Source organism: Shewanella sp. Shew256 (assembly GCF_002196695.1).
Classification (GTDB): domain Bacteria; phylum Pseudomonadota; class Gammaproteobacteria; order Enterobacterales; family Shewanellaceae; genus Shewanella; species Shewanella mangrovisoli.
In genome coordinates this window covers 1-113855 of record NZ_NAJR01000005.1, presented here as the reverse complement: position 1 = coordinate 113855, position 113855 = coordinate 1, and the positions used below count along the sequence as shown (strand labels likewise).

The window sequence follows — 113855 nt, the reverse complement described above, 5'->3', positions numbered from 1 at the left end:
GTGATCACTTCACAGCCCATGGTCTTTTTCGCCATCCATTTTGAAATGGCTAAGCTGATGAAGGCTCCGCCGAATCCAAAAATCGCAGCGAACACAAGCAGTCCACCCATAGTCGACGTATTAACGCCCAGAATAGACATCACAATTGAGGCTACCAGCAACACGGCTAGGTTAGTCGCAATTAATAAAAAAATACGCTTCATTTCAGCTCCTTTACGGCAAACATATGCCATTTAACTTTGCTCAAAGACATAATATGTCCAATTAATCGAAATTCAAGGGGTAAAGATAAGAGTTTTTCTACTCGCTAATTTTTCTCTCAATTTAGACATTGCCTTTCATGGCTCGTGAGTCTAGGGACAATGTATTAATCCAAACTTAAATCTAGGCTCTGTCAGCGTTACAGCCAAATTCATGTGTGTTTATCTATGTTTATCGCGATTAAACTTTGTTAACATGCCAGCACATTCCGAGATTTCAGGATAAAAAAATGACAATCAATGCCCTACTGCTGAGCAGCTCTCGCGTCGGTGATACGCCTTACCTTTCCCATGCGCTTCCCTTTATCAAGCCGCTCACCGCTAACGCCCAAAAATGGATTTTTATCCCTTATGCTGGTGTCAGCATGAGTTATGACACGTATTTGGCCTCAGTCGTCGCAGGCTTAAGTGAACTCAGGCTCGATATCAGCGGCATTCACCAGCATCCTGATCCGCGCCAAGCGATTAAAGATGCCGACGGCATTTTGATCGGTGGCGGCAATACCTTCCATTTATTGCACGAGCTCTATAAGTACGATTTAGTGCATCTTATCCGTGAAGAAGTACTGAATGGTAAACCCTATATTGGTTGGAGCGCGGGCTCTAATGTCTCCGGATTGAGTATTCGCACCACCAACGATATGCCGATTATCGAGCCGCCTTCATTTACCGCGTTAAATATAGTGCCGTTTCAGTTAAATCCACATTATTCGAACTACCGCGCTCCGGGACATAACGGCGAAACCCGCGCCCAACGTTTGCTCGAATTCACTCGTGTCGACCCCATCACGCCAGTTGTGGGTATTGTCGAAGGCAGCGCACTTTGGCGTCAGGGAGACACCTTATCTCTGCTAGGTGACAATCCTGCCTATTTATTCTGTGGTGAGCAGCAAGAAATCCCGATCCCTGTCGGCAGCGATTTATCCCATATGCTGAAATAAGATCTATGCGGCGGCATTGCCTAAGCGGATCTGCTACTATCGGCCACCGAGTATGAGTGTGTCATCAAGCTGGCTGGCCGATAACATGCCGCAAAGTGTCGTATACAGAGGCAAGGATACCGCGCGCGGTGAGGACGGAAATCAACAATATCCTAAGTGATAACACCAGCCAGCAAGTGTTTTAACCGATAAGGCAAACACTTATCCTGCGGGAGAAAAGACTTGCACCACTTAAGTAACTGCTCTAATTTCGTTGTCGAACACTTTGATAAACAAGATTAAATTATTATTCACCCCTGAGCACTTCCCGTACAAAAGCATTCTAAGTTATTTATAAATCGGGAGTTTTGGGCAAGTCATTAAGTGCGAGTCTCTCGCCTTAGCCCATTAAAGTGAGGAGTTTCTATTTTGCGACTGCATTCAACATTCAATCATTTCACCCCTATCTCGCGCCTAAAAGCGGCCAAGTCGAGGTTTTTTCTCGGTTCGTTACTCGCCTGTACACTCGGCATCAGCAGTTTTACCGCCTATGGCGCCGATGCCACTCAAGAGAAAAAAGCCAAGATGTTCTCCCATGACACTGTGGTTGAACTTGCCCAGCAACTGGCTCAAAAACCGTTTAAAGAGGCGAGAAAAGCTCCCAAGGAGCTAATCGATCTTGATTACGCCACCTATGGCAAAATCAATTATCAAGAAAACGCCGCGATTTGGGGCGGAACCCCCACTAAGTTTTCGGTACAACTGTTTGCCCCCGGCTTTTTATACAAAAACCTAGTCGATATCGATGTGGTTGAAAACAGCCATGCATTTCCTATCGAATTAACCGAATCCTCCTTTAGTGTGCCAAACGATACCATAGAGAAATTACTGACTCAGGTTGGCCAATACGCCGGCGTGCGCCTGCACTACCCCATCAATGATGATGAGGTAAAAGATGAGTTCATCATGTTCCAAGGCGCGAGCTACTTTAGAGCACTGTCTAAAGGGCAAACCTATGGTTTATCGAACCGTGGATTAGCTATCGATGTCGCTCAACCTAAAGGTGAGGAATACCCATTATTCAAACGTTTTTGGGTAGAGCGTCCGTCTAAGTATCAAACGGCGATTGTGGTGCATGCGCTGTTGGACAGTCAGAGCGTTACTGGTGCCTATCGCTTCGGTATTTACCCTGGCGCGCCAACACGGGTCGAGGTAGATGTCACCCTATTCCCCCGCCGTGATATTACCCATGTAGGGATTGCACCACTGACCTCAATGTTCCTCTATGGTGGTTTAGATACGCCGGATAAGCCAGATTATCGCCCAGCGGTACATAACTCCGAAGGATTACAAATTGATCGCGGTAACGGTGAGCGCTTATGGCGCCCGCTCAATAACCCTAATAAATTGCAGATCAGTGCCTTTGGCGATGAAGATATTAAGGGTTTTGGCTTAATCCAACGCCATCGTAACTTCGATTACTATCAAGATCTGACTGCAAACTACCAGCAGCGCCCTTCCGCTTGGATTGAGCCGCTTAACGATTGGGGTAAAGGTCAGTTAGTGCTTCTTGAGATCCCATCGAGCGCCGAAACCAACGACAATATAGTCACTTACTGGGAGCCTCAGGGCGGATTGAAGCAAGGTGAACCCTATCGTTACTCCTATCGCATCACGGCGTCTAACGATAGCCCCAGTGCTAACACTAAGGCGCGAGTGGTTCGCAGCTCAAAGGGACAAAAGCAAGCCAAAGGTAAAGAGTTGCTTATCGATTACAGCAATATCAAACCACAAGATATTGAGAACATTGTGATTGATGCCAGTATCAGCAAGGGCAAAATTCTGTCATCGCGTATCGTCGCTCATCCAGATATCAATGGTGCCCGCGTATTTGTGACCTTCGAGCCCGAAAGCACCAATGTGGCAGAACTGCGCATCCAATTGCGTAAAGATGAAAAACCTGTTGCCGCCACTTGGCTGTATCGCTGGAACAGTGATGATTGGCCCTAGGCAAATAAGCTAGCTATCAGTTACACCATAAAAACGCCGAACCTACGGCGTTTTTTATTACGCTATGTTTTACACTAACGAGTGTTCAGCTCTAACTCGATTATTCTCAGCAAGTCGTGGCAACATCATAACTCTTTAGCTATTCAGCTTCTTAATTTACGGGATAACTTGGACAGAATGACGTCTTCGGAATATCTAGGATTATTTCTATCTAACAAAAATAGGGAACTTCAGTTCCAATTTTCGGCCCTATTTCGCGCCCCCATAAGATTTACTCCCCTACTCCACAGCGGTATATTACCCCTTCACAACAACTGAATATTTGCTATATACACTTATTTACAAAATATCTATCTATTGCAATCACCATATTCAGTGTTAGTTATATTTCGCATCATGAATATGTCAGAGAAAAAATGAAGTTACCTACATTAAATGCTGCGTACTTTCGTAAGCCAACGACAATATTGTTAATGATAAGCATCCTACTTGCCTTATATTCACTACCAATGATTGGACGAGTGTTTTGGCTTGCGTTGGTTTTACTCTGCTATACGCTAATTTAAATGCAAATAAAATGTTAATTTCGCAATTAGCGTTAACATCTATATTAATCATCAGTGTAACTGTTGGTCGATAATACCCTGTTTCATCAACCCATCGAATCTAGATAACTCATCATCTAGACGGATATTTAAGTTATGCCGTTTTCAAACCTTAAACCAGCCTTTGCGCTTTCTTTGCTGTTTGTCCCGAATGCCTTTGCTACTGCCGTCGATTTTAGTGACTACGGTCCTTTACGCACCTACGCACAATCACCGACCCAAGCGGGCAGTTTAACGCCGATGCTTAGATCTGGGTTTTCGTTACCTGAAGGTCAAAAAGAGCTGCACTTATCTGCAAGTGCGGCCAGTGTTTGGGCTGAAACCGATGATTATTTTGCCGATTACTACCACAACACCCTCGAAGGTGGGCTGACTTGGCAAATCAATGACAAATGGATGATAGACACAAGTTATCACTGGCGCTTTAGCGGCGATAATCACTTAGACTCGGTAACTATGTGGTTCCATGATGCTTTTGGTTTTAGTCAAAATGGTCGTGAAGATACGGCAAAACACCAAAACCAAATATTTTCTAAAGATGGTGTGAACCAACAAGATATTTCGGGTGAGACACTCAATAATGCCATTATGCTTTATGTTGGTTATCAATTATTTGAGAACCAACATCAGGGCTTATCCTTAGGTGGTAGCTTATATTATAACTATGTGGACTCAGGTCCCTTTGAAAATGAAGCCTTTGAACAAGCATTGCAGTTAAATTACAGCTTCCGTTACGAGAAGCATCATTTTCATTCAAGCGCCGCTGTCAGTTTCAGGCAGGGCAATGAAGTGCTCTCGGGGATCCGCTACGATAATCATGCCTATTCGGTCAATCTCGGCTATGAATATATCACGGGTCGCCATGGCTGGTTAATTGAGTTACATCATTACCAAGGTTTATTAGAAACTGAAAACGATTTCGCTAAGGCTTCAAATGAAATATTACTCGGCTACCGTTATTACTTAGACACAAGTGCAATTGAGTTTTCCGTCGTTGAAAATTATTTCAATATGGATAACAGCACTGACATTGCCTTTAATATTGGCTACCGAGTAAAGTTTTAGCCACAATAAATTAAACACTCAATAACAAAAAGAGGCTGTATGGCCTCTTTTTTTGTTATATCACACGTATTTTTTGAATGGGTTATTTCATCAACAAAGCCTGGATATCGATAAAATGGGCGGCATGTTCTGCATCAGCCTGTTTAAGATGCGGAATACAACCAAGGAAAGGCGATGTCATCATCTCTTTAAGCGATGCTAAGTTTTCATCAAACACGCTCATATTGGGATCGACGCAATTTGCCACCCAACCCGCCACGGTTAAGCCATCGGCGATTATCGCCTCTTGGGTTAATAACGCATGATTTAAGCAGCCCAGTTTCATTCCCACAACCAAGATCACTGGCAAATTAAGTTGCTGCACTAATTCCGATAAATAACGCCCGTCCCCTAAGGGCAAACGCCAGCCACCCGCACCTTCTATCAAGCAAAAATCAGCCTGCGCAAAGGCTTGTCTATCTAACGTTGCCAAAATCGCCTCGGGAGATAAGTTAACCCCCAACTGTTTTGCGGCAATATGCGGCGCAATGGCGGGTTCAAAGCTTATTGGATTGACCTGCTCATAGCTGAGCTTTAAAGATGAGGCCGACATCAGTTTTAACGCATCACTGTTTCGTAAGCCCAGCTCTGTGGTTTCACATCCCGAGGCCACAGGTTTGACCCCCAGGCTTAAGTGCGCAGCGCCTGTGCGAGCAGCTTCACGATTGAATGCGGTTAACAGCGCCGTCGACACTAAGGTTTTACCACTATCGGTATCTGTACCTGTTACAAAAAACATGCGTTTTCCTTCTTAATCCATGGTCAATCACGCGCTCAAAGCTCAACGACAAGCCTTACCCCCTATCGCCTTGGCGACGCACACGAAATTGGGCGATTTGATAGGTTAAAGGCAGGCCCTGAGCCTCACGGAATAGTTCTGCGCGTTGTTGTAATGCCTGCCAATCGCGGCGGCCACGCAATTTGCCTAAGTGAGTATCGGCATCTGAAGAGTTTTCGGTTTGTACGTATGATTGCACCGATGCGCCCACGCCCTTAATGGAATAGAGCAAGGTTTTAAGATCTTGAAAATAGACGGTCATTGGCACAAGTTGAACATCAAACAGTTGCCAATCAGAGGTATCAAAGGCGGCTTGTAAGCTTTCAAGGGATTGAAAACCGTTCACCCTCAAACTAAGAGTGGATAACTGCGCCAAGCTGCCTTCGGCCACGATACTCAGGTGCGCTTCTCCACCGGGTTTTAAGACTCTAGCCATTTCACTGGTCGCAGCCGAAAAATCATGGCACCACTGCAGGGCTAAATTGGAGTAAATACTATCGATACTCCCATCGGCAAAGGGGAGTTGCTCGGCATTACCGCACACACATTGGTGCCGAGGGAAAGTTGCGTGGAGTTGTTGCAGCATCCCTAGGGCGATATCGAGGGCATAAACCTTGATATCATCGCCCATTGCACGGTCGGCAAAATCGGTTCCCGGCCCCGCGCCAATATCAAGAATTGTGCCCTTGGCAGCAAATCCCTGCAACAAACTCGCGCCGCTTAAACGCTGTAAACAGTTATGCTCTTGGTAGCGCTTGGCCGCAGCAGAAAACCTATCGGCAATATGCTCGACCTGACTGGCAGATGGATGGGAATTAACACTCACGCCAAGCGGCATAGACATCACAGATTATTCTCACTTTAACATCAAACTTTTACTTAGAAGCTTTTACGTTCAAGCTCTTACTTTAAGACTCTTATCTTCAAGCTCTCAATACTCGAGCATTGAAGTGCCCTGCCATTCACCGGATATTCTGAATCAAACGCTGCCTTACCCTTCAGGCCGCTCAGAAACCCTCGGCAGTGCACATTCCTTCAGCACTGTGGCAATTCCACTAACGCAGCGCCGTATTGCCGCCTCGCTATGGGATGCACTTAAGGTAATGCGCAATCTTGCCGAGCCAACGGGCACTGTCGGTGGACGAATAGCGCCGACCCAAATGCCTAATGCCTTTAGCTTTTCCGCCACCAGCAAGGTTTGCGTCGCATCACCAATAATCAAAGGTTGAATCGCTGTGTCGCTACCAAGGAGTGGAATGTCCGCATCTTGGCACAACTGCTTGAACAATAAGATATTGCGTTGCAATTTTTGCTTAAGCTCAGGATGGGCCTCAGTGTATTCAACAGCAGCCAAGGCAAGGGCCGCATTTGCGGGCGACAAGGCAGTGGAATAGATATATTCCCGTGCATTGCTGACCAGAAATTCAATCAACTGCCGACAACCAAGAATCGCGGCTCCCTGACAGCCTAACGCCTTACCAAAGGTCACTATCTGGATATCGATAAGGTTTGAAGCTGGAGTAGACTCAGCTTGAACACTCACAGCATCAACAACGCCAAAGCCATGGGCATCATCGACAATTAGCCAAGCATTATGTGCTCGGCAAAGTGCGGATAACGCCGAAATCGGCGCAATATCACCATCCATGCTGAACACACTCTCAGTGATCAGGGCAGATACAGCGTTCTTAGTTAATAGTCGCTCGGCACTTTCGGTGGAATTATGCAAAAAGCGCTTAAAATCCGCGCCGCTGTCGCGCAATCCATCGATAATCGATGCATGAACCAGCTTATCGGCCAGCACCACATCCTGCTTATCGAACAAGGTCTTACACAAGGTGGTATTGGCACTGAACCCTGAGCTAAAAAGTAGCGCCGCCTCAAATCCAGTAATCTGGCACAGCTTAGTTTCTAGCGCCAAATGCGCCTCGCTGTAACCCGTCACCAGCGGTGATGCGCCGCTACCCACGCCATATTGCTTAGCGCCAAGGTGCAGCGCTTCGACCAATGCGGGGGCACGGGATAGACCTAAGTAATCATTGCTGCTGAAGTTAAGATAGTGCTGCTCCGCTAAGCCAAACTGAGGGCCATCCTCACCGAGTGTTGCCGCGCTCGACAATGCCTGACGCTGCCTAAGCAAACCTTGCTCGGCTAACGCCTGCTGACGGGCGAGAATTTTTGAACCCAGTTTTGAGGTGAGTGGTGAACTCATTTTTTCTTACTCAACTTTTCTTACTCAACTTTTCTTGCTGTGCATTTTACTTTGCTGGCTTACTCGGCGTCTTGACTGGTTTTTCGCTCAGTCTCGGCATAACGACGACTCAAATGTTCGCAGAGTCTCGCCGCCCGTATCACCTTTGGAGCCTGCGCTTCGCCCTTAACGAAGCGCAAGTCCAGCATAGCGAATTTTACTGAGGCGATAAGCCTTAGTTACAGCGCCGCTGCATCATAAAAAGGTGCCGAGGCTTTATCTTGGTGAGCCGCAGCTTTGGCTAATACAGCTTGTTCATCATCGATAGTCGCGGCAGCGCCCTGCTCAGGGCGTAAACCCAGACGGCGGAACAGGCCCATATCATCACTTTCTTCAGGGTTTGGCGTAGTCAGCAACTTGCAACCGTAGAAAATCGAGTTCGCGCCGGCAAAGAAACACATGGCCTGCAGTTCGTCAGTCATGTTTTCACGGCCCGCCGATAAACGCACTCGGGATTTAGGCATTAAAATACGCGCCACGGCGATGGTACGGACAAACTCCAGCGGGTCTAAATCATCGAGTTTTTCGAAGGGGGTGCCCGCCACTTTGACCAACATGTTAATGGGTACAGAATCGGGATGCTGAGGTAAATTAGCCAGTTGTTGCAATAAGCCCGCTCGGTCTGTGGCCTTCTCGCCCATACCAACAATACCGCCAGAGCAAACTTTCATGCCCGATGCACGCACGTGGCTTAAGGTATCTAAACGGTTTTGATAGGTACGGGTCGTGATCACATCGCCGTAATATTCAGGCGAGGTATCTAAATTGTGGTTGTAGTAATCAAGACCTGCATCCGCCAGCTCATTGGCTTGCTCGGCACTTAACATGCCTAAGGTCATACAGGTTTCCATGCCGAGGGCTTTAACCTCTTGCACCATTTGCTTGAGGTATGGCATGTCTTTATCTTTCGGGTTACGCCAAGCGGCGCCCATACAGAAACGTGAAGCGCCCGCGGCTTTAGCACTGCGTGCTTCGGTCAATACGGTTTCCATCGCCAATAGGCGCTCTTTTTCAAGGCCAGTGTCGTAACGCGCACTCTGCGGACAATATTTACAATCCTCAGGACAAGCACCAGTTTTGATCGACAGCAATCGGCTGATCTGCACTTCGTTAGGATCGTACACTTCACGGTGGATACTGTGTGCTTTAAATAATAAGTCATTCATCGGCAGCGCAAATAAGGCTTCGATTTCTTCCCGCTTCCAATCATGACGAACTTGCAACTGCGACATTGAACACCCTTTTATTTTTGTATTTTACCTTGGCTAGGATAACCTCAGCCCTTAAACTGTCAACGCCAACCAGTGATACAGGTTTACCACTGATTAATTTTCAATCAACGCTGTGAGCTTTTATGCGCAATTTACTCGATTTGGATTTTGATAGCGCCCATATTTGGCATCCTTATACTTCAATGACCCGTGCACTTCCTGTTTATGGGGTACACAGTGCACAAGGCTGCGAGCTGGAATTGGTCGATGGCCGTAAGCTTATCGATGGCACCAGCTCTTGGTGGGCCTGCGTACATGGCTATGGACACCCGGCGATATTAACGGCGATGGAGCGGCAGCTGCACCAACTTAGCCATGTTATGTTTGGCGGCATTACCCATGAGCCCGCCATTACACTCTGCAAAAAACTGCTGGCGATGACCTGCGAGCCCCTCACTAAAGTCTTTCTCTGTGACTCAGGCTCAATTGCCGTCGAAGTTGCCATCAAAATGGCGCTGCAATATTGGCAAGGGCAAGATTTGCCTATAGCGCAAAAGGCCCAAAAACAGCGCATTCTTACGGTGAAGAAGGGCTACCATGGCGATACCTTTGCCGCCATGAGTGTCTGCGATCCCGAAGGTGGCATGCATACCATGTTTGGCGAGGCCGTCACGAAACAGTGTTTTGTCGACGCGCCACAAACGCCCTTCGGTGAGCCATTACGCCAAGATGATTTAGCGCCAATGCAACGTATTTTACGCGAGCAACATCAACATATTGCCGCCGTGATTATCGAGCCGATTATGCAGGGTGCAGGGGGAATGCGATTCTACAGCAGCGAATATTTACGTGGCCTGCGCGCCCTGTGTGATGAATATAATGTGCTGCTTATTCTCGATGAAATCGCCACGGGTTTTGGCCGAACTGGTAAGTTATTTGCCTATGAACATGCCGATATCACGCCCGATATTCTCTGCCTAGGCAAAGCCTTAACGGGCGGGTATATCAGCCTTGCCGCCACCTTATGTACGGATAACGTCGCCCAAGGCATTAGCCAATCGCCCGCCGGCGTCTTTATGCATGGCCCGACATTTATGGGCAATCCCCTCGCCTGCGCCGCCGCCTGCGCCAGCTTAGATTTAATCAATCAGCAGGAGTGGCCAGCACAGGTTGCCGCCATCGAGCAGCAAATGCAGCGCGAGCTTGCCGATGCCATCGATATTCCCAGCGTGAAAGAGGTGCGCGTGCTCGGCGCGGTTGGTGTGCTCGAAATGCACCAAGCGGTCAATACCGCCGAGCTGCAGCAGCAATTTGTCGACTTAGGCGTATGGGTGCGCCCCTTTGCCAACCTGATTTATATTATGCCGCCCTATGTGATTAGTTCTTCACAGCTCACAAGGCTGACTCAGGCGATGAAGCAAGTGGCGGCAACGATTGCACCGCCCCATGCCAATCAAAGCGAGGCACTGGTGACAGAGAGCATCACTATCAGCCACGGCTAATGTTGTTCAATCACAATGCACTCGTGATGCAAACTCTGCACGTCTTAGCTTGGCCCCATTTAAACTCAGCCAAATATCAGTTCAGCTCAGTTTCAGTTCTGCCGAATGCCTTAACGCTCGGCAGAACTGTTTCTCAAAGGCCTCAGGCTTTGGCTTTGCGATCCTAACCAGGCTCACTCAACCAGCTCACTCAACCGGCTCAGAATTGAATTATCTTTTGTACTCTTAATGTGGTTCACCTTACTTTGAGTGAAATAAGTCACATAAAAACGCTTTAGATAACCTTGTTCACAAATTGCATAAAATCTCACTATTTTCACATTTATTTAGCAAGTTAACTGGAAAATTAGTTAAAGCCAGTAATGCTTAATAACACTGACTTCCACATAAGTACGTTTCATAAGCAGCCGCTAAAAACCTAGGCAAAAGGATAGCTTAGTGAGCGTGACCAAGAAAAAGGAGCTTTTATGTTTAAACTCGCCGACATCCCCGTCAGCCGAAAACTCGCGCTACAACTTATCACAGCCTTTATCGGCGCCTTAATTCTTCTCACCCTTTCTGTCACTACCTTAAAAAGCAATTTGATGGCTGAACGTGAAGCCAGACTCAACGCAGTGCTCAGCTTAGCCCTCAGTCGTATTCAGGCTTTACAACAAAACTTACCCCTAGAGCAGGCTCAACAAGCCGCAAAAGAGATGCTTAACAATATGCGGTTCGACGGTGACAACTACCTGTTTGTGATTGATGAAACACGCCACATCATAGTTCACCCCGTTAAACCCGAGTTAGTCAGCCAGCAAATGGGCAACAATGGCGCTGAGCAGTATTGGTTTAGCATGGTCGAGTTAGGGCGCAATGGTCAGCAAGGTGTCTTGCAATATCCTTGGGTAACAGGCAATGGCAAAAAAGCCCAGAAAATGTCCTTAGTGATGGGATTTAAACCCTGGGGCTGGATTTTAGGATCGGGGATTTTACTGCAAGACATTGAAAACACGATTTGGCATGAATATGTGCTAATGGGCGGCACTACACTTATTCTCATTCTACTGATGGCGGCACTGGGCTACATCATCAGTCGCTCTATTGTTCAACCCTTAGATCAAGTGAATAACGCGATGCAAATCATCGCCACTGGCAACTTGACGCCGCAGCTTGCGGTCACAGGCAAAGATGAACTTGCGGCCCTAGCGCACAATATCAATCAGAGCATGACAAGCATTCGAACGGCACTAGCTGAGGCTAACCACAGCGCCGACAACGTCTCACAAGCCGCTTCACGTATAGCATCAACCGCCGAAGAAACCAATCAAGCGGTAAACAACCAGCGGGATCAACTCGCCCAGTTAGCCACGGCGATGAACGAAATGAGCGCCACTATTGCCGATGTGGCCAATAATGCCGAAAGTACCGCGAAAGACACCAAAGAAGCCACCCGCGAAGCCGGACTTGGCGATAAAGACGTGCACGCCAGCGTTGATGGTATCCATGCGCTTGCCAAAGAAGTGGAGCAAGCAACGCAGCAAGTGAACAAGCTAAAAGAAGAAATCATGCAGATTAGTGAAGTGACGGCGGTGATCAGTGCCATTTCGGATCAAACCAATTTATTGGCATTAAACGCCGCCATTGAAGCGGCACGTGCCGGTGAGCAGGGCCGAGGTTTTGCCGTGGTGGCCGATGAAGTGCGGCAATTAGCCAGCAGAACGAGGCAATCCACAGAGGAAATTCAAAACACCATCTCCCTATTACAACAACGTGCTGTCAGTGCCGCCAATGCGATGGATACGAGCCGCGATCTGGCTGAAAAGAGCGTTGACCAGTCCACAAAGGCAGGCAACGATTTATCCCTCATTGTGACCCATATTAAGCACGTGAGTGATATGGCCACTCAGATTGCAACCGCGGCCGAAGAGCAAAGCGCGGTGGCAGAAGAAATGAACCGTAACGTCTGCGGGATTAATAGTTCGGCGCTTGAAGTGTCTGAATCAGCCACCTATCTTGCTCAAGAAAGCGAGAGCCTCGCCGAGCTATCGCTTAATCTCAATACCAAACTGGCGGCGTTTAAGCTCTAAGCTCGAGTGAACTCAATATGGGGCCAACATCCTGATGTTGGCCCCTTCTTTAACGACTCGCCTTGACCAGGCTCGAAATCAAGGCCCGTAGCGCCGCCGGTTTAATCATTTTCGCCATATAGTGGTAACCTCGGCGCTGCACATCCTCCACCAGCTCCTTACGGGTATTGGCGGTGATTAAAATCCCCGGTAACTCTTTGCCATAGAGCGCGCGGATCCCGTCCATCGCATCGACACCATTTTGGCCATCGTCCAAGTGGAAATCTGCTAAAACAATATCCGGCGCCACCCCTTTTAGGCCTAACTTTATGCGTGCATCGGCTAAATCTTTGGCGCAAATCACCTCACACTGCCAGCGGCTGAGTAGACTCTCAAGCCCCGCCAAAATGGCCTCTTCGTTGTCGATACACAGTACTTTAATCCCAGACAAAGGTTGCAATAGCGATGGCAACGCCTTCACCTGCGGCTGACGCACGGTTTCCCCTAAAGGCACACTTATAGAGAACACTGAACCACGTCCAAGTTGTGAGGACACTTGAATACTGTGGTTTAGTACCCGGCTGATCCTATCGGCAATCGCCAGCCCAAGGCCAAGACCGCTAACGCTTTTACTACGTGGATTATTTAAGCGCTTAAACTCTTTGAAGATTTCACGGGTTTCATGCTCATCAATGCCGCAGCCCGTATCCAATACTTGGATCTCTAGCTCACTGCCGCGATGGCGACAGCCAAACAGCACCCGCCCACCTCGGGCATAACGATAAGCATTGGTTAAGAAGTTTTGCAGCACGCGCCGCAGTAGCGAAGGATCTGAGTTGACCGTCGCACTACAGGGGATCATCTTAAAGCGAATTTGATTGTCCGCCGCCATCGCCTCAAATTCGACCGACAGACCATTGAGCAGCTCGGATATGGCAAAGTCGCGGCGATTGACCTCCACCATGCCGGAATCCAGCTTCGAAATATCCAATAAGTCGGTGAGCAACTCGCCCGCTGTTTTGAGCGAGCTATTCACATGGGATAGGGTGGTGCGCGCCTCGCGGTCCAAATTAGGATACTGGGACAAGGACGCGGTAAACAATCTCGCCGCATTCAGGGGTTGCATTAAGTCGTGCCCTACCGCCGCTAAGAAGCGACTCTTAGAAGCGTTAGCCATTTCTTCCTGCGCCTTGGCCTCAAGCAACTCACTGTTTAGCATGGCTAACTCATAGGTACGCTCTTTAACACGCGATTCGAGGGTTTCATTGGCCTCAAGTAAAGCCCGTTCCTGCTCACGGTATTGAGTGATGTCGGTAAAGGTCATCACAAAGCCGCCATCGGGCATAGGATTGCCTTGAATTTTAATCACTTTACCGTCTTTACGTTGTCGCTCTGAGGTATGCGGCGTGCCATTACGCATATGCTGCACACGTTTTTCGACCTGTGACTCAATATCCCCCTCGCCGCAATAGCCCCGCGCCGCGTTAAAGCGGATCACTTCGCCAATCGGCATACCTTGCTGCAAGAATCCTTCAGGATATTGATACAGCTCGACGTATTTGTAGTTCCATGCCACCAAGTTGAGGTCGCTGTCGATAACGCTCATTCCTTCATAGGCATGCTCGATAGCCCCGCGCAGCATATCTTGGCTGAGCATGATTTTGGACGAAGCTTCATCGACTAGGCTAAAGACTTCATCGAGCGCCAAGTCTCGCCCCTGTAAAACCGAGTCCATTACCAAGGAGGCACTGGAAGCGCCAAGTACTCCGGCGAGTAAGCGTTCGGTGTGGGCGATAAGCTCAGGTGTCGCTGCCTTGTGCCAACTATCACTCTTGACCGCCTCGGTGGAGAATCGGCTAAAGCTTTCATAGGCGCGAGTTGGGCTCACAAAGCGGCTGGCTAAGATCAATAAATCCTGCTGAGAGATTGGGCCATTTTTCTTATTGGCATTATTTTTAAGCTTACCCGGGCTGACAAAGGCGCTGGCCTGAATACGCTCGGCCACCCCCGCCCTAAACCAAATCGAGCCTAAGATGTAGCAGGCAATATTGGCGAACAAGGCTGTGAGGGCGTCACGCACATTGGGGGTAATGGCATCTAACAGGTCGATATTACTCGACAACAAGGTCGCCACATTTTGGCCGTCATTCATGCCGCTCAGCATGATGTAAAACCACAGGCCAAAGCCCACACTCAAGCCTAAAAACACCCCAGCACGATTACCGTGTTTCCAATAGAGCCCGCCCACCAGCGCAGGAGCCAGCTGGGCAAACGCCCCAAAGGATAACATCCCAAGGTGCGACAAGGAGTCACTGTCGGCGAGCGCCAGATAACTGCCATAACCCAGGCCAAGGATGATGACGATGGCAAGGCGGCGTGCATTTAACAGCATCTGCGAAAACTGGCTAAAGTTTTTCTCACGGATATTACCCGTGCGCAGCATCACGGGCACCAGCCACTCGTTACTCACCATCACGCTTATTGTCACTACCGCCACAATCACCATGCCAGTTGCCGCTGATAAAGTGCCTAACAACGCAATCACGGCGAGCAGTGGATGATCTAACGCAAGCGGTAAATTGATCACATAAGTGTCTGCGGCAACGCTATCGCCGAGGATGACTTTACCCGCTAGTGCCAGTGGCCCAACAAATAAGCCAAATAAGGCCAAATACAGCGGGAATAACCAGCGCCCCTTGGACAACACCGACTCATCGGCGCACTCCACCACCATCACGTGGAATTGCCGCGGCATACATAAAAACGCCGCCATGCCGACGAGCAGCTCAGGCATGAGGGCTTCGATGCGAGGATTTGGGTAATTAATTAAGGCTCTTTCGCTCGCCTGCTGCCAGATATCACCAAAACCGTCGAACACCCCAAAGCTAATCACAATCCCCACCAGCAAAAATGCCGCCAGTTTGACTAACGATTCAAAGGCAATCGCCAGCATCATGCCGGGGTTATGCTCGGTAGCGTCGAGCTTACGCGTCCCAAATAGAATGGCAAAAATCGCCAGCAATGCTGTGATAAGTAAAGGGATAGTAATGCCGTTTAAAGGTTCGTCTGCTGGCTGAAACAAATTAAGGCTAAATACCATCGCCTTAAGTTGCAGGGCAATGTAGGGCATGATGCCAAATAGCGCGATGAGGGTAACAATGGCCGCCAAGGTTTGTGACTTACCGTAACGGGCGGCGATAAAGTCGGCGACCGAGGTAATATTTTGCGCCTTGGACACGAGGACCATCTTGCGCAGCATGCCAAAACCTAAGGTGAAAATAATGATAGGACCGATAAAAATCGGGATGAAGGACCAAAAATCATTAGCCGACTGCCCTACCGTGCCTAAAAAGCTCCAGGAAGAACAATAAACCGCCAGACTTAAACCATAAATGCCTACCTGAAGCTTCTTGGTCACGCCGCTAAACCAACGCTCCGCGCCCCAGGCTAAAAGGAATAAAAGTGAGACATAACAAATAGCAATAACGGCGACGACTAAGGTTAGATTCATATTTTTGCTCTTTTTTCCATTATTGTGCGATAAATAATGGCTGAAATCTAGCCAGATTTTCGAATGCAACAGCCTAAATATAAAGGAGATTTTAAAACTAGACCAAGGTCTAATGGAGTTGCCCGCCCCTTGCATACCATACTCAGACTACGCAATTTTTAGAAAGGGAAGCCCTATGAGCTCGCAGTCTCTCTACAAAGTCTCCGGCAATATCGCTGCCAATGCACTTGTAAATAATGATCAATATAAAAAAATGTACCAAGAGTCGATTGTCAATCCAGAGGGTTTCTGGAGAGAGCACGGCAAACGGATCGATTGGATAAAGCCATACACTAAAATCAAAAAAACCACTTTTGACGATCATAACTTATCGATTAACTGGTTCTACGACGGCACCCTAAACGCCTCAGCCAACTGCTTAGATCGCCATCTAGCAGAGCACAGCGACCGCGTTGCCATTATTTGGGAAGGCGATAACGCCAGCGAACAACGTAAAATCACCTACGGTGAGCTGCACACTCAAGTGTGTAAGTTTGCCAACGCCCTACGCAGCCAAGGCGTGCGTCGTGGGGATATTGTGACCATTTATATGCCAATGGTGCCAGAAGCGGCTGTCGCTATGCTGGCCTGTGCCCGCATCGGTGCCGTACACTCGGTGGTCTTTGGTGGCTTCTCACCCGATTCTATCGCTTCACGGGTCATCGACGGTAAATCTAAGGTGGTTATCACTGCCGATGAAGGTATGCGTGGTGGCCGCGCGATCCCACTCAAACGCAACATCGACGATGCGCTAAAACATCCCGATGTCACCAGCGTTGAGAAGGTGATTGTACTTAAACGTACTGGCGGCAAGGTTGACTGGGTAGAAGGCCGCGATGTGTGGTGGCACTCTCTGGTTGAAACCGCATCCGAGCACTGCGCCATTGAAGAAATGGGCGCTGAAGATCCGCTCTTCTTACTTTATACCTCTGGTTCAACCGGTAATCCCAAGGGCGTATTGCACACCACCGGCGGTTATATGGTGTATGCCTCTATGACCCACGAGTATGTGTTCGATTACAAACCCGGTGAGATTTACTGGTGTACCGCCGACGTGGGTTGGATCACGGGTCATTCCTACATGGTGTACGGCCCACTGGCGAACGGGGCGACCGTGCTAATCCACGAAGGGATCCCTAATTACCCAAGCCCAGCACGTTTAGGCGAGATGATTGACCGTCACAAGGTAAATATTCTCTATACGGCACCAACACTTATCCGTGCACTGATGGCCGAAGGTAAACAGCATTTTGACAAGTATGATGGCAGCTCGCTGCGCATCATGGGCTCTGTGGGTGAACCTATCAACCCAGAAGCTTGGCGCTGGTACCACGAGGTCATCGGCCATGAACACTGCCCAATTGTCGATACTTGGTGGCAAACCGAAACGGGCGGCATTTTGATCACCCCATTACCAGGTGCAACCGATACCAAACCCGGCTCGGCGACTCGCCCTTTCTTTGGGGTACAACCGGCGCTCGTGGACAACATGGGTAACATTTTAGAAGGTGCAACCGAAGGTAACTTAGTGCTGCTCGACTCATGGCCAGGCCAAATGCGTACCGTATATGGCGACCATGAACGCTTCGTGCTGACCTACTTCAAAACCTTCCGTGGCATGTACTTTACCGGTGACGGCGCGCGCCGCGATGAAGACGGTTACTACTGGATCACTGGCCGTGTAGACGACGTGATTAACGTCTCTGGACACAGATTAGGCACAGCAGAAGTAGAAAGTGCACTGGTGTCACACGAACTGGTCGCTGAAGCCGCGGTTGTGGGCTATCCCCATGATATTAAAGGCCAAGGTATTTACGCCTATGTGACGTTAACCCGCGGCACAGAAGAGAGTGAAGAACTTCGCCAAGAGCTGCGCCAATGGGTTCGTAAAGAAATTGGCGCCCTGGCCACACCGGATCTTATCCAGTGGGCGACAGGATTACCTAAGACACGTTCAGGCAAAATCATGCGCCGCTTCCTGCGTAAGATTGCCGCGAACGAAGTGACCAACTTAGGTGATGCATCAACGCTGGCCGATCCAGCCGTGATTGAGACCTTGATTGAAACTCGCTTGAATCGTAACGAGTAATCGTTATCCCGCGCTTAATCGTGATTTATCACGGTTAAGCGCAGCTTTAGCTCCTGTACGTTTGAACCTTGCTCCATCGAGTACAGGTTCCTTTAAATGAAGCAAACCCTGTTGAGAAAGTGCCTGATTGCCCCTTTCTCTTAGTTGCCCCTCCAACCAAGGGGCATTTTTTTGGTTCTGTGTTAAGCTTGGCGCCAAATTCAATCGACCAAGAATATCTAACAGCGTGTCAGTTAATTCCAACCCAAGCGTTACCCTCAGGGATTACCAGCAACAAGCTGTCGATGCCGCCATCGCGCATTTCAAAAAAAGCACCGATTCCGCCGTGTTAGTCCTACCAACGGGAGCCGGAAAAAGTATCGTTATTGCCGAGCTCGCCCGCATCGCCAGAGGACGAGTGCTGGTTTTAACCCATGTGAAGGAACTGGTTGCCCAAAACGCGCAAAAGGTCGGATTACTGACGACGGAGGCTAGCATTTACTCCGCAGGGTTAAATCAAAAATCGACTGACGGCAAAACCGTCGTGGCCAGTATCCAATCCGCCGCGCGCGCCTTAACTCAATTCGATGAGCCCTTCTCGCTGGTGATTATCGATGAGTGCCATAGAGTCAGCCTCGAAAAAACCAGCCAATATCAGCAACTCTTAAGTCATTTACAAGAGCGTAATCCCAAGCTCAAATTATTAGGCCTCACAGCCACTCCCTATCGGCTCGGGACAGGTTGGATTTACAAACGTCACTACCACGGCAAAGTCGGCTCGCCTGAACTTGGGAGCTTCGAGCAGTGTATTTTCGAGCTCCCCATCCGTCCGCTGATTAAACAAGGCTATTTAACCGCGCCCACTTTATTTGATGGTTTAAGTGCCCAATATGACTTCAGCCAAATCAAGCCCAATGACAATGGCGAATATCCCGAGGCCCAAGTCAATGCGCTGCTGAATCACGCTGGGCGAGCAACAACGGCTATTGTGACGCAACTGATTGAACTGAGTCACCATCGCCAGGGGATCATTATTTTTGCGGCGACAGTGCGCCATGCTGAAGAAATTGTCAGCCAGCTTAACAAGGAGCACGGCGAGCAAACGGCAATCGTCACGGCGCAAACGCCAGATAATGAGCGTGATGAGCTTATCAAGCGCTTTAAAGCCAGAGAGCTTAAGTTCCTCGTCAACGTGGCGGTATTGACCACCGGATTCGATGCGCCCCATGTGGATTTGATTGCGATTTTACGCCCCACCGCATCGGTGAGTTTATTTCAGCAAATGATTGGCCGCGGTCTTAGGATCTGTGAAGGTAAAAAAGATTGTTTAGTGATTGATTACGCAGCCAATGGCTATGATTTGTATTTTCCAGAAGTCGGCCAAGCTAAGCCCAATAGCAAGTCGGTTCCGGTACAAGTTCACTGCCCTGTCTGCCAGTTTGCCAATATCTTTTGGGGATTAACCGACAATGATGGCGATATTATCGAACACTTTGGCCGTCGCTGTCAGGGCATAGTCGAGCATCATGGGCAAAAGCAGCAATGTGACTTTCGTTTTCGGTCTAAATCCTGTCCCGATTGCGGGCAAGAGAACGACATTGCGGCGCGTATTTGCCAGCATTGCCAATCAACCTTAATCGACCCCGACAAACGCCTTAAGCAAGTATTGAATAAGCAGCACCATCATCTGTTCCGCTGCCAGCATATGACGTTAATGGGTGATGCGGGCGATCTTAAGGTGCAATATCTGGACATTGAAGGAAACGAGTTTAATCGACGCTTTAAACTGCAAACGCCCGCCCAATGGCGTGCCTTGTATGCGTTGTTTATTTTCCCCCATAGCCGTACGCCGGGTCTTAAACCTAAGCAATACAAAAGCGTGTCTGAGCTGATTGCCGATAGCGTCGCCTTTCGAATGCCGGATCTGTTACTGCTGAAAAAGCATAAAAAAGGCTGGGATCTGCTCGAAAGCTATTTCGATTACCAAGGGCGCTATCAAACTGAAAATAAACACATCTGACATTATCAATTCGGTTAGCGCTATGGTATAAAACGCTTAAAGTAATCCTAAGGAGCTATTATGTACGTTGTTATTTTTGGCCGTCCTGGCTGTCCTTATTGCGTGCGAGCAGTACAACTGTCAGAGCAACTCGTTGAAAAACGTGATGACTTTAAATTTAGATACGTGGATATCCACGCCGAAGGGATTTCTAAAGCAGATCTCGAGAAGACTGTCGGTAAGCCAGTCGAAACTGTGCCACAGATTTTCGTTGATGAAAAACACGTAGGTGGTTGCACCGATTTCGAACAATATGTTCGCGATAACAACCTGTTAGGTTAATCCTAATACCAAATAAAAAGGAGACCTCAGGTCTCCTTTTTATTTATTACATCAAACGTTAGAGCACATACTTCGCCGAGAAGATGATCCGGCTTAAATCACCATCATCACCATTCTCTTTACTGTTTTGGGCGTACATATATTCCACCCCAAAGGTCAGTGGTTTACTAGGGGAATACAACAGGTTGATATAGCCAGAATAGGCATCCTTATTCACCCCTGTGCCCGTTAAAGCCACATTATTATCCGCTTGCATACCAGAGAGTGTCACACTGGTGCGCCACTGTTCGTTCCACCAATGACGGTAAGACACAAAGCCGCCGAAGGTACGAATGGATTCGATATCGCCGCTCGCATCTAACACACCCGCATTAATGTAGTTAAGCGCCATATAACGCCCTAAACCGTCACCATAGGTTGCGGTAAAGCGCAGATCATCTTTACCAATGGGGATAATCCCCGCCACACTGGCGCCGTAACCAAAGCTCGAACTATCGATTTGGGTCGCACCGATTTTGGTTTCTAAATTGAGTTGACGAGCAATACCCGCAAACGAGAATGAGGCGCCGCCGTCCGTCTTGAGATTGTATCGCGCCACCACATCAGGCACGACACCATTACCACTGGTGATGCGTGCGCCACCTTGGTTCGGAGTCACCGTTGTTTCAGGGTTTTCTATCGCAAATTGGAAGTTGCCATGGGTATAACGCAGTAACGATTGACGCACAAAGGGCGTACCATCTGCAGCACCCACAAAGTCGAGGTTTTCGGGCAGAGCTGCAGGGTTTTGGAAAGTGGTCCAGGTTTGACCTACGGTCCAATTATCATAGGATACATAGGCATGGCGGATACGTGGTGAATAGCTGTTAGACACCCGCTCATTGCCATCGGTGTGGGTCATAAAATCCAGTTCAATAAAGCCCGACAAGCTATGGCCATCAAGATCCGTTGCCGCCTTAAAATTGAATCGCGTTTCACGGGCTTGGAAATCCACCACTTGGTTACCGTTGCCGTCTTTACCGTAAATGGTACCCGGCACGTAAAACTGACGGGATAAATCCCCCGAATCGGGTGCCCCATTGCCATAATCGCTGAACATCACGTCCGCCTTGATATAGCCACCAAATTCAACGTCAGTATTTTTTAAAGAAGCCGCATTGGCAGAGCCCATAAATGCCAATAAGGTTGCAGAGTAAAGCAAGCTAAGTTTTGCTTGTTTCATTTTATGTTTCCCCAGTTGTTATTATTTGTCCGCAGCCAATATGGACAATTTAACAAGCGAGCAACATTGGCAATAAGTCTATGAGACAAAAGTAGAAAATGCTGAATATAACGCGAAAATACTTTGGGATTGCAAGCTAAAGAGGAGTTTACTAGGGAATTTAAGAGTGGTGGGTCGTGAAGGATTCGAACCTTCGACCAATTGGTTAAAAGCCAACTGCTCTACCGACTGAGCTAACGACCCATATAGGACTCTGAATTTTACACTCTCAGAAAAGTGGCGAATCGTGAAGGATTTAAACCATTCGATTGATTGGTTAAAAGCCTACTGCCCTCGCTTTATAAAATAAGCGACAGGCTAACGACCCATCTATGAACTCTGAATTTTACACTCTCAGAAAAGTGGTGGGTCGTGAAGGATTCGAACCTTCGACCAATTGGTTAAAAGCCAACTGCTCTACCGACTGAGCTAACGACCCATCTAGTACTCTGAATTTTACACTTTCAGAAAAGTGTGTGAATCGTGAAGGAGTTAAACCATTCGACTGATTGGTTAAAAGCCAACTGCCCTAGCTTTATAAAATAAGCGACTGAGCTAACGACCCATCTAAGGACTCTGAATTTTACACTTCCAGAAAAGTGGTGGGTCGTGAAGGATTCGAACCTTCGACCAATTGGTTAAAAGCCAACTGCTCTACCGACTGAGCTAACGACCCATCTTATTTACAACACTTCAAATACCGCTAACTTATTCTATTTACTAGAGTAAGTGGTGGGTCGTGAAGGATTCGAACCTTCGACCAATTGGTTAAAAGCCAACTGCTCTACCGACTGAGCTAACGACCCATTTACTGGTATTTTGCGCCCCGAACGACCTCGCCGTTCCGAGGGCGCCTATAATACCTTTTTCATTTTCCCATGCAAGCGTAAATTCCCAATTTTTTGTCGTTTGCATGAAAAACAGACTAAGAGTATGTTTTTTAGTTAATTATGCTTTAATTGCAGCCAATTGCTGTTGTGCAATGCGTGCTGCAGCGCTGTTGGCGTAGTCTTTTACTACTTGTTGGTAGTATTGAGTCGCTCCGGCTTTATCACCGGTTTTCTCTGCGATCATGCCAAGCTTCACTAGACTGTCACCACGTTTGTTGGAATCACTAAAACGAGTCACGACGGTGTTGAAGGCTTGTTTGGCTTCAGCAAATTCACTCTTATTAAACAGTAACTGTCCTAACCAATAGTTGGCGTTGGCAGCATAGACTGAATCTGGATACTGTTTAATGAAGGCACGAAACGCTGGAATAGCATCATCATACTTGCGCTCTTTCAGCACTAAGTTCACCGCACTTTCGTAGCTGGCCGTTTCACTTAGGCTACTGGCGGCGGCATTGGCACTTGCTGCCACAGCAGCGGGCGTTGAAGGAGTAGAAGCAGCTGGCGCGGCAGCAGCTTTGGAGGATAAATTGGCAATTTCATCGTAAAGCTGACGCTGACGTTGTTGCATCTGCTCTATTTGATAATTCTGTTGTTCGGTCAAACCACGTAAGTCGAGAACTTCTTGCTGCAAAGTATCCAGACGGCGCTGCATATCAATTTCGCTTTGTTGTCTCGATTTTACAATGCGCTCTAAACGAGCAAGTCTGTCATCACCTGAACCACCAGCAATATCTTCAACAGGAGCAGGAGCTGCCACTGCAGCTCCTGCGCCGAAGAACATTGCCGTAATTAAGACGGCACGTTTCATCTAGTTACTCTCCGTAATTCAATCTTAGTAAACTAAAACTGCACGACGGTTTTTAGCAAAACCTTCATCGGTACGAGTGAAGTCAAGTGGCTTTTCTTCGCCATAGCTTACGATGCTCATTTGGCTAGGTTGTACACCCATGCCTTGTAAGTATTTAGCAACAGCTTTAGCACGACGCTCACCCAGTGCGATGTTGTATTCTGGCGTGCCACGCTCGTCAGCATGACCTTCAATCAATACGCGTACGCTTGGGTGCTCAACTAAATAAGTACCGTGGGCTTCGAGTACGGCGGCGAATTCAGTTTGAACTTCACTGCGGTCGAAGTCGAAGTAAATGATGTGTTCTTTTCTCAACTGCTCGAGTTGCTGACGTTGTTGCTCTTCAGGTGACAACATTCCACCAATACCGCCAGTTTGAACGCCACCACCATTCAGTTCGCTACCAGAACCGTTTGTAGAGCCCATTGCATCAGTTTCTGATTCAGAAGTTGAGCTACACGCACTAATAGCCATAATTGGAAGTGCTACCAACATAGCTTTTAACAACTTGTTCAGATCCATTATCTGTTCCTTATAAAATTAAATGTGAATAAATCGAGCTAATACATTAGAGAAACGGAGACCAAGAAGGTGATTTCACCTCACCCTGACCTACCGGTAATCTCGCTTTAAAGCGTCCGTCCGTAGAAACAGCTGCTAAAACTTGCTTGCCTTGATACGTGGTGCCATAAATCACCATAGTACCATTAGGGGCCACACTTGGAGATTCGTCCAAACGTGTCGATGTCAGCACCTGCATAAAGCGCGTACTTAAATCCATACGTGCAATATTAAATTTACCGTTTGTGCGATTCACAAAAATCATGCTACGACCATCAGGGGTAATTGAACCACCTAAATTCCATTCACCTTCAAAGGTTTCACGGGTCACTTTGCCTGAATTTAAATCTACACGATATAACTGTGGTCTACCACCGCGCTCGGAGGTAAACAACAATGACTTGCCATCGGGATACCAAGATGGCTCAGTATCGATGGAATAGTGGTTGGTAATACGTTTTGCTGCCTTAGTGGCGATATCGATAACGTAAATCTCAGGTTGACCATCCTTTGAGAGAGTCACAGCCAAGGATTTACCATCAGGCGAGAAAGTCGGTGCACCGTTAATGCCAGGAAAGCTGCTCACCTTTGTACGTACTTGGGTGTAAAGATCCTGAACAAAAATCTCTGCCTTTTTGTTTTCAAAGCTTACATAGGCTAAACGACGACCATCAGGCGACCAAGAAGGCGACATCAGAGGCTCTGGAGAGCGCAGTAACATTTGCTCGTTGTAACCGTCATAGTCGGCGATCATCAGTGAATAAGCCGCCTTCTGAGTGTGATTCACCACCACGTAGGAAATACGGGTTAAGAAAGCACCACGAATACCCGTCAACTTCTCATAGACGATATCGCTAATCCGATGGCCATATTGACGGAACTGCGCCGCAGAAATCACAGTTTGGCGACTGTCCATCAAAAATTCTGTCGCACTGGTAGGCCCTTTTAGCGCTTGGTTTTGCGCTTTAACCAAATCGATAAGGTCAAAACTCACCAAAAACTGATCCGTACCATAGGGTTTTACCGACCCCACGACGACGGCTTCGGCACCGACATTGGCCCACGCGCTCGCGTCAAACTGAGCTAAGGCACCGATACCACGTTGTGGTAACCCTAATTCATCTAATGGTTTGAAGGTACCGCTACGAATTAAGTCAGACATCACCACATCGGCGATCGCCTGAGGTGGCGCTCCCGCACCTTGCCATTGGAATGGCATCACTGCGATTGGACGCGCCGCATCCACCCCCTCAGTGATCACAATATCCAGCGCCGCTTTTGCCGGCATAGTGCAAAGCAGAACCGCCAATGCTAACCATTTTGCCAAAATTTTCATGGGACTCCTTTAATTAAACGTTGGTTCAACGATTAAGTTAATTTCTTTCATCAAGTTATAAACCGCAGGATCCGGAGACACTGGTAACTTGCCCGCTTTTAAGATCGCAGCTTTTGCTGCACGGCACACATTAGGATCGCCACCCTGCGTCTGACTGCTGATCACAAAACCATCATTGGCTAAACGCACAGAAACAGTACAGGTTTTACCACGCATCGACTCGTCAACCACTAGGTTACGTTGAATCGTCGATTTAATCATCGCGGTGTATTTACCCACTTCCGTTTGCATTTGCTTATTCATGGTTTGCGATAACGCAGCCTGCTCGGCGGCTAACGCATCGGCCATTTCCTGCTCCTGCTGGGCACGCGCCTTGGCTTCAGCATCCGCTTTTGCCTTAGCTTCGGCTTTTGCTTTCGCTTCTGCATCGGCCTTGGCTTTTGCCTCCGCTTTAGCCTTAGCGTCTGCCTCTGCTTTCGCCTTGGCTTCGGCTTCCTTCTGCTTACGGTCGGCCTCGGCTTTCGCGGCTGCTGCCTCTTCTACTTTGCGTTTTTCCGCCGCTTTTTGAGCTGCATCTTCAGCAAGTTTACGTTCTTGCTCCTTCTGCTTGCGGTCGGCTTCAGCTTTCTGCGCTTTTTCCTTTTCCTGTTGCTGCTTCACCTGCGCGGCTTTCGCAGCATCATTGGCCTTTTGGGTCTCAATTTCCTGCTGCTTACGTTCTTCCGCCAGTTTCTTCAGCTGTGCTTGTTCACGCTCACGGGCTTGCTTTGCTTCCTGTGCTTTGCGTTCAAGTTCGGCTTGGCGCTCACGTTCGCGGCGCTCGGCATCGCGCTTTTCCTGCTTAAGCTTTTCAACTTGATTAGCCACTTTTTGCTGATCAACCATAACAGCTTTTACTGCAGGGGCGCTAACTTGTTGCACAGGTTCAGGTTTATGGGTGAAATCTATGCCAATGGCCAGAATAATTATCACGCCAATATGAATACCTGCTGAAATCGACAGAGGTAATGCAACATTTGAATTATCCGCCACCTATTTCTCCTTGGGTGAATCCGTCATCAAACCGACTGAGGGAACGCCAGCCTGCTGCAGGGTCACCATCAATTGGATCACGTTATCGTAAGGAATATTTCTATCGGCTTTCACCACCACTGGGCGCTCAGGCTCTGTCACCATGATTGCTGCAACGGCGGTAGCTAACTCATCCAATTCCATCTCTTCGTTATTGGAACCGCCCTGATTAAGGAAATAAGCGCCGTCGGCATCGATAGACGCTACCACTGGCGGCTTACTGTCCGCAGGTAGAACTTCGGCGGCACCTTGCGGCAGCTCCACTTTCACCCCTTGGGTCACAATCGGCGCTGTTACCATGAAAATAATCAGCAGCACGAGCATGACGTCGATATAAGGCACCACGTTGATTTCGGCAACGGGGCGACGACGTTTACGCTGATAACCGACTTGCATTATACGCCTTCCTTCTCACTGTACGCTTGGCGATGCAGGATGCTAGAAAACTCTTCCATAAAGTTAGCGTAACCGATTTCCAGTTTTTCAACTTGGGTGGCAAAACGGTTATAAGCGATAACTGCTGGGATTGCCGCAAACAGGCCCATTGCGGTTGCGATCAGTGCTTCTGCAATACCTGGCGCCACCATGGCAAGCGTCGCGTTTTCCATTGAGCCGATAGCGATAAATGAATTCATAATACCCCATACCGTACCAAACAAACCGATATAAGGGCTAGTCGAACCAATGGTTGCCAATAAAGGTAAGTTGGCTTCTAACTTCTCTAATTCACGGGATAAGGTAACGCGCATCGCACGTGAAGTCCCATCCATCACCGCATCGGGCACTTTGCTATTTAATTTATTTAGACGTGAATATTCTTTAAAACCCGTCACAAATAATGACTCTAAGCCAGTATTATCTGGACGAGCCGATAATTCTTTATACAGACGATTTAAATCAACGCCTGACCAAAATTTATCTTCAAATTTTGCCGATTTACTTTTTGCAGATGTCAATAAGCTACGGCGTTGTAAAATCACCGTCCAAGACATTACAGACAAGCAAAGTAAAGTGAACATCACAAATTTCACTAATAAACTGGCTTGTAAAAATAACCCAACAATCGACATATCAGCTTGCACTGTCAAACTCCTGCACAATATTTAAGGGAATAGCTCGGGGCCGCATTCGTGATAAGGCAACACAGGCCACTAGCACTGTACCTTCACAATAACAGTCTCCCTGATGATCAACCAAACGTTGATGAAATACCAACGAGGCCTTTTTCAACTCTATGACCTTAGTTTCTACAATAAGGTTCTGTTCAAAACGCGCGGCTTTTTTAAAATCCAATTCCGCCCGCTTAACCACAAACGCCGTATCATCGGCTAACAGTGCAGTCTGGCTTACGCCTAAGGCTCTTAACCACTCGGTTCGCGCCCGCTCAAAAAAATTGAGATAGTTCGAATGATAGACAACGCCGCCTGCGTCGGTGTCTTCGTAATAGACTGAAATGGGCCAATTAAACGTCATTTGAAATCAGCAAATTTTGGTTGAAAAATTGACGCTTACTATACCTAGGGAAACAAGACTTGTGAATGACCCGACGAAGATATAGATAGGGATAGCGCGGGTTTCAGCGCAATTGAGGGATTTGTAAATAACAATGGGGTCAAACGACCCCATTTCATTAACATAGTTCGCTATTTTGCGAGGGTTTGCGGCAATGTCAGCCCAAAGCTTTGCCACAGGAAGCTGTAAATGTCAGCAAATTCGTCGATCTTCATCGCCGTCGGTTTGCCCGCACCGTGCCCTGCATTGGACTCAATGCGCATAATGACGGGTTTATCGCCCTGCTGCTTCTCTTGCATCATGGCAGCAAACTTAAAGCTGTGTAGCGGTACCACGCGATCGTCATGGTCAGCCGTCATCACCATAGTCGCAGGATAGGCCTGCGCTTTAACGTTATGGTAAGGCGAGTAAGCCAATAACGCAGGGAATTGCTCCGCATTGTCGGCACTGCCGTATTCACTGGTCCAAGCCCAGCCAATGGTGAACTTGTGGAAGCGCAGCATATCCAGCACACCCACGGCCGGTAACACGGCGGCAAACAGTTCTGGGCGTTGAGTGACAGCAGCCCCCATCAACAAACCACCGTTACTGCGACCATAGGCACCTAACTTAGTGCTGTTGGTGTATTTTTCGTTGATTAGGTATTCGGCCGCCGCAAAATAGTCATCAAACACATTTTGCTTCTTATCGAACATCCCTGCTTGGTGCCAGCTTTCACCGTAATCCGCGCCGCCACGCAAACTTGGTACGGCGTAAATGCCGCCCATATCTAACCAAGCGATGTTGGCAGGACTAAAACGCGGTGTCATTGAAATCGCAAAACCGCCATAGGCATAGAGTAGCGTTGGGTTTTGCCCATTCTTCACCAGCCCCTTCTTGTAGGACACCATCATAGGGACGCGAGTACCGTCCTTGCTGGTGTAAAACACTTGCTCAGACACATAGTCATCGGGATTGAACGACACCAGCGGCTTAGCGACCACTGTCGATTCTGCCGTTTTAAAATCGAACTTATAGGTAGTTTCGGGTTGAATATAGCTGTTAAAGACATAGTAGAAATAGTCTTTACTCGCCTTACCGAAAGGTCCGGCGACATTACCTTTACCAGGTAAAGTGACATCCTGACGCTTTTGTCCGCCCATGCTGAAAATCGATAACTGTCCCAATACATCGTGCAAATAACTCACGACTAAATGGTCGTTAATAATGGCCACTTTATTAATAGGATCTTTCGATTCTGGAATAATGGTTTGCCACTGGGATTTATCACTATTACGGGTATCGATGGCAATCACTTTACCGTTTGGCGCATCTAAATCGGTCTTGAAATAAAATACGGCGCCATCATTACCTAAAAACTCATATTCCGCTTCGAGGTTAAGGATTAATTCCACCACCTGCGCTTTAGGTTCAAACAGTGATTTATAGAAGAAACGATTACGTTTGTCTGTGCCTTGGGAAATTGACAACAGTAAATATTCGCCCTGCTCAGACACATCGATGCCGAAGCCCCAATCTTTATTTTGTGGGCGTTCGTAAATCAATAAATCTTGGCGCTGATCAGTGCCTAATTTGTGGTAATACACTTTTTGATTAAAATTCACATCGGCCAGTAAATCACCGCCCGCGGGCGCATCGTAACGGGCATAGAAAACACCTTGGTTTTCCTTATCCCACACTGCGCTGGAGAATTTAATCCAGTTGAGTTCATCTTTAAGCTTTTTACCCGTGGCAATATCGATAAACTGCCACTGCTGCCAGTCAGAGCCTGACTTAGACACACCATAGGCTAAAATCTTGCCGTCATTACTGACTGATACGCCGGAAAGCGCCACAGTCCCATCGGCTGAAAAACCATTTGGATCCAGTACAGGTTTCTCAACGCCATCTTTGCCTTTTACATAGAGTACAGATTGCGCTTGTAAACCATCGTTACGGTAATAAAACTGGTTATCGCCATTCTCGAAAGGAGCTGAGATTTTCTCAAAGTTCCACAGCTCTGTGATACGGTCAACCACGGCTTGTTTGTTGGGGATCTTCGCCAAGTATGCTTGACCAAAGGCCTGTTGTTCTTTTACCCAACTTTCGGTTTCTGGCGTATTTTCTTCAAGGTGACGGTAAGGATCCGCCACTGCAACACCGTGAATCGTCTCGACTAAGTTGTCTTTTCGGGTTTCAGGGTAAACCAATTTGTTGGCGCTGACCTGCTGTGCGGCCTCTTCTGGCGTATTGCCACTCTGGCAGGCGGCCAACGCCATGCCCAATGTGGCCACTAATAAACCTTGCTGGGCAAGGCGAAATCTTAATGCCATCTTTTATCGTCCTTTTGGTGATGTCCGGCTTAACGCTCTTTTGCAGCAAGTACTATACAAGCAAAATTTTTCATGGCAATGCCGCAGCAAAAGATGAGCTTTTCTCGCCAAGAGGCAAGATTTAACAAAGTGGTAGCAATGATGAGTTTATTGAAGTGTATTTTTATGCATTAATTCTGACTGACAAGTTGTTAATCAAGCAAAATAGTGACTTGAGTGAGCCAGATCACTTAATTAGTCATTAGTTTTGCTAATGCGTCCAGGCAATTTTTCTCGTTTGCTTGAGCCCTTGGGACGCACTAGAATGTGCTTGTTTTCAGGAGATATCCGCTAGCGGATATGGAAAACAAAGAACTTTTAAACTGGTGTCTTTTTAAGATGTCAGTTCATCTCTGGTTCTTATGCTTGACTTCCTTCCTTCAATTTGTTGATTGCAAATGCATTTTTTGCGGCCCGCTTAGTTTAAGCGGGCTTTTTTTTATCTCGATTCAAACGCGTCGCGAAAATCTAGCGATTTTCAGTCGTTTTTTGTTACATAAAAATCTGATTCCCTTCCCTAAAAGCGCAGCAATAAACTTATGCCTTGACGTCACTCTTAGCATTGCCGCACTTTTAATACCAATCACATTAAATATCTAATCAGTTCAGAGCCTCACAGGCATCTCAATCCAAGGCGCATTGACGAAGAAATGGTTATTCCCTTTTAAGTCAATGTAACACGGGAGTGAGATGCCTGTGAGGCTCCCGAAGGGCGGGGTTGAACGGGCTTTATACTGTGTTTAAGGCTTTCGACAGAGCGCCACTATGCCTTCAAGCCTTCGCCTTGTCTAAAGCCCGTTTAACTCCCGCTGAATGAACAGATATTTAATACGATTGGTATAATAAGCCATAAGTTTGAATGACTGAGATTGGAGTAACATTCATGCGTTCACGAAATGCACGCTTCAGAAATGACAATGCCAAGTCCGAAGACTTGGCATTGTTGGTTTATATGAAGTGCATTTAAACTGAACGAAACTAGAACTTAGAGCCAAATATCACATCAGCGGCTTACTGATCCGGATAACGACGCGGCGGTTGAGTGCTCGCTCCTCAATATCATCATTCGACGCCACATGACGGCGCTCACCATGGCCGACTGTGACTATTCTATCCTGCGGAATACCGCTGGCGACAAAGAAATCTTTTACCGATTCTGCGCGCTTATCCGATACTTTTTGGTTAACGGAGCGGCCACCGTAACTGTCGGTATAGGCATCGACTAACACCAGTTCCACATCCGGATCGTAGGACAAGTATTCCTGAATGCGGGAAAGCTGCTGCTGTGAGAAACGGGTTAAATCGGTGCCGCCTTCTTCGTAATTCAGTACGGTAAAGGCGATATCCTCGAAACTGTATGGCAATAAGTGTGATAGGCACGACTTAAACTCAGCATATTTACGGCCAAAGTTCGCCGCCGACAGCCCTACCGCAATTTTATTCGATTCGTTATACCAATCGGCATAATAAAACGTCGGCTCCATGCCACGGCTCAGTTCGCTCAACATCGACCAAGCGGCACGCTTTGGTACTTCACCATTAAAATACTTTTGGTAACGTAGTGAAGTGATTTCTTTCGATACTACACCAGGACGCCACTGGGGGGCGCGACTCATCAAGGTCGCCTGTGTGACTTGGTCCGGTTTCACCCACATGTCCAAGGTAAAGTTAAGGTTTAACTGTTTACCCGCTTCGCTGGTGAAAATCGCCTTACCGTAAGATGGAATATCATGCTCAAGACGGCATACGATGGGGCTATTTTGACTGACTCGCCATTGGGATTCGCCCAAAGAGGCCACATAGTGGCGCAACTCTGCCATTGCAGTTGCTGGAACGCATAAAATTGATACTAATATCAGTTTTCGCCACATAGCCCTTACTCGTGTTTATTCGGTTACGAAGTTTTATCGGCAAACTTTTTAGTTCCTTTAGCTCATAAAACCACCAATCAAACATGACACATCCTAGTACATTTAGCATAATAGCGCCCTATCATTTTTCTTGGGTACTTTAATGAGCGATATTAGCGACGCAAACAAATTGAAACACCGATTTCGAGGCTACTTTCCGGTAGTGATAGATGTCGAAACCGCGGGCTTCAACTCTCAAACCGATGCGTTGCTGGAAATAGCCGTCACGCTGTTAAAAATGGATGATGAAGGCTTGCTCGGCATTGATAAAACCCTGCATTTCAATATTGAACCCTTTGAAGGCGCCAACTTAGAACCCGAGGCGCTGGCCTTTAATGGTATTGATCCCACCAATCCATTACGCGGTGCCGTAAGCGAAAAAGAAGCCTTTTTAGAGATTTTTAAAGCCGTTAAAAAGGCGCAGAAGGCCTCAGATTGTCACCGCAGTATTATCGTGGCACACAATGCCGCCTTCGATCATGGCTTTGTGAGTAAAGCGATTGAGCGCTGTGACTTAAAACGCTCTCCCTTCCACCCTTTTGCCACCTTTGATACTGCGACACTCGCGGGCTTAGCGATTGGCCATACAGTGCTGGCCAAAGCCTGTATCATGGCGGGGATCCCCTTCGATAATAAAGAGGCTCACTCAGCACTTTACGATACCGAGCGCACCGCAGAGCTGTTTTGCCATATTGTCAACCGCTGGAAGCAGTTAGGTGGTTGGCCATTATTAGCCGCGGGTGAGTCAGAGGATGCAGATGGTGAGGAATAAGCGTTAATGCTTATCGACCGTCCAATAAAAAAGCTGCCCTTGGGCAGCTTTTTTATTACGCGAAAATCCGCAAATTACAGAGAGCTTGCGTTTTCTGCTAAGTAAGCCGCAACGCCTTCAGTGCTTGCGTTCATACCTTTGTCGCCTTTTTCCCAACCCGCTGGGCATACATCACCGTGCTCTTCGTGGAATTGCAGAGCGTCGATCATACGCAGCATTTCGTCTACGTTACGGCCTAATGGCAGATCGTTAACCACTTGGTGACGTACCATACCTTCTTTGTCGATCAGGAATGAACCACGGAAAGCCACGCCAGCTTCTGGGTGCTCAACATCGTATGCTTTACAGATGTCGTGTTTAACGTCAGCAACTAAAGTGTATTTCACTTGGCCAATACCACCTTTTTCTACTGGGGTGTTGCGCCATGCGTTGTGAGTGAATTGAGAATCGATAGACACACCGATCACTTCAACACCACGCTTAGTGAACTCTTCCATGCGGTGATCGAAAGCGATCAACTCTGATGGACAAACGAAAGTGAAGTCAAGTGGATAGAAAAATACAACCGCTGGCTTACCTTTGATGGCCGCAGTTAAGTTAAAGCTATCTACGATTTCGCCAGAACCTAATACAGCTGCAGCAGTAAAATCAGGAGCCGGACGGCCTACTAATACGCTCATTTTATATCTCCATCTATGAGTTGAACTAACTATTAAAGTAAAACATCCCTTAAACACGCTTGCACCGATTTGCGCGAGTGTCTTTGAGGGAGCTTACCAATCAAATCTTTAGGCATTATAAGTCGTGCGTTTTGCCTTACAACCTATTTAAGACCAATATCACATTTTTCAAGGGCATTTTGACACTACTGCTTAAGGATAGAGCAATCTGGGCGACTGGTAAGCGTACGAGAACACATTCGTCTAACAGTAAAAACCCACCCAATTCACATTTTCAGATATTTTTCAGATTAAGCCGCCGTAAACTGGACAGACACGGCCTTTGCAGTCAAAAATAGTCCCTTTGGTTTACAGAATTAAGATATTGTCTATGAATGCAGTCGTTATTGCAGTGTGTTTAATGTTAGCCCTCAGTTTGGCGAGGGTGAATGTGGTGATTGCACTCACTATCAGTGCCCTCGTTGCTGGTTTGGTCGGGGGAATGGATCTGCATCAAACGATTGATGCCTTCAATACGGGATTAGGTGGCGGCGCACAAATCGCTCTCAGTTATGCCTTACTCGGGGCGTTTGCTGTGGCACTCTCCCATTCGGGCTTAACGACACTGATCTCCAACTCCATCATTAAAAGCCTTGGCAAGGACCCCAATGCCACCAACACCAACTGGGTGCGCTGGTTATTGTTGTTATCCCTGCTTGCTATGTCGATGGCGTCGCAAAATATCCTGCCGATCCATATCGCCTTTATTCCGATACTCGTGCCGCCGCTGCTGCATGTGATGACCAAGCTGAATATCGACCGCCGTCTGGTCGCCTGCGTGCTGACCTTTGGCCTTGTGACCACCTACATGATTTTACCCGTGGGCTTTGGTGGGATTTTCTTGAATGATATTTTGCTCTCTAACCTGACGGGCAATGGATTGGTCGCCGTACGCGATCAAATTCCCCCTGCTATGCTGATCCCCGCCGCCGGTATGGTGGTTGGCTTGTTGATCGCAGTATTTTTCAGTTACCGCAAACCTAGGGTTTACGATGAAGCTAAGGTACTGACCGCCGAGCCTGAAGAAAGCCTCAATAAACGCAATATTGTTATCGCTGCGTTTGCGATTCTGGCGACCCTGTTTGTGCAACTTGAAACCGATTCGATGATCTTCGGCGCCTTAGTCGGCTTTATGATCTTCAGTTTTTCGGGCGCGCTCAAGCACGTTGCCGATCAAGATATTTTCACCCAAGGCGTGCGCATGATGGCCAATATCGGCTTTATCATGATCTCCGCCGCAGGTTTTGCTGCGGTAGTCAAAGAAACCGGCGAAGTCGGCACACTTGTCTCGTCATTGAGCTCATTGATTGGCGATAATAAAGCCCTCGCCGCCTTTTTGATGTTACTGGTCGGCCTTTTGATCACTATGGGCATTGGCTCGTCTTTCTCGACCATTCCGATTATCGCGACGATTTACGTGCCCTTAGCCTTAAGCTTTGGTTTTTCAGTGCCTGCAACTATCGCGTTAGTCGGCACCGCTGCGGCCTTGGGCGATGCTGGCTCACCAGCATCTGACTCAACATTGGGCCCGACCTCAGGTTTAAATGCCGATGGTCAGCACGACCATATTCGCGACAGCGTGATCCCAACCTTTATCCATTACAATATCCCTTTACTGGTCTTTGGTTGGATTGCCGCCATGGTGCTCTAAGGCTGATAGCAATAAAAAAGCGTGGCAAGACCACGCTTTTTTATGCCTAATTTTTAATGTCTAGCTAGCTCAATAAAAGGAACTTAGCGCAGACTATTATCGGATGCATGCCCTCCCTTTTTAGCCTTATCCACGTATAAAGCCTTATCCGCCGCCTGTAACACTGAGTCAAAGGATGGATAGCCGCTCGAATCGGCCACCCCGCACGATACCGTTAGCATGCTTAAGAACTGGCGCTGCTCAACATTCTCTTTAAGCTTATGAGCAAGTTGTAACGCTTTATCTTGGGAGCAATTACTGAGGATCACCACAAATTCGTCCCCACCAGTGCGGATGAACAAGTCATTCTCCCGAAATACCGCCCGCATGGCTTCAACAATTTGCAGAATTGCCATATCGCCCAGTTTATGTCCGTAGGTGTCATTGATGGTTTTGATTTTATCGCCATCGATACAGATCACCGCATACAGGCCCTCAGTCGCCGCCTTGAATGTCAGTGTCTCATAGACCTTCTTATTGTAGGTTTTAGTAAAAGGATCCTGCAGCATCGCCTCGCCGAATCGTTGACGTTCTACTCGCAGCTGTTTAAGGCGCATATACCTGAGTTGGAAGATAACAGTTAACACACACAACAAGAACCATAGAGGAACATACTGAACCACAAAGCGTAATACACTGACTTTGTAGGTTAATGTGGTGAGGTTATCCAAATGATTACTCATGGAATAAAACAAGAACTCGGGCGTAATACGCGTCCAGAGGCTGTCGCCAGTGATCACTATATCGGTGCCATAAGGGGTCATCACCGACTCATAGTCTTTACCCCGCATAAATCCCGATGCCATAAATGCCGTATCGGCAATCACATCCCCCCACATATGCGCAGGATCGTGGGAAGATGAAATCGGCGCCGCCATAGAGAAAATAACATTTCCTGTAATTTCATCGACGTAAGGAATCGATAACACGATACCGTCCGCCAAGGACTCCGCCGACGCGTCCTTACTGCAATAATGCAGCCGCTGACAGAACTCATTGGTCAAAATATGATCGTGAATTAATCGGTTTTTCACTTCTTCCGGAATTGGGGATGCCACATACAAGGCATTGCTTTTATATAAGCCGATATAGACAAAAGCCCCGCGAACCGCATTCTTGCGACTCGAGTAGAGGTAGTCAAAATAACGAATGATTTGCTCTTCTTCCGGCAGTAAATGGCTCCCTGGAGGCAATAATAAGCGGGATGGGTCGAGCTTAAAGGGCGCAAGCAGCGCGCTATCAAAATCAATAATATCGTGTAACGACAAGCCTTTTCCTAGCAGCTCCACATAACTTGGCACAGTATGTTTTGCCCTCAGGAAATGAACGAAGGCCTTATGTTCCTTATCAATTTTGAAGGGTAAGAGGATCAGCAGCAGGACAACAAATATCAATGTTGCCAGTGAACAGGATTGACGAACCAGTGCCCAACTGAGTTTTGTACTAATCATAATCCCTGCGATCATCTTACTTAAAATGAATTGAATATAACGAACATTTGTATTGTTCAAGTATTAAATTGAAATAAATCTTATTGTTAACTCTAGTTCAAGCACTGGGAAGGGGCGATGAATATTGTATTGCGAACGCCAAAAACAAAAAGGGAGCCTAAGCTCCCCCTATCGAATCTTAATGACGGCTAAGTCATCTCGTTTTTATTTAGTACCGAAGATTTTATCACCGGCATCGCCTAAACCAGGCAGAATGTAGCCCTTCTCGTTTAAGCATCTGTCGATAGCGGCGGTATACAGCTCTACATCTGGGTGAGCTGCTTCAAGGGCTTTAATCCCTTCAGGCGCGGCAACTAACACTAAGGCTTTAATCGACGTACAACCGCGTTTTTTCAGCAGATCGATCGTCGCAATCATAGAGCCGCCGGTTGCCAGCATAGGGTCAACAATCAGCGCGATACGCTCATTCATATCGCTGGCCAGCTTTTCAAAATATGGCACTGGCTCTAAGGTTTCTTCGTCGCGGTAAATACCCACAACCGAAATACGCGCACTCGGAATATGCTCAAGCACACCGTCCATCATGCCTAAACCCGCACGCAGGATTGGCACAACAGTCACTTTTTTGCCCTTGATCTGATCCACATCCACTGGACCATTCCAGCCTTCAATCGTAACAGTTTCGGTTTCGAAATCTGCGGTAGCTTCATAGGTTAACAAGCTGCCCACTTCGGCGGCTAGCTCACGGAAACGTTTAGTGCTAATGTCACCTTCACGCATCAGGCCGATTTTGTGACGCACTAACGGGTGTTTAACCTCGACAACTTTCATTTTTCTCTCCTACTGTTGTTCGCGAAATATCTTAGGCAAATTTTTCAGATTTTAGATGATTTGTTTATTGGGTAAAACATAAAGTTTTGCCATTCGAGCTAATCGTGAGCAATATCCCAAGAATTATTGCCTATCGCTTAAGATACGCCCATTCATCTACTATTTTATGACCAATCGCAGGATAGAAAATGTGAAATATCCCCCTGTGAAGCTAAAAATACTCCCCGCAAGTCGATAAATCCAAATCATGGCTTTCGACCCCTAGCACAAGCTGGTAGAATACCGCCGCATAAAAATCCAATAACGATGTACCCGAGAGGATCCTCCGTGAGCACTCCTACCCCACTGAGCTATAAAGACGCTGGCGTTGATATTGATGCTGGTAATGCACTGGTAAGTAACATTAAAGCGGCTGTTAAACGTACCCGTCGTCCAGAGGTAATGGGCAACTTAGGTGGTTTTGGCGCATTGTGTGAATTACCCACTAAATACAAGCAACCTGTTTTAGTGTCAGGCACCGACGGTGTTGGTACTAAATTGCGTTTAGCTATCGATTACAAAAAACACGACACAGTCGGTATCGACTTAGTGGCCATGTGTGTGAACGACTTGATCGTTCAAGGCGCTGAGCCATTGTTTTTCCTCGATTACTACGCAACAGGCAAGCTCGATGTAGAAACAGCAACCTCTGTTGTTAACGGCATCGGCGAAGGTTGTTTCCAATCTGGTTGTGCGTTAATCGGCGGCGAAACCGCTGAAATGCCAGGCATGTATGAAGGCGAAGATTACGACCTCGCAGGTTTCTGTGTGGGCGTGGTTGAAAAGGCCGACATCATTGACGGGAGTAAAGTGGCTGCGGGTGACGCCTTAATCGCCTTAGCCTCAAGCGGTCCTCATTCAAATGGCTATTCATTAGTTCGTAAAGTATTAGAAGTCAGCCACGCGGATCCTCAACAGGACCTCAATGGCAAGCCATTGATCCAACATCTGTTAGAACCAACCAAAATTTACGTTAAATCATTGCTCAAGCTGATCGAAGCATCGGACGTGCACGCAATGGCGCACATCACTGGCGGCGGTTTCTGGGAAAACATCCCCCGCGTTCTGCCTGAAAACTGCAAAGCCGTTATCCAAGGTGATTCATGGCAATGGCCTGTCGTTTTCAATTGGTTAATGGAAAACGGTAACATTGCAGAATATGAAATGTACCGCACCTTTAACTGTGGTGTCGGCATGATCGTTGCGCTGCCAGCCGATAAAGTTGATGCCGCACTGGCACTGCTCGCCGCCGAAGGCGAACAAGCTTGGCTAATCGGTGCTATCGCTGCTCGCGAAGGCAATGAAGAGCAAGTGGAGATCCTGTAATGCCCCAAAGCTGTCGTGTAGTTGTATTAATTTCCGGAAATGGCAGTAACCTGCAAGCCGTTATCGACGGTTGTGACGATAATCTGCAGGCCGAAGTTGTCGGAGTGATCAGTAATAAACCCGATGCCTACGGTTTAATTCGCGCCCATCATAGTGAAATTGATACCAGCTGCGTGATTGCTCATTCAGGTGAATCTCGCTCTGATTACGATGCACGGTTAATGGCAACGATTGAAAAGTACCAACCCGATTTGATCGTGTTGGCTGGATTTATGCGTATTCTTACCAACGATTTTGTGAATCGTTACTTAGGACGCATGATCAATATCCACCCTTCATTGCTGCCTAAATATACCGGATTAAACACCCACCAGCGCGCCATTGATGCAAAAGACACTGAACATGGCGCCAGTGTGCATTTTGTCACCCCAGAGCTGGATGCAGGCCCAGTGATTTTACAGGCAAAAGTCCCTGTTTATGAGGATGATACCGCTGAGATGCTCGCCGCTCGTGTCCATGAGCAAGAGCATGCGATTTATCCTTTAGTGGTGAAATGGTTCAGCCATCAGCGCCTCAAGATGCAGGACGGCCAAGCCTATCTCGATGGCACCTTAATCGGACCTAACGGCTACGCCCCCGATTAAACATTGCCTCGCGAAAAAAAAAGAGACCTTAAGGGTCTCTTTTTTTTCGTCTTGTCATACAAAATCATTGTTTTCTCGCCTAATGTGGCATTAGATAAGCTAACGAAAAGTGATTTTGTTCGGCATACAAGAGACTATTAGATGAAAAATATTATCTGCGATATCGATGGTGTACTCCTGCACGACAATAAACTGATCCCCGGCAGTGATAAATTTATCCACCGCGTTCTCGACCAAGGCAATCCCCTCGTTATTCTGACCAATTACCCAGTACAAACGGGTAAAGATCTGCAAAACCGCCTCAGCGCCGCCGGGATAGACGTACCAGAAGAATGTTTTTACACCTCGGCCATGGCCACCGCCGACTTTTTAAAGCATCAGGAAGGCAGTAAAGCCTTTGTGATTGGCGAAGGCGCCCTCACCCATGAGCTCTACAAGGCTGGCTTTACCATTACTGACATTAATCCCGACTTCGTGATTGTCGGTGAAACCCGCTCCTATAACTGGGATATGATCCATAAGGCCGCTGGATTCGTCGCCCGCGGCGCCCGTTTTATCGCCACCAATCCCGACACTCACGGCCCCGCTTACAGTCCGGCCTGCGGCGCACTGTGTTCACCGATAGAGCGGATTACTGGCAAAAAGCCCTTTTATGTGGGCAAGCCCAGCTCGTGGATTATCCGCTCGGCGCTCAACCATATCGACGGCCATTCCGAAAATACCGTGATCATTGGCGACAATATGCGCACCGATATTCTTGCGGGGTTTCAAGCGGGGCTTGAGACCATCCTGGTCACCAGCGGCGTGAGCAAGCTTGAAGATATCGATAAAGAGCCTTTCCGCCCCAATCATGTATTCGCCTGCGCCGGCGATATTGATGTAGTTTAATCCTTAAATCGCCCGATTCTCAGCACCTTAGCGTGCTGAGAACCACAACAGACTCGATACGGTAAAGCAACATTAAGTAACATTTTTCCCCTTAGCTCTCCCTTGTCCCCCATAAGCGCTTGCTTCATGATAAGGCGCGACATACCCCTTTGATATATGCGTGAAATACGCCCTAAAAACAACAGTAGGATTAACCTATGCGACGTTTGTATCCTGTCTGCGCGCTAGCCATGCTCAGCGCCTGCAGCCCTAATTCGGCCCAGCCCGATGCCAACAGCAGTGCAGCCCTGAAACCCGTGCAAATGAATGAAGCACGCTTTAGAGACGATATTAAAAACCTTTCCTCCGATGAATTTGAAGGCCGCGCCCCCACCACCCACGGTGAAAAGCTCACCTTAGACTATCTGTCAAAAGCCTTTGCCGAGATGGGACTCAAAGGCGCCTATCAAGGCAGCTTTTTACAGCCTGTACCTATGGTGAGTTATACCGCCGACGAGGCGCAGCAAATCAGCTTGGCAGGATTGCCGTTAACCTTTCGCAAAGATATCGTCTTAAATAGTCGCCACGATAACGGCGGCGTGAATATCGAGAACGCGCCCTTAGTGTTTGTTGGCTATGGTGTGAATGCGCCCGAATATGGCTGGAACGATTACCAAGATGTGGATATGAAAGGGAAAATTGCGGTGATCCTTGTGAACGATCCCGGTTTTGCCCGCCCTGACTCAGGTAAGTTTAACGGTAAAGCCATGACCTACTATGGTCGCTGGAGTTACAAATTTGAGGAAGCGAGCCGCCAAGGCGCGCTCGGTGCATTGATCATTCACGATACTGAGCCTGCGTCCTATCCTTGGTCCGTGGTTGAAAATAGCTGGACTGGCGCGCAGCAAGATTTAGTCCTCAGCAAAGCCGAGCAAGACAGCCGCGTGCAAGTCGAAGGCTGGTTAACCTTAGATGCTGCTACACAATTATTTGAAAAAGCGGGTTTATCCCTACCAACGCTGATGGCGCGCGCCGCCGATAGTCCGATTAACTTACCCCTTGAGCAAACGGCCAACATCGCCTTTAAAAACAAAGCCGAATACGCCAACAGCTATAACGTTGTCGCCACCCTTCCCGGCACTCAGCAAGCCGATGAGCAAATCCTGTTTACGGGCCACTGGGACCACATTGGCAAAGATGACAGTAAAGAAGGCGATAAAATTTACAACGGTGCCATGGATAACGCATCGGGCATTGCGGGCATTTTAGAAATCGCCAGACAACTGGCCGATAACGCCAAACAGGGCCACGGCTTAGCTCGCTCGGTGACCTTTATCGCGACGACGGGTGAAGAGCAAGGTTTACTCGGATCACGCTATTACGCTGCCAACCCTATCTACCCCATTGATAAAACAGTGGCGGTACTCAACTTAGATAGCACCAATATCTATGGAAAAACCAAGGACTTCACTATCGTCGGTAAAGGTAAGTCCGAGCTTGAAAACTACTTAGTCGATGCCGCCAAACAGCAAAACCGTATTGCTTTAGGTGAAAAGAATCCTGCATCGGGCGGTTTCTTCCGCTCTGATCACTTCAGCTTTGCCAAACTTGGCGTGCCTGCGGTCTTTGCCGGTGGCGGAAGCGACCCCATAGATGCCGCAACAGCAAGCTATAAGACTCAGATGCAGGCGACCATGAAGGGCTGCTACCACAATGTCTGCGACGAATACCATGAAGACTGGGATCTGAGTGGTGCGATTCAAGATCTTGAAGTTTACTATCAAGTGACTCGCAGCTTAGGTAACAGCCAAGATTGGCCTGGCTATTATCAAGGCACTGAGTTTAACAGCCTGCGTCCTGCCAAAACGGAACTTGCCACGGCCGCAAAGTAAGCACTTGAAAACGATTCCTCGCTGAAAAATCCCATAAGGCACCTTGAGAGGTGCCTTATTATTTTATGAGCCGCCCCGCCCCACTTTAGACTCATAGTTTGACCTTGACTGTAGCAACACGCGCAATTACCGACGACAAACTGGTTATTAAATCAGCAATATTTGCGCTTGGATCACTATCTTGCTCACATTTATGATGATTTTTCCAAAAACGGATTTTCTTGAGTCAACATTACGCATTTGCCAATATCCCGCTTTGCAACCAACGAACAAAAACACTTTATTCATAAAAATACGAAATAAATTAAATAAAAACCAATCAAAAGCATTTTAAAGATAAAATAAACTCATCAAAAACACCTAAAACCGAACGAATCATCAAAAATAATATTTGGCAAAATCCCAAATCGCTGGCACATTGATACTCAATTGAGACATCCTCAAATGAAATACAGCGGTTTAGGAGTTGCATTATGTGTTCGATTTTTTCAATTTTAGATATTCAATCCGATGCGAAAGAGCTGCGCCAAGTGGCACTGGAAATGTCCAAACTGATGCGCCATCGCGGCCCCGATTGGTCAGGCATTTACGCCAGCGATAAAGCGATTTTGGCCCATGAGCGCTTGGCGATTGTCGATATTGAACACGGTGCGCAGCCACTGTTAACCGAAGACGGCAGCCTTATCCTTGCGGTCAACGGTGAGATCTACAACCATAAAGAACTCAAAGCCCAACTCGGCGATAAATACAGTTATCAAACCAACTCTGACTGCGAAGTGATCTTGGCGCTATATCAGGAATATGGCACTGAATTTCTTGATAAATTAAACGGTATTTTCGCCTTCGTACTCTACGATAAAGCCAAAGACGCCTACCTTATTGGCCGCGATCATATGGGCATCATCCCACTGTACACTGGGCGTGATGCGGCGGGTAACTTCTACGTTGCCTCCGAAATGAAGGCGCTGATGCCCGTCTGTAAAACTGTGGCCGAATTCCAGCCAGGGCAATATCTGTACTCAACCACAGGTGAGCCAGTGCAATACTACACTCGCGATTGGCAGAGCTTTGATGCGGTGAAAGATAACGGCGCCAGCCAAGAAGAATTACGTGATGCCCTCGAAGCCGCAGTTAAGCGCCAATTGATGTCCGACGTGCCCTACGGCGTGTTGTTATCTGGCGGTTTAGATTCATCGGTGATCTCGGCGATTACCCAAACCTTTGCCAAGCGCCGTATCGAAGATGACGATCAAAGTGGCGCTTGGTGGCCACAGCTACACTCCTTTGCCGTGGGTTTAAAGGGCGCACCCGATTTAGCCGCCGCTAAAAAGGTTGCCGATGCGATTGGTACCATTCACCACGAGATCAACTTTACCTTCCAAGAGGGTTTAGATGCGATTAAAGAGGTCATCTACCACCTAGAAACCTATGATGTGACCACCATTCGTGCCGCGACACCTATGTACCTGATGGCGCGTAAAATCAAGGCGATGGGGATCAAAATGGTGTTATCGGGTGAAGGTGCCGATGAACTCTTTGGCGGTTACTTGTACTTCCATAAGGCACCAAACGCGCAGGCCTTCCATGAGGAACTCGTGCGTAAACTGGATAAACTGCATCTGTTCGATTGCCTGCGCGCCAACAAAGCCATGGCGGCGTGGGGACTCGAAGCCCGCGTACCTTTCCTCGATAAGGAATTTATGGATGTGGCGATGCGTATCAACCCTGAGGCAAAAATGTCTAAGGATGGCCGGATTGAGAAACACATTCTGCGCCAAGCCTTTGAGCATAAATTGCCAAAAGAAGTCGCTTGGCGTCAAAAGGAGCAATTCAGCGATGGCGTGGGTTACTCTTGGATCGATGGTTTAAAGGCCCATGCCGCAGAGCAAGTAGACGACTTGCAACTAGCCAATGCGAAGTTCCGCTTCCCGTACAACACGCCAGAAACCAAGGAAGCCTATTTCTACCGTTGCTTCTTTGAGGAACATTATCCCTTAGCTAGCGCGGCCGAAACCGTGCCCGGTGGCAAGTCAGTCGCCTGCTCTACTCCAGAAGCACTGGCATGGGATGAAAGCTTACGTGGCATTATCGACCCATCGGGCCGTGCCGTACGCTCAGTGCATGCTGCCAGTTATTAATCGCTAACGCATGTCATCAAGATAAAAGCCACCCTTAGGTGGCTTTTATCTTTAACTATCTAACTCTTTAAGACTTGGATTTAGCTTGACCACATGGCGCCAAACATAAATGCTGCTTTGAAATATCACCTTGAGATCGAACAAATAACCTAGGCCGATATCGCCAACGGTGCAACGGGCGTCGCATCGTTAGCCTTGGCAATTTGCCAAGAAGACGTTGCAAGAAACGCCTTCCCCGCCTTTATCCCTTGCTGGTAATCAATGCGTAAATCCGCATCTGTGCTGCCTAACAGCTTGCTCTGTAATGGCGCCTTCGCAAATATCTGCACAATTTCAACATCATCGGGAGGATTGGCAATAAAATCTAACTCGGCTTGATAGGCCTCTTCATGCTGCACTAGGTAATCAATGGTCTTAGGGCAAAAACCAGAGACACAGATCCACGATTTAAGCTTATGTACCCAAGCCGATTGAGCTTGAAAGTCCTCATTGACCGTCCTGACCACCACAATTTTGCGGGCACCCCGTTTATACGCCTCACGCACGGGCAGCGGGGCCGCTAAGCCGCCATCTAGGTAAAAGTCTTGCTCGGGCTCGAGTGTCGCATCGCTATGATTAGCAGATCCAATCCCTAACCAAGGCGTTAACTTCACCCCCTGTTTATATAAAAAAGGCAAGGCGCTAGAGGCTTTGAGTAGTTCACGCCAGTGCTCATGACTGGTTGGACTCAAGAAATACCCTTGGCGGTCAGAGACTCGCGTGGTGGTGATAAGGAGTTCTCGGCCATTGAGGGATTGACTCGCCGCAGCTAGATCCAGCTTAAAACTGCCACGCTGAGTCTGCTCGAAATACCAGTCGAGATCGATCACATTGGCACCAATCAAACCACGCCCTAACTGATAAAAGCGTTTATGCCGTGTTAGCCCTCGGATGAGTTTTTTGGCGTAACCCTTTTGTCTGGCTAAAAAACTGGTCAAGTTTTGTGAGCCTGCTGAGGTACCAATCAATAAATCGAAGGGGTCGAATTCCGCCTCGAGCCAAGCATCGAGTACGCCTGCGGTAAAAATGCCGCGCTGGCCACCGCCTTCTGCAATTAACGCTACTTTCGGCGCGGTAACAGATTGAGAGGCAGAAGATAAATGGCTAATCGGCGGCATAACTGACCTTATCGCAACAAAGACGCAATGGAGAATAGATAAGCTCAGTCTAAACAAAGATTGTCACAGTCAAAAACGGATAGAATCTATCGTTGTAATCGATAAATAAAATATGAGAAGCGTTTCATGCGGATCATGGCATGGTTAGCAGCAATGCTAAAACACGCATGCACATTAAAAGGCATAACGGAATTTATATTTATATACAATCTGTTGCACAATCAATCTATGCCCGCGAATCATCACGCGGGCATAGATTATAGTTGGAAGCTTTACCCTAGAACTTATGGGTCAACTCCAAGGTGACATTGCGTGGCTCACCGGGGAAATGGCCATTGCGCTCACTAAATCCGCTAACGGCATATTCCTTGTCGAAGATATTCTTCAGATTTACGCGCACTTGGGTTTGATCCCATTGGGTTGTCCAGCTCATATCAAACACTGTATGGGGTTTCACCGTTTGACCATTGAGGCTAAATTGCTCGCCCACATAGTCCATCCCAAAAGCAATGGCCGAATCAATCGCTTGAATATCGTAACGCGTCCATAAACCTGCTTGATGACGCGGCGCATTGGCAAAGTGTTTGCCGTCGCCAAAGGTGTTGGTCAAACTGTCGTTGGTCACGCCTTTAATCACTTCGGTATCGTTATAGGCATAGTTGGCCGTCACGGTAAGGTTATCAGTGAGATCCCCCACCAGCGTCCATTCCACCCCTTGGCTGCGTACTTCACCTAAATTAACCAAGTTAGGAATACCATCGTCATCCCCGGTATCTAAAGGGTTTGCCTGAGCAACATTTTGTTTTTCAATGCGATAAAGTGCAAGCGTGGTCATAAACTGGCCATCGAGCCACTCGTTTTTCATCCCAAGCTCTATTTGATTACCAGTTTCGGGATCGAGTGCGCCGTCACTTTTAATGCTCTCTTGATCCGACAATGATGCCGGATTAAAGCTCTCTGAGTAGTTCAAATAGAAAGACATAGATTCGATTGGACGATAATTCAGCCCAGCCCTTGGGGTAATAGCATTATCGCTAAAGGAGAATCCGGTCTTTTTATCGTAATCATCAAACTGGCTAAAGCGTAGACCCGCAATTAAAGACCACTGCTCGTTGAAATGCAGATGTTCTTGCAGATATAGGCCAAAACGGTTGGAGCGAGTACCGTCGGTATCCATGTCTTTTAATTGGTAAGCACTCGGATTAGTTTCTCCGTAATTCAGCTCAAAGATATTGAGATTACCCACGCCTTCCTTGCTGGTCGCCAACTTGTAATGGTATTCGGTTTCGACATAGTGATAATCTCCACCAAACAGGAACTCATGCTCAAAACCTAAGGCATTAAAACGATAGACAAAATCATTGGTTAAACTGATTTCGTCATTGGCACGGGATTGGACACGATATTCACGTTTGATGGTGCCATCTGCGCTGTTTGCCTTACCATCACCGTTCACATCGACCCAACCACGGGATTCGTGATATTGCTGATCGGATTCATTATTCAGATAACGAATTTGAGTTTTTACCGAAAAATCATCACTAAATTGATGATCGAGAATCGCTTGCAGCACCGAGGCATCCATTTTCTGGAAGTCGCTTTTCTCGTTGGCATTGTAGGAAGGGTCAACGAGGAAATTCCCCGCATCATCCACGGGTACACCACGTAACCGATTACCGCCCAAATCCTGTCTTATCAGATCGAATGTGGTGGTCAGCTTAGTATCGTCACTGATTTCATACAGTAAGCCACCAGTCACTTCGGCGTTTAAACTATCGGCATTGTTACGAAAGCTATCTTCCTGTTGATAATAGCCTCCCAATCGATAGGCTAAATCCTCGGTTAAGCCGCCGGTGAAATCCAGCGAGCCGCCCATCATGTCGTAGCTGCCCGTGCTTAGGGTGAGATCTTTACGCTCGACAAAGGTCGGTTTTTTCGTCACATAGTTAATCATGCCGCCGGGTTCGCCACCGCCATAGAGAGCCGATGCAGGGCCTTTTAATACCTCAACCCGCTGCACGTTGAACAGTTGTGGCACCGAGAATCCCGAATACGGGTCGCCACGCACGCCATCGTAAAACACGTTGGCATCGTCGCGAAAGCCACGAAAGGTCACGCCGGAATAGCTAAATTCACTGACACCCGCAATGGAGCGGTATAAGTCAGTAATATTACGGGCGGCTTGATCGTCAATCAGTTGCTCGGTCAGCACTTGTACTGACTGCGGCAGCTCCATCACATTGATTGCCGTTTTAGTGCCAATTTCCGTCTCTTTATCGACATACATTTGCATGGCGCGACCACGCACGACAATTCGCTCTGGCGCCTTAGTCTCGGCTTGTACTTCGGCCTGCGAGCTTGATTGCGTAGCGGCTTGTGCCGTTGAAGCACTTTCTTGCTCGGGTTGACCCGCGTTAGGCGCAGCCGCAAAGACCAAATGCGGCATCAGGGCAAGCGTTAGTATTGAATAGGCAAAACGTGATTTCACAAAGTCCCCCAACCTTGAGCAAACCTGTGGTTTACCCATGTCATCTAAAATGTGCCGTCATTATAAAGTTTGATTATTAGATGACAATAATTCTCATTTAAATTTACATCGGTCGGGGTTTGTAACAATTGTAAAGAGAGTCCACTCTTTATGTATGGATATAGCTGCATGGCTCTTAGTGCATAGTTCTTAGTATCTGGATCTTAGTGCATCGCTCTTACTGAATGGCGCTGAATGAAAGCCATCTTAATAAAAAAGCCAGCATCACGCTGCTGGCTTTGACTAGTTGTAACACTTTGAAGGTAAACTTAAAAAATCGCCTCATCGAGCGTGGTTAACATCTCACTCGCCTGCTCCAACTGTTTACGCAGACTGCGGCTCTGCACGGCCCAATACGCCATATAAAAGTCCGCCGTTTTCAGTTTAGCTTGGTAAAAGTCGGCATCTTGCGTGCCATTTTCGAGCGCTGTCAGGGCAATCTTCGCCATACGCGCCCACATCCAGGCAAGGGCAGTAATGCCAAATAACTCGAGATACGCCATCGATGCCGCGCCAATAATGTCGGGATTGCTGGCTGCATGGGTCGCTAAATAACCGCTCGCCTTTTGTAAATCGGTGGCGCAATCCATTAGCCCGCTGATATAGGGCTGCATTTGCGGATCTTTGCCCTGTGATTGAATAAACTCAGTCACTAACGCAGACCATTGCTGCATGGCAGCGCCGCGATCGCTCAGCAGCTTACGCCCAACTAAATCGAGCGCCTGAATGCCATTAGTGCCTTCATAAATCAAAGCGATGCGGCTATCACGCACAAACTGCTCCATACCCCACTCGTGGATATAGCCATGGCCGCCAAACACTTGCTGGGCATCCACACAGGCATTAAAGCCACGATTTGTGATAAAGCCTTTCACCACAGGTGTAAATAACGCCGCTAACTGGGCGGCCACTTTAGCCTTGGCAGGATCGCTATGGCGCTCTGCCTCATCGAGCCACAGCGCCTGCTGACCAACGAGTGCCCGAGCACCTTCATTAAAGGCTTTTTGCGATAACAACATTCGACGCACATCACCGTGAACCAAAATCGGATCGGCGGCTTTTTCGGGCGCTTTAGCCCCACTGATGGCGCGGCTCTGCAATCTGTCTTTGGCGTAGGCCAAGGCATTTTGATAGGCGATTTCGGACACGCCTAATCCCTGCATCCCGACACCAAGGCGTGCTTGGTTCATCATGGTAAACATGGCGCGCAGCCCTTGATGGGGTTCGCCGACTAACTCACCGAGTGCCCCCTCGAATACCATCACGCAGGTTGAATTACCATGGATCCCCATTTTGTGCTCGAGGCCGCTGGCATAGAGGCTGTTCGCCTCACCTAAACTGCCATCACTGTTCACCAACACTTTGGGCACGGAAAACAGCGAAATCCCCTTCACACCTTCGGGGGCATCGGGTAAGCGAGCTAGCACCAAGTGCACTATGTTATCGGTAAATTGATGGTCGCCCGAGGAGATAAAAATCTTCTCGCCAGTGATGGCAAAGTAGCCGTCCGCCGCGGGAACGGCCTTAGTACGCAGCAGTGCTAAGTCAGTTCCTGCATGGGATTCGGTTAGGTTCATGGTGCCAGTCCATTCACCACTCACTAATTTGGCTAAATACTTTTGTTTCAGCGCCTCACTGCCGTGGGCATGAATGGCCGCATAGGCGCCATGGGTAAGGCCGGGATACATGGCAAAGGCCATGTTGGTCGAGGTTTGCATCTCGGTGGCGAAAATACCGACCACTTCGGGTAACCCTTGGCCGCCATAGGCGGGATCGCAGGTCAGTGTTGGCCAGCCATTGTCGACAAACTGCTGATAGGCGTCGGCAAAACCTTCGGGGGTAACCACTTTGCCATCCACGAGTTTGCAGCCCTGCACGTCCCCTACGCTATTTAACGGCAACATCACCTCAGTACTAAAATCCGCCATACCTTGTAGGATGGCATCGACCAGATCAGGGTCGATTTCATCGAAGCCTTTAAGAGCATCTTGCTGATAAATATGCAACATTTCATCGAGGATAAATTGATAGTCACGTAGTGGTGCTTGATAGACTGGCATAATCGCTTCCCTTTCTTGTTTTATGGCAATGAACTAAGTGCTCTGACCACTTTAGCTAAATCTGTTGAAAAAGGAAGCATCTGGACCTTGGCACAATGACTTTTGTTTACACAATCGAACAGCGAAACCGTAAATTGATCGCAACAAAGGCTTATGCTCAAGTGCAAAAGTTTGTAAGCTAAGTGTCTGTATTGCTGATACGTCATCAGGTTGAGGATATTGTTACTATGGGTTCTGTTACCACCAAAAAACACGCAAATGGGCTCGATTATGTCGAAGTGAACACTGCGTTATGCCAAGCAAGGATTTTTTTACAGGGCGCGCAAATCGATCATTTTCAACCCGTAGGTAAGCCGCCCTTGTTATGGGTGTCTTCGGCGGATGACTATCAACCCGGTAATGGGATCCGTGGTGGCGTGCCCGTCTGCTGGCCTTGGTTTGGCATGAGCAATCAAGCTAATTTTCCACAACATGGTTTTGCCCGTACCCGAATTTGGACACTCGAGTCAGTTGAGATGCGTAATCAATTGGTGGATTTACGTTTCAGCTTAACGATCGGCGAAGAAGATAAAATCTTTTGGCCGCACCATACCCAAGTCAACGTCCTCTTTACCTTAGGTGAAACCTTGAGTATCAGCTTAGTTAACACTAACCTCGGCGATGTGCCCGTTACGCTCACCCAAGCACTACACAGCTATTTTCCAATTGAAGATATCCACCAGCTTAAAGCGACTGGTTTTAGCGGTGCTCAATATATTGAGTTTGCCGAAGGGCCTTACCCACAAACGACGGACGACGTGCTATTCGACCGAGAAACCGACCGCGTTTACACCAACCTAGGCCCAGTACAACACTTACATACGCCCCAAGGTGTGATTGAGGTGAGCCGCGAAAATAGCCGCTCTGCCGTGCTGTGGAACCCTTGGATTGAAAAATCGACTCGCCTTGCCCGCTTTAATGACGATGACTATCTGACCATGGTGTGTTTAGAAGCCGCCAATGTGCTTGAAGATAAATTAACGCTGGCTCCCGGCGAGAGTCACAGTTTAGTAACCCATATTCGTTGGGCAGACTAATCCGTCTTTGTCGATATCCCATCAATGTAAAAAGCCCAGTGCATGACTGGGCTTTTTAATGCCATCAAATTCACGATGGCCATCAGTTTGGCAATCACCGCCTACTTAGTGTTTTTCTCAAAACGCGCTAACAAGCTTGAGGTGTCCCAACGATTACCGCCCATGGCTTGAACTTCAGAATAAAACTGATCCACTAATGCGGTTAAGGGTAAGTGCGAGCCATTGCGGCGAGCTTCTTCTAGGGCAATGCCTAAATCCTTACGCATCCAATCGACGGCAAAACCAAAATCATAGCTTTGGCCCCACATGGTTTTGTAGCGATTTTCCATCTGCCAGCTTTGCGCCGCGCCTTTACTGATCACTTCAACCACTTTTTCACCGTCAAGACCTGCCTTACGGGCAAATTGCAGGGCTTCGGCAAGGCCTTGTACCACACCTGCGATACAAATTTGGTTAACCATCTTAGTGAGTTGACCTGCTCCTACCTCACCTAAACGCTCGGCGCAGCGCGCAAACGCCTCCATAACGGGCTTAACACGCTCGAACACGGCTTGATCGCCCCCGACCATCACGGTCAGCACGCCATTTTCGGCGCCAGCTTGGCCCCCCGATACAGGCGCATCGAGAAAATCGATGCCTTTTTCGGCCAGCACTTTATGTAATTCACGGGCCACATCGGCAGAAGCAGTCGTATGGTCAATCAGTACAGTACCTTGAGCCATACCATGGATCACGCCATCATTGCCTAATACCACTTCACGCAAGTCGTTATCGTTGCCTACGCAGGTAAACACAATCTCTTGGCCGATAGCCGCCTCTTTGGGCGTTGGGCAACAACGACCGCCGTAGTTCTCAACCCAAGTTTGTGCCTTGGCAAAAGTGCGGTTATACACAGTAACCTCATGGCCCTTGTTGAGTAAGTGTCTTGCCATGGGGTAACCCATTACGCCTAAACCAATAAATGCGACTTTTGCCATGAGGAATTCCTTTGATTGATAAACAAGGTGAAACGTTTTACACCACACATTTTACTGCGTTCATTAACACCGCTAGATTGACAATACTGAATTGACAAAATGGACTAACGACACGCAGAACGCGCGCTTATGTTACTCCGAGAAAGACCCGACCTAAACTAAAAAAATGCGAGCAAGTGTTTCAACTTACAGGGTCAATCGGCAGCAAAACGCTGGCGGCAGTGTAGCACTCGCTTAGGCAAGCGTCAGAGTAAAAATGCCCTCGGCAGCAAACGCAGTGTTCGACAGAAACAACAAAGGCGCACACCGGCGCCTTGGTTTTATTTCACAAGCCTAAATCACTTTTGCACGTGGGCTTCCATTTCGGCGCCAATTTTCTTGCGCATCTCCATTAAACGCAGCGCAGAATCACGCAGGTGAATATCATGCTCAGTCTGCGGAACCCATTCAGGCACAGGTGTCGGTTGTCCGTTTTCATCCACGGCCACCATGATAACGATACAGTGAGTCGTGAGATGGCGCTCAGAGACCTTAGGATCCCCTGCCCGCACATCAATACCGATATGCATCGAGGTCTTGCCAGTATAAATCACCTTGGCACTGACTTCGACAATATTGCCCACGAGGATCGGCTGTACAAATCGAATTCCCCCCGCATAGGCGGTAATGCAATATTTACCACTCCAACCTGCGGCGCAGGCATAGGCTGCAAGGTCAATCCATTTCATCACAGCGCCGCCGTGAACCTTACCACCAAAATTCACATCCGCAGGCTCAGACAAAAATCTCAGGGTAATTTGTCTATCGATACCAGCCATATAACCTCAACTTATTCAGCCTCTGTGGCTCAATGATTTTGCAATAAGTTGAGTTTACGATAGAAATGCGCAATAGCGTAAAGATAAATGCGATTGTCCCTGTGAAGAGAACCGATTTAGCCAAAGTAGCTTATCAGCCCGCAGGAGAGCAATAATCCTGGTAATGCTAGGCGATACAACCACAGCTGTAATTGACTGCTAACAAAGCGAGTGCCTTTACCATAAGTGTAAATACCCAACCCCGCCAAAAACAGCCCAATCACTTCAAATCCCGATGACATATGATTGCTGCCACCGACACTGATGGCAGTCACCAACAACGCAAACCACACCAGCACATATGCGGCAATGGCAAAGGTGAAGGTCTTCATGCCGATATCCATATTGGGATGCCAAACTTTAGATTCACCACGGATAAGTTCGGTCAAATTTGCGGTTACGGCGCCAACGATTGGCACAAGCGGGATCACCAGAGGGTTTAACATGACAAGCTTCCTTTTAAGCGGTATATGCCTGTCATTATCGGCGGCAAGCTGGATTAAACAAGCTTGATGAACAAAGGTTAACTATTTGGATATCAGCACGTTAGAAAGTGATACTCGGCACAATTCGAGCATAAAAAAATGCGCCAATAGGCGCATTTCTTATCGAGCTAACCGCTGTTTAAACTTTCTTGAACAGCAATGAGCCGTTAGTGCCACCAAATCCGAAGGAGTTACATAGAGCGTACTCTAACTTCACATCGCGTGCGGTGTGCGCCACGAAGTCTAAATCACAGCCTTCGTCAGGATTATCCAAGTTGATGGTCGGTGGTACAGCTTGATCGCGCAGTGCAAGCAGGGTGAAAATCGCTTCTACTGCACCCGCAGCGCCCAGCAAGTGACCCGTCATAGACTTAGTCGAGCTGACCAGCAGATTGTAGGCATGATCGCCAAACACAGATTTCACCGCGGCCGCTTCGGCTTTATCGCCCGCAGGGGTTGAAGTGCCGTGGGCATTGATATAGCCAATTTTCTCAAATGGCAGCTTGGCATCATTCACCGCATTGACCATAGCCGCAGCAGCGCCCGCACCATCGCTTGGTGGCGATGTCATGTGGAACGCATCACCGCTCATACCAAAGCCGACGAGTTCACCGTAAATGGTCGCGCCGCGCGCCTTAGCGTGCTCGTATTCTTCCATCACCATCACACCCGCGCCATCGCCGATGACAAAACCATCACGGTCTTTATCCCATGGACGGCTGGCTGCGGTTGGGTCATCGTTACGGGTCGACAGCGCTTTGGCCGCACCAAAACCACCCACGCCTAATGGACAAGTGACATCTTCGGCGCCGCCAGCAACCATCACGTCGGCGTCGCCATAGGCGATGGTGCGCGCCGCAAAACCGATGTTGTGCACACCAGTTGTACAAGCAGTCGTAACGGCAAAGTTAGGGCCTGTCATGCCGTACATAATCGATAAATGGCCAGCAATCATATTGATGATGGTGCTTGGCACGAAGAAAGGCGAAATCTTACGGGGGCCACCGCTTAATAGCGCGCTGTGGTTTTGTTCGATTAACCACATACCGCCCATGCCCGCACCGATAGCAGTACCGACACGGCCAGGATTTACTTTGCTCATATCCAGACCTGAGTCTTGGATAGCTTGGATGCCAGCAGCCATACCATACTGAATAAAGAGGTCCATTTTACGGGCGTCTTTCTTGGTTAAGTACTGCTCAACATCAAAATCTTTTACAGAACCACTGAAACGAGTGGTGAATTCGCTGGCATCAAATTTGGTTATAGGTGCAATACCACTCTTACCCGAAAGCAGCGCCTTCCAAGTAGTATCGACAGTATTACCCACGGGAGTTACTAACCCTAAACCGGTTACCACTACACGACGTTTAGACACGGCAGTCACCTTTTAATGCTAAATAGATAAGGTTATGACAGATAACGGTGTTTCTATCATAAAGAGTCTTCGCCAATCTGCGGCGAGCATCTCATGGACAAATGCAACACAGCTTCCAGAGACGATTGAATGGCACTATTGCAGAATTGGGCGGGGCTAAAACAAAAACAGGCGGCATATTTGCCGCCTGTTCTCTAGAATTCAGAATTACTGATTCTTAGAAACGTAATCGATCGCTGCTTGAACAGTAGTGATCTTTTCAGCTTCTTCATCAGGGATCTCGGTATCAAACTCTTCTTCCAGAGCCATAACCAACTCAACAGTGTCCAGAGAATCTGCACCCAGATCGTCAACGAAAGATGCCGCTGGTTTAACGTCTTCTTCTTTAACGCCCAGTTGCTCTACAATGATTTTCTTTACACGTTCTTCGATGTTGCTCATTAGTTTTCTTTCCTATTCAAATTACGCACTTGCGTAAGATTGCGAGTAGTTTATTAGATTTGGCTGACAATGCAAGCTTAGTTTTCGTGGTCTAACCACGAAATTTAGCGACCAATTGATACAGATCACTACTCAGTTGCGACAGTATCCCTGCCATCCGCCCTTAAACCATGTACATTCCGCCATTCACATGCAAGGTCTCGCCTGTGATATAAGCGGCAGAATCCGACGCCAAGAAGAGTACGGCATTAGCAATCTCTTGCGCTTGCCCTAATCGTTCCATCGGAACCTGAGACATGATAGCTTTTTGCTGATCTTCGGTCAGCTCATCAGTCATATCGGTCTGGATAAATCCAGGAGCGATAGCATTAACTGTAATTTGACGAGATGCAACCTCTCTTGCAAGAGATTTTGTAAATCCGATCAAACCAGCCTTTGCAGCCGAGTAGTTAACTTGACCTGCATTGCCCATAGTGCCTACCACTGAACCAATATTGATGATCCGGCCGAAGCGCTTTTTCATCATGGTACGCATCACAGGTTTTGATAGTCTGAACAATGATGTCAGGTTGGTATCGATGATATCGTTCCATTCATCATCTTTCATTCGCATCAGCAAGTTATCACGGGTGATACCCGCGTTGTTGACTAGAATATCAACATCACCCGCTTTTTCTTTGATCGAATCGAATAAATCGGTGACGGATTGACTATCGGTAACATTAAGCACTAAACCAAAACCTTTGTCACCCAGATATTCTTGAATTGCTGCGGCGCCCTTCTCACTTGTGGCAGTTCCTACCACAATCGCACCGGCTTCGACTAAGGTTTCGGCAATCGCGCGGCCAATACCACGGCTCGCGCCTGTCACTAAGGCAACTTTGCCCGCTAAACTCAGATTGATACTCATACAAACTCCTTATTCAGTTAACGCGGCAAGGGATGCAACGTCATTAACTGCTTGGGCAGAAAGAGATTTATTAATGCGTTTTGCAAGGCCTGTCAATACTTTACCTGGGCCACACTCAACTAACTGGGTAATGCCTTTTTCGGCCATTAATTCAACGGTTTCGCTCCAGCGCACTGGGCAATAAAGTTGACGAACCAGCGCATCTTTAATGTCGGCAACCGCAGTGGGTGATGCCACATCTACGTTATTGATAACTGTGATGCTTGGCGTATTAAACTGCAAATCGTTCAACGCAAGGGCTAATTTATCAGCGGCAGGTTTCATTAATGCGCAGTGTGATGGCACGCTGACAGGTAAGGCAACCGCCATTTTGGCGCCCGCCGCTTTACAGGCCGCAGCTGCACGTTCAACCGCCTCTTTTTGACCGGCGATAACCACTTGGCCAGGGCTGTTGAAGTTAACAGGGCTCACCACTTCGCCTTGGGCAGCTTCAATACACGCATTAGCAATGCCGTCATTATCCAGACCGATAATCGCGTACATGGCGCCAGTACCCGCTGGCACGGCTTGCTGCATCAGTTGACCACGTAGCTCAACCAGTTTGATCGCATCTTTAAAGTCGATGACACCAGCACAAACTAATGCAGAATATTCACCCAAGCTGTGGCCCGCTAACATCGCAGGCATGGCCTTGCCAGAAGCAACATAGGCGCGCCAAATGGCCACACTTGCCGCTAATAAAGCAGGCTGAGTTTTATCGGTTTCATTTAAGGTTTCAACGGGGCCGTCTTGCACTAAAGCCCACAGATCATACCCTAACACCTCACTCGCTTCGGCAAAGGTTTGTCCCACAATCGGCTGTGCACCAGCCAGCTCGGCTAGCATGCCTAGGGCCTGTGAACCTTGGCCTGGGAATACAAAAGCTACATTTTCCATATCAAATTACCTATGGCGAACTTAATTTATTGAACACTAAACCGTTATCTTGGACAGCAAACCAAGATAACGATAGTTAGGAATTTAGTCGTATCCAGATACGGTTAAAAACGGACGAGCGCACTGCCCCACGCAAAACCGGCACCGAAGGCTTCGAGCAGCAATAGCTGACCACGTTGGATCCGGCCATCACGCACGGCTTCGTCTAAGGCAATCGGTACCGACGCCGCCGAGGTATTACCGTGTTTGGCAAGGGTTAACACCACTTTATCTAAGCTCATGTCTAGCTTTTTTGCCGTAGCATTAATAATGCGGAAGTTAGCCTGATGGGGAACCAACCAGTCGATTTCCGACTTGTCGATATTATTCAGGCGTAATGTTTCAGTGACTACATGGGATAACTGAGTCACCGCCACTTTAAAGACGTCATTGCCTTTCATGGTCATAAAACCAACTGCTTCAGAAGTTTCCCCCTGACGAGGTGGGAAGGCGCATTTAAGCAAGTCACCTTGACGACCATCGGCATAAATATGGGTTGAAATAATCCCTGGCTCATCGGAAGCGCCGATAACCGCCGCCCCTGCACCATCACCAAATAGGATAATAGTAGTGCGGTCTTCTGGCTCACACAGACGGGATAATACGTCTGCGCCAATCACGAGGACTTTTTTCGCGGTACCATTTTTAACGAATTGGTCCGCCACGGATAAGGCATACACAAAACCTGAACAAGCCGCCGCAATATCAAAGGCTGGGATGGTATGTACGCCGAGCATGGCTTGAATTTCGCAGGCCGCCGCAGGGAACGCATTTGCCGCACTGGTGGTGCCACAAATGATCATATCTAACTCTGATGCTTCTATGCCGGCCATCTCGAGCGCATTTAATGCCGCCTGATAGCCCATAGTTGAGACAGTTTCGTCTTGCGCCGCTATGCGACGCTCTGAAATACCTGTACGTTCAACAATCCATTGGTCACTGGTTTCCACCATTTTTTCCAAATCTTGATTGCTACGCACCTGCACTGGCAGATAACTACCAGTTCCGAGAATTTTTGTATGCATAAGGAGGAATCAGTTATTTATATCTAAAAGAATCGACTCCAAACGATCTTTTATCATTTCGGGGAGTCGACGTTGCGCTTCAGTCACTGCCAAACTAATTGCTTGTAAATAGGCAGTTTCATCCGCATTTCCATGGCTCTTTACAACTATGCCGCGCAATCCTATCAGACTTGCACCATTATAGTGGTCGGGGTTCATCTGGCTGAGGACCGCCTGAATGCGTGGGGCGATGAGTTTTGCCAAAAAACGCACGAAGAAACCTTGGGTTAGGCCACGTTTTAACTGATGAACCAATAACTTGGCAATGCCTTCAGAGGTTTTGAGCGTGATGTTACCCACAAAACCATCACAAACGATCACATCCACATTGCCCGAATAGATTTCATCACCTTCGATAAAGCCGGTGTAATTAATCTGATCGGTGTTTTGCAGTATTTGCGCCGCCTGTTGAACCTGATCGTTGCCTTTGATTTCTTCTGTGCCCACATTAAGGAGTGCAACTTTAGGGCGGGATTTTTTATCCACCGCCTCGCACAACACAGAGCCCATCACGGCAAATTGGAAAAGCGTTTCTGAATCGCAGGAGATATTGGCACCTAAGTCCAATAAATAAACTGGCTTTTGCGTGACCGAGGGTAAACAACTGACCAACGCGGGTCTGTCTACACCGGGCAAGGTCTTCAATAGCACCTTGGCCATGGCCATCAAGGCACCAGTATTACCCGCACTCACACACGCCGCAGCGCGTCCATCTCGCACCAGTTCAATCGATAAGCGCATCGAACTATTCTTGCGGGTACGTAAAGCGTGCACGGGTCTATCGGACATACTCACCACTTCATCGGTGTGAATGACTTCAATACGTGAGAGTAACGGTTGTTCTGCTTGACGCAGATAGACATCAATTTCAGTCTTATCGCCGACTAAAATGATTTTAAGGGAAGAGTGAGATTTTAGTGCCCGCAAGGCTGCAGGCACCGTGACGTGGGGGCCATGATCGCCACCCATCGCATCTAACGCGAGCGTCAGACTCGTCATTAGGAAACCAACAAATTACTTGTTGATTACCTTTTTACCGCGATAGAAACCATCAGCAGTCACGTTGTGACGCATATGGACTTCACCGCTGGTAGCGTCAACAGACAGCTGAGCAGTGCTCAGTGCGTCATGTGAACGGCGCATACCGCGCTTAGAACGAGATTTTTTATTCTGTTGTACAGCCATTGGCCCTGTCTCCTAGATTACTTGCTCTTCAGTTTTTCTAACACTGCAAACGGATTTGGACGCTCCTCTTGAGCGGGTTCGATCTCGCCTACAACTATGTCCATTGACCCGATGTTGCAATCAGTTTCTTCATGCATCGGGATGATAGGCATAGCGACTATCAATTCATCTTCGATCAATTGATGCAGACGTACTTCGCCAATCTCATTGCACTCAATTGGGTCATACGCATCCGGGAGCTCATCGATTTCTGCCTTAGTCCGGCATGGACCGAAGCAAAACTCGACCGTAACCTCAGTGGTAAATAGCGTCATGCAACGTTGACAAACCAGAGTGAGCTCCGTCACAGCCTTCCCTTTCAGGTAGACTATCCCCTGCAAATCTACGCCACATTCAATCGACACTGCCACATCGGAACAGTCGCCGGCACATAACTCATTTAATCTTCTCAATTGCTGCCCAGGCACTATCCCCTCATAGGTAGAACGGCTCGAGGCGGCGCGAAAAGGATCAATTGAAACCGGTATCTTTACTGTTTGCATAAGGCGCGCATATTATAGTTTGAAAACGCTAGAGTCAAAGAAAAATTTCTAACTTAAGTCCCAGTTTGCGACTTAAGTGATTCTCTAGCCCCAACATTGAAATTAACGGAAGCGAAATTTTACCCAAGCACGGGGCGGCGCACAAGCGTAAGCCGTCTAAAATAGCCGCACTCATCGTAAGAATCCCCGATTACCGCCCCAAAGTCATGCTATCTGCCACCACTCGCTTGCATTCAAGCGGCTAGGTTAGCGACAATAAGTCAGATTTTCTTATGGATTTTACCGATGACGCCCCAGTTAATCCTCGCTTCCACCTCTGTTTACCGACAAGCACTATTACAAAAGTTAGGCTTAGCCTTTGAAACTTGCAATCCGGATATCGATGAAAGCCCCATGGCAAATGAGTCCGCCCAAGACTTAGTCTTACGACTCGCAAAAGCCAAGGCTGAGGCAGGAGCAAGCCATTTTCCACATGGATTCATTATAGGCTCAGATCAGGTCGCCGTGATTGACGGCAAGATTATTGGTAAGCCATTAAATCGAGACAATGCGATCAAGCAGCTCAGCCAAGCCTCGGGCAAAGCAATCACCTTTTATACGGGTCTTGCGCTCTATGATGCCAAGACTGGAGAAGTGACAGCTCAGGTCGAACCTTTCACCGTGCATTTTCGTCAGCTGACGGCCGCGCAAATCGCCGCTTATGTCGATAAAGAGCAACCTTTTTATTGTGCGGGTAGCTTTAAGAGTGAAGGATTAGGGATTGCCTTGTTTAATCGCTTAGAAGGCCGAGATCCTAACACCCTGATTGGGCTGCCCTTAATACTGTTAACTGAAATGCTGCTCACTCAAGGAATCGATGTCTTAGCCGACTAGCGTGAAGCGGTTATTAAGGTTACATGACGCAAGTGCGACTCAATATGGGCAAGCTAGATGACACTTGGCCATATCGCTTGCTCAGATGATTCAAAAAGCATTTGGATTACTCACGGTGCAAGTTTTCAGTGCTCATTAATCTGCACTAATGAGTCCATCACTATAAATGCAGCAAGAGTTTTTCTGGGGAATCAATTAAGGCAATAGGATTGGCTTGCTGGAGCATTGCTTCATTATGGGCGCCGTAAGTCACGCCCACAGCGTCAATCCCCGCATTCGCCGCCATGGTCAAATCCAACAAAGAGTCTCCGACCATCAAGGCTCGTTCAGGCTGAACACCTAACTCCTGCAGCAGACTTAAGATCATTTCAGGATGGGGTTTACTCTGCGCCTCATCGGCGCAGCGTGAAGCAATAAAATAGTGACCTAAGTCGGATTGCTCCCATACACGCACTAAACCTGCTCTCGCCTTACCCGTCGCGACGGCTAGTTGGTACCCTGCAGTTGATAATGATTCGAGTAATTGGGGGGCTTGGTTAAAAATCGGCGTTGGCGTGGTATCAAGGTGCAAATACTGCGTCTTGAACTCGGCGCGCATCTTAATATAGCAATCATCGGTGCCCACAAGCGCTTGAGCAGCATTTTCTTGTGTTGCACTCGCAGCTGCGTTAATCGGCTGCCCTGAAGTCAAACCTGCGGGAAATAACACCTGTAACGCCTTCGTCATCGACAAGCCAATCACATTGCGAATATCCGCCTCAGCAGGCACGGGTAACGCCAGCGCCCTTGCCATATTCTCAATGCAAACAACAATCTTGCCGATGGAATCCATTAACGTGCCATCCCAATCAAAAATCACTAAATCATATTTTCGTTGGGTTGAATGGCTCTCTGACACTTTCACGCTCTCAAGTTATCCATGGGTAATAGGCGCAGAAAAAACGCTAAGCGCGCTTTAACTTGCCGAGCAGTTGTTGCAAATTATCATCAAGCGGCGCTGAGACTCGCATCACCTCATCGTTTTCAGGATGAATAAACATTAACTCTGCCGCATGTAAAAACAGTCGAGTCAGACCCAGTGAGCGCATACTGTCATCGAACGCCTGCTCGCTGTATTTTTCATCACAGGCGATGGGATGTCCCATATATTGGCAATGCACCCGAATTTGGTGGGTACGTCCTGTTACAGGGCTCGCCTGCACAAGCGTACAACCCTGATAACGCTGTACAATTTTAAAACGCGTTTCAGAAGGTTTACCTTCGGCATTGACTCGAACGATACGCTCGCCCGACTTAAGTGTCAGTTTTAACAGTGGTTGCTTAACCACTTTATCCTGCGCCGACCACTCACCTTTAACTAAGGCCAAGTAATCCTTTTGCATCTTTTTATAACGCAGTTGGTCATGCATATGCTTAAGCGCACTGCGTTTTTTCGCCACCAGTAACACGCCCGAGGTGTCTTTATCGAGACGGTGAACCAGTTCTAAAAACTTTTGTTGTGGACGTAACGACCGTAGCGCTTCAATCACACCATAATCGACGCCACTGCCACCATGCACCGCAATCCCCGCAGGTTTATTTAATACAATCAGATGATTGTCTTCATGCAAAATACGGTCTTCAAGCTGTGACACTCTGCTCAAGTTTGCTGAAGGCGCGGTGCGATTGTCCTGCTCAGCCATTCTGACCGGCGGCACGCGAACCACATCACCGATTTGCAATTTGTACTCGGGCTTAATGCGTTTTTTATTCACCCGTACCTCGCCCTTACGGACGATACGGTAAATCATGCTCTTAGGAACGCCCTTGAGCACTGTGATTAAAAAATTGTCGATTCGTTGGTCGAGGTGGTCTTCGTCAATCGTGATCAACTGCACCTGTAGCTGTGGAGATTCTGTATTCATGATGTGCCATCTGCTTAAAACGGCGGCCATTGTACAACACTTAAGAAGAATTGTGCCTTTCCATTGCTGAATTTTTTGATTATTGCTATATTTCACCAGCGATTAGGGATAAGCCGTGAATAAAGTGTTCACAAGGTCCCAGTCCCAAGTGAAAAGCTTTATAGATTAAAAAAGATTTTCTTGATAGCAACTCATTGATTTGCAAATCGTATACTGAGTAAAAATACCACAAATGCGTTTTTTACGATTAAATCGAGAATCTAACCTTACTTTGACTAGGTTTATCTAAAGTTTTTCTCACCGATTTCGAAATATATTTTAACTTGTCGTCAGACAAACCGATTCGACTTGGGCATTACCGGAACGAAATGAAAGAATTTATGGGGTTGGTTGATGTTTTACAACGAATTCCTTGTTTTTGTAATCATTAAAAAATAAGCCATAAATAGGATGCGACACGCAGCGACTGCGTCTAACAGTAATGCGCACCTTGCCTAGCCACCAGCCGTGAGGCTTCGTTGACCTACTGCTAGGCCCGTAATGCAGCGAAACGCGATTGTTTGATGACCTCCATTTAAAGAAGAATGACGTCATCATGAAACGTATGTTAATCAATGCAACTCAATCAGAAGAGTTGCGTGTTGCCCTAGTTGACGGGCAGCAACTGTACGATCTGGATATTGAAAGTCCTGGTCACGAGCAAAAAAAATCCAACATTTACAAGGGTAAAATTACCCGCGTAGAACCCTCTTTAGAAGCCGCTTTCGTTGATTATGGTGCCGAGCGCCACGGCTTTTTACCGCTAAAAGAAATTGCCAGAGAATACTTCCCTAAAGGTTATTCTTTCCAAGGTCGCCCAAACATCAAAGAAGTCGTCAGTGAAGGACAAGAAGTTATTGTTCAGATTGACAAAGAAGAGCGCGGCAATAAAGGTGCGGCACTGACGACCTTTATCAGCTTAGCGGGTTCTTACTTAGTCTTGATGCCAAACAACCCTCGTGCTGGCGGTATTTCTCGCCGTATCGAAGGTGACGAGCGCACCGAATTAAAAGAAGCCATGGCCGATTTAGAAGTTCCAGCGGGTATGGGCCTTATCGTACGTACCGCAGGTGTTGGCAAAGAATCGACTGAACTGAAGTGGGACTTAAAAGTTCTACAGCACCACTGGGCTGCGATTACTGAAGCCGCGCAAAGTAAACCAGCGCCTTTCTTAATTCACCAAGAAAGTAACGTGATTGTACGTGCAATTCGTGATTATCTGCGCCGCGATGTGGGCGAGATTTTAATCGACCATCCACGTATTTTTGAAGAAGCCAAACAGCATATCGCACTAGTGCGCCCTGATTTCGTTGAGCGTGTAAAACTCTACGAAGCCGAAGTGCCATTGTTCACTCACTTCCAAATCGAGTCGCAAATCGAATCGGCGTTCCAACGTGAAGTGCGTCTGCCATCGGGCGGTTCGATTGTTATCGACCCAACTGAAGCATTAACCTCAATCGATATCAACTCTGCCCGCGCAACTAAGGGCGGCGATATCGAAGAAACCGCATTAAACACCAACCTCGAAGCCGCCGATGAGATTGCCCGTCAATTACGTCTGCGTGACTTAGGTGGTCTAGTCGTTATCGACTTTATCGATATGACGCCAGTGCGCCATCAACGCGAAGTTGAAAACCGCCTGCGTGATGCCGTTCACCACGACCGTGCCCGCGTGCAATTAGGCCGCATTTCTCGCTTCGGCCTGATGGAAATGTCGCGTCAACGTCTGCGTCCATCGTTAGAAGAATCAGCTGCGCATATCTGCCCTCGCTGTCATGGCCAAGGCACTATCCGTAGTACCGAATCTTTAGCGCTGTCGATTCTGCGTTTGATGGAAGAAGAAGCCATCAAAGAAAACACCTCACAAATCGAAGCCATCGTGCCTGTCGATGTGGCGGCCTTCCTGCTGAACGAAAAACGCAAAGCGATTCGTATCACAGAGCAACGCCATGATGTGGAAGTCTATGTGATCCCAGATCCGCACATGATGACTCCAGATTATCGTGTGATTCGTCACCGCACTGACGATGAAATCGATGAATCCAGCTACAAGCGCATCGAACAGCCAGAAGCCAAGTTATACGAGCCCCGTAAACTGGAACGCACTGCTGCGCCAGCACCAGCCCTAAAAGGCTTCACTGCACCACAGAAAGTAGAACAAGCCGCCGCACCAGCTGCCAACAAAGTGGAAGCAACCGAGCCAGGTTTCTTCAGCAAACTGTTCAGTGCTATTGGCGCCTTCTTCAGCTCAAGCGATAAGCCTGCGGCTGAAAAGACCACAGAAACCAAAAAGTCTGACAGCCAAACGGCCAATGCGAACCGTCGTAATCGTCGTAATGACACTCGCCGTACTCGCAATAACCAAGATGCAGACAAAGCGAAAGAAGGCACCCGTGAGCCACGCACCCGCAATGCCAAGAAGTCGGCTGATGCACCTCAGACTCAGGAGCGTCCAGCTCGTGAAAAAGACGAGAATGCAAAACGCACTAAGCCAGAGCCTAAAAGCCGTAACCAAGCACCAAAAGAAGTAGTAGCAGAATCTCAAGACGACACGCCAAAGCAAGAAGTGGCCCGTGAGCGTCGTCAGCGCCGTAACATGCGTCGTAAAGTACGCATCGATAACGCCAATGACACCACTGAAACGCCAATTCAAGAAGAAGTGGTATTAGCCGAAGTGGCCGCTGTTAATGCTGCCAATACTGACGTTGCAACTGAACCACAAGCTGAAACCAAAGCACCTCGCTCACGTCGCCAACCACGCAAAGAAGCTGCGGTTGCCAACGAAACAGTAGAAGCGGCAGATGCAGTAAGCCAAGCTGAAGCAAGTGCTGAAGTGGCTGTAGAAGCGCCTGTAGTAGAAAACCGTGCTGATGCGCCTGCTAACGTAGCAGAAAGCGTAAAGACTGAAGCCGAGACCGATGCGGATAACGCAGACGTCAGCGCCGATGCAGATGATAAAGCGAAACGTGAATCTCGCGATGGACAACGTCGTAGTCGCCGCAGCCCACGTCATTTAAGAGCAGCTGGTCAACGTCGTCGCCGTGATGAAGATGAGCAAGGCGCCTCTGCACCTGCACAATTCGTACCAAACGACGCACTGGGTGAAGATCAGGACTACCCAGCTCCAAGCGCTCAAACGGCAGAAGCAGCTGAGACCACTGAAGCAAAAGCAATTGAAGTTGCGGCTGAACCGACTGTGACTCCTCCTGCAACTGTAGTCGAAGCAGCAGATGTCAATGTGGTTACTGAAACCACCGCCAATAACGCTGTTGAGACTGAAGTTATTGAGGCTGTCGCTACCGAGCATGTGGCTGAGATTAAAGCTGAACCAACAGAAGTTCCAGCAGACACGGCAGTAAACAACAAGGCTGAGACAAGCGTTAAAACTGAAGAAGTTGCTGTTGAGCCAGCTAAAGCCGTAGAAGTAGCAGTTGATGCTGTTGTTACCCCAGCCGAAACTCCAGCTCAATCGAAGGCTGAGGCAAAGGCCGTTGCCGTCGAAGCCGTAACGCTTGAAGCAGACAAAGCCGAAGCAAAAGAAGCCGTAAAATCTGTGGCCTCTGCGCCAATGGCAAAACCTGCACCTATCGTTAAACCACAGGCAAAACCCGTTGTGACTCAAGCCGCAGCAGCGCCTACAGCAGAAGCTGTGGTGAGCAAACCCAAAGCGACGAGTCGTTTTGGTTCTATGGTGTCATCAGAAATGACCAAGCCAACGGTAGAAGTTAGAGCTCAGGTAGAAGTACCAAAAGGTCGCGAGTATGACAGTGTCGCCTCCGCCGAAGCGGCTGCGCCTAAACTGAAACACAGCAACAGCGCTGAATCGGATATGGCTCGTCCATAATCCTCAACCCGTTGCGAAAAAAGCCATGCTCTTGCGTGGCTTTTTTATTTTCAGCAAATTAAGCCATATTTAAGGTTTAGCTCAATCGGCTTTTTTGTTAGTATGCGCGGCTATTTTGCCAACACAAGTCATTAACAGAGGTTTCATGTTCGATCTCTTTCGCCACAAAACATCTAGTCACAAAGCCGATATTCTCTCGGGGCTGACGGTTGCACTTGCACTTATCCCTGAAGCTGTTGCCTTTGCCTTTGTCGCCAACGTCGAACCTATGGTCGGCCTCTATGCAGCCTTTATTATGGGATTGGTTACCGCACTGATTGGCGGCCGCCCGGGCATGATTTCGGGCGCTACAGGGGCCATGGCCGTGGTGATGGTGTCCCTTGTGGTTGAACATGGCGTGCAATACTTATTCGCCGCAGTGGTGCTGGCAGGGTTAATCCAAATCAGCGCAGGGATATTTAAACTGGGTAAGTTTATCCGCATTGTGCCCTACCCTGTGATGATAGGTTTTGTTAATGGCCTCGCCATTGTGATTTTCTTGGCTCAGCTCGGGCAATTTAAAGTCAAAAATACCGCAGGGGAATTAGTCTGGCTACCGCAAGAGCCTTTGATGCTGATGTTAGGGTTAGTCGCTCTGACCATGGCAATTATTTACTTTTTACCCAAGCTGACTACAGCAGTCCCCTCATCGTTAGTTGCGATTTTAAGCGTGACCGCCATCGTGGTGGGTTTTGACTTAGAAACCCGTAATGTGTTGGATTTTCTTAAAACCATGAGTGGTGACGAACACGCCACCATCGCAGGCTCACTCCCAAGCTTTGCTGTTCCACAGGTGCCGTTTAACCTTGAGACGCTCTATATCATTCTGCCCTACTCCTTTATTTTAGCCGCCGTCGGATTAATCGAATCCCTGTTAACCTTGACGGTTATCGATGAGATGACTAATACCCGCGGACGTAGCAACAAAGAATGTATAGGCCAAGGTGTGGGCAACATCACCAGCGGCTTTTTTGGAGCCATGGGCGGCTGCGCTATGATTGGTCAATCGATGATTAACATAAACTCAGGTGGACGTGGCAGATTATCCGGTATTACCGCGGCTATCGGTTTACTGACCTTTATCCTGTTTGGCGCATCTTTTATCGAAATCATACCGCTTGCCGCTTTGGTTGGGGTGATGTTTATCGTGGTGCTTGGCACATTCGAATGGGCAAGCTTTAAGTTTATGGGCAAAGTGCCTAAACATGATGCCTTTGTTATTGTGCTCGTGACCACAGTGACCGTTTTTACCGATCTCGCCTTTGCCGTCTTTGTCGGCGTCGTAGTGTCTGCGCTCGTGTTTGCATGGCAACATGCCAAGCACATCAGTGTGAAAGTGACCTCAAATAGTCTGGGCTGGAAAGTCTATGAGCTAAGCGGCCCACTGTTTTTTGGCTCGGTGGCCAGTTTCCTCGAATTATTTGATGCCTCGCAGGATCCACAGGATGTCATTATCGATTTCAAACATTCACGCGTAGCCGACCATTCAGCATTAGAAGCCATAGATACCCTTGCCGAACGTTATGTTGCGCTGGGCAAAAAGCTGCATTTGGTGCATTTAAGTGCCGACTGTAAAGCCTTGCTTCACAAAGCAGGCGATCTGGTTGAAGTGAATTTGCTAGACGATCCCCACTATAAAGTTGCGGACGATAAGCTCGATTCTTAAATAAGCATCTAATAAGGCTGCAATAACTGCTAACCCACGGTCTGAAGGTTAACTTCGCAAAAGATCGTGGGTTTATTTTTGCAGGCAAAAAAAACTTGATGTGCCCCGATACCTGATAGCTTAACTATCAAACTCAACTTTCACTACTCAACTTTCACTACTCAACTTTGGCTAGATAAATAGGCTCCAGAACAGAGGAAAGGAGGTTAAGAGGTTAAGAGGTTAAGAGGTTAAGAGGTTAAGAGGTTAAGAGGTTAAGAGGTTAAGAGGTTAAGAGGTTAAGAAAGAATATCGCCTAATCCACTCACGATATACAAAGCAAGAGTGTAGAAAGCTTAAAAGCGACACAAATAAAAAGAGCCGTGGTATAAACCACAGCTCTTAAATCCCTTGCTATCAGCGCTAGGCTAATAGCACTGAAAATTAACCGATTACGGTTACGTTTTCAGCTTGAGGACCTTTTTGACCTTGAGTCACAGTGAAAGACACTTTTTGACCTTCGTCAAGAGTTTTGAAACCGTCAGAGTTGATTGCACGGAAGTGTACGAATACGTCTGGACCAGATTCTTGCTCGATGAAGCCAAAACCTTTGTCAGAGTTGAACCACTTAACAACACCAGTAACTTGAGACATGATATAAATCCTGTAAATAAAAAATTAAAGCCTTAACGGCGGTGGAGCTGGAAAATGCCGGTATTACTTATGTTTACAGGACGAACTGGTCGTATTGAACACATAAATATAAGCCCAACCTTCAAGCTAGTAAGACTATAAACCATTCTAAAGATAAGTCAACATACTGCGACACTTTGAAAAATTTATTTAAACCAAGCCCATCTCAGGTTTTGCCACCGGCTCGCAGAACAGCATGTTCTTACGGCGTAAGCATCGACAGTTAAGCATTTTAAATAATTTATTTCAATAGCTTAAAATCAACCTCTAGACTGAAATGCGATGTACTTCAATCTGAAAGTCTAATTCGCAGCTTAATCCACTCTGTGCAAATGTGTGCTTTTGTTCGGCCGTAAACTTCCAAGCGTAGGGGGTCATTTCCAGAAAATGGCTAATATCGTGGCTATTATTTAGCTCAAGTTGTGACCTAAGGCGCTCTTGGTGTAAGCATTCGAACCCCGCAATCTTGGCATCGGACACTGGATGCAATCTCGGTTCGGCATAAATTTGCTGTTTTAGCGCAAAATGATGTAAAGGTCCTGGCGATACAGTGATCAAAATGCCATTGGGCGCCATGACCCGCTGTAACTCTTCCGCCTTCGATGGCGCATAAATACGAATCGCTAAATTGATACTATGCGATGGAATAGGCATTTCGTAGGCACTCGCCACACAAAAGCTGAGGTTCGGGTAACGTTTAGACGCATATTTTATCGCCGATTTGGAGATGTCCACGCCCTGTAACTGGCACGGATGCTCGGCGACAAGCGTATTGTACAAACGATGGCTGTAATACCCCTCACCACAGCCGATATCGAGGATCTGCAGCGCCCCGCTGGCATACTCAAGTGCCAACGCATTCACTCTGTCACTTAAGCTTTGATAGTAACCCGCAGTTAAAAACTCCCTGCGGGCCAACATCATCTGTTGATTGTCGCCAGGATCTTTGGAATTTTTCTTCTGCACGGGAAGCAGATTCACATAGCCTTCTTTGGCCATGTCGAACTTGTGTGCCTGCGGGCATCCCCAGGTTCGTTCAGTCAAGGTGAGCGGTAAGGCACACAAAGGACATATATATTGCATTGGTTAACTCTATAAATGATTGGAATGGCTGGCTTATGCCTCATCTTCCATGAGTCGCTCCACCATTTGCAGTAATTCTGGGGAGGCGAGCAGCTCAAAACATTCGAGCTTCCTTAAGGCTTTATCGATATTTAAACCGTCATTGGCCGCACGGCTAAAATTAGGTCGTTCGAACATATGAGTATAAGTGCGAAATAACCATTGGCGTTTTTGTTGCAGTAAGGGATCAAGTCGCACCGCCTCTTCGGCTAACCCCGTATGACAGAGCCCCAAGTCTCCCCGTAAAAACGCTTGTAGCTCGAGCCGAACTTGTTCTATTTCAGTCAAGCATACGGCCAAGGATTCAGCGGTAGCATTATAGTCATATTCCCGCGCTAATATCGCTTTCGCCATCATCAACACTTTGGGCTCATGCAAACCTCGGCCATCGGACTCGAGTGCAACGAGCTCAAACTTAGATGCTGCTTGCAGTGACACACTGATCCCGGCCTGCGCATCGACTTTAATGGCAATGCCCGCGCGCAGTTCCTGCGCGCAAAATTTGGGTGCAGTACCTAAACGATGGTAAAGCCGAACTCCTTGCCCCAAAGATCTTGACGTCGATACTGCAAAACTTGTCGCTTCCACTATCTCGGCATTGAGTTTGAGTCCTAAGATAGGTTGAAAGCGGACGGCAATCTGCGGCTGCAGTGTTTCAGACACCACAATCAACTCAAGCAATGGTGCCCCCATCGCCTCAAGCACAATAAAATCGCTGATATTGCTGGGCAAGGTTAAGGTCAGCGTCGAGCTCTGCCCAACATCGAGTACCATAGGTTCATTAAGATATTGATGATGCATAAGACTTATTCCCTGTTCTAAAGGGAATTGTAACTGCCAACCGAGGTAAAGATCACCTCTTAAGCGCTTATCTTTTCAATATAATTTCTCAATCTCGGTTTTTGCTAATGAATATTGCGGTGAGTTTAAGTGTTAAGATGCTATCATTCGACAAAACCGTCATTTGATTGAAATTATGTATACAGCATCTCAGCCAAGTATTTTTTGGCACGATTATGAAACCATGACTTTAATCACTTTGTTTTAAAAAGAATTATCAATCATCACTTATTAATCATGTACACGCATGTGTACACACATCTAAATGCTGTTACGCTGCTAACTGTGTACAGATACCCTCTAAAGTTACCCTTAAATTGACACAAACTAACATTAAAAACTGTGATAATTTAATGTTTGATTGGTCTGCAATTAATCGATAATTGCCTAATTAATGATTAGAAATTTTTTCGAGAGGATTTTATGAAACGTTTAGCGCTAATGGCTTTAATGGTTTCACTCGCAGGATGCGGCGGTGGTGGTGATGATGACGTGGGTGCAGATATCAAAAATTTGATCTCTAGCACGAATGCGGTTGACGGGAAAACGGTTAGACCAAGTGATGCAGATTTACCGCTGGTGATCGCTGTTGAGTCTCACTCTGAAGATATCGACAAAATCTTGTTGTCATTAGAGCGTATCGAGCAAGTGGCCGGCTATCAGATCATTCGATATTCGAACGGCACTGAGCAAGCTGACATTACAATTAAATCATCAAATGTGGGCTGCCTTACCTCAATCCCTCTCGGTAATTGGCAATACACCATTGAAGTTGGTGACATGGCATCCTGCCCTAATGTCACTTTTGATTTAGTGGCCTATAAGATCTTCGGATTAAATCGAACCGATAAAGACTCTTATCGAGTGCTCAAAGCTCAGAGCACATTGGCTGATAGTGCTCTGGCTACGATTTACAATAATCCACCCAATACACCCATTTCTGAGTTAAGCGTTATCAGTAAATAACTACTGTGGGAAGTTGCCCAAGTTTGGAAACTGCTCATAGTAAGATGCATCAATAACAGCGTAATTCATTACATCTGCAGGTTGATAACGAGAAGGGCCACCGCGTGGCCCTTGCGTTTGCAGTGTCCATCCGTGCTGATAGCCGCCATCACTACTGTTGTAAAACCCATTAAATCGCGAGTACTCAACGTAGTATTGCCCTGGCGTTCCTGCGTATTCAGAATCGACTCGCGCAATGGTCGGCTTGCATGCTGGCTTAAAGCTGCAGTTGGTTCTGTGTTTTCCTTGCGAATAAATCACTTCGCCAAGCAGTTTTATTGATACCGGAGGCCTTGCGCTGTGAAAGCGCACATTTCCAGCAGTGTCATAAATGGCTAACCCATATTTGGGCAAATTAATTGCCTTTGCCGAAGCAAATACATACACCCTAGCAGTACCGGAATACATCCAAAAATTAACCAATCCTCTCCATGTGCTACCCGTTCCATCTAAAGTAACATGAAGCGCTCTAAGATATGGGAATTGCTCTCCTTGTGTGTTGCAGTAGGTATAAATTTGAATATCGTAACCAACCGGAATACCAAACAGATCGATATAAGTATCGGTACCACTGGTATGAGTTACGTCCTTGTAACCCCAATACATGAAGGTAGTTTCATAGGTACCTAAAAATAGCGATAGGTCCTTGTTGCGAATTTCGACGCCGTACATAGATCACCGAGAATAAAAAAATGAAAGCAATATAGATGAAACACCCCACGCATCTTGCTCTAATGTAAATGTTACGGTGTTGCCTGTGATAGTTAGGCTGTTAATTTTGACTCTAAAAGTGCTGCCTAAAGACACCTCTTGATCCGGTGTACTGCGCTCTAATCCCCAAACGAATGAAAGCTTACCGCCAACGCCATTTGACGGCAGCGTGACAGAATGAACACCAGGGTAAAGGTCTTTTACACGCAAACACCAAAACAAGTTGTATGGTGTCGCGTTGTAAAGAACCTCTTTGCCAGCGTTATAAACAGCCAGTGCATAACTCATGTTAATTTACCCATTCTGCAAACTAAATTGCCGCTGTTGTCATAAACATCGATTCGATTATTTGATATTTGCATGCGGCCTTGCCCAGCTGTAGAGCCATTAATCTCAAATACACCCGCTTTATCCAGTTTCCACCCAGTGGTTTGTGCAACATAGTTTGTTGACTGGATATAGCTGCCGATCTTAGCGTTTGTGATAGTGCCATCGCCAATTACAGCGCTATTAATAAATACCTGACCACCTTGGACAACGAAAGGCGTGGTAATGGTAGATGTACCAGTAATTTGATTCACAATCGCAAATCTATCCGCAGTAAACAGTACCTGAGATTGCATACCTGCTGGTGTGTTCTCAATACCGATCGCCATGCCTGCGCCGTAATATTTACCGTCTGCAGTTACCCCAACCTTAATAGAGTACATGGCTTGCAGCTTGCCATCTAACTGGGCTAATGCTGTTGATGTTTGCTGCACCGCTGCTGATGCATTGTTAGCTGTAGCCTGCACTGTGGTGATTTGTGAGGCTAAGGCACTATCAGCATCCGCACGGGCGGTTTGTTCCTGCTGGATGGCAGCTGCGTTCTGCGTGGCCTTGCTGTTGGCTGCATCGGCGACAGCTTCCTTTGCCATTGGCGATCCCCGCCGCTGCGGCTGCATCAGCTTTGGCTTGGTCTGCGGCAGTTTGAGCCGTTGAGGCCGCAGAGTTGGCCGCAGTAGCTGTAGCCTGCACTGTGGTGATTTGTGAGGCCAAGGCACTATCAGCATCCGCACGGGCGGTTTGTTCCTGCTGGATTGCGGCTGCGTTTTGCGTGGCCTTGGTGTTGGCTGCATCGGCTGCAGCTTGAACTGTAGTGATTTGTGAGGCTAAGGCGCTGTCGGCATCCGCACGGGCGGTTTGCTCTTGCTTAATTAACGCCGCATTGCCATTGACTGTGGCTGAAATGCTGATGATTTGGTTTGCCAGCGATTCATCTGCAGTGGCTCGAGCCATTTGCTCTGTGATGATGGCGGCAGTGTTTTTATCAATACTGGCTGAAACCGCATCAATGCTTTTTGCTAAGGCTTCATCGGCCGCTGCTCTTGCATATTGCTCAGACCAAACGCCAGCAAATACTACTGTGGTACCCGCATTCCAGCCCATGTCACCCGCTAATGGCGGATTGACTTGGGCAAATATGCCATCAATACGAGAGGACTCTGCCGTCAGTTTGCCATCGATAGTTTCAATCGAGGTCTCAACATTATCTACACGTACAGTAAGTGCTGATACAGCTTCGCCCAAGGATGAATATTCACCAATTTTTGTCCAGTAGGTGGTGTTAGTTGGCAGTGTTCCTGCAGGTACGGTTTGTTTAGCCGAGTAGAGCTTGCCTTGATATTTAACCAACTGCCCAGTGAGGTAGCTTGCGGTGTTATCCCAATCTGGTGCGCCTGCAATATCCGCGATTTCAGCCTGCATCTGCTGAATTTTGTTTTCAGCCTCGGTAAGGCTTAATTCGATATCGGGGATTTTATCGGTTTCAATTTTGATAATTGGGATCAGCTCAATCTCTGATAGTAGCTCTTGCCCAAGTGCTGATGATGTAATGCGCTCGCTAAAATACTCGTCATATTTGGTTTGGTCGGTGGAGCTTTGGCCGTTTACAAAGTTAGACCATGGGCCCACGTTGCCCGTGCGATCCACTAAACGCGCTCTAAACCAAAAGCTAGCGCCGGCACTAAGCCCTGTCATGGTGTGGCTGTTTAACGGGTAAGCAAAATCACCTAGCTTGATCATACCACTGTCGTTATTGTTGGGGCCGTACTCAATTTCGGTGCGCAAGGTATCCTCTGCGCCAGCAGGGAACAACCAATTTAACGCAATACCAAATACTAACGGCGTGGTAGTGAACGAGGCCACCGCTGGCGGTAATCCAGTTTTGCCCGTGATATTGGTCAGGTCGGATAATTTAGGCACTGACGACACATCGACAGAGTTGATTGCGCGAACTCGAGCAATATACTGCCCGGTGTAAACGCCGCGAATATCAACCGAGGTACCGCTGGTTTTTGGCAGTTTAACCCACTCGCCTGAATCCTTGCGCCATTCCACTTCGTATGCCACTGCATTTTTGGCCGTGGCCCACTGAATCGTCATAGTCGTGACTGACAGGGTTTGCTCAGTGAATGTTGACTGACTGATGGTCACAGTAGCCGGTGCTTCTTGCGCCCCTACTGGCAATTTACTTATTGGCCGATCTTCTAACCGTGCGCCTGTGTCGATATAGGGGTATTTGCTGGGGTTATGCTCAACCGCGGTGATCTCATACTCAATGCTATCGCTATTGGCTTTGGCTACGCGCAGCACTCTAAATTGCTGCAGCTTTAGTTCGTCTGACTCGACTGACCATAACAGCTGCGGTAATGGCGTTTCGCTGTATTCGGTGGTTACCGTTACCACACGGCCATTAACAGCCTCAATGGTGCGCGCCTGCGCTTTGCCGCTGGGCAAGTTGATGATTAGCCGATCATTAACCGCGATGGTGGACGCACGGTCCAAGGTGATCTGCTTGCCGTTAACCGCTGAGATACGCCCACCAATCCGACTACCTGCAATTAGCTGATCCGCTACGCCAATCACATAACCAGGTAATGGGATGCTGCCATCCATACCCACTTTAAAATTAACAGCGCGGTCATTGTTATTGGTATAGATTGCCCACTTTCCGCGGCGCTGTGCTTCTGATTCGCGGGTGCAACCTAATGCCGCTAGCTCCACCACATTGTCACCATAGCGGCGCTGTAAGGCTTGATCAGATACCGAGGTAACATCGGACTCATAGGCGTTATCTGGATTATCCCAGCTGACCAAGGCGCGAGTGTATTTAACCTTTTCGCTGCTGGACGAATAGCTAAATTTACCGTCGATCACGTTGGCATTGGTGTATATAAAATCCATAGCGCGTGGCATATCTGCTACTGAGTACATTTGGCCGTTTGACCAGTAAGTCATGCCACGGTAAATAGACGCCAAATCACGCAGCACTTGCCACGCCTCTGTTGCCTGCTGAATATAAATATTGCAGATATAGCGAGGCTCCATGCCGCCTTTGCCGTCAGGCACCAGCTGATCGCAATACTGGGCAATTTGGTAAAGCTCCCATTTGTCCACCAGCGACGCATTGATCCGCTTGCCTGTGCCAAAGCGGTCATCGAGGATAATGTCGTAACTAACCCATGCTGGATTATCTGTCCATGCGATTTTAAAACTACCGTCCCACACGCCCGTATATTCGCGGGTAAGTGGATTATAGTTTGTTGGTACCCTTACCTTGCGCATAAAGGGTTCACACGAAACCACGGGGATATTCTGAAATTGGCTGGCGTCAAACTCCACATAAAGCAATGCCGTATTTGGATACTTTAGCTTGCGGTCAATCACATCGGTGATCGCCGCGATTTGCATTAAATCAGCCACACGGTTGTTGTTTTGGTTTGGCGTTAAGCGGCGAATACGGATCTGCCAGCTGTTACCCGCAGGCAAGTCAATACGATGGCTGCGCTCATAGGGCTGAGTGGTTTTGCCGTCAACCGCGGTGCTTAATACGGTTTGATAGCTACCGCCATCGGTAGAGAGATCAATAGCGTACTCAATGCGATAGCCGTTAACATCACCGTTATCAAGTTGCTGTTGCAGCGCTGGCCAGCGAAAGCGCACCCGCACGGCAGAGAGCACGTTATTAGTAATCGCTCTGGTGTAGGGCTGCTCTGATTTTAACTCAATCCCTAATGCCACCTCGTTTTCAACCGAGGGCAAGCCAGGTATATAGGTTTGATGTACAGAACCCGGACGAAAATCCCAAATTACACCGGGGAAGTTTTCTGCACCATTGGCATCAAGCAGTGGTGTGCCATCTAAAAACACATTTTGGCCGGATAATTGGCCCTCAAATTCACCTTCACCAATCGCCAGCAGGATTTTAGCTTTGGCAATTGAGCGCAGATCATCGGGCGACTCAACCGGAGTGCGCTGCTCGCTTTCGCCTGCTTTAGCGCCATGGATAACGAGTTGTTGTTTTAATGCGGGAATACCCATTTAGTTAAGGCTCCTGTTGATTGCCGCCGCCATTACTGCCACCCGATTGAATTGGGCGCTTAGTAGTTGCAATGTCTTCTGCGTAAATCCCTGCGCTAATAATGGCGCCACCAATACGGCGCTTACCGTAGCCAATGCCAACAGGGTTACCTGCTGCAGTAGTGTTAACCGCGCCACCAAAGGCATAGCTTGGCGCGTTCTCGGCGGCTTCCCTGCCCTTCAGTCCTTTGGCTTGGGGAGAAAGCATTTGCACCACGCCACCAGCGACTAAACCCACACCAGCCTGCACTAACCAGCCTTGGCCAAAGTACACACCGACAACAATCATTACAGCGCCTAAAATCGTCTGCAAAATACCGCCTCGCTTGCTCCCTGCGATTACAGGCACAATGCGGATCTCATTGGTGCCGGCTAAATCAAATTCATCCTGTCCAGTGTTGCGGCCATTGCGGAAAATCGCATAACGCAGGCCGAGCTTTGCCTGTTCTTTGATGAATAACTCAAAGCCGTAGAGTGTGTTTTTAAGGGCGCTAAAGGCTTCATTTGTTGTGCCAGTTTCTAGCAAGCGCTGATGAACGCGGCCAAACTTAGCCGCCAGTGAGCCTGATAGCTTGATCGTGGTAAGTTGTGTGCTCATGGTGTTTCCGCAAAAACATGAATTTGAGGCAATAAAAAAGCCACCGATTTGGTGGCTTATTTTGAATGTTATTTTATTAAAGCTTTTCAGCTTCTTTGCTTACGCTTGTTCCTTCAAGTAGTTTTTCGGCAGCAATCCTATCAAGCCTATCGCTTTCATCTACTGTCAGATTGTAACCGATCATCATTTTATTTTTTTCATGCTGAAACAAAAACTTTATGATTAGATAATCTTTTTCCCACTTAGCCCAAAATTGCTTGTTTTTTTGTGATGTTTCTATTGGGTCGGCAGTTTCAGAAGCATACCCATATTTTTCAACAAGCGATTTTGTTAGTAGATCCTCAATTGAACTTGCTTCTACATCTTCAAACAAACCTTCTGAGTGCAGAATTACTTGTTTAAGACCATAATTATTAAAATAGAAACTTGCATTGAATGGCTTTTTTGCAAGCTCAATTTTAGTAGAAATAACTCTTGAGAAATCTTTAATATCTGATGCATCTGTCATTTTTTGATCAATGCTGTTTGGATACATACTAAGTATTTTTTCAGCACTATCACCGTACATTGCACCTTTCCATAGTTCTTGTGAGCTTAGAAAAAATGAGCTGCAACACAATATAAACAATAAAATTATTCTCATAAAATTCCTTATTAAATAAATTACTTAACATCAACACTATGCCAACGCCCTAACAGACTGTAAAGTTTTTAGCCGTTTTATCCTGCATAACGCACAATTAATCGGGTATTGCGTTGCCAGTATCCGCCATAGATATCGTAGCGGCTAAGCCGCCCGTAGAGGTGATGCAGGATCTTGCCTTCACCAACATAAACGGCGGCGTGATTAACTCGCTGACTTTGGATTTGCATTAAGATGCCGTCGCCAATTTGCAGATCGGCTAGATTGATATTTGGCAGCGCCACAAATCCCGCTTTGGCAAAGTTATCGAGGTATAGCTCTTGCTCGCCTTCCCACCAGCCGTCTTGGCGCTCAAAGTCTGGCAACAGGATTTGTTGCACCTCACTGTACCAGTCGCGCACGCAGCTATAGCAATCCCATACGCCATGCACAAACGGACGGCCTAGCAGCGGTTTGCGAGCACCCGTTGGCACTATGGTGCGTAAGTCGCCATCAGGCCAGCTAAGGATATGCCAAGGCAAGCCGCTAGCCTCACACATGGCGCGATCGCGCTCACTGGGTTTGCTGCTGGCGTCTGGGTGGCTGTGGCATATTCCGATGATTGCGCCTTGTTCGTCAATATCCGCGTATTGCTGCGGATCAATCACAAACTCATCGGCCTTGTTAGTTGCCTTGTTTTCACATGGCACATATTGCGCTTTGTTGCCTTGCAGGATTAGCAATCCGCAACATTCGTGAGGGTAGCAACTGGCCGCATGCTGACTAAAGGCATGTAAAATGGTTGGATGCATATGGACCTGCTTTTAGTGTTAGACCATTTTGCTGACGGCGGGAAAATGCTTTTAACGTATTAGCCGCACGCTGGGGAAGCCGCCATGGGGTAATTCGGCATTTTCGCCAAAGCGTAAGGTGCAGCCTTTAATTGTGCCTGAGCACTGGTCTAGTGCTGGGTTATCGGTTGGTTGATCTTCATCGGTAAACATAGCTTCGCCCGTGTAGCCACAATCCGCGCCGCGATACTCACCACGTTGACACCAGTAACAATAGGCGGTCATTTGTCGGCCGATTTTGTAGCCAGAAAGGTCGGCAGGATTGGATAACTCAAAGGTGACAGCAACATTATCCTCGTTGACCTTTTTATCGACATACCAAATCTCAATCGCTTCTTGAGTTGGATCCGCTTCACTATTGCCGCTGGGGAAGTTGGCTGCATCAAGATATTTTGCCAGCGTTCGGCGTATTGTTATCTTGGCTTGCTCCATGTTCTGAAAGTACAAACACAGGGCGCTAATACTGCCATCTAGGTTAGCCACCGTTAGCGTTGGCGTGCTTGGCGAGCCATCGGAGTTAACCTCAACCCCTTCTAACTGAGCTGGCCATGGGCTGTACTCTTCACCCTGCCAATAGATTACTTTTGCTGCTATCGGTTGTTGTGTTTGTGCCGCTTGGGTTAACTCTGCTCCTGTGTATGCAAGGTTATGTGCATGAAACCGCAGGATATCGGCACCAAAGGCGGTACCGTCGATTTCATAGAGAATAATCTCATTGCCCGGTTCGAGGGTTTGAATATCAGCACTCAACATCGGCGCCACCTTTGGTCCATAGCTTGCCTTGCTCAATAATCGCTAAGCTATGCGCCTGGCGAATTTGATCCACAGTAACTGCTGTTTCGGTGTTATCTGCTAAGCGCCAAATGGTGGAGGTAATGCCAGCATCCTCAGACGCATGGATGGCGGCTAACATGCGGCGTTGTGACTGTTCATCACCATCAAACACCAACCCATCCACTTCCACGGTAATCGAATTTACAGCCGCAGCCCGTTGAGTGCGAAATAGGTATTCGTCAATGCTAATGCCATCGATCAGTATTTCAGAGCGATATTGCTCAAGGGTTTTATGCTGTGGCCGTTCTGGCATTGGCTCGGAAAAAAATGGCTGCTCAATCGCTTGGTGATCTTGCGCATCAATTGGTAATGCTGGCGCATTAAGCTCAGCATCCGTTTTACGCGCAAGCCATGCTTGATACTGCTCGAACCAATCCCATTGCAGCGTAACTGCATATAGATCGATAAACTTATCGATAACATGGTGCATTGCGGGATTAGCGGCATGTAAGCGAGTGACTAAAAGCACATCGGCCAGAGCTTTTGACTCTGGCCGATGCCGTATTACTGGCTGTTTGTGCTCATCAAGCACCGGCGAACCCGACTTGTCGAGTTCGTAAAACATACTTAAGTCCATAGTTACACCTTATTCTTAATCCAGCCAATTGGCTCTTTGAGTCTGGCGGTACCCACTAAAACGGTATTGCCGTTTAAGTCTGTCTTATTTGACTGGTTATCGACAATCGTTACCTTGCCATCATCACCCCAGTTAGTGCCATTGTGCTTTAGCTCGGTATAAGCATATTGGACAAAGGCTTGCTGGTTGATATTAGAGAGATAGCTAACCGCCTTAAACGCTGGAGAATTATTTGCTGGCAATGCAAGCGTTAATGCTGGGTGAGTAACCCCGTCGAAATTTGTAGCAGAGGTTAATTTTCCAGTTCCATCCATGGAGCATGATGATAGAGACATATTATTAACTGACACGCCTGAGTTGTTTTTCAGCAACTTACCAATTAACGACTCACCCAGCAAAGCACCGTTTTCAGGACGATAGTCAGAGGATACAAAGACGTTGTACGGAACTAGGCCTGTTATTGCTGCGTTAGGTGCGTTTTCGGTCTGTCTAGCGAAGGCTTGGTATTGAAGAATAACAATGTTTGCAGCAGGCTCATTAGTTAACGTTACGCTGTTGCTTACTGCGTTATATGTGGGAGTAAATACACTCCAAGATGAACCATTGTTAGTTGATCGCAGAGCTGTTGGTGCAGTTATAGCATCTCGAGATAGCTCAAAAGAACTAATAGCACCAGTCGGTTGTTGTGCGTTTTTAAATCCAGACCATCCGCCAGATAATGCAGCAGTGGCATTAATAACTGCGTTAGTTGCAATAACTTCTGTCACAAGGAAGTTACCACCAACACTCACATTTGAATCAACTGAACTTAGCGCTGTTGTTAGTTTTGTCTTTTCAAAACCACGATAAGTACTACTCTGAACTTTTTGGCCTGCTTCTGCAAAGCCAACACTATCCACACCATAAGCTGAATAACGCATATCACGGCAAATGCCGCCTTGACCATCTGCGTAGATGCCATCGTAGAAACGTTTATCAGGACGATTATATCCATCATAGGCTGCCGTACCAATATTACCAAAACCGCCATTGCCAGAAGATCCTAGAGATGCTGTAAAGCAGTCAGCTTTACTTGAAGGCTCACCACTTAATTTAGTTCTAATATCTCTATTATCCCATGTACAACACCAGTAAGGCTGCTGAGTTGAACGCCATGAAGCAGTCCCATTAGGATTAAAACTAGGATGATATCCCCCCTGGTTCAGTCTATTAACAGTCCCACAGACTAGGAAGTAGCATTCACCGTTTATAGCGGCATTAGTACTAACTCCACCAAAGGCACGAGAAGCTTTGTAGGCACCATTTACTGTGTAACTAGTGAAACCCCAGTTAGTTTTACCAAGTGGAGGAGTCCAATAATTTACACCAATGGCGTATGGTACATCTAAAGCACCCTGTGGCTGTGCTTCTGCTACAGCAGTATTTCCACTTCCAACTAAACCGTAGGCAGTAATAACACTGGCATCTATATATACCCAATCACCATTTCCATTATTTTTAACTGATCTCTGCCTCAATCGCCATTGAACTAAACGTCCATCATCTAAGTAGTACAAATTGTTTTTATGGTTAGCCAACACCTTTTTCTTTTGCGCATCTGTCAGTACAAAAAAGTTTAAGCCCTTACCTTTTGACCCTGTATCACCATCAAATACAGCATAATAAGATACTGGGCGAGCACTAGCAGAGGTAGCAATCCCATCCATTGTTGTAGCTTGTGATTGAATCAAACCATTTGGATAAATATACGGATTGGTTGTATTAACCTCTTCCAGCCAAGCCTCAAAGCCCCACATATCAACGCGGTCTGTTACTACTTCGATACTGGTTGGATCTGCTGCTTGAGCATTGAACGCAGCAGTAACAGTGGCGTGAGTAGTGATAACGCCTGTTGATTTGTTATAGGTGGTTTTACCATCAGGCGCTTGAGGGAACTTAATACCAAATCCAACAGGAAGATGGAATAAAACTCCTGCCATATTAAGCACAGCATTATCAGTATTTGAACCACCCACCCCGCCAGCTTTACCAATCAGCAAGGTATTTGGTGTAGTGAGTGCGGTATAAAGCCCCGGCTTGCATTCATTGACTTGTTTGCCGGATTCATGATTACCAAAGCTGACCCATCCACTCGCGACATAGTGTTCTTTGTTCTGCGCCCGAATCGCTTCAAACTGCGCTTGTGACATGGCGGCGGAGAGTACTTCTGCGGCTAAAAAGTTGCGGTTGGTTTTTTCAAATGCAGAGCGAGCCGTATCGCCACCTGTGCCAGCTGGCTGGGTGCCTAGATTAATCGTTTCAAATGCCATGAGTTTACGTCCGATAGCGAAGTATTAAGGATGAAATGCTTGTTCGAAAGTGGCGGCGATGCGATACATACCGCCGCCTAATGGGGTGTTAGTGACCTGCTTAACTTGCCATAGTGATGCTGTGCCAAGGGGCGGCGTCCAGATAAATGACTTAGCGCCTTGGTGTTCATCAAGAAAGGCGACTATCGCCTCGGCGGTGGCTTTGTTTTTGGTAAACGTCAGCGGCCAGCTTTGCACCTTGCTGTTAATACCATCGCCTACTGATTGGCGGTAGCCATCACCAAACTGAGCGGTGCGAGTACGATATTGGGTATCGCCTGTGGCGCCGTTATCTGGTGCCCATGTGAATGTTTGCGGCATTAACGATAACCTCCCGCAATCGTGCGACCAATTTGGCCGTTAGGCCGCAAATCCTTTGCTAATAGCTCGCGGTATTTTTGCTCAACAAACTTGCCGAGCTCGCTGCCGAACTGGCTTAATGCTGGGGTATCGGCCGTGGTGGTGGCGTTTCCGCTTTGATCGATATTCACTTCAACATGGACCACACCCGCGCCAGCCATGGCCGCGGCTGGCACACCGTTATAGGCTGCGCCGCCTGCTACGCCTCCATCCGCATAACCTTTATTGCCTTTGCGCATGGCTTCGACCGTGGCCACGCCACCCGCACGGGCTACATCGCGTTGCGACCAAACCACCTCACCACGGTGGACTATGCCTGCTGGCTCGTATTTACCGCCAGCGCCAGTGTAACCACCGGATGAATAGCCAACGGCACCACTTTCAGCGAATCCGCCAAAAATGTTGCTGGCGATACCTGCTATCGCCTTTTGCATGGAGATTTTGGCGAGATCTGACAAGATAGACTTGGTTAGCTCCGCAGAGTCGGCCTTACCCGTGGTTACAAAGTCGGTTAAGGCGTCTGTCATGCCACCAAAGGCGCTATCAAATAGCTTTTCAGTTTGGCCTGCCATATCCGCTGCGGCATCAATGTAGTTTTGCATTGATGAACGGGCACCATTTGTCCAATCAGCTTGTTTGGCGTCGAGGGCAATATAGTATTCGTCCTGCGCGGCTAATCGATCGCTGAGGTTTTGCTTAAGCATCGCCAGCTGGGCTTGGTACTCTTCGGCAGTGGTGCGGCCTGCAAGGTTATCCGACAGGGCTTTACCCTGAGCGCGTTCAATATCGCGCTCAATGCTTTGGCGATCACCTAGGCGTTGCTGGGCTTTATCACCTAAGCCAAAGCTGGCGAGCTTGTCGGCATTGCGTTGTTGCTCTGCAGCTAAGTTGGCAGCAAGGTTGGCGCTGTAGCTTTGTAGGCGCAGCGCCTCATTACGTTTTTTAAGCTCTTCATCGAGAGCGACGTTTTTTTCAAGCTGGGCGCGGATCACCGACTGCTCAGCCAATAAGCTTTTTTGCTGTGCGGTGAGTACATCTTTATTTTTGATATCAGCAATTTGCTGTTCAAACTGCAATAGCTCTTTTTGTGATTGCGTAAGTTTAGTGTTGCTATCTAGCTGGCCTTGCAAGCCTGCTTGGGTTTCGCGCAGGCGCATAAGGTAGCTAGTTGCGGCATCATCTTTAAATGCGGCTTTTGCTGTGTCTTTGAACTTTTTCTCTATCGAGGCCAGATCACGTTTAATTGTATCTGGATCCAGCAAGGCGCTATTGGGGTTGTCCTTGCGTATTTTTTCAATATTGTCTTTGTATTCCTTTATCGCCTTGGTGCGCTTTTGCTCGTTGGTAAGGGTTTCTTCCGTTAATTTGGCGTTTTCTCGCTGGGCGGCAATTGAGTCTTTACTTATCTTGGCGCGTTCAGCCTCTTCTTCGGCAATATCGTTGAGTACTTGCTGCTGTAGCTCTAAATCTTCAATTCGGCGCTTAAGTATTTCAGCCTGTTTTTTAGCGGCATCAAGGTTTGGTTTGTAAGCGTCAGGAATAGCGCCTGTGTTAAGTCCGCTAGTGTTAGCTAAAATATCGACTTTTAACTGAGTTGATCCTGTTAGCCCGCTGAGTTCTGCTTTGGCTTTAGCAATTTGATCGGCAATCGTTTCACGTCTACCAATGCCTGCTGCTGCGTCCCAAGCCTCTGCGGATATCTCTTTTACCGCCTTCCATGCTTGCTCAATATAACCAAGATTTTCAGTGATATCGCTTGTGCGGTCATCAATAGCATCGCTATATGCTTTAAAAACGAGCTCAGCGGCCTCATTTGATTTACCTGCTTCTTTAAGCGCTGCGGCTTGCTCATAAACCGCACCAGTAAGGAAGTTATATTTTTTATTGAGTTCTTCTGCGGCTTTTACCGGGTCATCGGCGAGCTTGACAAATTCCGCAATGGTTTCACTCATTGCTTTGCCAGTAACATTTTCCATTTTAATGGCGGCAAGGCCGACTAACTCAATTTGGTCGCCAAAGAATTTACCTGTCTTGGCGACCTCGGCCAGTGCTGCGGCGGCTTGGCGTTGGGTACCGCTAATGGCATCAATACGCTTGGCGGCATCCATTAATTGGTCAGTCGTTGTACCTGCTGAGTTGCCCGTTAATATCAGCGCATTGCGCAGCCTATCGGCCTCGATGCTGCCTTGATAGTAGGCCAATGCCATTACACCCGCGGCGGTAGCAGCAACGGTAAATGGGTTGATTAACCCCATAATATAGCCGCCCATGGCTTTAGCTGCTGGGCCAACACCGCCAAACATATCCTTAAGCTGGCCACCTTGCTGCAAGAATACCGTCATCGGGTTTTGTCCTGCTTGCAGCGATACCGCGATATCGGTGAACTGGGCTGGTAGGCCGCGAGTCGCAAACGCCAGTTCCTTTGCTGACTTGCCTGTTTTGTCGTACTCAACCCCAGCTTTACCTACTTCATTGCGCATCTGCGCAATTTTTTTGCTGTAGGTATCATAGTCAGCAGGGCTCACAAGGCCTATCTTTACACCTTCAGATAACCTAGCTTGCATGTTGTCTAATTCGGCATATTTTGCGATGGCAGGATCTAGCTGGCTGACGACTCGGTTTATCTGCTTGTACTGATCTGCGAAAGCTGAGTTTGCTTCGTAGGCTGAATTTTTAGCGCTATCCAGTCGCGCTGATAGTATTTCAAACTCTCTTCCACCAAATACACCCTTGCTATTAAGTTCCGAAAGGCGGCGTTGCTGTTCATTTAAACTAGCAAACTGGGAAACTAATGGATCAATCTGCCTTACCATTTTAGCCATTGTATTATTAAGAGCTAAAGTTTTACGCTCGGCACGATCCATTCCCTCTTCAAAACTGCCCGTTTGAGCAATCACATTTAATGTTAAGTTGCCAAGGGACTTAGTTGTCATGGGATTTCCTACTTAGTTTAAGGGCGTTTGGTGGCCGTCCTTGGCCTTATTGCTGTTAATCGGTTTGCTTTTTAATTGCGCTGGCTTTGAGCATCATTAATACATCGTCAACGGTGGCTTCTGGCTGCTCTGCCTCGTCTAACTGGCTGAATAGCATAAAATCTTCAAACTTAGCTTTGCCGCCGTGAATGGTGTTGATGTGATGCATTTGTGCTGCGGCAATGCGCTCTTGCCGCGCTTGAATGCTTAATGGGCCGAACTTTGCTCGGTAGGCGATCCAATCGATGACTTCTCGGTGCGTGAGGTTCTGCTGGGCTTCTTCGATGGTTCGTCCGCCGACTCCTGCGAGCACGAGCTCGTGCCAGAATTCGTGGTCGGCGGTAAGGTTTTTGGGTCTGGCTTTAGCCCAATGCCGTTAACCTCGTTAATGGCTCCAATTAAGGCAAACCCTAACGAGTCGCAAATCGGGCCATGGGCTTCATTGCCAAGAATATCGTCAATCTCAAACAGGGGCTTGCCCTGCTCATCAACCACACTGGCAACAATGCGCGAGGTTAACCAGTCGACGCCACGATTGTAGTTGCTGGCTTCGGCTTGTGCGGTAGCGAATGACTCTTTACGGATAAAGACGATAGCTTTATGGGTTTCGCCATTGGGCGTTGTCCACGAAATTTCACGGCGTTCTGGTTTTGCAGGGGAATAGGAACCCGACTGAATAAGGCTTGCAACACTTAATTCCATGATTATTCCTTAGGATTAAGTTAATTAAGATAAAAAGCAAAAGCCCACGGTTAGGTGGGCTTTCGGATGGTTTAACCAAAATTAAGGCGTTGTTGATGCAGGGGTAAGCACAGGATCGCCAGAGACTTGAATGCCGATAGTGCTTTTAACCACATCGTTTTGCGCAAAGGCAAATGGATAGGCCGTCATAAAGCCTTCAAAGGTGATCCATGTGCGGGTAGTTGGCAAGGTAAAGTTTTTAGTTGCAACCGTTGGAGCTGTGCCCACAGCATCGCTAAAACCAATAGCCCATTTAATGGTAGTACCTGCTGTTTTAATTTGATGCAGGCGAAGATGGCTTGGGATACGTGGGTCAATGTTGATACCAAATGTTGCGGCACCAGGCGACTTTAATCCTGCCACAAACTCACGGGCCATGGCTTCTAATGGGGTGGTTTCGATGGGGTCGACTGGGCTGTCGATACCGTCAATGGAGGTCACCGCGATGACACCTAAAAGGGAATCATCTGCCGGATCGATTGCATAGAGCTGGGTGCCCTGCGTTTTCATACTCATGTTGTTGCTCCTAACAATAGCCTTGCGGCAGATACAAAAAAGCCCCTGCAGGTGCAGAGGCTTTTGGTTTTAAGTTGCGTTGTGGGTTTTACGGCTAACGAGTGACTAGCCAATCAATATCAAAGCTGTGGCGGTAATTGCCGGTTTCTTTATCCCGGTCATCACCGTTGTAATTGGTGGTGTAGGCATCCAGTTCGATGGCGTGGCGAATTGCATCACCCACTGCTGAGGCTGTGGCGCCTGAGTCGGCGTATACATCCACCTGCAGGGTAAATGCATCGGTATCTGGTCTGCCGGCTAAATAGTTTTCAGGGCTACCGCCGATCACTTGCCAAACGGCATAGGGCTTTGGCTCGTTTTGTTGTGCTTTCCCAAACGGATAAAGCCTTACTGGGTTAGTGCCCAGCAGCGCGGTGACCTCTGGGCTATTACTGCAAACCACAAAAATAGGCGCGGTGCTCATGAAAGTGCCTTATCGAGTTCTTTATCAAATTCAAAGGTAAAGCTGTTTATCACTTGGTTGATATTGTTAGCCAACGCTGGGCGCATAAATGGCCGTGCTTGGGCGCGTTCGGTACCGAACTCCACTAAATGCCAGTGTGGAGTATTGCCGCGTGCGCCTTCGTCGGCATTTGGCGTTGGAATACGGCCGCGATTGGTTGCTACACCAACGCGATACATAATCACCCCATTGCGTTGAAATAGTCGGCTAGCAAACTGCAGGGTGATGTTGTCGCTGATCCTGCGCCCTGTTTTTGGGTCATCCACTGCCAGCGCGTTTTGTTGCGCCGCTTTTTTAACAATGCCAGCGGCTTTGCGAAGCGCTGTTCGTGTGCCTGTATCAATCACGGTTTGGCTAACCTTGTTCATTTTGGCTTTGACTTCTTTTAAGCCAACAATGCTGAAATCTGAGGTTGCCATGGTTAACCTACCGTTTAGGTTTATATTCAACAGTTACATTTCCATGTAATGTTTTGCTTATTAAGCGTTTTCTATGCTTATGCACTTTGTATGGCTGAGGATAAAAAACCACTTTTCCTTTTTTAGTATCTGCATAAATGCAGTGATCCACTTTTTTACCGTTTAAAAACACCTCGACGGGTTTACCCATTTCACTGGTATTTTCAATGGTGAAAATGTGAGGCTGGTTCATGGTTAAATGCCCTGATTCACGCCATCTTTGCAGCGTAAGCGCCACTCTTGACGGCCTGTTAAATCCGTTTCTATCGAGTGAATATCGTAAGTTCTGCCGTCCCATAAAATTCGGCATTGGTAAAACAAGCTGAGATCAATTGGAAACCATCTAAGGTTGATTCTGGCGCTGGTTTCAGCTTGTTTTGCATCTGCTGCATAAAATTCACGCCCAGCCCCTGTTAATACCTCGGCGGCAACCTTATCAAGCGGCTTAGTACCTAAGGTGAGGGTTTGCCACGATATTGAAACTGCACCTGTGAGCGGGTCTTGCTGCTTTACTGGCTGTTGCAGGTGGATTCGATGGCGTAAACGATAGGCGAGCATTAAATTCCCCAGCCAATACGATAAGGTGTTAACTTGATTTCAGCGGCATTGCGCAGTTTAAGCGCGTCATCAGGTGACGCTTGATAACTCGATTGCAGCAATATCATTACGCCAGTGATGACGCTTGCAGGTAGTTTGCCCGTTGATTCATCAATCAAAGCGTTTAGGGATTCCATTCCCAAATATTGGCTTGCTTCGTCCTCTGCCCCATCAAGCAGCAGCTGCAAACTTGCATCATCTTCATCGTGAAACACATTTAGATTTTGCTTTGCTTGTTCTAGGGTGATGATACTCACAGAGGACTCCTGTACTACTGATTACGCTTTGACTTTTTTGGCTGCGGCTGTAGCAGCCTTAGCATCTACTTCTTCTTTTTCCTTTGCTTCAGCTTCAGCAGCATTAACGTCTGCTTCGGTTGCTTCTTCTGGTGCGCGAGCAACTAAGCCATTGTGTTTTAGCTCGTTAAAGTGATGTTCATCTACTTCAAACGGTTTTGATGAAGTGGTTTTTACTTCGGTGTCCAAGTAAAAAGATTTGAGTGCAATGGCGAGTATTTTAGCCATGGTAATTCTCCAAGAGTTTATGCCACTAAAACTAAAGGCCGAAATTCGGCCTTTAGTGCTTTAGTTATCAGTTAACTGATTTAAGCGAAGGTAAAGTTGCCAGTGACAAAGGCTTCTGGACGGTAAACCGCTAGCGCTAAACGCTCTTCTGCACGGATACTGACCATGTTGTTTTCAAAGTCTTTGTCGTTCTCGGTAGAGATTAATACTTCGATATCCATGCGGTCATAGATCTGAGCGCCCATTTGGAAGGCACCGACTAAGAACTCGTTTTGCACAATGGATTGGGTTTCAACTACTGGCCGGTTCCACAGTGTTGGGCTAGTCTGCCCTTGCGGCTTGCCGATCAAGTAGTTTTTGTTGCTGTCCTTCAGCGTTTCAATCACCGCCCAATCAATTGGATTGAGAACGATACCATCAGCGGCATATTCGGCTAATGCCGCTTGCAGTAACGCTAAGCGAATGCGGTCAATATGCTGCTCGGTATCAACTGTTGCGCCAGTTGGTTTAACGTAAGCGCTTGCCTGAGGAATAATACCGTGCAAATTGGCGCCAGTGTTGTTGCCGTATAACAGCTGGGTTTCTTCTTTAAGCATTAAGCCGTAACGTGCACGGGCATTGATAAAGCTTTGCAGTTGTTTTGCGTCATCCAAAATCTGGCGGCTGGCTTTAAATAAATGTGCAATAGTACGCACACCTTGACTGACTAGGCTAAATGTGAGTTCAGAGTAAGGCTTAGCTGCACCTTCTGCTACTGGTGCCGCGTTATTGGTAAAGCCTGTCTCTTTAACGTATTCGATGCTGTTGCTCTCGGTTTCACCTGGAGCAATTAGGTCACGAATGGTTAAACGACGCTCTGGACCTGCAACAATTCCAGCCATACGATCTGGACGAACTAAACCAGCACCTGAACCAGTGGCAGAGGTGATTGCCGAACGGGGCATACCAACTCGACGGCTACCACGGAATGAGCTGTTAACGCCTTCCATTTCCTTGTCGTTAACCACACGCTCACCGATTGACTGTTCGCGCTCTTGTTGGTTGCTTTGGGCGCCTTTTAGCAGCTTTTGCTCTGCTTCTTGCAAGCGAGCTTGCATTGAGCCTTGCTCTAAAAGCAGCTTATCGACCTTATCGCGGGTTTCGGCATGCATTTCACCAGAAGCCTTGATCTGCTTATTGGTTTCTTCTGCCGCCGATTTAATTTGATCACCAATCTTGGTTAGATTGGCACCTAATTCTTCTACTTGCTTTTCAAAATTTGGGTTTGGCATAGTCGCCTCCAGTTATTTAGATAAAATGATTTTTGATGCGTTGATTAACGCGGTTAGATCGGGGGCGACAGCGTTTTGCGTATCGGACACATCAGCATTTAGCGTGATGCCGCCAGCAGCGCTCGGCGTGCTGGACTTTAAATCTTGAAGTAGTTGACGGCGTTCGCTGCGTGGTACGCCAGCCTTTGCCATGGCCGCATCCACTTTACGCAGTGAGTTAGCGTTAGTGTTTTCGGTGGCTTCACCAATTTCATCGGCTGATAAAGTGTCAGCAGCAAAGCCAAGCTCTACGGCTTTTTTGCCACGGATAAAGGTTTCTTCATCCATCATGGTGGCAATGGATTTTTCGCTCTGTCCACTGCCTTCAACATACAAATCGACCATGGCAGAATCGAATTCTTCCATATCGTCGGCGATGTTACGTAGGGCGTGGCGATTACCGATGGCAAATACCCAGCAGTTGTGGATCATCAGAAAGGCAGAGCTAGCAACAAATCGCGCATCATCCTCGCCAGCCATATAAATGACTGAGGCAGCAGAGGCTGCAAGGCCAAGTACTTTAGTGGTGACTTTGCCTTTGTGTTCGCGCAGACGGTTATAGATAGCGATACCTTCGAACATATCTCCGCCTGGGGAATTGATATAAACGGTGACGTCTTTTTCATTACCTATGCTGCGTAAAGCTGCATCGATGCGCTTTAGCGTGACGCCTTCGCCGTACCAATCTTCGCCAATGATGCCGTAAACAGTAATGGTTGATTCGGTGTTTTCTACCGCGGCTTTAATCGCTGGGTTCCACAGCTCTTGCGCGCGCGGAGAAATATCGCAGCGCACTCCGCTCTGCGAGAAGCTTTTTGGAAAAGGCATGGTTTACCCCTAGTTATCTTGATTGAGCCAGTTGTTTAGTACGGCTTGGACTTTTGCAGATTCTGATTGAGCACCCAGCTGATCAATGGGGGCTAAGTTGGTTTGAACGGTTAAGACATCGGCATTACCACCGCGGCGCGGTAAGTTCTCTTTAACCCGGCAATCATCACGGGTGTAGATGCCGTTTTGAGTCATTTTGCTGTAGAACTCTGCGCGTGAAGCACTATCGCCCCGTAGTAACGCCTCAAGGTTATATTGTGCGTACTGAGTTTGTCGCTGGGCTGGCGTAAGCAGATTAATAGAGATTGATTGCTCGATGCGGCGGATCCAAGACGATAAAGTTAAGGTGACAAAGCCGATCATCTTTTGCTCAAGCCCAGTCCCCCAATTGCTGTCTTTACCGCCAAAGCCGATGAGTGACGGATCCACCAAAAACCAGCGGCAAATCTCTTCTACACTGTAGTTTCGTGACTCGAGTAACTGTGCATCAATTGGGTTAATGCCGATTAACTCAGGGGTAATGCCTTGCTCAAGCACAGGCGATCTGCCTGCATTCATTGCGCCAGTAATCGTTTTTACATACTCACGAAATTCTGCGCGTTGCTCTTTATTCATTACGCGATCAACTTTAAAAGCGACCGTTTTTGTCATGCCGTTTTTAAAGGTACTTGCACTCACATCTTCGGCCGACATTGCACCACCAAATACATTGGCACCGTAAGATATGGTGGATAAACCAATCAACCCATCCAACGAAAATGCAGGAATGTGCATCATGTTTTGCTTTTTGATTTGACGGCGGGATCCGTTTCTTGGTGTGTACCAGTAGATCAAACTACCGCTATCATCTAAGTCGATATCCATGCGATGTGGCATAAGAAAATCGAGGGCGATAACCTCACCGGCTGAACGGTGGATCTCAATAAACGCATTTCCCTTAAGTAGCAATGATGCGAGAACCGCTTCCCAAAACTGCATGGCAGTCATATCTGCATTGGGCTTAATGCTTAATACAGTAGAAAGACTGTTTTGAACTTGGATCCGGCCACCATCACTTTGGCGCTCGTACAAGCCTAGCGGCAGCATTGCAACAGTTTCTGAAATGCGGCGTACACAGGCCCATACTGCAGCAAGCTGCATAGCAGTATTCACATTGACTGTTTTTCCGCTTTTAGACGTTGCCATCAATTGCGACCAAAAATCACCGTCTGTTAGCCTTAAGGTTTTACCCATAAAGCTGTCGAGTGACGCAAACGGCTGACTTGCTGCTTTAGCAATAACCAAAGCAAGTGAGTTTTTTTGTTTCACGCTGTCATTCCTTTACGTAAAAATGAAGCGCCTGCAAACGATAGGATCGAACCAGATAACAGCGACCAACCAAGTCCAAACAGGATATAAACACCAGCGACAGCCATTAACGAACCTGTTAGTGCCAGGAAGATGAATAGAGCAAGTGGTGTATTCATTAGTAAATTGGGTCCTTAATTGCTGCTAGCCAATCTTCGGTATCATCGACGCCATCAGACTCTAATGCCGTTCCCACTGCCATAGCTGAGGCGACTACGCCGTCGATACGACCTGTGGATTTTTTCTTGGTAAAAATTCGGTTGTCTTTGGCATCGGCCTCAAGCACGGCGCTTGCGGCGTTCCACCTTAGGCATGGATTGGTTTTGATTCTGATCTCTTTGCTGGTGATCAGCTTTTCGAATAGCTCAATTGAGCGCGGCATCCAGAGGTTTGACTCTGATGCCTTGTAATAACCTTGCCCGTGTTTAACCAACGGAATAAATACGTTTGCCTCGGCGAGTTCTGGCTCGAGGTAGTGGATCCGGTATTGGTCAAAGCCGATGCTTTTTATCTCAAACAGTGCTGACAGCTCGGCAACGCGTTCGGCCACAAAGCTGTAGTCCACTGCGTGACCGGGTGGTGCGTGTATGTATCCTTGCCTTAGCCATGACGAGTACGGCACGTTATCGGTGCGCTCGCGATCCAGTAGCGTGTCTTTGGGTGTCCAAAAGTCCACTAACAGCGTTTTTACTCGATGGAAGTAAAGCGCTAAGGCGGTTAAGTCGCGGGTACCGGATAAGTCGAGCCCGCCGTAACATTCTTCGCCGTATAGCTCGCTGATATCAAAATCATCTTCGCAATCCATCCATGTGTCGGCGGATAGCCAAGGTGAGGCACTATCTACCCACTGACAGAAGTTTAAGCGCCGAACAATGCTCTCTTTGGCTGGCATGCCCTTGGCTTGGGTGACCTGTTCACGCAGGTATTTATGCGTGAATGTGTGTCCAAGTGATGGGTTGGCCTTTTGCCAGCAACTTTCGTCATTAATCGGGTCGTCACCTTCGTCGAGCGAACAGATAAAGGCGAAGAACGAATCATCTTCTTTGGTACCCGCACAAATGGCCTTGCCGTATTCGTGGTACGAGTAACAAACGCTAGTGCGGTCGTGGCCTGAGTTGGTGATCATGAAGATCAACGCTTGCTTGCGGCCTTTGGTACCCGCACGCATCATCTCGACGACGTTGTTGTTTTTGTGTTCGTGTACTTCGTCAATCAGCGCCATGTGCGGACGAGGGCCTGATTGGCCGTTGTCGGAGCTGATTGGTCTAAAAAATGAGTTTTTAGCGAGATAGGCAAGGTTCCAAACGCTTTGCCCGGTACCCGATTTTTTTAATCTTGAGCTTAACTGCGGCGATTGGTTGACCATGGAAACCGCGTCGCGGAACAACACCATGGCCTGATCTTTTTTGGTGGCCGCTGCATAAATTTCGGCGGAGGCCTCACCATCAGCTACTAAACCGTAAAGCCCGATACCTGCAGCTAACGGGGATTTACCAGAACCTTTGCCACTTTCGACATAGCACATGCGGAAACGGCGGGTACCGTCGGCATCCTTCCAGCCAAACAGCGAGCCGACGATAAACGCTTGCCAGTCGAGCAGATTAAATGGCTTGCCTTCGTGATCACCACCACTTAAGCGCAATACTTTTGGGAAAAAGCTAATTGCGCGGTTGGCGGCGGCTAAATCCCAAGTAAGACCACGTTCGTGACCTGTTTCTAAATCTTTTAAGTGCCGCTTACAGGCGTTGCGGATATCGGGGCCAGCGAGGAACTCCCCTGATGCGACTTGTTTTGCCCAACGAGTGACGCGATCTTCTACGTTATCCGAAGAATTCGTCGATCTCGTCTTTTTTCTTGTCGCCATCAGTTACCTGTACTTTGCTACGGGCCGATGGGGTTAGCCCAAATTCTACGAGATAGGCCTTAAATCGCCTGTCGGCATCGGCCAACATTTGCACGGCTGGGTTTGCCTTCATTAGCATTTGCTCGACTTGAGTGACTTCGCGGGTATCTTCGTCAATGTTTTCGCCGATGATTTTGATGCTTTGGTACGTTCGGCCGTTTTGTTTTATTTCGTCTCTCAGGTCGAGGATTTCTGAGTAGACGTCGCACAACCGCTCAAGCGCCATGCCGTCGGCTAGCGTGAGTACGCCCATGTCTTTAAGCAGTTTTGTTAGCTTTTTCCATGCTGCTTTTGCTCTTGGGCTGAGATAAGCCGGCATTCGCGGGATCCCCGCTTCTAGCTTTGGCTCTTTTTTATTGAGCGGCCGTTTGCCGGGATTGCCTGTAACGAGCTTGAGCGCGGTTGGCGTGGTTTTTCGTCCTACTGCCACGTTTTACCTCACTACTTGTTCCAATGGTGATTTGGGTCTGTTGGCTTGCCGCTTTCGTCTGCGCCAAGCTTTACGCCTCTGCTCTCCATTATTTTTTTGGTGCTATCGTGGCAAGGCTTGCACAGCGGTTGCCAGTTGTTGGTATCCCAAAATAGGGCTTGGTCGCCTTTGTGCGGCGTTTTGTGGTCCACTACTGTTGCGGCGGTGATAATGCCTTTTTGCTCGCAGAAGCAGCACAGCGGATTGCGCTTTAAGAAGGTTTCACGGGCTTTTTGCCAGCGTCCACCGTAACCGCGTTCGGCGGTTTTGCGTTTGTCATCGCGCCAGCTTGGTTGGCTCATAGTTCATGCGAGCCATCTAAATAGCCTGATGTTTTTTGTTCTTCGTCCTCTACAGCCATCAGCTGATCAACGATCTCAATATTACTGTTTACCAGCTGGCTAATCGCTGTAGTTTGGGCGGTAATGGCTGCTGTTAGCGCTTGCATCGACTCAATTAAATCGTCTTGCTTACTTTGCTTAATAACTGGCGGCTTGGTTTTACCCTGAAATGTTGGGTATGCGGCGTTTATTGCAGTTACTTCAACCCAATCAGCAGGAACCAGTGGTACTAATTTTGTTTGACCATTGCCAATATCAGACTCGACAGCAGGCACAGAAACGATGGCGCCATTGAAGATAACCACGACTTTATTCATTGCTATCGTCCATATTGATTACGTTTAGGTTGCCAGCTTTGATCGCGGCCATTCTGGCAAGATGAAATTCCTTGTCCTGCTTACGCTTCTCTTGTGTTCGACGATATTGAACAAGGAAAAGTGCGACTGTTGATGCGATACCAAGCAACAACGCAATATTGTTGAGTGACAAAAAGCCGCCTATTGCTGTTGAGATTGAAGCGACATAGCTTCCAGTTGTCGTTGCTTTATCCATAATTGGCGCCAAAGGTTTGATATTCATTGTTAGCCTCCGATCACTCGGCAGACAGTTTCGACTTTTGCTCGTTAATCCAATTCTCTAGTGACAACCAATCGAGGTCGCACAGAGAAATGACGTTCATCAACGAGTTGGTGTATTCAGAAAGATCTTGGTTTTTCTTGCTGGAATACGGCGGAACGATACACTGGCTGATCAGTTCCTTGGGCGGAAAAACATACTGAATCTTGGTTACGGTAACGGTTCGCACATCTGGCGGACTGCTCGAGCACGCGGTTAACAGCATCAGGGATACTAGTAGCACCCCAAGATAGCGTTTTTTCATCGCTGGACCTTTCGAATACCTGAGTTAACTCTTTGGTGGATTGCTCGAACTCGCGCTTAATCTCATTCCGAGACCTTTCACGATCGCTCAAGGCCTTTGCCAGCAATGCAAGATTGCCGAGCAAGGTTTGTTTATCTTTTTCTGCAGTTTCGAGTGATGAAGTCACCGAGGATAAATTTTTTTGCAGCTCAGAACGGGCTAGTTCCGATTTATCCAAATTTGCATTTAATAGCGCGATTTGCCCCTTATTGATCACAAAAAAGGCCGTGAATACGCCTATCAAAACAATCAGCAAAACGATAAGTAAGGCAATGATTTTACTAGATAATGTTGAAAGCATTTTTATTGCCTAAATTTGCCAGAAAAAAAGGTCTCATTTCGCGGTTTTGCATAAAAAGGGAGGCGCACGGTCAGTTAGGCAAAAGCCATGAAGTTTTGACCCGCCCCACCCACCAAAGCACAAATGCATTATTTATCAGAGACTTACATTAACTCACTTGAGAGCATCGAGGCAGTCGCGGTGCCGCTGCTGCGCCCGCAGCCACACGCCATAGCAGCGCTTGTTGCCAGGCGTTGAGCAGTCATAGCCATCTACGGTGCGATACTCTGGCAGCAGCAGTGCATCACATGATTGTTGGTATTCACCTTGGATAAGATGGCCACGCATCGGAGAGGCTAACCAACGGCCAATGCCGTATTGATACGTCCAATCGATGTATAAATCGTAAGATGCTTGATTAAGCTCTACGTTAGGCAGGCTTGCTCGAAAGCGTTGCTCATCCTTATCGATATGAGCCTTTGCGGTTTTAAGTGCGTTAATTGGGGTAGTGGTTTCGCCTAGCTTTACTGGCCGTCCATCTGCGTGATAAGTGGAACCAAATCCTAGTGTAGGGCGATCACCTTTAACAGGGATCTCGGCAACTGGCGAGAAGCCCTCAGATGAAACCAAGGTGATCAGTGCAGCAGCTGATAAGCTCAGGCCTGTGACTAATACCTTATTGCGCATGATTTACTTACCAATCCGTGGAGAACCTAGAGGACCTGTATCTGGTGCTTTAGCGGCCATGAGTTTAAAGCTTTCTACCTGTAACGCTTCAGCTTCTGATAATAGTTTGATGATTTGAAGATTATTTGACTTAACTTTCTCTGCTAATTCGCTTGTATCATGTGCAACACGTGCCGTCTTTTCAGCGACTTCTTCTTGCAATTGTTTAAGCAGCAACTCTAGCTTGAATCCATTTGGATTAGTAACACTCATCAAAATCTTACTCATAGATGCCCCAAAACAAAAAGCCCCGGCGATGGCCGAGGCTTGAATAAACTGAAAGGTCTAGATAGCAAAAAGCCACCTATCTGGTGGCTTTAGATGCTATAACCCGCATTGTTATAGCAGGATAGTAAAACATAAGGCTTGGGTAAATCATTTTATTCGACTAACTTGTTTTCTTCTTTATCTTAAAGTAATGAATTGTTCTTCATTTCAGTATCACGATCTGTTCTAAATATAATTTCCTCAGAACTGCATGGTTCCTGAATTTCGCCTTTACTGTCAACTGGAGTGAATTCACCGATCTTATGTTTACTAACAATCCACAAATGGTAAGAATCAGAATCAAGTAATGCCATGGCCTTGCATTTATCAATAGCTTCTATTTCACTTGTTGATATGCCGAGAACGTCTTTCCAGTAAACACCTTTCTGTCTAACTAGATAAATGGTTTCCATCTAAAAACCTTATTTAATTACTTATCACTTAACTGATTTTAATTCGACCGAGCTCATCCTTAATTCCGAAATAAACGATTGAACGACCTTCATCACAACAAAAGCACCAACCTTTAAATTTGTCTCTGTTAGCATGGTTAAGTCTGACAAGAAGCTTATTTGCTGCACGCCAGTATGCCTTAAAAGGATCCTCTTTAGATGTAGGAAGCATTGTGTTAACAAGGGCGTCAATGCTGATAGCAAAAGACTCACCGACATCAACACCGAGGACGTCATTTATCAGCTTTTCAATCTGATTTTCAAAATGCACATCCACGGCAACGATATCTTCTGCGCCAATGGTGTAATTTCGTTCATTTTCCATGATTTTTAGCTCTTAAATTTCACTATCACGATACTAAACTCATACCGCGTTCAATGTCTATTACAGTTGGAACAAACACTATCTTAAGCCCTATCTTCTTGGCGTAGTAATACTCGGCGGTGGCGCCTGCAGACCTGCGCCAACCGGGCAACATCACAATCTCATTGCAAGCACGGATCATGGCGTAACAGATATCCATATACTGCGGTTCGGTTAGGCCGAACGGCAGGCCAGCAGAGTGAAGCACTACTCTGCCAGTTTCCGCTAGCTGCTCGGCCGCTTTAAAGAACGCCTGCTTATTGGCTTCGACATTGCCGCTTATTGGACCAGCGATGTAGGTGGTTATCATCAATCATCACCAGGCGGGGATTGATTAACAGTGGCGTTATCTAACGTATGCTCACGCCACGCATATTTACAGCACCGGCATGTTTTTAATAGATGCTCTTTTTTACAGATTATTTGATAGTCAAATGTCCTTGCCACATAGCGAATAAACTCACTCATCTTTCCTTGTTCTTTGCATGTACCTAAATTGGTGCCATCTTCTACAAACTGAAATTCTATCGAACTGGAGCCGCACTTCACGCATTTACACATTATCATTACCCCCAAACAGTACCTGGCGATAACACTTAAGCTCGGCGATCGACTCTCTGATATCTGCTAATGCTTCATGCTTATATTGTTTTGCTCCAATGGCCTGTTTTTCAACTTCTGGCGCCCAAGCTCTTGCAGTAAGAGCTAATGCTGAGATGTCTAACTGGCGATAATGCATAAACTCATGCAGTCGCTGGAGTTGGCACAGGATGTATGAACGGTCGAACATGATGGAGTTGCCCGCGAAGATAACCCCGTTTTTGGTTTCTCGGTTATAGGCTTCAACACCCATATTGTTCAGGTAATTGATGATCTGCCGCTCTGCCTCTGGTAGTGAGCAAGTTGATTGCCTCACTTCATCAAGCAATCCGCTCTTGGTATGGGTATCAATCGCCCATTGGTGTGATCGGTTAATCGCTTTTTCATCTTGATGAACCACAATCCTGAGCTCCTCACCAACCTGATTTAAATCGATATCAGTGACGATAAATGCCAGTTCAAAAACTGGGTAATACTCCATACCAAGCTGACCGTTATCAAGTCGGCCATTAAGGCCACCTGTTTCAATATCACCAAATAGAAAATAGGGTTTACCAACACTTCCTTTGATCTTGTGTCCTAGCTGAAACTGAAAAGAGTTTGGCTCGTTGGGGAATAATATTGGCCTCATTACTCCCTCAATAACATGGAATACCGACATCAGTAACTCCAGAGGAGCCCACTTAGTCGCCACCATAAAATCACCGTCTACGTCTCCAATCCACACAGGGATCCCGTAATAGCTCCCATGGTTGGTAAATCCCTCGGCAAGCGCCTGCTGCTCTGTCATATAACCAAGTAACGCTAATAACTTTGATAAGTTCATTACTCTTTCCCCGCCTGCTCGATTGCATCGCGTACAGCCTCAGGCCATTCACCAACTAACAGTTCGGTGCCGTCATCAAAGTGAATCTTGGTACCATTGAAGCCATTACTGCTATGTATACTAAAATGCTTGATTCTATCCAGAACAACAAAGCTGTTTTCACCATGATAGAAAGGTTTAAAAGATGCGACTTTAGCCATTCGTACTAATCTCCGAAGTTGATACCAGCTTAAAAATTTCATTAGAAATTGGGGGCACCTCCAAAAGCATTTCAGCTGGTAATACTGGTTTCCAAACAACCCAATCGCCTTTGATTGAAGCTTTTATTCCTAGAGCTTCAGCTCTTTGCAAAAATTCTTTTGCCAACTCTGCTTTTGAGGTTTTATTTGATTGCTGATATTTGACTTTACTCATTGCGGTTATCTCCATCTTTCAGCGCGATTGCGCTTGCGGTCTGATTTATTACGGCGGCTGATGGGGCAAATTTCAGCAGGCTCTTTCAAGCACTCAGGCAACGAGAACTCCACAGTCAAACAAACATCACCTTCAACTGTTATCATGATGTCTCCGTCCACCTTCGCTACGGTATTGTTTAGTTGTGGCTTCATTGAATCCCATCTAGGCAGATAAGCTCCATTGTTGCCAATTAACACCACTGTCTCACTCATTAAATATCTTCCTCTTTTGAAGATGCATAAATCGCCTTGTAAGCCATAACACACAAGGCTTTAAGCTGTTTTGCTAATATTTTCTATCTTGAAACTGTCTTGACTACTCATTTGCAAATCCTCTCTGCAAATAGCTGATGTATCGATAGCAAATGGTTATGCCATAGCTCGATAGCCTCACGCTTTTGATCAGCTAAATAGGTGTGAATATAGGCTTGGTCTAGCTTGGTCATAGAGTGGTTTAGCATCTGCTCGGCCACCATGTAATCGATACCCAAATCAGCCCAACATGAGCGAGCTAGCTTGCGTAAATCATGGGCCGTCCATTCACCACCACTCACCTGTTTAACCAAGCTATTAGCGCCACGTTCATCTAATCCTGTGTTACGGCATGGGTGCGGAAATAGGTACCCGCCTCGATAACCTGCAGCGGCTTGCATTGACTTATGCCAGCGCAATACATCGGACATCAGACCAGAGATAGGGATAGTCAGTTGAGCATGGGTTTTGGTGATATTGGCGGGGATCACTAACTTAGCATTGGGTTCGTCGTAATAGCTCCACTTAAGCAAGCGGGTTTCGCCAATGCGGGTACCGTAGGCCAACATAATAAATACCAGTAACGCAGCACTATCACTGGCGGTATCAAGGTCACTCAGCAGCTTAGGTAAATCAGTTGCTTGTAATTGCGGTGGTTTTGTCGCGATGGGCGTAGCAATAAAATCTGTAAAACTTAACGATGCCAACGGATCATCACTAATCAGCTTTAGCACCGTCGCTTGCTTAAAGGCTTTGCGCAGCACGGCGTAATACTGGCGAACACTGCCAATAGAATAACGAGCCTGCAGGGGCCAAATTAATAGCTCATCGACTTTATGATGATTGAGCTCACTCAGCATCACCTCACCTAGCACCGGCAATAAATGCTTAACGATGGTGCATTTTATATTGCGGCGGCGTTTAATCGATAAGCTGGTGTCGGATTGTGACCGGGTTAAATACCAATTCAACAAGCCGCCGCAACTTAACCAGGTATTCACCTTCACGCTTTGATCTTGGCGATGCTGAATGCTCAACGTGGGTAAATCATCAATGATTGCCTTGGCACTCACTAACGGCCAGTTAGCCACCTTTGACCAATTTGCCTTACCCTCTTTATTGGTGACTAAATACCAACTGCCACGACTGCGCGAACTGCCAAGGCGCAACCGTAGCGGATAACGTGGGTCCCTAATCTCGGTAATCGATTCATCGGCCACAGCCCGTTTAATGGCGGCATCACTTAAGGCAATACAGGCTATGGCCATCAGTCGCACCTCAGGTTAGTTCGGCAGTCAGCGTAAAAATATTCAACCGAGATCGCCTCTTTATCAGCCGCTGATAACCCCACCTTAAACAGCGCTGCAGTCAGTTTTTCAATCAACTCAAACTCAGCCAGTATCAACGCTTGCTGCAACTTAATCAGCTCGCCATTAGCCGATAAATCAACGCCAGAACCGCCGCATTTATCGCATGGGTACAGCTCGAACATCGGCTTAACTTTGCCAACACCACGGCAGATATTGCACTTTGGCAACGCATTAATCTGCTGATGGATGGCCGTTTTAGCACTCACCAAAGCCTTGTATTCAGGCGTTGATAACACCTGCTGTTTACAGTGCAAATCAAACCGTTCATTAATCGATGATTGGGTTGCCAACACTGCCATTAAGCGCTTATTCATCCGCTCCAATGGCTCAATCCGGTAATAATCAGCATTGCCAATGGGTAGGTGTCCATCAAGCTCATTAGCAATCACCCTCACCGCCGCTTCAACACCACAGGCCAGATCAACCGAGCCCATAGACTCGAGTTGCTCTGCCTCCGCTTTAAGCCGTTTAACTAAGTCGCTTACCGTTTCAATCATTGGGTTTGCCCTTTAAAAACCGTGTTTTTCGCATTCACCACCCAAATTTTATAGTTATGAATGAAAAGCAAAAATCCCAAACAAATGAAACAATTAACCAATAAAAAACACTAAAAACTTTATACTTTAAAGACTTATAAATTAATCCATTATTTTCAGCCCCGATCGTTACAACAAAACACTTAGCGGTTAGCCAAAGTGAAAATAAAAATAAACTAAGCCAAACTAAACCTAATAAAAATTGCATATATACCTCCAAAACTATTAGCGCGATTTTTCCAAATCGCTGTTATGCGCATTTATCGCTCTTACACATTCTTCAGCACTTTCAAATTGATAGACAAATTCACGGCTACGACCTTGATCATGTGAATAAAAGTGAGCAAATGCGGTTCTGCGCTCTATACGGCTTACTAATTCAATATCTTGCTTGCTCCACCGCCGAGTTGTTCTTGTTTCAAGTACTCTGCCTTGAGTCCATGCCACGTCTTTAAATTTTTCTCTGTTGTCAGGTGCTTTCATCAACCCGCTAGCCCCATTTCTTCGCCAACCATTCGCAGTACTTTTTTAGCAAAGCGTGCTGCGTCATGTTCGTGCTGATGCAGTGCATCTACACCGTCCATATACTTGTCGTAAAAATGCTGGCTAAATTGCTCTGGCGTGATCTTGGCGCCACTTAAATCACAAAACGATTTAGTCAGCTGCTCAACGGTATGTACTAACCGCCCCGTTCCGCTACAGTGCTTGCAATCATCATTGCGGTGATAGTTAAGTTTTGTTCCCTTACACTTAGGGCAAACACGGGTACCGCACACTTCATTCACGGCCAGTTTTGCCAAGGCCGAAGCGGCAGCAGGCCTAAAATCCACTTCATACTGCTTGCATAGCGCCTTAACGAGTACATCCTCGGCATCCACATCACCGCAAATTGTCGCCTCTAACACTTTCACCCCAACGGGGTACTTACCCTGTACCTGCGCAACAACACCCATAGCATCCTCCTTACTAAAAACCCCTTTACCGCCAGCCGTACCAACCGATAACCCGCGTGGAGATAGCAGCTCAAACAAGCGCTCAATTGAAATCATTTATCTGCCATCTCCTTGGTGATTAGCTGCAGCACGGGCAGCGGAATGAATAATGCTTAGTGCAATACTTGATACACGGCTTTCGGCAGCTTCAAGCGGATCTTGGCGGGACACAGTGCTCTTTGGCTTGCGTTCTGGCTGCTTGCGCAGTAATCCACGGGCACTCAGTGCATTGCCTAAGGTTTGGTTGCCAACCTTGGCTTGGCGTGATGCGGTAAGAATCGATTCACCAGCAACATACAAGGCGATCGCTTTTTCTAAATTGGCAGCACTTTCATCCGTTGAATTGCGCAGTAAATTGCGCTCTCTTAATATTTTTAAGAGGCCGACTTGTCCAAAACCCGCTTTTGTTGCTGCGTTATACGCAGATAGCTTTTCATCAACATAAAATTTGATGGCCTTTTCTAATCTTTCGCTGACTTTTTTAGGCTCCTTGCGCAATAAGCCGCGATCCTTAAGCTCTTTTGATAGTTTTTTACGGCACACAGGCGCGGCTGCAGAACTCTCTATCAGCGTCATCTTTTGGTTTACATACAACTCAACACCACGCGCCAAGCGCTCAGCAAATGGGACTTTTAACGGCATAAATCCCCCTTGCCAAATAAGGCGATTAACGCAGCATCGCGGGTATCGGCATTGCTGCGGCCAGTCCAGCCGGTGATTTTGTTAAAATACACACTGCTATCCTTAGCCTTTTTCACTGGGCCACGCAGCGGTTTAACCAAAGTCACGGTAATCCCTTTGTCCTCGAGTACTTCTTTAATTAATCTTGCCGTGGCTTTCACTTTTCCCAAGTCCTCGGCCTTGCTCATATTGATCTTAAATTCACTACCGCCTTGGCTTGGGGCATGACCAACGTAGGCAAGCAATGGGTTTTGGCCTTTGGCAGTCCGCTTTAACTTGCTGGCGAATACTGGCTTTTTGTTATCCACATCTTCGAGCAAGACTTCAATTCGAGTTCCTGTTAAGTCATTTGCCATTTTTGTTAAAACGACATAATTGATTAATTCACTGAATGTCATGCTTTTTAAGCCTTCAATTTTTCCATTTCTTACTTGCGCTACGCCGCTTTTAGTGAGATCAGGATCAATACCAATACGAATCACACCACCACCCCTCTAAACCGCTTTGACTGTCTCACTAAAAACTGATTAGCCTGTTTGCGACAAGCTGGCCCACCCAGCGCAAATAAACGCTCATACTCTATAGAAACGGAATGCTTAAACTCAGCGGGGATCACCGACATGTGCTTTACAATCTTCTCCATGTCTGACTCACCACCGCGGCAATGCCACATTTGCGGCAGTTCACGTTCGCGCAATAATCCTTGGGCCCGTAAGTCAGCGGCGCTTGTCTTAACCGGCACAAACAACACCGCATCGTTAACCGCCTCTTGCACGACTTGGATAGCTGATGAATCGATGGCCCCAGGCGCCACAATCGCGCTATAAAAATCTGGCGCATCATCGGGAAGGTGTTTAATTGCCAGAGCCATTGGCAGTCCTTAGCCCAAACTTTTGGCGCAAATCAGCGATAATCGAGCAAGCCTTTTGGTGTTCAACAGGTTTGTTTACTGGGGCGGCAAGCGCCTTAGGAATGCATGCATCAAAGCTTTCACCCTTAACTGCACGGCGGCACATCACCTCGTAATTGCGTTTAAACAACGGCCATGTTTGCTGTTCTGTGCGGTTTTGCAGCTCATACCAACCCGTTTCACGGCCAGCGGCAAACACCGCGCCATGGCTCCAATTGTGCTCACTCGGCCACCGACCATGGGAGCAACACTCGCGGTAAGCCTGCTCGGCGCTGGGTAATCCAAGTTGCTCAGGTGTAGGCGTACACATCGCCACAAACTCAGCGGGGTTAACGCTCCAAGGCGCAGTTGCAGCACGTTGTTTAAAGGCCTCAATGCCAATCATCACCTCAGCCACACTCAAGCCAGCCTCACCGATTTGCTTAACAAACTCCTGCACTACGCTGCCTAGTTCAGCGCCAAAGCGATTGCTAAAATCACGGCTGTACAGGTTCATAGTCGGCATCAATTGTGTTGCCACCACAGTGGTGATCTGCTGAATGCTCGAGCTGCTCTGCCATTTCCCGTAGTTCGCGGAAGACTCGTGCTGTGGAGTGTTCATAGCGTGCAGGGTTTGCGGTAGCAGTTGTTGTATTGGCTTCATGTGATGATCTCGCTAGCAGTTTGGCGTTTAGTTTGTCCCATTGTTTACGGAGGGTTTTTGGGCATAACACATTGCTCGCCCAAAACGAGTCGGTATTGGCAAACTTAAACAGCTTGCAGATGTCGTGGTGAGTTCGGTGGTCTTGCATGCGCATTAAACGCACTTGGTTAGCCCAGTCTGGCCAGTTAGGTTTTTTAGCCGTGGGGTTAACCATCAACACGCGGGAGTAGATAAACTCAGCACAGGTTAAATCGTCCTTAGTGCCCCAAAGCTTGCCATTGGGCGTTTGAATAGCGGCATCGGGTTTTATCTGTGTGTCGGCCATTGCGACAGCAATGTGCGACGAAGAGATCTTTTGTATTGTGTCTTTTGTAATATTGTCTTTCTTTTGTATCTCTCGGTTTCGATAATTCTGGTTATCGGTTTCGATAATCGGATTATCGGAATTGATAATTTTATTATCGGTTTTGATAATGGTTTTTTTGCATTTTTCAGCAGCAGATGACTTATCACTCCACTCTGAAATAACAGGGTTAACCCCAAGCTTACGGCCACTTTTTATTAAGATATTTCTATCGGTGAGTGACTTAATCGCAAGACAAATATTGGTCGTATAGATACCCGTCATTTCGGCTAATTGATCCAAGCAAATCCAATCAGAGGGTTTGCCAAAACCATAAGTGCGACGAATAACAGCATGCAAAACACGACTCTCACGATCGCTTAATTTCGTGCGGCACAGAGCGTCCACCAGCGTATTGGAGAGTCGTAAATAACCATCATCCAAATCTGCTTTCACCACCCCACCCCGCGTTTGCTGTTTGTGCTCAGCAACGGGCCGTAACGGCACCACATTACTGCCACCAGCGCCATGATTGACGCTATCAATTGATTCCAGTACCATTGTTTTTGCCTCTCTTGGTATTAAGCCCACAGCCGCCACAGCTCTAGTGGGCTTTCTTATTTAAACCGCACTGCACTACCCGAAAACTGATACCCAGCGTCTAACACCCTTTCAGCAATTGCCTCGGCACTCGTCGTAGGTGATGTGCGAATAACATTGGCTAATAACGCAATCTCTTGATTGCGCTCAATGCTAGCGAACTCAGACATTTGTTGATTACGTTCAATGCGAGCGAACTCCGCATCTTCTTCAGGTGTGTAGGGGATATCTGCACAAGATTTTGCGCATGAGTTATCAGTTAACTGATTTTCTGAGGGCAAACTGTTAATCATTGCTTTACGCGAAGTAGCGTGTTCCATCTCTAATGGCGTAGCTTTTCTTTTAGAAACCCAGCTACAGTCACCAGAATCTTTAAAAAAAATCAGTCCATACCATGGATCTGATTTATCAACACAAATGGCACACCAATCAGATAATTGTCCCATGGTTTCAGAAAATTTTGTAAGGCGAATCTTGGTCAATTTAGCCATCACACTCTCCAATTCGCCTTTAACCGCTCATAGTCATGGCGGCAGTCGGCGTCACAAAAATGTTGATTAGTTGAAACAGTTGCCTTGCAGTAATGGCACTTGCCAATAAAAGGCAGCGTTGGTTGGCGAACAGATAAAGCGGCCTTGATATGCGCTTCATGCTCGATTGCGGCATCATCAATAACATCACTCATTGGATGCGCTCTTTGGTAAGGCTTGCGCGAATTTAACAGTGGCAGAAGTACCAGCTTGTAATTCGATGCTAAAATCATTCGCTTTCGGCAGATCCCGCACTTGGCTACTCACTACCGCTTTAAGCGACAGCACTTCACGCACGGTTTTGGTTAGCTCACGGCTAATGCATTCAAACTCATCAGGGGTGATCACCCCATCAGCGCGGGAGTCGCGGATCTCGGCCAGCGCAATGCCCATTTGCTCGCTAATCAGCAGTAGCTGATCGCTTAGCTCTTCATCGCAGTTAACCGACTCAGGCAATTTTACAAACACCCCGCCACGGCTATGGCACCATGCCGATAAAATGCGGTCATCATCAGCTAGCTCAGTCAAATGAATCGCATCGCGCAAATACAAGTGATTGCTGTCGTTCTCAGGGTTTAATTTGTTGTACATCACCCCGGGCTGCTGGAATAAATCCTTAGCCAGCTTATCCACCCCGTAATCATGCCCAAGCGCATGGGCGGCATAGAGAGGATCGGAACATAAAAGTGACTCGCGCTTTAATGTGTTCTTAGTCATAGAGTTAGATATCCTGTCTTAAATTAACTAAGCGACTTGATTGGATTCGCCAATAGGCTCAGGGAACACATCAGCGAAAGAGCAAACAATGCCTGACTGATTGAATGCCTTGACGATTTCCCAGCAGGTAGTTAGGTCGATATTTCGAATACCAGCCTCATAGTTACCTACAGCGCCCTGAGTCTTTCCGATGGCCTTACCCAACTCTGTCTGTGAAAGACCCGCTTTTTTTCGGTATATGGAAATGTTGTTCATCTTATCTGGTCTCGACATTGAATTAATCACATTAAACACGAAACGTGTTTATAAGTAAACACAAAACGAAAAAATCAAATATCACATTACGTGATATTCTTATTCAAAATTCTTTACTGGTATTTGCGATGAACTATGACGACCCCAAAAAGAAGGTTGGCCGAAACATCAAGCGGTTGAGGTTAAAGGCTGGCATTAAAAGTCAAGCTGCCTTGGCGGAGCTTTGCGGATGGAAGTCACAATCAAGAGTAGGAAACTATGAGGCTGGTACCCGAGCAGTAAGCGCAATTGATGCTGAGACTCTGGCGAAAGTTCTCAACGTAACACCTGCTGAGATCTTGTATGGTGAAAACAATAAAGATGATGACTTTGTCAGTATGCCTATTGCTCAATACTCTGCTTCTTCAAATGAAGAAATACCAATGCCAATATTTATAGATTCAAATGCAGAGTGGCATGCTGGCTTTGAGCTATGGGATGGCGATACACCATTAAGGGATGATGAAGTGGCACTACCGTTTTACCGTGAAGTCGAATTAGCCGCAGGCAGTGGTTCTACCTTTGTGCAAGAGAACGGCGGCTGCAAACTACGCTTTGCAAAATCCACCCTTAAAAAGAGCCGAGTCGAACCGCACCACGCGGCCTGTGTTACCGTCAGCGGCAATAGCATGCTGCCAGTACTGCGTCACGGCACCACAGTAGGTATAGATACCAGTAAAAAATCGATTATCGATGGTGAGATGTACGCCATTGATCACGATGGCATGCTGCGAGTTAAAATGCTCTACCGCACCCCAGGTGGTGGCATTCGCATTAAAAGCTATAACAACGATGAATTCCCCGATGAATTTATCTCCCCAGAAAAAGCAGCCGAGATCAAAATTATCGGCTGGGTGTTCTGGTGGTCAGTGCTAAACGTTTGGAATAACTGAAAATAAGTAAAAGGATTTGTATGAGACTTATCACTGCCTCAATATTAATAGCCATGCTAACTGGCTGTGCCACCTCAGCTGTAACAATCGATAATGCTAAGCCAGCGCCAGCAGAAAGAGTGCTGCTCAGCAATACCAAAAGCACAGATGCCAAAATCACCATCATCCGAGATAGCGGCTTTATGGGTGGTGGCTGCTATGTCGATGTGTATTTAAACGATGCGCTAGCGGCCAAGTTAGATACCGCTGAAAAAGTTACCTTTAACGTAAAATCAGGTGAGTTGATCTTAGGTTCGCAACTCTCTGGAAGTGCCCTATGCGGTGGTGCCAGTATTCGCCATTTTGAAACCAGCATTAGCCAAGGTCAGCACAAACTATATCGCGTGATGACTGACCAGAACGGCAATCCACAAATCATATCTGGCGGTATTGCGCAAAACTAAAGTTGAATAACAAGGAATAATGATGATCAAGCTAGAGCTGACTGAAAAACAATTTGAGGCGTTATCGAAAAAGAAACTGGCCGACGTTGTTACCCTATGCGCCACGGTAGACAGTTTAAAGCAAACCAATCCAGCGATGGCGCCATTTTTAGATAAGTTCCTGAGCAATGAAACCATCGAAGTTATCTATAACGGCGGATCAAATGCAGGTAAGCCACGTAAGTTGATTCTGCAAAACATCAAGCCAGACGGTGCTTTTACTGCGTTTTGCATCGACTCTGACGCCAGCAAATCATTCAAGCTAGAAAAGGTCGAGCTAATCGACTAACCACCATTTATCACTCGCCTTTATAGCCACCTTCTAGGTGGCTTTTTTGTATCTTCATAAACCAAAAAATCACGAAGCGAAAAGAATCGAATCGTTTTGAACACACAAAAATAAAAATTAAACACATTTCGTGTTGACAAAATAAACACAAAGCGTGATTATCTAGCCATCGGTTAGTAATACTAATCACGCTCTTTAACAGAATGGCCCATGAACGACTAAACCCAGCCTTTGCACTAGCAGAGGCGCGGACTAGGTCACCCCAAGGTTGTTAGTGATGGGGGACGGAAATTCACTAACAAAAAAAATTGCATGCAATCAGCGGCGACCGGGTATCACCTCCCAGATAAAGGGGTGAATTTGCTGGAATGGCTTAACTGTGCGAATGACCCGCTATGCGTGCAATCGGTTTTACAGCTGCCACTTGCATGATCAAGAGTGCGAGTGGTAGCGATAAAACCAAACATCAACGTAATAACATCCATAACGAGGTCAGTATGAGCAACATGAGCGAATTAGCGATTGAAATTGAAGAAGTGAAAAACCGCCTACTAGCGACTGCAACCAACGTGGTTGAGGTCGGCACAATCCATCAGCACGATCGCCATGACTTAACTATGGCGATTGCGGCAAGCGCAGAAGCAAAAGCGTATGACGTGTCCACCCTTAACCATCTTGCCAGCGAATTAGTCGGCGTTATCCACGCTGCCACTGAGTTCACCGTCGAAATTGCAGAAGCGCTTGAGTCTGCGTTACCCGTGTTGTCAGTGCTTGGTGATGAAAAATCGCTTGAAACTGCCGAGGTAATTGAGGCGGCAGTGAAAAGTGTTAACACCAAGCAAGTTTACCCTGAGTAAGCCTATGCTGATAAAAAATAGTGCTGAATAGCAGTGATGTTCAGCACTAAATAAGGCGAGTACAACCATGAAAATTAAAGAGTGTTGGGTTTCAATATGGATAGTCCTTTTAATCGACTTTGTCGCGACGCTCGCTCACTTTATTTTTGACAGATTTGACACCTTCACCGCCTTTGGATTGAAGCCTTCTGAGCTTATTGACCTCGTTGCGATAACTGCGTACATCAGTTATTTGTTGTTTGTAATGTCTTACATCATGGTAAATAGAAAGGCACAAAATAATAAAAAACAATAAATTCAAAAAAGCTAATCCATAAATAAAAACGATTTCTTTATCGTAAATTATTGATGTTTTCAGCATCTTAGCAAAAGCAAATAACGCCACAGCAGAAATCGAAGTGTACATATATCGCCTAGATATATGACGAAGCCTGCCTTTAATTTTATTAAGCATAAGTTTATCGATTGGGTGTGTAGGAACTCCAATCGTATCACGAGGCCCAACGTGATTAAAAAACGGGCACAACGTTTAAACCCAACTATCCGGAATAACCGGATAGTTGCCCCGTTAAACTGCAGGACGCAACGCCATGACTCCCTATAAACAGAAAGCCCAACAACCTGATTTTATCGACCTAGTGCTAATGCTATTAGCCAAGTTAATCCCCTTCGATTTGCTCTAAACCGTGCCATTGCCGACAGCGCAGCACAAAACCAACCCATTCAAACAACCCTAATTCATACAATCAACCATGCGAGGTGACCTATGTCCCACCCCATCGCAGCGCATCACTGCGCCCCACTGCAACCCATAGAATCGCAACTGCTGTTACACCTCAGCATTGCTTGTCGCCTCGCTCAACTGCCAGATCTAATGCATTGCCCTACGGTGATCCAGCGTAAAAATGAACTCGAGGCCTACTTGCAAAGCCATGTTTGCAGCTACGCCTTCCGCGAGCGCTACCACGTCACCAAACTGGACGAAGCCCCGCTAAAAACCACGAAATTAAACGAAGTGGCCAACATCCAAGTCAGCCGCAGCGGCCGCGTAAAACTCACCCGCATCGCCGAGCCACCAGCAATCAATATCACGGTTAGCGATAGAACCATCAGCTGGCTCAACCGCAGCGCTCATCACACAAGCCACCACGCAAACAAGCCAATAATTAAGGCAGATAGCCATGTTTGATGCACAAGCCCACGCCACCAGCGACGCCCTAGTCGCCATGCTTGCAAATGAGCTAGAGCAAGAACGCCAAGCTAAAGGCAACACTATTGCCGCTTATTGTGATCGCTCAATAGCCGAATTAAACCAGCTGATCATCGACTACCCAGAATCGAAGAACACTTGGGAACGGCTAATTGAACGCTGGCAAGAGATAAAGCAAAAACACGGCCACAGCAGCTCACAAGACCTGCTTGATGCCCAATATGCACGATTCGCCAGCACATCAAATTAAACCTGTAAGTAATCCTTACAAGTTCATCAATTCCATCATCAGTCTAGTGAGCAATCACCATGAAAACCAAATTCAACATTCAATACCTGCCAATGCTGGCAGCGTTCGCCGCTAAAAATGATGTTCGTTACTACCTCAACGGCTTTCACGTAAAGCCACACCCTGAAAAAGGCGTAATCCTCACCGCCACCGACGGTCATTGCCTCGTCACCATCCATGATGAGGACGGCTTTAGCGATGGCGAATACATTTACCAAATCAGTAAAGACTTGGTAAAAGCCGCTAATAAAAAGCATTTGCTGCCCATACAAAACATCTTTATCAACGATGGCGTGGCCATGCTCACATCGATTTACGACATCATTGATACCTTCACCACCTTTGAAGCGTTGGGCATTGATGAACGCAAGCGAATTACTCACATTGAGTTTATTAACGCAAATATGGGTGGGCGTTACCCCAATGCAGGCAAGCTCTTTAAATCACGGCTAAGTGATGAAAACTTAAAGCCAGCATCAACGATTGGCATGAATGTTAACCTGCTAAGCCGCCTATCAAAATTGAATTACTGCAAAATTAACGGCGCGGTTTTACACCTGTCAGAAAAGAATTCGCTGATTGCAGTTATGGGCTTAAAAAAAGAAATCGTCGCCATGATTATGCCGATGACATTGGATAAATCAGAGCTAGCCCCTCCAGCTGACTTTGTTAATCACGCCGGACACCAACCAGCAGAACCAACCGCCGAAGCCGCCACGGAATCAACCTCCACCCCAGTACAAACCAGCGCCGCTTGATAGTTGCCACCATTCACGAAAGAAGGAATAGAGCATGACACAACGTATCGAATGCAGCCGCCGCACCTGCCGCTGGACGGGTAGACACTCAGAGTTAAGCAAGATCGCTGACC

120 protein-coding genes and 6 tRNA genes (1 of these 126 running past the window's edge) are annotated in these 113855 nt (G+C 47.4%); 27 read left to right on the top strand and 99 right to left on the bottom strand.

Annotated elements, in window-relative coordinates; all coding sequences use genetic code 11:
* Positions 1-203, bottom strand: the start of a protein-coding gene (gene htpX / locus B5P39_RS11025) for a protease HtpX (protein WP_011717429.1). It extends 661 nt beyond the left edge of the window; 203 of the gene's 864 nt are visible here — the first part of the coding sequence; it begins with the start codon at positions 201-203; its stop codon lies off the left edge, out of view.
* 287 nt (positions 204-490) lie between these two features.
* Between htpX and pepE the strand changes: the two genes are divergently transcribed.
* The 3 genes from pepE to B5P39_RS11010 all read left to right on the top strand — a co-directional run bounded on the left by pepE (position 491) and on the right by B5P39_RS11010 (position 4860).
* Positions 491-1201: a dipeptidase PepE gene (gene pepE, locus B5P39_RS11020; RefSeq protein ID WP_088211542.1), complete on the top strand. Its 711-nt coding sequence runs from the start codon at positions 491-493 to the stop codon at positions 1199-1201.
* Between the two features lie 408 nt (positions 1202-1609).
* Positions 1610-3190, top strand: a complete 1581-nt coding sequence (locus B5P39_RS11015) for a glucan biosynthesis protein G (RefSeq protein WP_088211541.1) — start codon at positions 1610-1612, stop codon at positions 3188-3190.
* Between the two features lie 701 nt (positions 3191-3891).
* Entirely contained in the window at positions 3892-4860 is a 969-nt protein-coding gene (locus tag B5P39_RS11010; RefSeq protein ID WP_011717432.1) for a DUF3187 family protein, read from the top strand.
* 82 nt (positions 4861-4942) lie between these two features.
* On the opposite strand, the gene bioD is transcribed toward B5P39_RS11010, so the two are convergent.
* From bioD to bioB, 5 genes are all read right to left on the bottom strand, one after another.
* Complete coding sequence (gene bioD, locus B5P39_RS11005; protein WP_088211540.1) at positions 4943-5638, bottom strand: dethiobiotin synthase; 696 nt, start codon at positions 5636-5638, stop codon at positions 4943-4945.
* A gap of 55 nt (positions 5639-5693) precedes the next feature.
* The gene (gene bioC, locus B5P39_RS11000) at positions 5694-6521 is read right to left on the bottom strand and encodes a malonyl-ACP O-methyltransferase BioC (protein ID WP_088211539.1); all 828 of its coding nucleotides are present in this window, start codon (positions 6519-6521) and stop codon (positions 5694-5696) included.
* Between the two features lie 147 nt (positions 6522-6668).
* Positions 6669-7889: an aminotransferase class I/II-fold pyridoxal phosphate-dependent enzyme gene (locus tag B5P39_RS10995; RefSeq protein WP_088211538.1), complete on the bottom strand. Its 1221-nt coding sequence runs from the start codon at positions 7887-7889 to the stop codon at positions 6669-6671.
* Positions 7890-7948: 59 nt separating this feature from the next.
* Entirely contained in the window at positions 7949-8077 is a 129-nt protein-coding gene (locus B5P39_RS24930; RefSeq protein ID WP_254915766.1) for a hypothetical protein, read from the bottom strand.
* Positions 8078-8107: 30 nt separating this feature from the next.
* On the bottom strand, positions 8108-9160 hold the full coding sequence (gene bioB, locus B5P39_RS10990; protein WP_011623120.1) for a biotin synthase BioB: 1053 nt from the start codon (positions 9158-9160) through the stop codon (positions 8108-8110).
* A gap of 122 nt (positions 9161-9282) precedes the next feature.
* On the opposite strand from bioB, the gene bioA reads away from it, so the two are divergent.
* Both bioA and B5P39_RS10980 read left to right on the top strand, forming a co-directional pair.
* Positions 9283-10641, top strand: coding sequence for an adenosylmethionine--8-amino-7-oxononanoate transaminase (gene bioA / locus B5P39_RS10985; protein ID WP_088211537.1), 1359 nt, complete (start codon positions 9283-9285; stop codon positions 10639-10641).
* Positions 10642-11108: 467 nt separating this feature from the next.
* Positions 11109-12710, top strand: coding sequence for a methyl-accepting chemotaxis protein (locus tag B5P39_RS10980; RefSeq protein ID WP_088211536.1), 1602 nt, complete (start codon positions 11109-11111; stop codon positions 12708-12710).
* A gap of 49 nt (positions 12711-12759) precedes the next feature.
* Here B5P39_RS10980 and B5P39_RS10975 read toward each other — a convergent pair whose 3' ends face one another.
* Positions 12760-16200, bottom strand: coding sequence for a hybrid sensor histidine kinase/response regulator (locus tag B5P39_RS10975; RefSeq protein ID WP_088211535.1), 3441 nt, complete (start codon positions 16198-16200; stop codon positions 12760-12762).
* A 175-nt stretch (positions 16201-16375) separates the two neighbouring features.
* Between B5P39_RS10975 and acs the strand changes: the two genes are divergently transcribed.
* The 3 genes from acs to B5P39_RS10960 all read left to right on the top strand — a co-directional run bounded on the left by acs (position 16376) and on the right by B5P39_RS10960 (position 20648).
* Positions 16376-18328 carry an acetate--CoA ligase gene (acs, locus tag B5P39_RS10970; RefSeq protein ID WP_086902146.1) on the top strand — a complete coding sequence of 651 codons (1953 nt, stop codon included), beginning with the start codon at positions 16376-16378 and terminating at the stop codon, positions 18326-18328.
* 226 nt (positions 18329-18554) lie between these two features.
* On the top strand, positions 18555-20327 hold the full coding sequence (locus B5P39_RS10965; protein ID WP_088211534.1) for a DEAD/DEAH box helicase: 1773 nt from the start codon (positions 18555-18557) through the stop codon (positions 20325-20327).
* Positions 20328-20387: 60 nt separating this feature from the next.
* Entirely contained in the window at positions 20388-20648 is a 261-nt protein-coding gene (locus B5P39_RS10960) for a GrxA family glutaredoxin (protein WP_011072684.1), read from the top strand.
* Between the two features lie 58 nt (positions 20649-20706).
* Here B5P39_RS10960 and B5P39_RS10955 read toward each other — a convergent pair whose 3' ends face one another.
* The 16 genes from B5P39_RS10955 to motY form a co-directional block, all read right to left on the bottom strand.
* Positions 20707-21870: a DcaP family trimeric outer membrane transporter gene (locus B5P39_RS10955; RefSeq protein WP_088211533.1), complete on the bottom strand. Its 1164-nt coding sequence runs from the start codon at positions 21868-21870 to the stop codon at positions 20707-20709.
* Positions 21871-22037: 167 nt separating this feature from the next.
* Positions 22038-22113, bottom strand: a tRNA-Lys gene (locus B5P39_RS10950).
* 34 nt (positions 22114-22147) lie between these two features.
* Positions 22148-22237: transfer RNA gene (locus tag B5P39_RS24690), tRNA-Lys, on the bottom strand.
* A gap of 35 nt (positions 22238-22272) precedes the next feature.
* Positions 22273-22348, bottom strand: a tRNA-Lys gene (locus B5P39_RS10945).
* A gap of 38 nt (positions 22349-22386) precedes the next feature.
* A tRNA-Lys gene (locus B5P39_RS24685) sits at positions 22387-22474 on the bottom strand.
* A gap of 35 nt (positions 22475-22509) precedes the next feature.
* A tRNA-Lys gene (locus tag B5P39_RS10940) sits at positions 22510-22585 on the bottom strand.
* A 54-nt stretch (positions 22586-22639) separates the two neighbouring features.
* A tRNA-Lys gene (locus B5P39_RS10935) sits at positions 22640-22715 on the bottom strand.
* Between the two features lie 142 nt (positions 22716-22857).
* A complete protein-coding gene (gene ybgF / locus B5P39_RS10930) occupies positions 22858-23610 on the bottom strand; it encodes a tol-pal system protein YbgF (RefSeq protein ID WP_088211532.1) in 753 nt (250 codons plus the stop codon).
* Between the two features lie 24 nt (positions 23611-23634).
* On the bottom strand, positions 23635-24171 hold the full coding sequence (pal, locus tag B5P39_RS10925; RefSeq protein ID WP_011717443.1) for a peptidoglycan-associated lipoprotein Pal: 537 nt from the start codon (positions 24169-24171) through the stop codon (positions 23635-23637).
* A gap of 46 nt (positions 24172-24217) precedes the next feature.
* Entirely contained in the window at positions 24218-25546 is a 1329-nt protein-coding gene (gene tolB, locus B5P39_RS10920) for a Tol-Pal system beta propeller repeat protein TolB (protein WP_011717444.1), read from the bottom strand.
* A 9-nt stretch (positions 25547-25555) separates the two neighbouring features.
* On the bottom strand, positions 25556-26578 hold the full coding sequence (tolA, locus tag B5P39_RS10915; protein ID WP_011717445.1) for a cell envelope integrity protein TolA: 1023 nt from the start codon (positions 26576-26578) through the stop codon (positions 25556-25558).
* Positions 26579-27013, bottom strand: a complete 435-nt coding sequence (gene tolR, locus B5P39_RS10910) for a protein TolR (protein WP_011623130.1) — start codon at positions 27011-27013, stop codon at positions 26579-26581. It lies immediately after the preceding gene.
* A complete protein-coding gene (gene tolQ / locus B5P39_RS10905; RefSeq protein ID WP_011626518.1) occupies positions 27013-27699 on the bottom strand; it encodes a protein TolQ in 687 nt (228 codons plus the stop codon). Before tolQ ends, tolR begins: the two co-directional genes overlap by 1 nt.
* Positions 27689-28090, bottom strand: a complete 402-nt coding sequence (ybgC, locus tag B5P39_RS10900; protein WP_011626519.1) for a tol-pal system-associated acyl-CoA thioesterase — start codon at positions 28088-28090, stop codon at positions 27689-27691. The genes tolQ and ybgC overlap by 11 nt, the downstream gene beginning before the upstream one ends.
* A 170-nt stretch (positions 28091-28260) precedes the next feature.
* On the bottom strand, positions 28261-30441 hold the full coding sequence (locus B5P39_RS10895; RefSeq protein ID WP_088211531.1) for a prolyl oligopeptidase family serine peptidase: 2181 nt from the start codon (positions 30439-30441) through the stop codon (positions 28261-28263).
* 1037 nt (positions 30442-31478) lie between these two features.
* Positions 31479-32351, bottom strand: coding sequence for a flagellar protein MotY (motY, locus tag B5P39_RS10890; RefSeq protein WP_011717449.1), 873 nt, complete (start codon positions 32349-32351; stop codon positions 31479-31481).
* Between the two features lie 142 nt (positions 32352-32493).
* Here motY and rnt point away from each other — a divergent pair, with 142 nt between their 5' ends.
* A complete protein-coding gene (rnt, locus tag B5P39_RS10885; protein WP_011717450.1) occupies positions 32494-33162 on the top strand; it encodes a ribonuclease T in 669 nt (222 codons plus the stop codon).
* A gap of 74 nt (positions 33163-33236) precedes the next feature.
* On the opposite strand, the gene B5P39_RS10880 is transcribed toward rnt, so the two are convergent.
* Positions 33237-33842: a peroxiredoxin gene (locus tag B5P39_RS10880; RefSeq protein WP_011623136.1), complete on the bottom strand. Its 606-nt coding sequence runs from the start codon at positions 33840-33842 to the stop codon at positions 33237-33239.
* Positions 33843-34212: 370 nt separating this feature from the next.
* Here B5P39_RS10880 and B5P39_RS10875 point away from each other — a divergent pair, with 370 nt between their 5' ends.
* On the top strand, positions 34213-35532 hold the full coding sequence (locus B5P39_RS10875; protein ID WP_011717451.1) for a Na+/H+ antiporter family protein: 1320 nt from the start codon (positions 34213-34215) through the stop codon (positions 35530-35532).
* Between the two features lie 83 nt (positions 35533-35615).
* Here B5P39_RS10875 and B5P39_RS10870 read toward each other — a convergent pair whose 3' ends face one another.
* Both B5P39_RS10870 and upp read right to left on the bottom strand, forming a co-directional pair.
* Complete coding sequence (locus tag B5P39_RS10870) at positions 35616-37022, bottom strand: GGDEF domain-containing protein (RefSeq protein WP_176399921.1); 1407 nt, start codon at positions 37020-37022, stop codon at positions 35616-35618.
* A 204-nt stretch (positions 37023-37226) separates the two neighbouring features.
* Entirely contained in the window at positions 37227-37853 is a 627-nt protein-coding gene (gene upp / locus B5P39_RS10865; protein ID WP_011072698.1) for a uracil phosphoribosyltransferase, read from the bottom strand.
* 327 nt (positions 37854-38180) lie between these two features.
* Between upp and purM the strand changes: the two genes are divergently transcribed.
* The 5 genes from purM (at position 38181) to asnB (ending at position 44759) form a co-directional block, all read left to right on the top strand.
* A complete protein-coding gene (gene purM / locus B5P39_RS10860; RefSeq protein WP_088211530.1) occupies positions 38181-39218 on the top strand; it encodes a phosphoribosylformylglycinamidine cyclo-ligase in 1038 nt (345 codons plus the stop codon).
* Positions 39218-39862 carry a phosphoribosylglycinamide formyltransferase gene (gene purN, locus B5P39_RS10855; protein WP_011623140.1) on the top strand — a complete coding sequence of 215 codons (645 nt, stop codon included), beginning with the start codon at positions 39218-39220 and terminating at the stop codon, positions 39860-39862. The genes purM and purN overlap by 1 nt, the downstream gene beginning before the upstream one ends.
* 141 nt (positions 39863-40003) lie before the next feature.
* Positions 40004-40750, top strand: coding sequence for an HAD-IIA family hydrolase (locus tag B5P39_RS10850; protein WP_011626525.1), 747 nt, complete (start codon positions 40004-40006; stop codon positions 40748-40750).
* A gap of 197 nt (positions 40751-40947) precedes the next feature.
* Complete coding sequence (locus B5P39_RS10845) at positions 40948-42621, top strand: M28 family metallopeptidase (RefSeq protein WP_088211529.1); 1674 nt, start codon at positions 40948-40950, stop codon at positions 42619-42621.
* A 473-nt stretch (positions 42622-43094) separates the two neighbouring features.
* Positions 43095-44759 (top strand): asparagine synthase B, encoded by a 1665-nt coding sequence (gene asnB, locus B5P39_RS10840; RefSeq protein WP_088211528.1) that lies wholly within the window; start codon positions 43095-43097, stop codon positions 44757-44759.
* A gap of 149 nt (positions 44760-44908) precedes the next feature.
* On the opposite strand, the gene B5P39_RS10835 is transcribed toward asnB, so the two are convergent.
* From B5P39_RS10835 to B5P39_RS10825, 3 genes are all read right to left on the bottom strand, one after another.
* The gene (locus B5P39_RS10835; protein ID WP_088211527.1) at positions 44909-45916 is read right to left on the bottom strand and encodes a patatin-like phospholipase family protein; all 1008 of its coding nucleotides are present in this window, start codon (positions 45914-45916) and stop codon (positions 44909-44911) included.
* 277 nt (positions 45917-46193) lie between these two features.
* Positions 46194-48404, bottom strand: a complete 2211-nt coding sequence (locus tag B5P39_RS10830) for a TonB-dependent siderophore receptor (protein ID WP_088211526.1) — start codon at positions 48402-48404, stop codon at positions 46194-46196.
* Between the two features lie 308 nt (positions 48405-48712).
* A complete protein-coding gene (locus tag B5P39_RS10825) occupies positions 48713-50503 on the bottom strand; it encodes an acyl-CoA dehydrogenase C-terminal domain-containing protein (RefSeq protein ID WP_088211525.1) in 1791 nt (596 codons plus the stop codon).
* 227 nt (positions 50504-50730) lie between these two features.
* On the opposite strand from B5P39_RS10825, the gene B5P39_RS10820 reads away from it, so the two are divergent.
* On the top strand, positions 50731-51579 hold the full coding sequence (locus B5P39_RS10820; RefSeq protein WP_088211524.1) for a D-hexose-6-phosphate mutarotase: 849 nt from the start codon (positions 50731-50733) through the stop codon (positions 51577-51579).
* A 101-nt stretch (positions 51580-51680) separates the two neighbouring features.
* On the opposite strand, the gene B5P39_RS10815 is transcribed toward B5P39_RS10820, so the two are convergent.
* The 11 genes from B5P39_RS10815 to yceD form a co-directional block, all read right to left on the bottom strand.
* Positions 51681-52556 (bottom strand): NAD(P)-dependent oxidoreductase, encoded by an 876-nt coding sequence (locus B5P39_RS10815; RefSeq protein WP_088211523.1) that lies wholly within the window; start codon positions 52554-52556, stop codon positions 51681-51683.
* A gap of 338 nt (positions 52557-52894) precedes the next feature.
* Positions 52895-53374 (bottom strand): acyl-CoA thioesterase, encoded by a 480-nt coding sequence (locus tag B5P39_RS10810; RefSeq protein WP_011623149.1) that lies wholly within the window; start codon positions 53372-53374, stop codon positions 52895-52897.
* Between the two features lie 116 nt (positions 53375-53490).
* Entirely contained in the window at positions 53491-53859 is a 369-nt protein-coding gene (locus tag B5P39_RS10805) for a hypothetical protein (RefSeq protein ID WP_039978490.1), read from the bottom strand.
* 178 nt (positions 53860-54037) lie between these two features.
* Complete coding sequence (gene fabF, locus B5P39_RS10800) at positions 54038-55276, bottom strand: beta-ketoacyl-ACP synthase II (protein WP_039978489.1); 1239 nt, start codon at positions 55274-55276, stop codon at positions 54038-54040.
* A 207-nt stretch (positions 55277-55483) separates the two neighbouring features.
* A complete protein-coding gene (gene acpP, locus B5P39_RS10795) occupies positions 55484-55717 on the bottom strand; it encodes an acyl carrier protein (RefSeq protein WP_006081231.1) in 234 nt (77 codons plus the stop codon).
* A gap of 163 nt (positions 55718-55880) precedes the next feature.
* Entirely contained in the window at positions 55881-56627 is a 747-nt protein-coding gene (gene fabG / locus B5P39_RS10790; RefSeq protein ID WP_011623152.1) for a 3-oxoacyl-ACP reductase FabG, read from the bottom strand.
* Positions 56628-56636: 9 nt separating this feature from the next.
* Complete coding sequence (gene fabD / locus B5P39_RS10785) at positions 56637-57563, bottom strand: ACP S-malonyltransferase (RefSeq protein ID WP_088211522.1); 927 nt, start codon at positions 57561-57563, stop codon at positions 56637-56639.
* Positions 57564-57667: 104 nt separating this feature from the next.
* Complete coding sequence (locus B5P39_RS10780; protein ID WP_086902619.1) at positions 57668-58627, bottom strand: beta-ketoacyl-ACP synthase III; 960 nt, start codon at positions 58625-58627, stop codon at positions 57668-57670.
* Between the two features lie 9 nt (positions 58628-58636).
* Positions 58637-59665: a phosphate acyltransferase PlsX gene (gene plsX / locus B5P39_RS10775; RefSeq protein WP_023267848.1), complete on the bottom strand. Its 1029-nt coding sequence runs from the start codon at positions 59663-59665 to the stop codon at positions 58637-58639.
* 15 nt (positions 59666-59680) lie between these two features.
* Positions 59681-59851 (bottom strand): 50S ribosomal protein L32, encoded by a 171-nt coding sequence (gene rpmF / locus B5P39_RS10770; RefSeq protein ID WP_011072715.1) that lies wholly within the window; start codon positions 59849-59851, stop codon positions 59681-59683.
* Positions 59852-59868: 17 nt separating this feature from the next.
* Positions 59869-60393 (bottom strand): 23S rRNA accumulation protein YceD, encoded by a 525-nt coding sequence (gene yceD, locus B5P39_RS10765; RefSeq protein ID WP_023267847.1) that lies wholly within the window; start codon positions 60391-60393, stop codon positions 59869-59871.
* 285 nt (positions 60394-60678) lie between these two features.
* On the opposite strand from yceD, the gene B5P39_RS10760 reads away from it, so the two are divergent.
* Complete coding sequence (locus tag B5P39_RS10760; RefSeq protein WP_088211521.1) at positions 60679-61266, top strand: Maf family protein; 588 nt, start codon at positions 60679-60681, stop codon at positions 61264-61266.
* 160 nt (positions 61267-61426) lie between these two features.
* Here B5P39_RS10760 and B5P39_RS10755 read toward each other — a convergent pair whose 3' ends face one another.
* Positions 61427-62098, bottom strand: coding sequence for an HAD-IA family hydrolase (locus B5P39_RS10755; protein ID WP_408733581.1), 672 nt, complete (start codon positions 62096-62098; stop codon positions 61427-61429).
* 112 nt (positions 62099-62210) lie between these two features.
* Entirely contained in the window at positions 62211-63170 is a 960-nt protein-coding gene (gene rluC / locus B5P39_RS10750; protein WP_088211697.1) for a 23S rRNA pseudouridine(955/2504/2580) synthase RluC, read from the bottom strand.
* Positions 63171-63765: 595 nt separating this feature from the next.
* Here rluC and rne point away from each other — a divergent pair.
* Positions 63766-67053: a ribonuclease E gene (gene rne / locus B5P39_RS10745; RefSeq protein WP_088211519.1), complete on the top strand. Its 3288-nt coding sequence runs from the start codon at positions 63766-63768 to the stop codon at positions 67051-67053.
* Positions 67054-67198: 145 nt separating this feature from the next.
* On the top strand, positions 67199-68758 hold the full coding sequence (locus tag B5P39_RS10740; RefSeq protein ID WP_088211518.1) for a SulP family inorganic anion transporter: 1560 nt from the start codon (positions 67199-67201) through the stop codon (positions 68756-68758).
* A 423-nt stretch (positions 68759-69181) separates the two neighbouring features.
* Here the strand turns inward: B5P39_RS10740 and B5P39_RS10735 are convergent, their stop codons facing one another.
* The 3 genes from B5P39_RS10735 to B5P39_RS10725 form a co-directional block, all read right to left on the bottom strand.
* Complete coding sequence (locus tag B5P39_RS10735) at positions 69182-69391, bottom strand: cold-shock protein (RefSeq protein ID WP_011072720.1); 210 nt, start codon at positions 69389-69391, stop codon at positions 69182-69184.
* 306 nt (positions 69392-69697) lie between these two features.
* On the bottom strand, positions 69698-70513 hold the full coding sequence (gene rlmA, locus B5P39_RS10730; protein WP_088211517.1) for a 23S rRNA (guanine(745)-N(1))-methyltransferase: 816 nt from the start codon (positions 70511-70513) through the stop codon (positions 69698-69700).
* Between the two features lie 33 nt (positions 70514-70546).
* On the bottom strand, positions 70547-71353 hold the full coding sequence (locus B5P39_RS10725; RefSeq protein WP_088211516.1) for a hypothetical protein: 807 nt from the start codon (positions 71351-71353) through the stop codon (positions 70547-70549).
* Positions 71354-71815: 462 nt separating this feature from the next.
* Here B5P39_RS10725 and B5P39_RS10720 point away from each other — a divergent pair, with 462 nt between their 5' ends.
* Positions 71816-72358, top strand: a complete 543-nt coding sequence (locus B5P39_RS10720; protein WP_088211515.1) for a hypothetical protein — start codon at positions 71816-71818, stop codon at positions 72356-72358.
* On the opposite strand, the gene B5P39_RS10715 is transcribed toward B5P39_RS10720, so the two are convergent.
* The 53 genes from B5P39_RS10715 to B5P39_RS10455 all read right to left on the bottom strand — a co-directional run bounded on the left by B5P39_RS10715 (position 72359) and on the right by B5P39_RS10455 (position 108943).
* Complete coding sequence (locus B5P39_RS10715; protein ID WP_088211514.1) at positions 72359-73069, bottom strand: hypothetical protein; 711 nt, start codon at positions 73067-73069, stop codon at positions 72359-72361.
* A gap of 3 nt (positions 73070-73072) precedes the next feature.
* Complete coding sequence (locus tag B5P39_RS10710; protein ID WP_088211513.1) at positions 73073-73396, bottom strand: hypothetical protein; 324 nt, start codon at positions 73394-73396, stop codon at positions 73073-73075.
* Positions 73393-74025, bottom strand: a complete 633-nt coding sequence (locus B5P39_RS24925; RefSeq protein ID WP_254915765.1) for a DUF1983 domain-containing protein — start codon at positions 74023-74025, stop codon at positions 73393-73395. Before B5P39_RS24925 ends, B5P39_RS10710 begins: the two co-directional genes overlap by 4 nt.
* On the bottom strand, positions 73931-77470 hold the full coding sequence (locus tag B5P39_RS10705) for a host specificity protein J (protein ID WP_254915764.1): 3540 nt from the start codon (positions 77468-77470) through the stop codon (positions 73931-73933). The genes B5P39_RS24925 and B5P39_RS10705 overlap by 95 nt, the downstream gene beginning before the upstream one ends.
* A 4-nt stretch (positions 77471-77474) precedes the next feature.
* Positions 77475-78107, bottom strand: a complete 633-nt coding sequence (locus B5P39_RS10700; RefSeq protein WP_088211512.1) for a tail assembly protein — start codon at positions 78105-78107, stop codon at positions 77475-77477.
* Between the two features lie 76 nt (positions 78108-78183).
* Positions 78184-78750, bottom strand: a complete 567-nt coding sequence (locus tag B5P39_RS10695; protein ID WP_088211511.1) for a hypothetical protein — start codon at positions 78748-78750, stop codon at positions 78184-78186.
* Positions 78751-78827: 77 nt separating this feature from the next.
* Complete coding sequence (locus B5P39_RS10690; protein ID WP_088211510.1) at positions 78828-79541, bottom strand: C40 family peptidase; 714 nt, start codon at positions 79539-79541, stop codon at positions 78828-78830.
* Positions 79542-79592: 51 nt separating this feature from the next.
* A complete protein-coding gene (locus tag B5P39_RS10685) occupies positions 79593-80333 on the bottom strand; it encodes a phage minor tail protein L (protein WP_088211509.1) in 741 nt (246 codons plus the stop codon).
* Positions 80320-80991, bottom strand: coding sequence for a DUF4376 domain-containing protein (locus B5P39_RS10680; protein WP_176399919.1), 672 nt, complete (start codon positions 80989-80991; stop codon positions 80320-80322). Before B5P39_RS10680 ends, B5P39_RS10685 begins: the two co-directional genes overlap by 14 nt.
* Before the next feature lie 2 nt (positions 80992-80993).
* Positions 80994-83300: a hypothetical protein gene (locus B5P39_RS24680; protein WP_088211508.1), complete on the bottom strand. Its 2307-nt coding sequence runs from the start codon at positions 83298-83300 to the stop codon at positions 80994-80996.
* 24 nt (positions 83301-83324) lie between these two features.
* Positions 83325-83660 (bottom strand): phage tail protein, encoded by a 336-nt coding sequence (locus B5P39_RS10670; protein ID WP_088211507.1) that lies wholly within the window; start codon positions 83658-83660, stop codon positions 83325-83327.
* Entirely contained in the window at positions 83660-86632 is a 2973-nt protein-coding gene (locus B5P39_RS10665) for a phage tail tape measure protein (RefSeq protein ID WP_176399918.1), read from the bottom strand. Before B5P39_RS10665 ends, B5P39_RS10670 begins: the two co-directional genes overlap by 1 nt.
* 55 nt (positions 86633-86687) lie before the next feature.
* Positions 86688-86984 carry a phage tail assembly protein T gene (locus B5P39_RS25250; RefSeq protein ID WP_441347614.1) on the bottom strand — a complete coding sequence of 99 codons (297 nt, stop codon included), beginning with the start codon at positions 86982-86984 and terminating at the stop codon, positions 86688-86690.
* On the bottom strand, positions 86879-87373 hold the full coding sequence (locus B5P39_RS10655; RefSeq protein ID WP_088211505.1) for a phage tail assembly chaperone family protein, TAC: 495 nt from the start codon (positions 87371-87373) through the stop codon (positions 86879-86881). The genes B5P39_RS25250 and B5P39_RS10655 overlap by 106 nt, the downstream gene beginning before the upstream one ends.
* Before the next feature lie 81 nt (positions 87374-87454).
* Entirely contained in the window at positions 87455-87928 is a 474-nt protein-coding gene (locus B5P39_RS10650) for a phage tail tube protein (protein WP_088211504.1), read from the bottom strand.
* A gap of 94 nt (positions 87929-88022) precedes the next feature.
* Positions 88023-88391 (bottom strand): DUF3168 domain-containing protein, encoded by a 369-nt coding sequence (locus B5P39_RS10645; RefSeq protein ID WP_088211503.1) that lies wholly within the window; start codon positions 88389-88391, stop codon positions 88023-88025.
* The gene (locus B5P39_RS10640) at positions 88388-88849 is read right to left on the bottom strand and encodes an HK97-gp10 family putative phage morphogenesis protein (protein ID WP_088211502.1); all 462 of its coding nucleotides are present in this window, start codon (positions 88847-88849) and stop codon (positions 88388-88390) included. The genes B5P39_RS10645 and B5P39_RS10640 overlap by 4 nt, the downstream gene beginning before the upstream one ends.
* A 7-nt stretch (positions 88850-88856) precedes the next feature.
* The gene (locus B5P39_RS10635; protein ID WP_088211501.1) at positions 88857-89081 is read right to left on the bottom strand and encodes a hypothetical protein; all 225 of its coding nucleotides are present in this window, start codon (positions 89079-89081) and stop codon (positions 88857-88859) included.
* A 2-nt stretch (positions 89082-89083) separates the two neighbouring features.
* On the bottom strand, positions 89084-89446 hold the full coding sequence (locus B5P39_RS10630; RefSeq protein ID WP_088211500.1) for a head-tail adaptor protein: 363 nt from the start codon (positions 89444-89446) through the stop codon (positions 89084-89086).
* Positions 89446-89742: a head-tail connector protein gene (locus B5P39_RS10625; RefSeq protein WP_088211499.1), complete on the bottom strand. Its 297-nt coding sequence runs from the start codon at positions 89740-89742 to the stop codon at positions 89446-89448. Before B5P39_RS10625 ends, B5P39_RS10630 begins: the two co-directional genes overlap by 1 nt.
* A gap of 21 nt (positions 89743-89763) precedes the next feature.
* Complete coding sequence (locus B5P39_RS10620; protein WP_088211498.1) at positions 89764-90009, bottom strand: hypothetical protein; 246 nt, start codon at positions 90007-90009, stop codon at positions 89764-89766.
* An 80-nt stretch (positions 90010-90089) separates the two neighbouring features.
* Positions 90090-91280: a phage major capsid protein gene (locus tag B5P39_RS10615; RefSeq protein ID WP_088211497.1), complete on the bottom strand. Its 1191-nt coding sequence runs from the start codon at positions 91278-91280 to the stop codon at positions 90090-90092.
* 12 nt (positions 91281-91292) lie between these two features.
* A complete protein-coding gene (locus tag B5P39_RS10610; protein WP_088211496.1) occupies positions 91293-92147 on the bottom strand; it encodes a head maturation protease, ClpP-related in 855 nt (284 codons plus the stop codon).
* Between the two features lie 9 nt (positions 92148-92156).
* The gene (locus B5P39_RS10605; RefSeq protein ID WP_088211495.1) at positions 92157-93455 is read right to left on the bottom strand and encodes a phage portal protein; all 1299 of its coding nucleotides are present in this window, start codon (positions 93453-93455) and stop codon (positions 92157-92159) included.
* Positions 93452-93613, bottom strand: coding sequence for a hypothetical protein (locus B5P39_RS10600; protein WP_011072870.1), 162 nt, complete (start codon positions 93611-93613; stop codon positions 93452-93454). Before B5P39_RS10600 ends, B5P39_RS10605 begins: the two co-directional genes overlap by 4 nt.
* Positions 93613-95358 (bottom strand): terminase large subunit, encoded by a 1746-nt coding sequence (locus B5P39_RS10595; RefSeq protein WP_217895741.1) that lies wholly within the window; start codon positions 95356-95358, stop codon positions 93613-93615. Before B5P39_RS10595 ends, B5P39_RS10600 begins: the two co-directional genes overlap by 1 nt.
* Positions 95315-95827, bottom strand: a complete 513-nt coding sequence (locus B5P39_RS24675; RefSeq protein ID WP_140906804.1) for a phage terminase small subunit P27 family — start codon at positions 95825-95827, stop codon at positions 95315-95317. The genes B5P39_RS10595 and B5P39_RS24675 overlap by 44 nt, the downstream gene beginning before the upstream one ends.
* Positions 95828-95838: 11 nt before the next feature.
* Entirely contained in the window at positions 95839-96168 is a 330-nt protein-coding gene (locus tag B5P39_RS10590) for an HNH endonuclease (RefSeq protein ID WP_088211494.1), read from the bottom strand.
* Entirely contained in the window at positions 96165-96524 is a 360-nt protein-coding gene (locus B5P39_RS10585) for a hypothetical protein (protein WP_088211493.1), read from the bottom strand. The genes B5P39_RS10590 and B5P39_RS10585 overlap by 4 nt, the downstream gene beginning before the upstream one ends.
* Positions 96517-96786, bottom strand: coding sequence for an HP1 family phage holin (locus B5P39_RS10580; RefSeq protein WP_088211492.1), 270 nt, complete (start codon positions 96784-96786; stop codon positions 96517-96519). The genes B5P39_RS10585 and B5P39_RS10580 overlap by 8 nt, the downstream gene beginning before the upstream one ends.
* A 13-nt stretch (positions 96787-96799) precedes the next feature.
* A complete protein-coding gene (gene lysC, locus B5P39_RS25165; RefSeq protein ID WP_217895740.1) occupies positions 96800-97048 on the bottom strand; it encodes an Rz1-like lysis system protein LysC in 249 nt (82 codons plus the stop codon).
* 532 nt (positions 97049-97580) lie between these two features.
* Positions 97581-98093: a glycoside hydrolase family protein gene (locus B5P39_RS10570; protein WP_088211490.1), complete on the bottom strand. Its 513-nt coding sequence runs from the start codon at positions 98091-98093 to the stop codon at positions 97581-97583.
* Positions 98094-98096: 3 nt separating this feature from the next.
* Entirely contained in the window at positions 98097-98360 is a 264-nt protein-coding gene (locus tag B5P39_RS10565) for a hypothetical protein (RefSeq protein ID WP_088211489.1), read from the bottom strand.
* Positions 98361-98542: 182 nt separating this feature from the next.
* The gene (locus B5P39_RS10560) at positions 98543-98812 is read right to left on the bottom strand and encodes a hypothetical protein (RefSeq protein WP_088211488.1); all 270 of its coding nucleotides are present in this window, start codon (positions 98810-98812) and stop codon (positions 98543-98545) included.
* Positions 98813-98840: 28 nt separating this feature from the next.
* Entirely contained in the window at positions 98841-99176 is a 336-nt protein-coding gene (locus B5P39_RS10555) for a hypothetical protein (RefSeq protein ID WP_088211487.1), read from the bottom strand.
* 25 nt (positions 99177-99201) lie between these two features.
* Positions 99202-99525, bottom strand: coding sequence for a DUF4406 domain-containing protein (locus B5P39_RS10550; protein ID WP_088211486.1), 324 nt, complete (start codon positions 99523-99525; stop codon positions 99202-99204).
* 243 nt (positions 99526-99768) lie between these two features.
* Entirely contained in the window at positions 99769-100641 is an 873-nt protein-coding gene (gene orn, locus B5P39_RS10540; protein WP_254915763.1) for an oligoribonuclease, read from the bottom strand.
* A complete protein-coding gene (locus B5P39_RS10535; protein ID WP_088211484.1) occupies positions 100641-100841 on the bottom strand; it encodes a hypothetical protein in 201 nt (66 codons plus the stop codon). Before B5P39_RS10535 ends, orn begins: the two co-directional genes overlap by 1 nt.
* Positions 100834-101055: a hypothetical protein gene (locus B5P39_RS10530; RefSeq protein ID WP_088211483.1), complete on the bottom strand. Its 222-nt coding sequence runs from the start codon at positions 101053-101055 to the stop codon at positions 100834-100836. The genes B5P39_RS10535 and B5P39_RS10530 overlap by 8 nt, the downstream gene beginning before the upstream one ends.
* A gap of 5 nt (positions 101056-101060) precedes the next feature.
* Positions 101061-101309 carry a hypothetical protein gene (locus B5P39_RS10525; protein ID WP_088211482.1) on the bottom strand — a complete coding sequence of 83 codons (249 nt, stop codon included), beginning with the start codon at positions 101307-101309 and terminating at the stop codon, positions 101061-101063.
* A gap of 107 nt (positions 101310-101416) precedes the next feature.
* Positions 101417-102616, bottom strand: a complete 1200-nt coding sequence (locus B5P39_RS10520; RefSeq protein ID WP_088211481.1) for a tyrosine-type recombinase/integrase — start codon at positions 102614-102616, stop codon at positions 101417-101419.
* Positions 102616-103215, bottom strand: coding sequence for a hypothetical protein (locus tag B5P39_RS10515; RefSeq protein ID WP_088211480.1), 600 nt, complete (start codon positions 103213-103215; stop codon positions 102616-102618). Before B5P39_RS10515 ends, B5P39_RS10520 begins: the two co-directional genes overlap by 1 nt.
* Before the next feature lie 264 nt (positions 103216-103479).
* Complete coding sequence (locus B5P39_RS10505; protein ID WP_088211478.1) at positions 103480-103737, bottom strand: hypothetical protein; 258 nt, start codon at positions 103735-103737, stop codon at positions 103480-103482.
* Complete coding sequence (locus tag B5P39_RS10500; RefSeq protein ID WP_088211477.1) at positions 103737-104303, bottom strand: TIGR02642 family protein; 567 nt, start codon at positions 104301-104303, stop codon at positions 103737-103739. Before B5P39_RS10500 ends, B5P39_RS10505 begins: the two co-directional genes overlap by 1 nt.
* The gene (locus tag B5P39_RS10495; RefSeq protein WP_088211476.1) at positions 104304-104888 is read right to left on the bottom strand and encodes a hypothetical protein; all 585 of its coding nucleotides are present in this window, start codon (positions 104886-104888) and stop codon (positions 104304-104306) included.
* Complete coding sequence (locus B5P39_RS10490) at positions 104879-105325, bottom strand: hypothetical protein (RefSeq protein ID WP_254915762.1); 447 nt, start codon at positions 105323-105325, stop codon at positions 104879-104881. Before B5P39_RS10490 ends, B5P39_RS10495 begins: the two co-directional genes overlap by 10 nt.
* An 80-nt stretch (positions 105326-105405) precedes the next feature.
* Positions 105406-105798: a hypothetical protein gene (locus B5P39_RS10485; RefSeq protein WP_088211474.1), complete on the bottom strand. Its 393-nt coding sequence runs from the start codon at positions 105796-105798 to the stop codon at positions 105406-105408.
* Positions 105782-106342, bottom strand: a complete 561-nt coding sequence (locus B5P39_RS10480; RefSeq protein ID WP_088211473.1) for a replication protein P — start codon at positions 106340-106342, stop codon at positions 105782-105784. Before B5P39_RS10480 ends, B5P39_RS10485 begins: the two co-directional genes overlap by 17 nt.
* Positions 106314-107384, bottom strand: a complete 1071-nt coding sequence (locus B5P39_RS10475; RefSeq protein WP_088211472.1) for a replication protein — start codon at positions 107382-107384, stop codon at positions 106314-106316. The genes B5P39_RS10480 and B5P39_RS10475 overlap by 29 nt, the downstream gene beginning before the upstream one ends.
* A 56-nt stretch (positions 107385-107440) precedes the next feature.
* Positions 107441-107914 (bottom strand): hypothetical protein, encoded by a 474-nt coding sequence (locus B5P39_RS24915; protein ID WP_254915761.1) that lies wholly within the window; start codon positions 107912-107914, stop codon positions 107441-107443.
* Positions 107914-108108, bottom strand: coding sequence for a hypothetical protein (locus B5P39_RS10465; RefSeq protein WP_088211471.1), 195 nt, complete (start codon positions 108106-108108; stop codon positions 107914-107916). The genes B5P39_RS24915 and B5P39_RS10465 overlap by 1 nt, the downstream gene beginning before the upstream one ends.
* Complete coding sequence (locus B5P39_RS10460) at positions 108101-108670, bottom strand: phage regulatory CII family protein (RefSeq protein WP_254915760.1); 570 nt, start codon at positions 108668-108670, stop codon at positions 108101-108103. Before B5P39_RS10460 ends, B5P39_RS10465 begins: the two co-directional genes overlap by 8 nt.
* Positions 108671-108697: 27 nt before the next feature.
* Positions 108698-108943, bottom strand: a complete 246-nt coding sequence (locus tag B5P39_RS10455; RefSeq protein WP_254915759.1) for a helix-turn-helix transcriptional regulator — start codon at positions 108941-108943, stop codon at positions 108698-108700.
* A 110-nt stretch (positions 108944-109053) separates the two neighbouring features.
* Between B5P39_RS10455 and B5P39_RS10450 the strand changes: the two genes are divergently transcribed.
* From B5P39_RS10450 to B5P39_RS10435, 4 genes are all read left to right on the top strand, one after another.
* Positions 109054-109857 (top strand): XRE family transcriptional regulator, encoded by an 804-nt coding sequence (locus tag B5P39_RS10450; protein WP_088211470.1) that lies wholly within the window; start codon positions 109054-109056, stop codon positions 109855-109857.
* A gap of 20 nt (positions 109858-109877) precedes the next feature.
* Positions 109878-110300 (top strand): hypothetical protein, encoded by a 423-nt coding sequence (locus tag B5P39_RS10445; protein WP_088211469.1) that lies wholly within the window; start codon positions 109878-109880, stop codon positions 110298-110300.
* Positions 110301-110322: 22 nt separating this feature from the next.
* Positions 110323-110628 carry a hypothetical protein gene (locus B5P39_RS10440; RefSeq protein ID WP_088211468.1) on the top strand — a complete coding sequence of 102 codons (306 nt, stop codon included), beginning with the start codon at positions 110323-110325 and terminating at the stop codon, positions 110626-110628.
* Between the two features lie 395 nt (positions 110629-111023).
* The gene (locus tag B5P39_RS10435; RefSeq protein WP_088211467.1) at positions 111024-111485 is read left to right on the top strand and encodes a hypothetical protein; all 462 of its coding nucleotides are present in this window, start codon (positions 111024-111026) and stop codon (positions 111483-111485) included.
* Between the two features lie 109 nt (positions 111486-111594).
* Here B5P39_RS10435 and B5P39_RS10430 read toward each other — a convergent pair whose 3' ends face one another.
* Positions 111595-111891, bottom strand: coding sequence for a hypothetical protein (locus tag B5P39_RS10430; protein ID WP_088211466.1), 297 nt, complete (start codon positions 111889-111891; stop codon positions 111595-111597).
* A gap of 360 nt (positions 111892-112251) precedes the next feature.
* On the opposite strand from B5P39_RS10430, the gene B5P39_RS10420 reads away from it, so the two are divergent.
* Genes B5P39_RS10420 through B5P39_RS10410 form a run of 3 tightly spaced genes read left to right on the top strand, consistent with a single transcriptional unit; the run spans position 112252 to position 113742 of the window.
* A complete protein-coding gene (locus B5P39_RS10420; RefSeq protein WP_088211464.1) occupies positions 112252-112674 on the top strand; it encodes a hypothetical protein in 423 nt (140 codons plus the stop codon).
* Positions 112667-112945: a hypothetical protein gene (locus tag B5P39_RS10415; RefSeq protein ID WP_088211463.1), complete on the top strand. Its 279-nt coding sequence runs from the start codon at positions 112667-112669 to the stop codon at positions 112943-112945. The genes B5P39_RS10420 and B5P39_RS10415 overlap by 8 nt, the downstream gene beginning before the upstream one ends.
* A gap of 59 nt (positions 112946-113004) precedes the next feature.
* A complete protein-coding gene (locus B5P39_RS10410; RefSeq protein ID WP_088211462.1) occupies positions 113005-113742 on the top strand; it encodes a hypothetical protein in 738 nt (245 codons plus the stop codon).
* Positions 113743-113855: the final 113 nt, after the last annotated feature.

Excerpts from the sequence above, each read along its gene's own strand:
- B5P39_RS10645 (WP_088211503.1), bottom strand. The coding sequence starts at position 88,391 with ATGAGCACCGCGCCTATTTTTGTGGTTTGCAGTAATAGCCCAGAGGTC.
- B5P39_RS10435 (WP_088211467.1), top strand. The coding sequence starts at position 111,024 with ATGCGTGCAATCGGTTTTACAGCTGCCACTTGCATGATCAAGAGTGCG.
- B5P39_RS10460 (WP_254915760.1), bottom strand. The coding sequence starts at position 108,670 with ATGACTAAGAACACATTAAAGCGCGAGTCACTTTTATGTTCCGATCCT.
- B5P39_RS10550 (WP_088211486.1), bottom strand. The coding sequence starts at position 99,525 with ATGATAACCACCTACATCGCTGGTCCAATAAGCGGCAATGTCGAAGCC.
- B5P39_RS10995 (WP_088211538.1), bottom strand. The coding sequence starts at position 7,889 with ATGAGTTCACCACTCACCTCAAAACTGGGTTCAAAAATTCTCGCCCGT.
- B5P39_RS10610 (WP_088211496.1), bottom strand. The coding sequence starts at position 92,147 with ATGCCTTTTCCAAAAAGCTTCTCGCAGAGCGGAGTGCGCTGCGATATT.
- B5P39_RS10415 (WP_088211463.1), top strand. The coding sequence starts at position 112,667 with ATGTTTGATGCACAAGCCCACGCCACCAGCGACGCCCTAGTCGCCATG.
- tolB (WP_011717444.1), bottom strand. The coding sequence starts at position 25,546 with ATGAAAATTTTGGCAAAATGGTTAGCATTGGCGGTTCTGCTTTGCACT.
- B5P39_RS10685 (WP_088211509.1), bottom strand. The coding sequence starts at position 80,333 with ATGTTGAGTGCTGATATTCAAACCCTCGAACCGGGCAATGAGATTATT.
- acpP (WP_006081231.1), bottom strand. The coding sequence starts at position 55,717 with ATGAGCAACATCGAAGAACGTGTAAAGAAAATCATTGTAGAGCAACTG.
- B5P39_RS10690 (WP_088211510.1), bottom strand. The coding sequence starts at position 79,541 with ATGCATCCAACCATTTTACATGCCTTTAGTCAGCATGCGGCCAGTTGC.
- B5P39_RS10530 (WP_088211483.1), bottom strand. The coding sequence starts at position 101,055 with ATGAGTAAAGTCAAATATCAGCAATCAAATAAAACCTCAAAAGCAGAG.
- B5P39_RS10595 (WP_217895741.1), bottom strand. The coding sequence starts at position 95,358 with ATGGCGACAAGAAAAAAGACGAGATCGACGAATTCTTCGGATAACGTA.
- B5P39_RS10525 (WP_088211482.1), bottom strand. The coding sequence starts at position 101,309 with ATGAGTGAGACAGTGGTGTTAATTGGCAACAATGGAGCTTATCTGCCT.
- B5P39_RS10665 (WP_176399918.1), bottom strand. The coding sequence starts at position 86,632 with ATGACAACTAAGTCCCTTGGCAACTTAACATTAAATGTGATTGCTCAA.
- B5P39_RS10955 (WP_088211533.1), bottom strand. The coding sequence starts at position 21,870 with ATGAAACAAGCAAAACTTAGCTTGCTTTACTCTGCAACCTTATTGGCA.
- B5P39_RS10635 (WP_088211501.1), bottom strand. The coding sequence starts at position 89,081 with ATGAACCAGCCTCACATTTTCACCATTGAAAATACCAGTGAAATGGGT.
- bioA (WP_088211537.1), top strand. The coding sequence starts at position 9,283 with ATGCGCAATTTACTCGATTTGGATTTTGATAGCGCCCATATTTGGCAT.
- B5P39_RS10705 (WP_254915764.1), bottom strand. The coding sequence starts at position 77,470 with ATGGGTATTCCCGCATTAAAACAACAACTCGTTATCCATGGCGCTAAA.
- B5P39_RS24930 (WP_254915766.1), bottom strand. The coding sequence starts at position 8,077 with ATGCTGGACTTGCGCTTCGTTAAGGGCGAAGCGCAGGCTCCAAAGGTG.
- B5P39_RS10835 (WP_088211527.1), bottom strand. The coding sequence starts at position 45,916 with ATGCCGCCGATTAGCCATTTATCTTCTGCCTCTCAATCTGTTACCGCG.
- B5P39_RS10735 (WP_011072720.1), bottom strand. The coding sequence starts at position 69,391 with ATGTCTCAAGTTACTGGTGTTGTTAAGTGGTTCAACTCTGACAAAGGT.
- B5P39_RS10850 (WP_011626525.1), top strand. The coding sequence starts at position 40,004 with ATGAAAAATATTATCTGCGATATCGATGGTGTACTCCTGCACGACAAT.
- B5P39_RS10870 (WP_176399921.1), bottom strand. The coding sequence starts at position 37,022 with ATGATTAGTACAAAACTCAGTTGGGCACTGGTTCGTCAATCCTGTTCA.
- B5P39_RS10555 (WP_088211487.1), bottom strand. The coding sequence starts at position 99,176 with ATGGAAAATGAACGAAATTACACCATTGGCGCAGAAGATATCGTTGCC.
- rluC (WP_088211697.1), bottom strand. The coding sequence starts at position 63,170 with ATGAATACAGAATCTCCACAGCTACAGGTGCAGTTGATCACGATTGAC.
- B5P39_RS10680 (WP_176399919.1), bottom strand. The coding sequence starts at position 80,991 with ATGGACTTAAGTATGTTTTACGAACTCGACAAGTCGGGTTCGCCGGTG.
- bioD (WP_088211540.1), bottom strand. The coding sequence starts at position 5,638 with ATGTTTTTTGTAACAGGTACAGATACCGATAGTGGTAAAACCTTAGTG.
- asnB (WP_088211528.1), top strand. The coding sequence starts at position 43,095 with ATGTGTTCGATTTTTTCAATTTTAGATATTCAATCCGATGCGAAAGAG.
- B5P39_RS10475 (WP_088211472.1), bottom strand. The coding sequence starts at position 107,384 with ATGGTACTGGAATCAATTGATAGCGTCAATCATGGCGCTGGTGGCAGT.
- B5P39_RS10500 (WP_088211477.1), bottom strand. The coding sequence starts at position 104,303 with ATGATTTCAATTGAGCGCTTGTTTGAGCTGCTATCTCCACGCGGGTTA.
- purN (WP_011623140.1), top strand. The coding sequence starts at position 39,218 with ATGCCCCAAAGCTGTCGTGTAGTTGTATTAATTTCCGGAAATGGCAGT.
- B5P39_RS10810 (WP_011623149.1), bottom strand. The coding sequence starts at position 53,374 with ATGGCTGGTATCGATAGACAAATTACCCTGAGATTTTTGTCTGAGCCT.
- B5P39_RS10465 (WP_088211471.1), bottom strand. The coding sequence starts at position 108,108 with ATGAGTGATGTTATTGATGATGCCGCAATCGAGCATGAAGCGCATATC.
- B5P39_RS10620 (WP_088211498.1), bottom strand. The coding sequence starts at position 90,009 with ATGGCTAAAATACTCGCCATTGCACTCAAATCTTTTTACTTGGACACC.
- B5P39_RS10980 (WP_088211536.1), top strand. The coding sequence starts at position 11,109 with ATGTTTAAACTCGCCGACATCCCCGTCAGCCGAAAACTCGCGCTACAA.
- B5P39_RS10560 (WP_088211488.1), bottom strand. The coding sequence starts at position 98,812 with ATGGAAACCATTTATCTAGTTAGACAGAAAGGTGTTTACTGGAAAGAC.
- B5P39_RS10880 (WP_011623136.1), bottom strand. The coding sequence starts at position 33,842 with ATGAGCGTATTAGTAGGCCGTCCGGCTCCTGATTTTACTGCTGCAGCT.
- fabG (WP_011623152.1), bottom strand. The coding sequence starts at position 56,627 with ATGAGTATCAATCTGAGTTTAGCGGGCAAAGTTGCCTTAGTGACAGGC.
- B5P39_RS10490 (WP_254915762.1), bottom strand. The coding sequence starts at position 105,325 with ATGACATTCAGTGAATTAATCAATTATGTCGTTTTAACAAAAATGGCA.
- tolR (WP_011623130.1), bottom strand. The coding sequence starts at position 27,013 with ATGCAAGTCGGTTATCAGCGTAAACGTCGTCGCCCCGTTGCCGAAATC.
- B5P39_RS10485 (WP_088211474.1), bottom strand. The coding sequence starts at position 105,798 with ATGGCTCTGGCAATTAAACACCTTCCCGATGATGCGCCAGATTTTTAT.
- B5P39_RS10515 (WP_088211480.1), bottom strand. The coding sequence starts at position 103,215 with ATGATTGAAACGGTAAGCGACTTAGTTAAACGGCTTAAAGCGGAGGCA.
- B5P39_RS10760 (WP_088211521.1), top strand. The coding sequence starts at position 60,679 with ATGACGCCCCAGTTAATCCTCGCTTCCACCTCTGTTTACCGACAAGCA.
- B5P39_RS10670 (WP_088211507.1), bottom strand. The coding sequence starts at position 83,660 with ATGCCGCAAACATTCACATGGGCACCAGATAACGGCGCCACAGGCGAT.
- ybgF (WP_088211532.1), bottom strand. The coding sequence starts at position 23,610 with ATGAAACGTGCCGTCTTAATTACGGCAATGTTCTTCGGCGCAGGAGCT.
- rlmA (WP_088211517.1), bottom strand. The coding sequence starts at position 70,513 with ATGCAATATATATGTCCTTTGTGTGCCTTACCGCTCACCTTGACTGAA.
- B5P39_RS10720 (WP_088211515.1), top strand. The coding sequence starts at position 71,816 with ATGAAACGTTTAGCGCTAATGGCTTTAATGGTTTCACTCGCAGGATGC.
- B5P39_RS10895 (WP_088211531.1), bottom strand. The coding sequence starts at position 30,441 with ATGGCATTAAGATTTCGCCTTGCCCAGCAAGGTTTATTAGTGGCCACA.
- B5P39_RS10710 (WP_088211513.1), bottom strand. The coding sequence starts at position 73,396 with ATGAGTTATGCACTGGCTGTTTATAACGCTGGCAAAGAGGTTCTTTAC.
- orn (WP_254915763.1), bottom strand. The coding sequence starts at position 100,641 with ATGAACTTATCAAAGTTATTAGCGTTACTTGGTTATATGACAGAGCAG.
- B5P39_RS10820 (WP_088211524.1), top strand. The coding sequence starts at position 50,731 with ATGGGTTCTGTTACCACCAAAAAACACGCAAATGGGCTCGATTATGTC.
- B5P39_RS10615 (WP_088211497.1), bottom strand. The coding sequence starts at position 91,280 with ATGCCAAACCCAAATTTTGAAAAGCAAGTAGAAGAATTAGGTGCCAAT.
- B5P39_RS10480 (WP_088211473.1), bottom strand. The coding sequence starts at position 106,342 with ATGCCGACTATGAACCTGTACAGCCGTGATTTTAGCAATCGCTTTGGC.
- pal (WP_011717443.1), bottom strand. The coding sequence starts at position 24,171 with ATGGATCTGAACAAGTTGTTAAAAGCTATGTTGGTAGCACTTCCAATT.
- rnt (WP_011717450.1), top strand. The coding sequence starts at position 32,494 with ATGAGCGATATTAGCGACGCAAACAAATTGAAACACCGATTTCGAGGC.
- acs (WP_086902146.1), top strand. The coding sequence starts at position 16,376 with ATGAGCTCGCAGTCTCTCTACAAAGTCTCCGGCAATATCGCTGCCAAT.
- B5P39_RS10440 (WP_088211468.1), top strand. The coding sequence starts at position 110,323 with ATGATCAAGCTAGAGCTGACTGAAAAACAATTTGAGGCGTTATCGAAA.
- yceD (WP_023267847.1), bottom strand. The coding sequence starts at position 60,393 with ATGCAAACAGTAAAGATACCGGTTTCAATTGATCCTTTTCGCGCCGCC.
- B5P39_RS10805 (WP_039978490.1), bottom strand. The coding sequence starts at position 53,859 with ATGTTAAACCCTCTGGTGATCCCGCTTGTGCCAATCGTTGGCGCCGTA.
- B5P39_RS10630 (WP_088211500.1), bottom strand. The coding sequence starts at position 89,446 with ATGCTCGCCTATCGTTTACGCCATCGAATCCACCTGCAACAGCCAGTA.
- pepE (WP_088211542.1), top strand. The coding sequence starts at position 491 with ATGACAATCAATGCCCTACTGCTGAGCAGCTCTCGCGTCGGTGATACG.
- ybgC (WP_011626519.1), bottom strand. The coding sequence starts at position 28,090 with ATGACGTTTAATTGGCCCATTTCAGTCTATTACGAAGACACCGACGCA.
- B5P39_RS10410 (WP_088211462.1), top strand. The coding sequence starts at position 113,005 with ATGAAAACCAAATTCAACATTCAATACCTGCCAATGCTGGCAGCGTTC.
- B5P39_RS10430 (WP_088211466.1), bottom strand. The coding sequence starts at position 111,891 with ATGTACACTTCGATTTCTGCTGTGGCGTTATTTGCTTTTGCTAAGATG.
- B5P39_RS10520 (WP_088211481.1), bottom strand. The coding sequence starts at position 102,616 with ATGGCCATAGCCTGTATTGCCTTAAGTGATGCCGCCATTAAACGGGCT.
- plsX (WP_023267848.1), bottom strand. The coding sequence starts at position 59,665 with ATGACGAGTCTGACGCTCGCGTTAGATGCGATGGGTGGCGATCATGGC.
- B5P39_RS10585 (WP_088211493.1), bottom strand. The coding sequence starts at position 96,524 with ATGAATAAAGTCGTGGTTATCTTCAATGGCGCCATCGTTTCTGTGCCT.
- B5P39_RS10815 (WP_088211523.1), bottom strand. The coding sequence starts at position 52,556 with ATGGCAAAAGTCGCATTTATTGGTTTAGGCGTAATGGGTTACCCCATG.
- motY (WP_011717449.1), bottom strand. The coding sequence starts at position 32,351 with ATGTGGCGAAAACTGATATTAGTATCAATTTTATGCGTTCCAGCAACT.
- B5P39_RS10740 (WP_088211518.1), top strand. The coding sequence starts at position 67,199 with ATGTTCGATCTCTTTCGCCACAAAACATCTAGTCACAAAGCCGATATT.
- B5P39_RS10450 (WP_088211470.1), top strand. The coding sequence starts at position 109,054 with ATGAACTATGACGACCCCAAAAAGAAGGTTGGCCGAAACATCAAGCGG.
- B5P39_RS10655 (WP_088211505.1), bottom strand. The coding sequence starts at position 87,373 with ATGGAATTAAGTGTTGCAAGCCTTATTCAGTCGGGTTCCTATTCCCCT.
- B5P39_RS10580 (WP_088211492.1), bottom strand. The coding sequence starts at position 96,786 with ATGAATATCAAACCTTTGGCGCCAATTATGGATAAAGCAACGACAACT.
- B5P39_RS10590 (WP_088211494.1), bottom strand. The coding sequence starts at position 96,168 with ATGAGCCAACCAAGCTGGCGCGATGACAAACGCAAAACCGCCGAACGC.
- B5P39_RS10570 (WP_088211490.1), bottom strand. The coding sequence starts at position 98,093 with ATGCGCAATAAGGTATTAGTCACAGGCCTGAGCTTATCAGCTGCTGCA.
- B5P39_RS10700 (WP_088211512.1), bottom strand. The coding sequence starts at position 78,107 with ATGAGCACACAACTTACCACGATCAAGCTATCAGGCTCACTGGCGGCT.
- B5P39_RS10875 (WP_011717451.1), top strand. The coding sequence starts at position 34,213 with ATGAATGCAGTCGTTATTGCAGTGTGTTTAATGTTAGCCCTCAGTTTG.
- B5P39_RS10780 (WP_086902619.1), bottom strand. The coding sequence starts at position 58,627 with ATGCATACAAAAATTCTCGGAACTGGTAGTTATCTGCCAGTGCAGGTG.
- bioC (WP_088211539.1), bottom strand. The coding sequence starts at position 6,521 with ATGTCTATGCCGCTTGGCGTGAGTGTTAATTCCCATCCATCTGCCAGT.
- lysC (WP_217895740.1), bottom strand. The coding sequence starts at position 97,048 with ATGCTGTTAACCGCGTGCTCGAGCAGTCCGCCAGATGTGCGAACCGTT.
- B5P39_RS10535 (WP_088211484.1), bottom strand. The coding sequence starts at position 100,841 with ATGGCTAAAGTCGCATCTTTTAAACCTTTCTATCATGGTGAAAACAGC.
- B5P39_RS10420 (WP_088211464.1), top strand. The coding sequence starts at position 112,252 with ATGTCCCACCCCATCGCAGCGCATCACTGCGCCCCACTGCAACCCATA.
- rpmF (WP_011072715.1), bottom strand. The coding sequence starts at position 59,851 with ATGGCTGTACAACAGAATAAAAAATCTCGTTCTAAGCGCGGTATGCGC.
- B5P39_RS10715 (WP_088211514.1), bottom strand. The coding sequence starts at position 73,069 with ATGTACGGCGTCGAAATTCGCAACAAGGACCTATCGCTATTTTTAGGT.
- B5P39_RS11010 (WP_011717432.1), top strand. The coding sequence starts at position 3,892 with ATGCCGTTTTCAAACCTTAAACCAGCCTTTGCGCTTTCTTTGCTGTTT.
- B5P39_RS24925 (WP_254915765.1), bottom strand. The coding sequence starts at position 74,025 with ATGGCAAAGGAAGCTGTCGCCGATGCAGCCAACAGCAAGGCCACGCAG.
- B5P39_RS24680 (WP_088211508.1), bottom strand. The coding sequence starts at position 83,300 with ATGGCATTTGAAACGATTAATCTAGGCACCCAGCCAGCTGGCACAGGT.
- bioB (WP_011623120.1), bottom strand. The coding sequence starts at position 9,160 with ATGTCGCAGTTGCAAGTTCGTCATGATTGGAAGCGGGAAGAAATCGAA.
- B5P39_RS10975 (WP_088211535.1), bottom strand. The coding sequence starts at position 16,200 with ATGAATCTAACCTTAGTCGTCGCCGTTATTGCTATTTGTTATGTCTCA.
- B5P39_RS10695 (WP_088211511.1), bottom strand. The coding sequence starts at position 78,750 with ATGAGAATAATTTTATTGTTTATATTGTGTTGCAGCTCATTTTTTCTA.
- B5P39_RS24915 (WP_254915761.1), bottom strand. The coding sequence starts at position 107,914 with ATGGCTAAATTGACCAAGATTCGCCTTACAAAATTTTCTGAAACCATG.
- B5P39_RS10600 (WP_011072870.1), bottom strand. The coding sequence starts at position 93,613 with ATGAATACACCACTTGCTCTATTCATCTTCCTGGCACTAACAGGTTCG.
- B5P39_RS10845 (WP_088211529.1), top strand. The coding sequence starts at position 40,948 with ATGCGACGTTTGTATCCTGTCTGCGCGCTAGCCATGCTCAGCGCCTGC.
- B5P39_RS10640 (WP_088211502.1), bottom strand. The coding sequence starts at position 88,849 with ATGGCAACCTCAGATTTCAGCATTGTTGGCTTAAAAGAAGTCAAAGCC.
- upp (WP_011072698.1), bottom strand. The coding sequence starts at position 37,853 with ATGAAAGTTGTCGAGGTTAAACACCCGTTAGTGCGTCACAAAATCGGC.
- B5P39_RS10495 (WP_088211476.1), bottom strand. The coding sequence starts at position 104,888 with ATGCCGTTAAAAGTCCCATTTGCTGAGCGCTTGGCGCGTGGTGTTGAG.
- rne (WP_088211519.1), top strand. The coding sequence starts at position 63,766 with ATGAAACGTATGTTAATCAATGCAACTCAATCAGAAGAGTTGCGTGTT.
- B5P39_RS10825 (WP_088211525.1), bottom strand. The coding sequence starts at position 50,503 with ATGCCAGTCTATCAAGCACCACTACGTGACTATCAATTTATCCTCGAT.
- B5P39_RS10755 (WP_408733581.1), bottom strand. The coding sequence starts at position 62,098 with ATGGATTCCATCGGCAAGATTGTTGTTTGCATTGAGAATATGGCAAGG.
- fabD (WP_088211522.1), bottom strand. The coding sequence starts at position 57,563 with ATGGAAAATGTAGCTTTTGTATTCCCAGGCCAAGGTTCACAGGCCCTA.
- B5P39_RS10445 (WP_088211469.1), top strand. The coding sequence starts at position 109,878 with ATGAGACTTATCACTGCCTCAATATTAATAGCCATGCTAACTGGCTGT.
- B5P39_RS10725 (WP_088211516.1), bottom strand. The coding sequence starts at position 71,353 with ATGCATCATCAATATCTTAATGAACCTATGGTACTCGATGTTGGGCAG.
- B5P39_RS10960 (WP_011072684.1), top strand. The coding sequence starts at position 20,388 with ATGTACGTTGTTATTTTTGGCCGTCCTGGCTGTCCTTATTGCGTGCGA.
- B5P39_RS10650 (WP_088211504.1), bottom strand. The coding sequence starts at position 87,928 with ATGAGTATGAAAACGCAGGGCACCCAGCTCTATGCAATCGATCCGGCA.
- B5P39_RS10455 (WP_254915759.1), bottom strand. The coding sequence starts at position 108,943 with ATGTCGAGACCAGATAAGATGAACAACATTTCCATATACCGAAAAAAA.
- B5P39_RS10565 (WP_088211489.1), bottom strand. The coding sequence starts at position 98,360 with ATGAGTAAGATTTTGATGAGTGTTACTAATCCAAATGGATTCAAGCTA.
- B5P39_RS10505 (WP_088211478.1), bottom strand. The coding sequence starts at position 103,737 with ATGAAAGCACCTGACAACAGAGAAAAATTTAAAGACGTGGCATGGACT.